Source organism: Fluviirhizobium alvei (genome assembly GCF_030551875.1).
Classification (GTDB): domain Bacteria; phylum Pseudomonadota; class Alphaproteobacteria; order Rhizobiales; family Rhizobiaceae; genus Rhizobium_E; species Rhizobium_E alvei.
Genome location: NZ_JAUOZU010000015.1, coordinates 57,453 through 158,667 on the forward strand (window position 1 = coordinate 57,453; position 101,215 = coordinate 158,667).

General features: G+C 59.2%; 85 protein-coding genes and 9 pseudogenes (1 of these 94 running past the window's edge). 62 read left to right on the plus strand and 32 right to left on the minus strand.

The genetic code is table 11. The features are described from left to right. Positions 1–121 carry the 5' end (the start) of a chromate resistance protein ChrB domain-containing protein gene (locus Q4481_RS19160; RefSeq protein WP_304378091.1) on the minus strand. 701 nt of this gene lie to the left of the window's left edge, so 121 of the gene's 822 nt are visible here — the first part of the coding sequence; the start codon lies at positions 119–121; the stop codon falls past the left edge of the window. Between the two features lie 177 nt (positions 122–298). Beyond that, positions 299–706 carry a hypothetical protein gene (locus Q4481_RS19165; RefSeq protein WP_304378009.1) on the minus strand — a complete coding sequence of 136 codons (408 nt, stop codon included), beginning with the start codon at positions 704–706 and terminating at the stop codon, positions 299–301. 61 nt (positions 707–767) lie between these two features. Here Q4481_RS19165 and Q4481_RS19170 point away from each other — a divergent pair, with 61 nt between their 5' ends. The 5 genes from Q4481_RS19170 (at position 768) to chrA (ending at position 6,589) form a co-directional block, all read left to right on the plus strand. Continuing rightward, positions 768–2,324 (plus strand): recombinase family protein, encoded by a 1,557-nt coding sequence (locus Q4481_RS19170; RefSeq protein ID WP_304378010.1) that lies wholly within the window; start codon positions 768–770, stop codon positions 2,322–2,324. After that, positions 2,321–3,208 (plus strand): plasmid partitioning protein RepB C-terminal domain-containing protein, encoded by an 888-nt coding sequence (locus Q4481_RS19175; protein WP_304378011.1) that lies wholly within the window; start codon positions 2,321–2,323, stop codon positions 3,206–3,208. The genes Q4481_RS19170 and Q4481_RS19175 overlap by 4 nt, the downstream gene beginning before the upstream one ends. Next, positions 3,205–4,107 carry a plasmid partitioning protein RepB C-terminal domain-containing protein gene (locus Q4481_RS19180; RefSeq protein WP_304378012.1) on the plus strand — a complete coding sequence of 301 codons (903 nt, stop codon included), beginning with the start codon at positions 3,205–3,207 and terminating at the stop codon, positions 4,105–4,107. Before Q4481_RS19175 ends, Q4481_RS19180 begins: the two co-directional genes overlap by 4 nt. 257 nt (positions 4,108–4,364) lie before the next feature. Continuing rightward, positions 4,365–5,183 (plus strand): chromate resistance protein ChrB domain-containing protein, encoded by an 819-nt coding sequence (locus Q4481_RS19185; RefSeq protein ID WP_052642660.1) that lies wholly within the window; start codon positions 4,365–4,367, stop codon positions 5,181–5,183. 2 nt (positions 5,184–5,185) lie between these two features. Continuing rightward, on the plus strand, positions 5,186–6,589 hold the full coding sequence (gene chrA / locus Q4481_RS19190; RefSeq protein ID WP_304378013.1) for a chromate efflux transporter: 1,404 nt from the start codon (positions 5,186–5,188) through the stop codon (positions 6,587–6,589). 15 nt (positions 6,590–6,604) lie between these two features. Here the strand turns inward: chrA and Q4481_RS19195 are convergent, their stop codons facing one another. From Q4481_RS19195 to Q4481_RS19225, 7 genes are all read right to left on the minus strand, one after another. After that, positions 6,605–8,749 (minus strand): xanthine dehydrogenase family protein molybdopterin-binding subunit, encoded by a 2,145-nt coding sequence (locus Q4481_RS19195; protein WP_304378014.1) that lies wholly within the window; start codon positions 8,747–8,749, stop codon positions 6,605–6,607. Further along, positions 8,749–9,216: a (2Fe-2S)-binding protein gene (locus tag Q4481_RS19200; protein ID WP_304378015.1), complete on the minus strand. Its 468-nt coding sequence runs from the start codon at positions 9,214–9,216 to the stop codon at positions 8,749–8,751. The genes Q4481_RS19195 and Q4481_RS19200 overlap by 1 nt, the downstream gene beginning before the upstream one ends. After that, positions 9,201–9,809 carry a class I SAM-dependent methyltransferase gene (locus tag Q4481_RS19205; RefSeq protein WP_304378016.1) on the minus strand — a complete coding sequence of 203 codons (609 nt, stop codon included), beginning with the start codon at positions 9,807–9,809 and terminating at the stop codon, positions 9,201–9,203. The genes Q4481_RS19200 and Q4481_RS19205 overlap by 16 nt, the downstream gene beginning before the upstream one ends. A 63-nt stretch (positions 9,810–9,872) precedes the next feature. Further along, positions 9,873–10,475 carry a Crp/Fnr family transcriptional regulator gene (locus Q4481_RS19210; RefSeq protein ID WP_052642654.1) on the minus strand — a complete coding sequence of 201 codons (603 nt, stop codon included), beginning with the start codon at positions 10,473–10,475 and terminating at the stop codon, positions 9,873–9,875. A gap of 63 nt (positions 10,476–10,538) precedes the next feature. Next, positions 10,539–11,210 (minus strand): transmembrane anchor protein, encoded by a 672-nt coding sequence (locus tag Q4481_RS19215; RefSeq protein WP_304378017.1) that lies wholly within the window; start codon positions 11,208–11,210, stop codon positions 10,539–10,541. 19 nt (positions 11,211–11,229) lie between these two features. Next, the gene (locus Q4481_RS19220) at positions 11,230–11,961 is read right to left on the minus strand and encodes a HupE/UreJ family protein (protein WP_304378018.1); all 732 of its coding nucleotides are present in this window, start codon (positions 11,959–11,961) and stop codon (positions 11,230–11,232) included. 48 nt (positions 11,962–12,009) lie between these two features. After that, a complete protein-coding gene (locus Q4481_RS19225) occupies positions 12,010–12,354 on the minus strand; it encodes a hypothetical protein (protein ID WP_304378019.1) in 345 nt (114 codons plus the stop codon). 120 nt (positions 12,355–12,474) lie between these two features. Between Q4481_RS19225 and Q4481_RS19230 the strand changes: the two genes are divergently transcribed. The 6 genes from Q4481_RS19230 (at position 12,475) to Q4481_RS19255 (ending at position 18,602) form a co-directional block, all read left to right on the plus strand. Beyond that, positions 12,475–12,750, plus strand: coding sequence for a metal-sensing transcriptional repressor (locus tag Q4481_RS19230; protein WP_304378020.1), 276 nt, complete (start codon positions 12,475–12,477; stop codon positions 12,748–12,750). Positions 12,751–12,760: 10 nt separating this feature from the next. Continuing rightward, positions 12,761–13,984 (plus strand): nickel/cobalt efflux transporter, encoded by a 1,224-nt coding sequence (locus Q4481_RS19235; RefSeq protein ID WP_304378021.1) that lies wholly within the window; start codon positions 12,761–12,763, stop codon positions 13,982–13,984. Further along, positions 13,981–14,421, plus strand: a complete 441-nt coding sequence (locus Q4481_RS19240) for a YqaA family protein (RefSeq protein WP_304378022.1) — start codon at positions 13,981–13,983, stop codon at positions 14,419–14,421. Before Q4481_RS19235 ends, Q4481_RS19240 begins: the two co-directional genes overlap by 4 nt. Position 14,422: 1 nt before the next feature. Beyond that, entirely contained in the window at positions 14,423–15,142 is a 720-nt protein-coding gene (locus Q4481_RS19245; RefSeq protein ID WP_304378023.1) for an urease accessory protein UreH domain-containing protein, read from the plus strand. 153 nt (positions 15,143–15,295) lie between these two features. After that, the gene (locus Q4481_RS19250) at positions 15,296–16,123 is read left to right on the plus strand and encodes a protein NO VEIN domain-containing protein (RefSeq protein ID WP_304378024.1); all 828 of its coding nucleotides are present in this window, start codon (positions 15,296–15,298) and stop codon (positions 16,121–16,123) included. A gap of 160 nt (positions 16,124–16,283) precedes the next feature. Beyond that, positions 16,284–18,602: a hypothetical protein gene (locus Q4481_RS19255; protein ID WP_304378025.1), complete on the plus strand. Its 2,319-nt coding sequence runs from the start codon at positions 16,284–16,286 to the stop codon at positions 18,600–18,602. Positions 18,603–18,613: 11 nt separating this feature from the next. Here Q4481_RS19255 and Q4481_RS19260 read toward each other — a convergent pair whose 3' ends face one another. The 4 genes from Q4481_RS19260 to Q4481_RS19275 form a co-directional block, all read right to left on the minus strand. Continuing rightward, the gene (locus tag Q4481_RS19260) at positions 18,614–19,873 is read right to left on the minus strand and encodes a type II toxin-antitoxin system HipA family toxin (RefSeq protein ID WP_304378026.1); all 1,260 of its coding nucleotides are present in this window, start codon (positions 19,871–19,873) and stop codon (positions 18,614–18,616) included. Then, on the minus strand, positions 19,870–20,097 hold the full coding sequence (locus tag Q4481_RS19265; protein WP_304378027.1) for a helix-turn-helix domain-containing protein: 228 nt from the start codon (positions 20,095–20,097) through the stop codon (positions 19,870–19,872). Before Q4481_RS19265 ends, Q4481_RS19260 begins: the two co-directional genes overlap by 4 nt. A 415-nt stretch (positions 20,098–20,512) precedes the next feature. After that, complete coding sequence (locus Q4481_RS19270) at positions 20,513–23,653, minus strand: DEAD/DEAH box helicase (RefSeq protein ID WP_304378028.1); 3,141 nt, start codon at positions 23,651–23,653, stop codon at positions 20,513–20,515. 53 nt (positions 23,654–23,706) lie between these two features. After that, positions 23,707–24,549 carry a hypothetical protein gene (locus Q4481_RS19275; protein WP_304378029.1) on the minus strand — a complete coding sequence of 281 codons (843 nt, stop codon included), beginning with the start codon at positions 24,547–24,549 and terminating at the stop codon, positions 23,707–23,709. A gap of 448 nt (positions 24,550–24,997) precedes the next feature. On the opposite strand from Q4481_RS19275, the gene Q4481_RS19280 reads away from it, so the two are divergent. The 4 genes from Q4481_RS19280 to Q4481_RS19295 are packed head-to-tail and all read left to right on the plus strand — an operon-like array spanning position 24,998 to position 30,418. After that, on the plus strand, positions 24,998–26,140 hold the full coding sequence (locus Q4481_RS19280; RefSeq protein WP_304378030.1) for a patatin-like phospholipase family protein: 1,143 nt from the start codon (positions 24,998–25,000) through the stop codon (positions 26,138–26,140). A 9-nt stretch (positions 26,141–26,149) separates the two neighbouring features. Then, positions 26,150–28,045, plus strand: coding sequence for a gluzincin family metallopeptidase (locus tag Q4481_RS19285; protein ID WP_304378031.1), 1,896 nt, complete (start codon positions 26,150–26,152; stop codon positions 28,043–28,045). Positions 28,046–28,057: 12 nt separating this feature from the next. Then, entirely contained in the window at positions 28,058–29,650 is a 1,593-nt protein-coding gene (locus Q4481_RS19290; RefSeq protein ID WP_304378032.1) for a ComEC/Rec2 family competence protein, read from the plus strand. Positions 29,651–29,680: 30 nt separating this feature from the next. Beyond that, on the plus strand, positions 29,681–30,418 hold the full coding sequence (locus Q4481_RS19295; RefSeq protein WP_304378033.1) for a DCL family protein: 738 nt from the start codon (positions 29,681–29,683) through the stop codon (positions 30,416–30,418). Between the two features lie 301 nt (positions 30,419–30,719). On the opposite strand, the gene Q4481_RS19300 is transcribed toward Q4481_RS19295, so the two are convergent. The 4 genes from Q4481_RS19300 to Q4481_RS19315 form a co-directional block, all read right to left on the minus strand. Continuing rightward, positions 30,720–36,998, minus strand: a complete 6,279-nt coding sequence (locus Q4481_RS19300) for an aldo-keto reductase family protein (protein WP_304378034.1) — start codon at positions 36,996–36,998, stop codon at positions 30,720–30,722. Between the two features lie 121 nt (positions 36,999–37,119). Further along, a complete protein-coding gene (locus tag Q4481_RS19305; RefSeq protein WP_304378035.1) occupies positions 37,120–38,529 on the minus strand; it encodes an argonaute/piwi family protein in 1,410 nt (469 codons plus the stop codon). Beyond that, positions 38,526–39,953: an SMEK domain-containing protein gene (locus Q4481_RS19310; RefSeq protein WP_304378036.1), complete on the minus strand. Its 1,428-nt coding sequence runs from the start codon at positions 39,951–39,953 to the stop codon at positions 38,526–38,528. Before Q4481_RS19310 ends, Q4481_RS19305 begins: the two co-directional genes overlap by 4 nt. Before the next feature lie 175 nt (positions 39,954–40,128). Beyond that, positions 40,129–41,268 carry an RHE_PE00001 family protein gene (locus Q4481_RS19315; RefSeq protein WP_304378092.1) on the minus strand — a complete coding sequence of 380 codons (1,140 nt, stop codon included), beginning with the start codon at positions 41,266–41,268 and terminating at the stop codon, positions 40,129–40,131. Between the two features lie 190 nt (positions 41,269–41,458). On the opposite strand from Q4481_RS19315, the gene Q4481_RS19320 reads away from it, so the two are divergent. The 6 genes and pseudogenes from Q4481_RS19320 to Q4481_RS19345 all read left to right on the plus strand — a co-directional run. Continuing rightward, positions 41,459–42,607: a site-specific integrase gene (locus Q4481_RS19320; RefSeq protein ID WP_304378037.1), complete on the plus strand. Its 1,149-nt coding sequence runs from the start codon at positions 41,459–41,461 to the stop codon at positions 42,605–42,607. Between the two features lie 197 nt (positions 42,608–42,804). Continuing rightward, on the plus strand, positions 42,805–44,010 hold the full coding sequence (locus tag Q4481_RS19325) for an AcrVA2 family anti-CRISPR protein (RefSeq protein WP_304378038.1): 1,206 nt from the start codon (positions 42,805–42,807) through the stop codon (positions 44,008–44,010). A 59-nt stretch (positions 44,011–44,069) separates the two neighbouring features. Beyond that, positions 44,070–44,715, plus strand: a pseudogene (locus Q4481_RS19330) (tyrosine-type recombinase/integrase); the annotation flags it as partial. A gap of 12 nt (positions 44,716–44,727) precedes the next feature. Next, positions 44,728–45,138, plus strand: coding sequence for a hypothetical protein (locus Q4481_RS19335; protein WP_304378039.1), 411 nt, complete (start codon positions 44,728–44,730; stop codon positions 45,136–45,138). A gap of 110 nt (positions 45,139–45,248) precedes the next feature. Next, positions 45,249–46,796, plus strand: a complete 1,548-nt coding sequence (locus Q4481_RS19340; RefSeq protein WP_304378040.1) for a Fic family protein — start codon at positions 45,249–45,251, stop codon at positions 46,794–46,796. 157 nt (positions 46,797–46,953) lie between these two features. Further along, positions 46,954–47,372: pseudogene (locus tag Q4481_RS19345) on the plus strand (recombinase family protein); the annotation flags it as partial. Between the two features lie 538 nt (positions 47,373–47,910). Here Q4481_RS19345 and repC read toward each other — a convergent pair. From repC to repA, 3 genes are all read right to left on the minus strand, one after another. Beyond that, a complete protein-coding gene (repC, locus tag Q4481_RS19350) occupies positions 47,911–49,125 on the minus strand; it encodes a plasmid replication protein RepC (RefSeq protein ID WP_304378041.1) in 1,215 nt (404 codons plus the stop codon). A gap of 155 nt (positions 49,126–49,280) precedes the next feature. Further along, positions 49,281–50,303, minus strand: coding sequence for a plasmid partitioning protein RepB (gene repB, locus Q4481_RS19355; RefSeq protein ID WP_304378043.1), 1,023 nt, complete (start codon positions 50,301–50,303; stop codon positions 49,281–49,283). Next, positions 50,300–51,514, minus strand: a complete 1,215-nt coding sequence (gene repA / locus Q4481_RS19360) for a plasmid partitioning protein RepA (protein ID WP_304378093.1) — start codon at positions 51,512–51,514, stop codon at positions 50,300–50,302. Before repA ends, repB begins: the two co-directional genes overlap by 4 nt. A gap of 373 nt (positions 51,515–51,887) precedes the next feature. Here repA and traI point away from each other — a divergent pair, with 373 nt between their 5' ends. The 12 genes from traI to trbI are packed head-to-tail and all read left to right on the plus strand — an operon-like array spanning position 51,888 to position 62,225. Next, on the plus strand, positions 51,888–52,523 hold the full coding sequence (traI, locus tag Q4481_RS19365; protein ID WP_304378044.1) for an acyl-homoserine-lactone synthase: 636 nt from the start codon (positions 51,888–51,890) through the stop codon (positions 52,521–52,523). After that, entirely contained in the window at positions 52,520–53,491 is a 972-nt protein-coding gene (trbB, locus tag Q4481_RS19370) for a P-type conjugative transfer ATPase TrbB (protein WP_304378045.1), read from the plus strand. Before traI ends, trbB begins: the two co-directional genes overlap by 4 nt. Beyond that, positions 53,481–53,882, plus strand: coding sequence for a conjugal transfer pilin TrbC (gene trbC, locus Q4481_RS19375; RefSeq protein WP_304378046.1), 402 nt, complete (start codon positions 53,481–53,483; stop codon positions 53,880–53,882). The genes trbB and trbC overlap by 11 nt, the downstream gene beginning before the upstream one ends. After that, the gene (locus tag Q4481_RS19380) at positions 53,875–54,174 is read left to right on the plus strand and encodes a conjugal transfer protein TrbD (protein WP_304378047.1); all 300 of its coding nucleotides are present in this window, start codon (positions 53,875–53,877) and stop codon (positions 54,172–54,174) included. The genes trbC and Q4481_RS19380 overlap by 8 nt, the downstream gene beginning before the upstream one ends. A gap of 9 nt (positions 54,175–54,183) precedes the next feature. Beyond that, on the plus strand, positions 54,184–56,652 hold the full coding sequence (locus Q4481_RS19385; protein ID WP_304378048.1) for a conjugal transfer protein TrbE: 2,469 nt from the start codon (positions 54,184–54,186) through the stop codon (positions 56,650–56,652). After that, entirely contained in the window at positions 56,624–57,433 is an 810-nt protein-coding gene (trbJ, locus tag Q4481_RS19390; RefSeq protein WP_304378049.1) for a P-type conjugative transfer protein TrbJ, read from the plus strand. Before Q4481_RS19385 ends, trbJ begins: the two co-directional genes overlap by 29 nt. Further along, positions 57,430–57,660, plus strand: a complete 231-nt coding sequence (trbK, locus tag Q4481_RS19395) for an entry exclusion protein TrbK (protein WP_304378050.1) — start codon at positions 57,430–57,432, stop codon at positions 57,658–57,660. The genes trbJ and trbK overlap by 4 nt, the downstream gene beginning before the upstream one ends. After that, positions 57,654–58,850, plus strand: coding sequence for a P-type conjugative transfer protein TrbL (trbL, locus tag Q4481_RS19400; protein WP_304378051.1), 1,197 nt, complete (start codon positions 57,654–57,656; stop codon positions 58,848–58,850). Before trbK ends, trbL begins: the two co-directional genes overlap by 7 nt. A gap of 17 nt (positions 58,851–58,867) precedes the next feature. Then, on the plus strand, positions 58,868–59,545 hold the full coding sequence (locus Q4481_RS19405; protein ID WP_304378052.1) for a conjugal transfer protein TrbF: 678 nt from the start codon (positions 58,868–58,870) through the stop codon (positions 59,543–59,545). Positions 59,546–59,562: 17 nt separating this feature from the next. Then, on the plus strand, positions 59,563–60,417 hold the full coding sequence (gene trbG, locus Q4481_RS19410; protein ID WP_304378053.1) for a P-type conjugative transfer protein TrbG: 855 nt from the start codon (positions 59,563–59,565) through the stop codon (positions 60,415–60,417). Then, the gene (trbH, locus tag Q4481_RS19415; protein ID WP_304378054.1) at positions 60,417–60,890 is read left to right on the plus strand and encodes a conjugal transfer protein TrbH; all 474 of its coding nucleotides are present in this window, start codon (positions 60,417–60,419) and stop codon (positions 60,888–60,890) included. The genes trbG and trbH overlap by 1 nt, the downstream gene beginning before the upstream one ends. Positions 60,891–60,902: 12 nt before the next feature. Beyond that, a complete protein-coding gene (gene trbI, locus Q4481_RS19420) occupies positions 60,903–62,225 on the plus strand; it encodes an IncP-type conjugal transfer protein TrbI (RefSeq protein WP_304378055.1) in 1,323 nt (440 codons plus the stop codon). 286 nt (positions 62,226–62,511) lie between these two features. Here trbI and Q4481_RS19425 read toward each other — a convergent pair whose 3' ends face one another. Next, positions 62,512–63,258, minus strand: coding sequence for an IS6 family transposase (locus tag Q4481_RS19425; protein ID WP_304378094.1), 747 nt, complete (start codon positions 63,256–63,258; stop codon positions 62,512–62,514). Positions 63,259–63,346: 88 nt separating this feature from the next. Between Q4481_RS19425 and Q4481_RS19430 the strand changes: the two are divergent. The 5 genes and pseudogenes from Q4481_RS19430 to tnpC all read left to right on the plus strand — a co-directional run bounded on the left by Q4481_RS19430 (position 63,347) and on the right by tnpC (position 67,311). After that, positions 63,347–64,376: pseudogene (locus tag Q4481_RS19430) on the plus strand (IS110 family RNA-guided transposase). Positions 64,377–64,737: 361 nt separating this feature from the next. Continuing rightward, positions 64,738–64,863 (plus strand): annotated as a pseudogene (locus Q4481_RS19435) (IS66 family transposase); the annotation flags it as partial. Between the two features lie 85 nt (positions 64,864–64,948). Beyond that, positions 64,949–65,338, plus strand: coding sequence for an IS66-like element accessory protein TnpA (gene tnpA, locus Q4481_RS19440; protein WP_304378056.1), 390 nt, complete (start codon positions 64,949–64,951; stop codon positions 65,336–65,338). After that, positions 65,335–65,685, plus strand: a complete 351-nt coding sequence (gene tnpB / locus Q4481_RS19445) for an IS66 family insertion sequence element accessory protein TnpB (RefSeq protein ID WP_304378057.1) — start codon at positions 65,335–65,337, stop codon at positions 65,683–65,685. Before tnpA ends, tnpB begins: the two co-directional genes overlap by 4 nt. Before the next feature lie 72 nt (positions 65,686–65,757). After that, positions 65,758–67,311, plus strand: a pseudogene (tnpC, locus tag Q4481_RS19450) (IS66 family transposase). Positions 67,312–67,392: 81 nt separating this feature from the next. Here the strand turns inward: tnpC and Q4481_RS19455 are convergent. Continuing rightward, positions 67,393–68,013 carry a TetR/AcrR family transcriptional regulator gene (locus Q4481_RS19455; RefSeq protein ID WP_304378058.1) on the minus strand — a complete coding sequence of 207 codons (621 nt, stop codon included), beginning with the start codon at positions 68,011–68,013 and terminating at the stop codon, positions 67,393–67,395. A gap of 77 nt (positions 68,014–68,090) precedes the next feature. Between Q4481_RS19455 and Q4481_RS19460 the strand changes: the two genes are divergently transcribed. The 3 genes and pseudogenes from Q4481_RS19460 to Q4481_RS19470 form a co-directional block, all read left to right on the plus strand. After that, positions 68,091–68,999, plus strand: a complete 909-nt coding sequence (locus tag Q4481_RS19460; protein WP_304378059.1) for an SDR family oxidoreductase — start codon at positions 68,091–68,093, stop codon at positions 68,997–68,999. Between the two features lie 131 nt (positions 69,000–69,130). Further along, positions 69,131–69,354, plus strand: a pseudogene (locus tag Q4481_RS19465) (transposase domain-containing protein); the annotation flags it as partial. A 54-nt stretch (positions 69,355–69,408) separates the two neighbouring features. Continuing rightward, positions 69,409–69,792, plus strand: a pseudogene (locus tag Q4481_RS19470) (acyl-CoA dehydrogenase family protein); the annotation flags it as partial. Here Q4481_RS19470 and Q4481_RS19475 read toward each other — a convergent pair. From Q4481_RS19475 to Q4481_RS19510, 8 genes are all read right to left on the minus strand, one after another. Further along, a complete protein-coding gene (locus tag Q4481_RS19475) occupies positions 69,695–70,597 on the minus strand; it encodes a LysR family transcriptional regulator (protein ID WP_304378060.1) in 903 nt (300 codons plus the stop codon). The pseudogene Q4481_RS19470 and the gene Q4481_RS19475 sit on opposite strands and share 98 nt — an antisense overlap. Before the next feature lie 59 nt (positions 70,598–70,656). Then, a complete protein-coding gene (locus tag Q4481_RS19480) occupies positions 70,657–71,427 on the minus strand; it encodes an SDR family NAD(P)-dependent oxidoreductase (protein ID WP_304378061.1) in 771 nt (256 codons plus the stop codon). A gap of 18 nt (positions 71,428–71,445) precedes the next feature. Further along, positions 71,446–72,252 (minus strand): ABC transporter permease, encoded by an 807-nt coding sequence (locus Q4481_RS19485; protein ID WP_304378062.1) that lies wholly within the window; start codon positions 72,250–72,252, stop codon positions 71,446–71,448. 9 nt (positions 72,253–72,261) lie between these two features. Next, positions 72,262–73,092 carry an ABC transporter ATP-binding protein gene (locus Q4481_RS19490; RefSeq protein ID WP_304378063.1) on the minus strand — a complete coding sequence of 277 codons (831 nt, stop codon included), beginning with the start codon at positions 73,090–73,092 and terminating at the stop codon, positions 72,262–72,264. Positions 73,093–73,097: 5 nt separating this feature from the next. Beyond that, complete coding sequence (locus tag Q4481_RS19495; protein WP_304378064.1) at positions 73,098–74,099, minus strand: ABC transporter substrate-binding protein; 1,002 nt, start codon at positions 74,097–74,099, stop codon at positions 73,098–73,100. Between the two features lie 89 nt (positions 74,100–74,188). Next, a complete protein-coding gene (locus Q4481_RS19500) occupies positions 74,189–75,208 on the minus strand; it encodes a dihydrodipicolinate synthase family protein (protein ID WP_304378065.1) in 1,020 nt (339 codons plus the stop codon). A gap of 13 nt (positions 75,209–75,221) precedes the next feature. Continuing rightward, positions 75,222–76,715, minus strand: a complete 1,494-nt coding sequence (locus tag Q4481_RS19505) for an NAD-dependent succinate-semialdehyde dehydrogenase (protein ID WP_304378066.1) — start codon at positions 76,713–76,715, stop codon at positions 75,222–75,224. Further along, positions 76,712–77,725 (minus strand): ornithine cyclodeaminase family protein, encoded by a 1,014-nt coding sequence (locus Q4481_RS19510; protein WP_304378067.1) that lies wholly within the window; start codon positions 77,723–77,725, stop codon positions 76,712–76,714. Before Q4481_RS19510 ends, Q4481_RS19505 begins: the two co-directional genes overlap by 4 nt. A 136-nt stretch (positions 77,726–77,861) precedes the next feature. Here Q4481_RS19510 and Q4481_RS19515 point away from each other — a divergent pair, with 136 nt between their 5' ends. From Q4481_RS19515 to Q4481_RS19525, 3 genes are all read left to right on the plus strand, one after another. Then, positions 77,862–78,521 (plus strand): FadR/GntR family transcriptional regulator, encoded by a 660-nt coding sequence (locus Q4481_RS19515; protein WP_304378068.1) that lies wholly within the window; start codon positions 77,862–77,864, stop codon positions 78,519–78,521. A gap of 353 nt (positions 78,522–78,874) precedes the next feature. Next, entirely contained in the window at positions 78,875–80,488 is a 1,614-nt protein-coding gene (locus Q4481_RS19520; protein ID WP_304378069.1) for an FAD-binding oxidoreductase, read from the plus strand. A 102-nt stretch (positions 80,489–80,590) separates the two neighbouring features. After that, positions 80,591–81,235: a TetR/AcrR family transcriptional regulator gene (locus Q4481_RS19525; RefSeq protein ID WP_304378070.1), complete on the plus strand. Its 645-nt coding sequence runs from the start codon at positions 80,591–80,593 to the stop codon at positions 81,233–81,235. Positions 81,236–81,353: 118 nt separating this feature from the next. On the opposite strand, the gene Q4481_RS19530 is transcribed toward Q4481_RS19525, so the two are convergent. Beyond that, a complete protein-coding gene (locus Q4481_RS19530; protein ID WP_304378071.1) occupies positions 81,354–82,319 on the minus strand; it encodes a LysR family transcriptional regulator in 966 nt (321 codons plus the stop codon). A 111-nt stretch (positions 82,320–82,430) separates the two neighbouring features. Between Q4481_RS19530 and Q4481_RS19535 the strand changes: the two genes are divergently transcribed. The 5 genes and pseudogenes from Q4481_RS19535 to Q4481_RS19555 all read left to right on the plus strand — a co-directional run. Beyond that, positions 82,431–83,486, plus strand: coding sequence for a hypothetical protein (locus Q4481_RS19535; RefSeq protein ID WP_304378072.1), 1,056 nt, complete (start codon positions 82,431–82,433; stop codon positions 83,484–83,486). Positions 83,487–83,608: 122 nt separating this feature from the next. After that, complete coding sequence (locus Q4481_RS19540) at positions 83,609–84,028, plus strand: hypothetical protein (RefSeq protein ID WP_304378073.1); 420 nt, start codon at positions 83,609–83,611, stop codon at positions 84,026–84,028. Position 84,029: 1 nt separating this feature from the next. Further along, entirely contained in the window at positions 84,030–85,673 is a 1,644-nt protein-coding gene (locus Q4481_RS19545) for an FAD-binding oxidoreductase (protein ID WP_304378074.1), read from the plus strand. Position 85,674: 1 nt separating this feature from the next. Continuing rightward, a complete protein-coding gene (locus Q4481_RS19550) occupies positions 85,675–86,025 on the plus strand; it encodes a c-type cytochrome (protein WP_304378075.1) in 351 nt (116 codons plus the stop codon). Between the two features lie 150 nt (positions 86,026–86,175). Continuing rightward, positions 86,176–86,364: pseudogene (locus Q4481_RS19555) on the plus strand (helix-turn-helix domain-containing protein); the annotation flags it as partial. 647 nt (positions 86,365–87,011) lie between these two features. Here Q4481_RS19555 and Q4481_RS19560 read toward each other — a convergent pair. Further along, complete coding sequence (locus Q4481_RS19560; protein ID WP_304378076.1) at positions 87,012–87,794, minus strand: IclR family transcriptional regulator; 783 nt, start codon at positions 87,792–87,794, stop codon at positions 87,012–87,014. 285 nt (positions 87,795–88,079) lie between these two features. Here Q4481_RS19560 and Q4481_RS19565 point away from each other — a divergent pair, with 285 nt between their 5' ends. The 13 genes and pseudogenes from Q4481_RS19565 to Q4481_RS19625 form a co-directional block, all read left to right on the plus strand. After that, complete coding sequence (locus Q4481_RS19565) at positions 88,080–88,817, plus strand: SDR family NAD(P)-dependent oxidoreductase (RefSeq protein WP_304378077.1); 738 nt, start codon at positions 88,080–88,082, stop codon at positions 88,815–88,817. Between the two features lie 325 nt (positions 88,818–89,142). Then, positions 89,143–90,888, plus strand: a complete 1,746-nt coding sequence (locus Q4481_RS19570) for a thiamine pyrophosphate-binding protein (RefSeq protein WP_304378078.1) — start codon at positions 89,143–89,145, stop codon at positions 90,886–90,888. Between the two features lie 33 nt (positions 90,889–90,921). Continuing rightward, positions 90,922–91,458, plus strand: a complete 537-nt coding sequence (locus Q4481_RS19575; RefSeq protein WP_304378079.1) for a VOC family protein — start codon at positions 90,922–90,924, stop codon at positions 91,456–91,458. 38 nt (positions 91,459–91,496) lie between these two features. Next, positions 91,497–92,741 (plus strand): branched-chain amino acid ABC transporter substrate-binding protein, encoded by a 1,245-nt coding sequence (locus Q4481_RS19580; RefSeq protein ID WP_304378080.1) that lies wholly within the window; start codon positions 91,497–91,499, stop codon positions 92,739–92,741. Positions 92,742–92,872: 131 nt separating this feature from the next. Next, positions 92,873–93,796 (plus strand): SMP-30/gluconolactonase/LRE family protein, encoded by a 924-nt coding sequence (locus Q4481_RS19585; protein WP_304378081.1) that lies wholly within the window; start codon positions 92,873–92,875, stop codon positions 93,794–93,796. Positions 93,797–93,835: 39 nt separating this feature from the next. Then, positions 93,836–94,777: a branched-chain amino acid ABC transporter permease gene (locus tag Q4481_RS19590; RefSeq protein ID WP_304378082.1), complete on the plus strand. Its 942-nt coding sequence runs from the start codon at positions 93,836–93,838 to the stop codon at positions 94,775–94,777. 25 nt (positions 94,778–94,802) lie between these two features. After that, positions 94,803–96,101 carry a branched-chain amino acid ABC transporter permease gene (locus Q4481_RS19595; RefSeq protein ID WP_304378083.1) on the plus strand — a complete coding sequence of 433 codons (1,299 nt, stop codon included), beginning with the start codon at positions 94,803–94,805 and terminating at the stop codon, positions 96,099–96,101. After that, positions 96,098–96,886 carry an ABC transporter ATP-binding protein gene (locus Q4481_RS19600; protein WP_304378084.1) on the plus strand — a complete coding sequence of 263 codons (789 nt, stop codon included), beginning with the start codon at positions 96,098–96,100 and terminating at the stop codon, positions 96,884–96,886. Before Q4481_RS19595 ends, Q4481_RS19600 begins: the two co-directional genes overlap by 4 nt. After that, positions 96,883–97,611 carry an ABC transporter ATP-binding protein gene (locus Q4481_RS19605; protein ID WP_304378085.1) on the plus strand — a complete coding sequence of 243 codons (729 nt, stop codon included), beginning with the start codon at positions 96,883–96,885 and terminating at the stop codon, positions 97,609–97,611. The genes Q4481_RS19600 and Q4481_RS19605 overlap by 4 nt, the downstream gene beginning before the upstream one ends. A gap of 18 nt (positions 97,612–97,629) precedes the next feature. Next, positions 97,630–98,409: a 3-ketoacyl-ACP reductase gene (locus Q4481_RS19610; RefSeq protein WP_304378086.1), complete on the plus strand. Its 780-nt coding sequence runs from the start codon at positions 97,630–97,632 to the stop codon at positions 98,407–98,409. Positions 98,410–98,661: 252 nt separating this feature from the next. Next, a complete protein-coding gene (locus tag Q4481_RS19615; RefSeq protein ID WP_304378087.1) occupies positions 98,662–99,504 on the plus strand; it encodes an alpha/beta fold hydrolase in 843 nt (280 codons plus the stop codon). A 38-nt stretch (positions 99,505–99,542) separates the two neighbouring features. Continuing rightward, positions 99,543–101,033, plus strand: coding sequence for a flavin-containing monooxygenase (locus tag Q4481_RS19620; protein ID WP_304378088.1), 1,491 nt, complete (start codon positions 99,543–99,545; stop codon positions 101,031–101,033). An 11-nt stretch (positions 101,034–101,044) separates the two neighbouring features. Continuing rightward, positions 101,045–101,215, plus strand: a pseudogene (locus tag Q4481_RS19625) (coniferyl-alcohol dehydrogenase); the annotation flags it as partial.

Here is a 101,215-nt window from a genome sequence, read left to right on the forward strand (position 1 = left end):
TCAGTCTCGGATCTGTATGGAAGTCTTCGTCGGTGCGCACGTCGATGAGCACCGGGGCACTAGGCGTGCCGATGAGGCGGTTCAATATATCGGGGGAAACTTCGAGAAATGACGGCTTGATGCGTCCTCCGTTAAACGGGTTGATGGACGCGATTCTCTAGCATGACGCCTCGTGGGGTTATCGCGACCCCCTGCGGCATCATTTACAGCAGATTTCTCGGCTGTCAAATCGCAAGCAGCGCCCAGCTATCCCACAATCATCCAGTTGAAGGATCCGAACCGTTGGCCCATTTGTGTGTCAGCCGATCGTAGGTTTGTCGTTGAGATGCTCGAGATCGCCCAACAGCAAAAGCATCTCGTTAAGTTTGGTTTTGACGTCTCCGAATTTCTTAACCTTCACAAGCTCACTGTGGCCGGCCAGCATAAGAAAAGTTTCGAGAACCATATCTGAATGCCGGCAAAGCAGGATTAGAAACTCGCCGCTGGGCCCGTTGATACCGTTGAACCAATTTTTGACCGCGCGCTCGTTTGCCAGGGTCAACCCCGCAATTGTTTTCACAGCGCTTCGGTCCTCGCCAAAGTCGCTTCGTAGCGCCGCCGCGATTGCAGAAGCAAAGGCAGCAGCGCCCAAACGCCCTTCGGACGACGGCGGAAATCCTCTTCCCCTTTTGGACTGAATATTTCGGTCCTTGTTCGTAGGCGACATTTCGTTTCCCCTCGAATTAATATCAGACCTCGGGAAATGCCTCAAAAAAGCTGCGATATAGATGACAGGAGCAGGCGATCAGGCACACAAGAATCAAAATGTGCGGGCGGCACAGTATGTCCGCATGTCAACCGATCATCAAAAGTATTCGACTGAAAACCAAGCCATCGAGATCGCCAAGTACGCGCGCGAAAACGGTTACGTCATTGTCAAAACATACATTGATTCTGGAAAAAGTGGACTCAAACTTGATGGCCGGGATGCCCTGCAAAGTTTGATCGAGGACGTCAGCAACGGCCAGACGGATTTTTCGGTCATACTTGTCTACGATGTCAGCCGTTGGGGCCGCTTTCAGAACGCCGACGAGTCGGCCTATTTGGAGTATCTGTGTACGCGAGCCGGCATTGCCGTCGAATACTGTGCTGAGCAATTCGTCAATGACAGCAGCCTGACGACAACAATCATCAAGAACATGAAGCGCGCGATGGCCGGCGAGTATAGCCGAGATCTGTCCCGTAAAGTTTTTGAAGGTCAACGCCATCTTGTGGAGCTTGGCTATCGCCAAGGTGGGGCGGCTGGCTTTGGATTGCGGCGGCAGCTTATCGACGAACGCGGTCAGCCGAAGACCCTGCTTACCCATGGCGAACGCAAGAGCATTCAAACCGACCGCGTCATTCTCGTGCCAGGTCCCGAAACGGAGGTGGCTGTGGTCGACAGAATCTATCGCTTGTTCGTGGAAAAAGGACAGAACGAACGCTCTATCGCCGAGATACTGAATTATGAAGGCGCACTGACCGATATGGGGAGACCATGGACCCGAGGAACGGTGCATCAGGTCCTAACGAACGAAAAATACGTCGGTAACAATGTCTTCAACCGAATCTCGTTCAAGCTGAAGATGCGTCGCGTCCGAAACCCACCTGACGCCATAATACGAGCAAGCGGTGTTTTCCAACCGATCGTCAGCGAGGATCTTTTCCAGAGAGCCGCGGTAATTATTGCCGAGCGGACGATACGCCTGCGAGACGAGGAAATGCTGGCACTATTGGCGCAATTGCTGCTCAGAAGCGGCAAGTTGAGTGCAATAATTATAGACGAGCAGGAGGGCATGCCCTCGAGTTCGATTTACGGTTCACGGTTTGGTGGCTTGCTGCGGGCCTATAAATTGGTCGGGTACACACCGAACCGGGACAACCGATATGTCGAGATCAACCGGATGCTCCGTGATCTCTTCCCCGAGGTGATATCCGGAATTATTGCATCCGTCGAACACGCCGGGGGTCGAATTGTTCGAGATGCGGCAACCGACCTTCTCACAATCAATGGCGAATTCACCGTGTCGGTGGTCGTATGCAGATGTATAGAGACACCGGCTGGAAGCTTGCGTTGGAAGATACGGCTGGACAATGGCCTCCACCCAGACCTCTCGATTGCTGTCAGGATGGCTCCCGGCAACGAGAAGATCCTCGATTACTATCTCCTCCCCAAGATCGATTTTACCTCTGCAAACCTCGCGGTGGCGGAGGATAATGCCATCGGCATTGATACCTATCGCTGTGCAGATCTTTCTCGATTCATTCGGCTTACAGAACGTGTACCCATTAGGAGGGCGGCATGACTGACGGATTACCCGAAATCAAATCCATCCCGATCGACGCAATCAATGTCCTCAATCCACGGGTTCGTAGTAAAAAGATTTTCAACGAGCTCGTAACCAGCATTGCCCATTTAGGACTGAAGAGGCCAATCACGGTCAGCGTACGGGATGACAATTCTGTATACGACCTGGTTTGTGGCCAAGGGAGACTGGAGGCTTTCGTTGCGCTGGGGCAAACACATATCCCCGCGATCCTCGTCCACGCCAGCGTTGAAGATTGCTTTGTCATGAGCCTGGTTGAAAACCTCGCCCGCCGTCAACATTCACCTTTGGAACTGGTTCGCGAGATCGCCGCATTGCGCGACAGGGGATACTCGCTCACCGAGATTTCGACGAAGACCGACTTTTCCGAGGAGTATGTCTATGCAGTCTGCTACCTGCTAGATCACGGCGAGGAGCGGCTCCTGACGGGTGTTGAGAAGGGGATTATTCCCGCAAGCATTGCAATGCAGATCTCGCGTGCGAAAGACGCCGAGGTGCAAAAAGCGCTGGCTGAAGCCTATGAGCAAAAGTCCATTCCTGGCAACCAAGTGCTTGCGATACGCAAGATCGTCGAGCAGCGCAATCTATCCGGAAAAACCGTGAGTGGCGCAGCCTACAAGGGTGACAGTCCACGAAAGCAGGTAACCGCCGCAGCGCTTGTTCGAGCCTACCAGAAAGAGACCGAACGCCAGAAGATGTTGATCAAGAAGGCGACACTTGCTCAGAGCCGTCTGCTGTTTCTGGTCAATGCCCTGCGCCGTCTTATAGATGATGAGCATTTTACGACGCTACTTCGCGCTGAAGCCATCAAGGACATGCCGAAACCTTTGGCTGAGCGGCTTGGCAGCGGGAGGCTACAATGAGCGGGCTGGTTCGCATCTCGTTCGAACAGACAATCGTCGAGTTACCCATGACCGCGATCCTGCCGCGAAAAATCATCACAGAGGCACAAAAGAAGACAGTGAAATACAAACGGATCGCCAGTTCGATCTCGGAGGTCGGAATTGTCGAACCCATCGTTGTTTCCAGATTGGAGGAGAATGGGCATACGTTCATGCTGCTGGATGGCCACGTCCGGTTTACAATCGCGCTTGACCGTGGCGCAGCCACCATACGCTGCCTGATCTCGAATGACGACGAGGGCTTCACATACAACAAGCGTGTGAACCGGCTGGCCACGGTCCAGGAACATTACATGCTTATAAAGGCGCTCAACAGCGGCGTCCCCGAAGAGAAGCTGGCAAAAACCTTCGACCTGGATATTTCGATGATCAAGCGCCGCCGGACCCTGCTCGACGGCATTTGCGCGGAGGTGATTGAACTTCTCAAGGACAAGTCGGTTAACCCGGTAACATTCGACGTGCTGAGAAAAATGAGGCCGATGCGACAGATCGAGTCCGCAGAACTGATGCTGACCGTGCACAATTGGACCTCCAGCTATGCCAAGGCGCTACTGGCAGCGACAAAACAGGAAGATCTTGCAAAACCGGATCGTCCGAAAAAGATCGGTGGCCTGACCAGAGAACAAATGGCACGTATGGAGCGCGAAATGGCGTCACTCCATCAGGACTTCAAGCAGATCGAGGAATCCTATGGCGATGATATTCTGCACTTGGTCGTGGCTTCGGGATACCTTAGTAAACTCGTCGGGAATGCGGAAATCGAACGATTTCTCACTCAGCGCTACCCGGAGTTTCTGGACGAGTTCCGCGCCATCATCGTCGCCTCATCCCTAGACCAGACTGGGTTGACATCCAACTGAATCAGCCTTCCGTTCAACGTCAACGCCGAGCATTTGCTCTTGAAGGGATCTGAACCTCTGACCCAGTCCCTCACCTCCGCGTTATCATTGTCAGCGGAGATAATGAGAAAGTCAGAATCTTGTCGAGACTATGCGGCAGTCACGAATTGACAGCCTCCAAAACTGCTGTAAATCAATCTCACATGGGGTCGCGATCACCCCACGAGGCGTCATGCTAGAGAATCGCGTCCATTGACCCGGCTAACGGAGGACGCGCGATGCCGTCGTTTCTTGAAATTTCACCCGAAAAGCTAAACCGCCTTATTGGTACACCGAGTGCTCCGGTGCTCATCGACGTGCGCACGCACGACGATTTCCAGGCCGATCCGAGGCTGATCCCCGGTTCGCGCCGCCATCCCTATGATGATGTCGCAGCCTGGGCGGGGCATGTGACCGGCGAAGCTGTCGTGACCATCTGCCAGAAGGGCAAGAAGCTCAGCCATGGCGTGGCCGCCTATCTGCGGACGGAAGGGATCAGTGCCGAAGTTCTGGAAGGCGGGTTTGAGGCGTGGCAAGCCGCGGGTCTTCCGCTGGTGCCGACCAGTCTCATTCCGGAGCGCGATGCTCAGGGGCGAACCGTCTGGGTGACGCGCGCGCGGCCGAAGATCGATCGTATCGCCTGCCCCTGGCTGATCCGGCGCTTCGTCGATCCGGACGCTCTCTTCCTGTTCGTTGCGGCAAGCGAAGTCGCCGCCGTCGCCGAACGTTTCGGTGCCACGCCCTTCGATATCGAGGATGTCCTCTGGAGCCACCGGGGCGAGCGTTGCACGTTCGATGTGATGGTCGAGGCGTTCGGACTTTCGACACCGCCGCTCCTGCGGCTTTCGACGATCGTGCGCGGCGCCGATACGGCCCGGCCGGATCTGGCGCCCGAGGTGGCCGGTTTGCTGGCGGCTTCTCTCGGACTGTCGCGCATGTTCAATGACGACCTCGAACAGCTTGAGGCTGGCATGACACTCTACGACGCATTCTATCGCTGGTGTCGCGATGCGACGGGGGAGGCGCATGACTGGCCTTCCGCGAGAAAGGGAGGCTGATCATGGCGGACACGATCGTTTCGGTGAAACCTTCGCGCGGGCCGACGGAGCACGGCGTCTCGTTCAGGGAGGCGTTCAAGGTCTGGCTGCGCGTCGCGGCGCTGAGCTTCGGCGGTCCGGCGGGCCAGATCGCGGTCATGCATCGGATCATCGTCGACGAGAAGAAGTGGGTCGGCGAAAGCCGGTTCCTGCACGCGCTGAACTACTGCATGCTGCTGCCCGGCCCCGAGGCCCAGCAGCTCGCTGTCTATCTCGGCTGGCTGATGCATCGCACCGCCGGCGGCCTCATGGCCGGCATCCTCTTCATCCTGCCCGGCTTCCTGTCGATCCTTGCGCTCAGCTATATCTACGTCCTCTACGGCGAGGTTTCCGTGGTCGCGGGGCTGTTCTTCGGATTGAAGGCCGCGGTGCTGGCAATCGTTCTGCAGGCTGTTTTCCGCATTGGCGGCAGGGCGTTGAAAAGCCCCGCGATGGTGCTGATCGCGGCGGCGGCCTTCATCGCGATCTTTGCTTTCCAGGTGCCCTTTCCCCTGATCATACTGGCGGCCGGGGCCATCGGCTTTGTCGGGACAAGAACCGGGCACGGATGGTTTGCAGTCTCCGGCGGACATAAGGCAGCGGCAGGCAAGATCCTGTCCGATGCGGATTCCGCGCTCGGCGAAGCCATGCCCGCGCATGCGAGGCCGAACCTCCAATGGTCGCTGCGTGTTTCCGTGGTCCTCTTGCTGCTGTGGCTCGCGCCCGTTGCAATTCTCTACGTCACGCTCGGCGCGGACAATGTCTTCACCCAGATCGGCGTCTTCTTCAGCAAGATGGCCGTGGTTACGTTCGGCGGCGCCTATGCGGTGCTGGCCTATGTCGCGCAGGAGGCGGTGCAGAACTATCAATGGCTGCGGCCCGGCGAGATGCTCGACGGGCTCGGCATGGCGGAAACGACCCCGGGACCGCTGATCATGGTGCTGCAGTTCGTCGGCTTCCTGGGCGCCTATCGCGACGCGGGCGGTCTCGGTCCCCTTCAGGCCGCAACGATCGGGGCCGTCCTTGCGACCTGGGTGACCTTCGTGCCGTGCTTCCTGTGGATCTTCCTCGGGGCGCCGTTCATCGAGCGGCTGCGCAGCAATGTGGCCATCTCCGGTGGCATGGCGGCGATCACGGCCGCCGTCGTCGGCGTGATCCTCAACCTTGCGATCTGGTTCGGCCTGCACGTCCTGTTTGCGGATGTGACCACTCTCCAGGCCGGGCCGCTCAAGATGGAAGTTCCCATGCTTTCGTCCGTCGACAGGGCCTCGCTCGTGCTGACGCTCCTGGCGGTCCTTGCAATCTTTCGCCTGAAAATGTCGGTGATGACGGTGCTCCTCGGCAGCGCGGTACTCGGCATGGCCTGGACCCTTGCCGGCATGCGGTGAGGGCGGGATTTATCCTCACGCGACGCTTACCGGAAGCCGCATCACGGTTTCACCGGTGATGGCCGCGACCGCGTTGGTGATGGCGGCCGTCGCGCAGACGATGGCCGTCTCGCCGGCGCCAGTCGGCGCGGCACTGCCCTCGACAAGCCGGATGTCGATGTCGGGCACATCGGACAGGACCGGAACGGCATAATCGAAGAAATTCTCGGGCGTGATTGCGCCGCCGTCGATGGCGAGCGCTTCCCTGAGGGCCATGCCGATGCCCCAGACGAGATTGCCCTCGATCTGTGCGCGAACCTGATCCGGATTGATCACCAGGCCGCAATCATGGGCGCACCACAGGCGCGCCACCTTGTATCCGCCGTCCGTGCGGATCACCCGCGCGATGGCTGCGGCATAGGACATGTCCTTGTAGATACCGCAGGCAAGGCCCATCCTCTCTTCGCCCGAGCCCGGACGATCGCTCCAGCCGGCCATGTCCGCGACCTCTTCCAGGACGGCCTTCAGTCGCTTGTGCTCCGGTGGCAGCGCCGCAAGCCGCATCGCCAGCGGGTCGAGCCCCTTGACCCGGGCGAGTGCATCAATGGCCGTCTCCATCGCCCAGTGGTTCGCGGCAGCCCCGAGGCCGCGCCATGGACCCGTCTTGACCGGGAGGCGCACATCCTCGAAGGCCACATGCGTCGCATCCGCGCGATAGGGCGGGATCGCACCCCGCCCGACGCCGGGATCGGGGACGAAGCTCGTGGCGAACTGCAGGCCCGGTCCCATGGCGGCGGAGGTGAAGATGACGTGACCGGAGCGGAACATGTGGTGCCAGCGCAAAATGCGCCCCGTCCCGTCGGCTGCCGCCCGGATACGGTGGCAGGACGGCGGTCGATGGAACCCCGCCTGGAACTCGTCGCGCCGTGACCATTGCACCTTCACCGGCCTGCCGCAGAGCCTGGCCAGCCTTGCCGCCTCCAGCTCGGCCGCAACAATGGTCCGTGCGCCAAAACCGCCACCGATCCGCATGGCATGCACCCGGACGGCTTCGCGGGAGAGGCCGAAGGCGGCGGCCAGCGTGTCGCGCACGAAAAAGGGATCCTGCGTTCCGGTCCAGATTTCCAGGCCGCCATCGACGAAACGGGCAATGGCCGTGCGGGGCTCGATCGAGGCATGTGCCGCGAGTGGCACGGACAGCGTGATATCGATGTCGAAGGGACCGCGCCCGGCCTCGCCCTCGTCGAGCATGACGTGCTCCATCTGTCCGGCGTCAGCCACGTCAAGCATAGTATCGACGTCGGCGGTCGCGTTCGGCGGACCGTTGTCCTCGTCGATTGACAGCAGGTCCAGCGCCTGCGCGAGCGCACCGCGACGGGTGGCCACGATGCCGACGAAATCGCCCTCGCGGTAGAGGCCGACATAGCCGGGCACGACGCTTGCAGCCGACGCATCGACGGAGCGGATCTGCCCGCCGATCGTGCGCGGACGGACGACCGCGCCGAACACCATGCCGTCGAGCCTGATATCGTCGGCATAGAGCGGCCGGTTGCCGGTGACGATCGCCTCGATGTCGTGCGTCGGAATGGGGCGGCCCACCGCGCTGTGACCATCCCGCCTTTCCATCAGCCTCGGCCGTGCTGTCCCGACATCCTCCGCCTTTACGAGCAGCGGCGGGCCGGACGCGAGCGCCTCGAACGTCAGAAGGCTGGCGATGCCGTCGCTGACGCCGTCCGCAACAATCTCGAGCGCCGAGACGGGCCGACCGAGCCGCTCGGCGGCCTTGCGCAGGATGGCGTCGCGAAGGGCAGCCGCCGCTTGCGCCACCAGCGGTCCGGTCTCGCGCATCGCATCGGAACCGACCGTCGAGCGGGCGACGGGAATGAGCGCCGTATCGGGCAGTTCCAGATCGATGTGATCGAGTTCGATGCCCAGTTCGCCGGCTGCGACCTGTCTCAGCCCGATGGATATGCCTTGCCCCATTTCCACGCGCGTCGACAGAAGCCTGAACCTGCCGCCCGGCCGCAAGCTGATCCAGGCGGCCGCGTCGGAGGGCGTCGATCTGTTGCGCGGCGGCAAGACGGGCATCAGCGCGAATGTCGCCCCGCCAGCAACGACCGTGATGCCCGCAGCACTCCAGCCGAGCGCCTTGAGAAAACGTCTCCGGGACAGGTCTGCCATCACCGTTCCTCCCGCATCATCGCCTGCGCCCGGATGATCGCCTTGTGTATCCGCGCCTGCGTTCCACAACGGCAGAGCACGCCATCCATGGCTTCGGCGATGTCGTCGGCACCGGCCTCGGGCCGTGCGGCAAGCAGCGCATAGGCGGTCATGATCTGCCCATTCTGGCAGTAGCCACATTGCGGCACGCTCTCGGCGATCCAGCTCTGCTGGAAGGGATGCAGTTTTGCCCCGGCGGACAGTCCCTCAAGGGTCAGGATGGCTTTGCCGTCGAGGGAACCGGCGGGGAGCAGGCAGGAGCGCTGCGCCTCGCCATCAATTACAACCGTGCAGGCACCGCAGGACCCGACGCCGCAGCCGAATTTCGGACCATTTAGCCCGAAATGGTCCCTGAGCACGAAGAGCAATGGCGCTTCTGCAAGATCGTCTGGAATGGTCTCCGCCTTGGTGTTCAGAAGGATGCGCATTGCGAGGCCTCCCGCTCGTGAAGCGATGACGTGCGTGCGATCCGGTAGACGCTTGCCGGCGGCAGGTTCAGGGGCACGAAGCGACGAAACCATGCGGCCAGGCCAAGCCGGAGCAGGACGGCTTCGGGTACAGGGCATCGCGGACCGTAGGTGAACTGGTAGAAGCACGCGTCGCCGACAAGGCGCTCGAATGCACCAGCGAGGATGCGTTCGACCTGAGCCGGCGGCATCGACAGAAGCGGCAGGCCGCTGACGGCCGCCGAAAAGCCGCGACATCCGGAGGGTAGTGTTGCCGCATCGCATTCGAGCACGGATGCGGCCGGAAAGCGTATCCGCAGCAATTCGGCGAATGCCGGTTCGCGTTCGACCAGCGTCAAGGCCGCTTCGGGAATGCCACGTCGCAGGAGCGCTTGCGTAAAGACCCCGGTACCCGGTCCGAGCTCCAGAACAGGGCCGGAGCGTGGCGAGATGTCGGCGGTGATCGCCTCGGCGAGCCGGCGGCTCGAAGGGGCAACCGCGGCCACCTGGAGGGGCCGGCTTATCCATGACCGGAGAAACAGTAGGTGATCGGGCGTGCGTCGCGACAGGTTCATGTTCGGCTCCATCATTGATGAAGCCGATATTGCGAAGACCGGTTCGGTCCGCATTAACCCGGGTTAAGTCTCGCGCACGCCGGCCCGGACACGGCGCGCGATACGGCTCAGGCCGACCGGCGTGATGCCGAGATAGGAAGCCAGATCCTTTTGCGGCACGCGGGCCGCCAGATGCGGCTCCTCGTCGAGCAGCAGCCTGTAGCGGGTTTCTGCGGACATCGTCAGGAACTGGCGCTCACGGCGTTCCTTGCGCTCGGCAAAGATCATCAGCGCATTGCGCACCATGCGCGACCAGGCCAGATCGCGATCCGCCAGTTGTTCGACGACCCGGAACGGCATCCTTTCCAGCACGCAGGCCTCGATCGCGCAGACGGAAAAACTCGCCTGGCCCGAGCGCAGCGCCGAGAGGCTCGCGAAAAACTGCCCTTCAGCGACCAGCGACTTTGTCCATTCGTCGCCATGCGCGTTGAGGTAGGTCAGCTTCAGCAGGCCCTGCCGCACCACATAGATGAAGGGGTGGGCTTCGTCCTGCGAAAACAGGGCCTCCCCGGCGTTGAGATGGCGCAGTTCGATGGCGTTCATCAGGAGGTCGCGCTCGGCAAGGATTTCTCCCGCGATGCTTTCGAACAGGCCGATGGCCCTGCAATCCTCAGGCCTGACGCGCACCTTGAAATCTCCTGTTTGGACGTAAGGAAGGGCCGGCGGAACAGCATCCGCCGGCCTCGATTGTTACATCATGCGCTTGATGTCGGAATAGGCGCCATCGGTCTTCAGCGTCACCGTGACCGGATCGCCGGTGCGATTGCGCCAGAACCAGCCATGGTTGCCGTCGAAGGCAGCTTCCAGAACGCCCGAGTCCTCGGCGACGCCGCGACCCTTTTCATAGGAGATGCTCTCGCCGCCGCCATCGCCATGGGTGTCGAAGTTCACCTTCGAGCCGTTGGCCGTCCAGGCATAGTTTGCCTTGGCCCCCTTGATCATGACGAGCTTGATCTCGGCGCCCTCGCCGGGCTGCAAGGTGATGGACATTTCGTCCTGCCGCATTGCCTCCTGGGCATGGGCGGACGAGACGCCGAACTCGCGGATGATGCGATCGAGAAGGCTCGATCCCTCGACAGGTGCCGTGCCCGTCGCGGATCCCGCCCCCTGATCCAGCGAAGCGGGCTGGTTCTGGTCGATCTGACGATCACGCTCGGCCTCATCCGAAAGCTGGGTCTTGATCTCGCCCATCTCGGTCAGCCCCAGCGCGGAGCCGAGACCGGTCGGATCCATGCCGTATTCGGACGGCATCACGACGGTGACGAGAAGCGCAGCAGCGGCGACGACGGAAATGACCGTCGATTTGACGAGTTGCGCCGAAGTCGGCAGGTCATCGGGATTGGGTGCTTGTGAGTTAAACATTTGAGTTGTCCTTGTTAGGTCAGGAGACGAAATAGCCGGTGAGCTGATAGCCGACGAGCAGCCAGCCCGCGGTCATCATCAGGACGTTGGCGGTGTAGGCATGGCGCAGAAAACCGGAGGTCTTGCGCCAATAACTCATGGCAATCAGGATGATGGCAAGCGCGATAAGCTGGCCGAGTTCGACGCCAACATTGAAGGCGAGAAGGTTGGGAACGAGCCCGTCTTCGGCAATGTCGTATTCCAGGATCTTGGTTGCGAGGCCGAGACCATGGAAAAAGCCGAAGATCAGCGTCGCCAGCCTGGTGTTCGGCTGGAAACCGAGCCAGCGCTGGAAGGCCCCGAGATTGTCGAGCGCCTTGTAGACGACCGAGAGCCCGATGATGGCATCGATCAGATAGGCGCTGACATTCCAGCCATAATAGACGCCGAGCAGCATCGTCGTCGAATGGCCGATGGCAAAGAGGCTGACATAGATGGCGATGTGCTTCAGCCTGTAGAGGAAGAAGATGACGCCGAACAGGAAGAGCACATGGTCGTAGCCGGTGACCATGTGTTTGGCGCCGAGATAGACGAACGGGATCAGGTGGATGCCCGTGATTTCCTGGATGTAGCCCTTGTCGCCTTCGGCGACGGCGTGGGCTGCTGCCGTACCCGCGAGAAGCAGAAGCGAGAGCGCGACAAGCGCCGCATATAGGAGCGTGTGCCGGACGGACTGGCCGTGCGACACACCTCCGCGGAGTGGTGTAGTCATGATTGTTTTCCGTAAACGAGGTGAACCGGCCGCGGGATGCGGCGTGGATCAGGCGCGGTTTACGGAGCGCGGGGGCCGGTCGATGCCGAAGGGAAGGCCCCCGTCGAGGTATCCATCGACGAGCGCATAGTCCGCCTCCAGGACGTTGCGCAGCATGTCACCCGCCACTGCGACGAGACCCGCCTTTTCGTGCGTGTGATCGGCGTGGTGGTGATCCGGCGCATCGGCGGCGTTAAGGGCGAACTCCAGATCGTCATCGTGCGAATGATCGCCGTGATCATGGGAATGGGCATCGTTTGCGACGACGACTGCCGGGGCGTGCTGGCTCAGCGAATGCGTTCCGGCCGGCATGGAAGCGAAGACGAGCATGGCAATGCCTGCCAGCACGGCCATTATCCTGGTCCCGAATCGTGGTCTCGTGTGAAGCCGCATGTTGCCCCTGATAAACGCAAACCCCGCCGGAGACAAGAATCCGCATTGAAATATCCTATCCAGGGGGATAGGTATTGGATCATGACAGAACATCGACACGAATCCCATCCCGACATCATCAAGCGGCTGAAACGCGCCGAAGGACACCTCAAGAGCGTGATCGCCATGATCGAGGCCGGCAGGCCATGCCTCGACATCGCCCAGCAGCTTCATGCGGTGGAGAAGGCGGTCGAGAATGCCAAGCGAACGCTGATCCAGGATCATCTCGACCATTGCCTCGACGAGACCGTCGGCGCGCTCGACCGCGAGCAGCGCAAGTCCATCGACGCGTTCAAGGCAATCACCAAATATCTGTAGGGAGGGCGACATGCCCGGCTTCGCCGAACTTCTCAGCCAGGGCTCCGCCCATGCCTGGCTCTTCATACCGAGTGCAATCCTCCTCGGCGCGCTGCACGGGCTGGAGCCCGGCCATTCCAAGACGATGATGGCGGCCTTCATCGTGGCAATCCGCGGCACGGTCACGCAGGCCGTGCTGCTCGGCATCGCGGCGACGATCTCGCATACGGCCGTCGTCTGGGGCATTGCCTTTGCCGGCCTCTATCTGTGGCGCGGCGTCGATGCCGAAACCGTCGAACCCTATTTCCAGCTCGCCTCGGCGGCGATCATCATCGCCATCGCGCTGTGGATGCTCTGGCGCACGTGGCTGGACCAGAAGATGGCAAAGGCCGCCGCCGGGCATTCGCATGACGGACATCACGGTTCGCACGATCATGGGGTTCACGGTCATCATCTCGCGCATGTTCATCACGGCCATGGTAAGGAGGTGCGCCGGATCGATACCGGACATGGCGTCGTCTCGCTGGAGATCTTCGAGGAGGGCGTGCCACCCGTCTTCCGCCTGCGCACCGAGCGGGGCCATGTCTGGCAACCCGCCGACGTGAAGATCACGACGGAACGGCCGGATGGATCCGTTCAGGTCTTCGCTTTCGCCGACCGGGGGGACTATCTGGAATCCCTGACCGAAATCCCGGAGCCGCACGCGTTCATGGCGCGCCTCAGCCTCGGGCATGGCAATCACAGCCACGACTACGACCTCTCCTTCGTGGAGGGCGACGGTCACGACCATATGCATGAGGAACTGCGTGGGCTGGACCTCGCGACCGATGGCTATCAGGATGCGCATGAACTGGCCCATGCCAACGATATCCGCCGCCGCTTCGCCGACCGGAAGGTGACGACCTGGCAGATCGTCCTCTTCGGCCTGACCGGCGGCCTGATCCCGTGCCCCGCCGCCATCACCGTCCTGCTGCTCTGCCTGCAGCTCAAGGAGTTAACACTGGGCTTCATCCTCGTGCTCTGCTTCTCGATCGGCCTTGCCATCACGCTGGTGACGGTCGGGGCGATCGCGGCACTCAGCGTCCGGCACGCGACGAAACGCTGGTCGTGGTTCAGCACGCTGGCACGCCGGGCGCCCTATGTCTCAAGCCTGCTGATCATCGCGGTCGGCCTCTATATCGGCATCCACGGCTGGCAGGGATTGGCCGCGCAGGCTGCTGGCGAGCCGCCTGCCGTCGAGAAGGTGGACGAGTGACGGCAGATCTTGCTGCTTATTTCGGCCTCTTCGGCGCGGCATTTCTGGCAGCCACCATCCTGCCCGCCCAATCGGAGGCCGTGCTTGCCATGATGATCCTTGCCGAGCGCTATCCGCTTGCCATCCTGATCGGGATCGCGAGCCTCGGCAATGTGCTCGGTTCCGTCGTCAACTGGGCATTCGGGCGCGGCATTGAGCACTATCGCGACCACCGCTGGTTTCCGGTCTCGCCGGAAAAGCTCGAAAGAGCCGAAGGCTTGTATCGGCGCTATGGAAAATGGTCGCTGCTGGCAAGCTGGGTGCCGGTCGTCGGCGACCCGCTCACCCTTGTCGCGGGCGTCTTGAGGGTACCGCTTCTGACCTTCATCGCACTCGTCACCATCGCCAAGGCCGGCCGCTATCTGGTGCTCGCCTGGCTGACGATCGAGGTCGCCTGACATGCTGGCCTGGATTCTCGAATTCCAGAAGGAGACCTATCTCACCTTCGGCGAGCATATTCGCACGTTGGCAGACGGAGGCGGCTCGGCGGCGCTTCTGGCCTTCCTGCCCATAGGACTGCTGCTGGGTGCCGTTCATGCCCTGATGCCCGGTCACAGCAAGCTGCTGCTTGCGACCTATGTCGCAAGTTCGTCGGGCGGGATGTGGAGCGCACTCCTGACCGCTTTCGTTCTGGCGGCGACACACATATCCATCTCGGTGCTGATCGTTCTCCTGTCGCTCCCGGTGATCGATTACATGTTCGGCGGCTCGGGACCGGGTTCCTCGCCGCTGCTCGAGCACGTAAGTCGCGGTGCCATCGGCCTGATCGGCCTCTGGATGATCTGGCGAGGTCTGAGCGCCGCCTCCCACGGCCACGCGCGCCGCAAAGGCGCGGTCTTCGGCTTCGTGGCAGGTCTCATTCCCTGTCCGCTCACCCTCTTCGTCATGACCTATGCGGCGGCCCGTGGCGTGACAGGCGCGGGACTGCTGTTCGCTGTCCTCATGCTGGCGGGCGTCGCGCTGACCCTGGGTACCGTTGCGCTCCTGGCGGTGTCCTTCAGAAAGGTCTTCGACCGGTTGTTCATCCGAAACAAAAGGCCGCTCGACAAGGTGTCGCGAGGACTGGAGATTACGGCCGGCCTCGGCATGGTCGCTGTCGCGGCAGCGACCATTTTTTGACCTCGTTTATTCAAGGTGTTGAGCGGAATCGAACCGTGGGCCGCTGTTATCGACCAAAGATCTCGTCCAAAATCCAACGCTTATGATGATTCCGCCCAAGAGTTTGACGGCGAGGGGCGTGACAACGTCTTCTGACCGAATTAGCTTGGCGCCATGGTTTCAGAGCACTGGTTAGATCAGGACAACGACGCGATTGTCGCCTTGTATTTTCAGATGCTGGGCGATGATCTTGCGGGCCGCGTCTACAACAAGGCAGCCCATAACCGCTCTCTTCAGCAAGCGCTCGGTCGATCGAAGGGCTCGATAGAATTCAAGAACTGCAATATCTCCGCTGCACTCATAGGCTTCGGTCTTTCTTACATCAGAGGATATCAACCTCGGTTCAATTTTCAGATGTCTCTGGCCGATGCGATTTCGCGATGGCTGGCCCGAAATCCAGCCTTTGACTCTGCTACTGTTCCATATCGCCCGCAGGCATTTACCGAACCGCCCGCCTTGTTTCTTGGCCTGCCGCCGACATTGCAGAACGCTCCTCCGCCTGCAGAGCTCTCGCAGATCCAAGCGATCGCTCGAAAATTCGACGTGGCAGGCCGAGATGCTCGGAACCGGGCACTCGGAAAAGCGGGCGAAGAGCGGGTGTTCCACCATGAGCGTGCCCAGCTCAAAGCTCACGGACGCGCAGACTTGGCCACGAAGGTTCGGTGGGTTTCGCAGGAGGATGGTGACGGCGCTGGCTATGACATCGAGAGTTTTGATCCAAATGGTTCGACGCGCCTCGTTGAGGTGAAGACGACCAACGGATGGGAACGCACGCCTTTCTACATATCGAGCAATGAGCTCGAGGTTGCCAACGCCAGGCGACATGAGTGGAGCCTTGTTCGGCTATTCGACTTTTCCCGTGACGTTCGAGCCTTTGAGCTGCGGCCGCCACTTGAGGCACATGTTTCGTTGTTTGCGACCCAGTACGAGGCCAGTTTTTAGCGGCACTCGCTTGGACGTCCGGACCAAGTGCATCAGCGCCTTTCGATGCGCCACCCCAGGTATGACACCCAATCACAGCGATTCAGGTTTCTTTTGCCCTATGGCCTTAGCAGGCCAGCCCCGGAATTTCCTCCGGTGAAGAGTGCGAACCAGGAATGCCATGAGAAACCAGTCTGCTTTATCCAGTCAATTTCAGCGAAAAATTTCAACCTTCTGCGATGTCCGCGTCGCGCCGCTCGTTTCACCGCGCGAGTTGAACAACATCCGACCCTACCTCCTCAGCCTGATCATTTACCGCAAGTATCCGCCAACGCGATCGGGCCGCACGGATTGGTTATCGATCCACGCAGCATGCGGCCTCGAAACCGCAATGAGCAGTGCCTTGAGAAAAACCCTTCAATCCGGGCTCGAGGCAATTGTCCGCTGGATCGACAAGGAGCAGGAGGGACCGAATGATGGGCGTTCAACCACCAAGGTCGCGAAGAGGGCAAGGCGTCCGAAGGACGAAGGGTCGACATCCAATGACACCGGTGGTCGTCCGAGAGGCAAGACAGGTGTTCCACCCAAGCCCATCGAGGAATTTCCGCAACCCTTGTTCGACGCGTCGGAAGATCCAGCCGACTTCGCATCGGCCCTCATGTACCATATGCGCAGGCATGGCGACTCCGATTGGCATCTCCATCGCGCTGTTGCAGACCGACACCCAGGCTTCGAACGCTCCACCTTGGTCAGTTGGAGAAAAGGAACAAAGTCACCTCGTACCGTCGATAGCCTGGAGGTCCTGTCATCATTCGAACGGCGGTATCGTCTCCGCTCCGGGTATTTCAAGGCGAAGCTGCCACATCAGTCTCGCTCAGCATCAGGGTTCGAACTTGCGAGCGAGGTCAGCGCTGCCGAACGACGACGCCTCGCCTGGCACCTTCCCGATGACTTCAACACCCTTCCCTTCGCCAAGCGCGAGGAAATCCTGGAATGGGTGCGCCGTGTCATCATTACTGGCTCTACCGACTATCGGCGTTTTCAGGCCACCGCATCCAAGCAGCGTTATGCGATCCGCTTCCCCGCGATTTCTTACGGCAGCACGCTGTCCCCTCGCTTCATTGATGGCGACGACGTCGTCGAGGCCGATCATACCTCGATCGAAGACCCAGATCTGCTCGCCGGCGTGATCGACGCACCGCCCCGGCTGTCGATGGAGATGGCGAACCTCGTGCATTTCAAGACCGCCACTCTGACGGCCGTCGGATTTCAGCGAAGTGGGGTCTGGGGCGAGGAGACGACGTCGCAGAAGATCGAGCATCTTGGGCTCATGTTCGGATCGCTGGCAGCATCGCCCAAAGGTGCTGTCAAAGGCTACGGCGTACCTTTGGCGCAGCTGACATTTGGTCTGCTGGTTTTTCCAGGTGTTTGGGATTGGTATCTGCAGTGGCGTGAGCGGCGCCGTGGGTTCTATACGAAATGGGAGGAGGACATGCTTCAGATCCTCCTGGGCATGGTTCGACCGGAAACCGGCTGGATGTGGCAGCATCGTCAGCTTGCCGTCAATTTGAAACCAATTCCCGGATTGGTCAGTACAGCCGAAATCCTCTCCGCCCAGAATGACTGGCATGCAGCGTGCGAAACCGCCTTCAAGCATGCAACGCAACGGCAGAAAGAAATCCAGCGCGTAGCTCGCGTCCATCGCGATCCCTTTGAGCCCATCATGTGCGTGCTCGAGGCCGAAAGCCCGCTAGGCGAATACAGAAAAATCACCGAAGAAATCGTCAAGCGCATACCCGATGAAAGCCGCTACCCGCGCGCCGCGGCCGAAGCCGTCAGGTCGTTCCTGCTTCTGAGGCTTGGCCTTCATCTCGGCCTGCGCCAGAAGAACCTGCGACAGCTAATGGTCTGCCCGCGTGGACAGTTTCCAACGTCCGAACGCCGGTTGGAGGACATGAAACGCGGCGAGCTTCGATGGAGCGATCGTGATCATGGCTGGGAGGTCTTGATCCCGGCAGTCGCATTCAAGAATGCGAACTCGTCATTCTTCGGCTCAAAGCCTTTCAGGCTCATCCTGCCCGATCTGCAGGATCTCTATTTCTACATCGATGCCTATGTCAGTCGGCATCGCCGTGTCCTGCTTGGCGGGTCCGAAGATCCCGGCACCCTGTTCATCAAGACCGTGAAGACAACCAGCAAGGATGCCGCCTACAATCAGACCACCTTCTATGAAGCCTGGAAACTGGCTATCCAGCGCTATGGCATCTTCAACCCCTACACCGGCCGCGGTGTGATCAAGGGCTTGTTGCCGCATGGACCGCATAATGTTCGAGACGTCCTTGCAACACATATCCTGAAGCAAACCGGGTCGTACGAACAGGCAAGCTATGCCATCCAGGACACACCAGACATGGTCGCCCAACACTATGGGCGGTTCCTGCCACAAGATAAGGCCGCATTGGCAGCAAAGATCCTGAACCGGGTGTGGGAGGCCGCGTAGACGCGGACGGCTCACTCTTTGTCGATAATCCTCAGCAAGTGCGCGGCCCGAGTGGCAATCACTCCGCGCACTGTCTCGAGGATCGGATGCTGGATGCCAGCGTTCGAAAGCTCGACCAGCAGTGCATCCGCTTCCTTTTCGATGTTGCCGGCCAGTGTGGCGATGTCGCTGATGAGGAGGCGTTGCGCTGCTTTGGTATCGGGAACGAGGGTCAGCCAGTGTTTCAGCTGGATCGTGTCGGCAACTGATCGACCGCCGATTTTCATGGCGAGCTTCTTCGCAAGTCTCGGATATGCGGCTGTGCAGACCACGTCATAGAGTGGGGCCAAGTCCGGCGTGTTGCCATGATAAAGAAGCGCATAGTTCTTCCCATGGGCATCGGCATTGCCAACAAGATAATGAAGAAGAAGCATCCTGATGAAGCGCAGGCGATCGGCCGCTGGCCTGCCGCATGCTCGGTTGATGAGATCGATGGAACGATCTGTGCCGGGGCCGCCCTCCTCCTCATATTTGAGTTCCGGCGGGATGCTCAAGGCCTGGCAGAAATCTTCCTGATGCAATCGATCGATGCGGCCGTCGCGTGTCCGGGCCCGGTCATAACGCTCGATGAGGAGGAATGCCGTCTCTCCGCTCCACTGCATTTCCACAGCGGGAACCGGCAGGTTCAGGCGCCCGGCAAGCCGCAGGCAGAAGAGCTCGTTCTCGACGGTTCCTTCCAACCCCGGGATCACTGGCTTGAGAATATGGGTTGTCGGCCGGCCGCCCTTCGCCAATCCGATGGCATCGCCTTGCACAATGACCGCAAGCTTGTCCTGAGCTCCGGCAAGGGACAGGCGAACGCCTTCCTCGCCGCCCAGAAGAGGGCGACCGCGCAACTTTCCGATCAGCTCAGCCAGTCTTGTACTGGTGAGCTCCTCAACCCCATCATCGTCATCGGCAGCGGGCGCTTCTCCGGAACGATAGAGAGACAGTGCGCCAGCGCACTCGCCTCCGATGACTTCGAGCAAACCGAAGGCATTTCCGGACGACAGTCCAAGCGCGCCCGCCAGCCGCTGCCTGGCGCCCTCGTCGGGAAGAAGACCGGAAAAGAATGGACGGACGACCTGATCGGAATACTGCTCCTCCCTCAACGGCATGGAGAAGGAGATGGCTCTGGCATCACCCGATTGGAGATAGTCGGTGTCGTAGGCGAAGGATAGCGTCCCATCGGTTTCCTGTCCGAGGATGCCGGTCTTCCTGTTCTTGAAGTAGACATCGAGATATCTGGTCACAGTCGGAGCTCGCGCCGGGTACTAACAGAGACGATGAGGCCAAGCGTCTGGGCGACTTGCAAGGCACGACCAAGCTGACAGCTCTCCTTGCCGGCCTCCAACTCACGCACAAATCGCACGCCGACGCCCGCAAGGCCTGCGAGTTGTTCCTGGGTCAGTTTCTGGGATTTTCGCTCGGTGCGAACGAGCGCACCAAAGGTTTTCGCATCTGCAATGGTGCTCATCATCATCCCTCTCGGGACGAAAATAGCATCTAAAAAGCGAACAATCAAGTAAACGTCCCGATCGGGACCAATTGTAGGTTTTTGGTTACGCAGGCTGACCTCCCATCCCGATCGGGACGAAGCCGGGCAATGAGGTATGTATCTTGAAGACCCGGCGACGCTCACGCTCTTGGGAGCGAAGAAGAAACTATTTCCGCGTCTTGTCGCAGACGGGCCGGCAGCCACCTTGAAGGGATACGAACCGACGACCCGGCCTTCTTTGTCGATGCGCTTAAACTACATACCATTGTTTTTACTAAAAAATTCATCTTCTGAATGAATCAAAAAAACCGGCAGCCATAACCGTCTTAGCAAGATGCAAAGGTGGGGACTGTCAATGACTGTCTCCACTGCGGCGCATACATCCTTTTCGCTCCTAGATGCCGCTGAGTTCTTTCCACACGAGCTGCATCGAGTTAACGCTCATAGGTCCACCCTTCGGAAGCGCCGCGCGCCAATCGTTTTCAGAAAAGTTGTTCATCCAGCTACGGACGTCTCTGAAGGTATTTGGTTGGCCTTTGCCTCTCGTACGCCAGATCTCGGCGGCGCCTTCAGCGACCAGCCTCGGAACGCCGGCCATTCTGAGCCAGACGCCCTCTGTGGAGGAGACGCCAAAGAAAACCATAGATGGGATATGCTGCGCGACTTCCGCCTCCTTCGAAACTTTTCCGGACAGGCAAAGGCCCTCAAGCGCTCCCAGTCCCCAGGAAGCGTTTCCGATCAGTGTGGAAAAGAGATAGGTGCTGAAGTCGGTGAGCTTCTGATCTGGCGTTCGTTGCGAGCCGTCGGAATTAGGCAGGGCGTACTTTTCGGCAAGCTCTCCAAGCGAAGCGCCTTGCACCCAGTCTCGGAGGATCGATGCGGCACGTTCGGCATCGAATGGCCCGCCGCCGACACCGTCGCCCAATCGCATTTCCGGCACTCCGGCAATGAGTTCGACGCGCTGACGAAGCGCAGAAATGTCATCGCCGAACAGTTTTGACGGCAACCAGTCTGCAGGATCCTGCAGCCCCCTATTCTCGCTTACCTTGGCGTTCAGATAGAAAACGCTTGGCGTAGCGAATCCGGTCGTGTCGGCAAGAGCTAGCAGTCCTTTCGCCTGCCCGGCTATCGATCGGACATATGAGCGGCAAAGTTTAATAAACTTGTCGAGATCCGATCGTTCAAGTGCGGCTTGATGATAGATGAGGCTGGAGCGCAGAAGATTTTCCATCTCGTCCGCCATGCCGACATTGTCGGATGTTCTGACCGCATGGGCCAGAAACTGCAGTAGGGCCGACAGTTCCGGATAGCTTCTGAGGACAGCGAGATTAAACTGCTCGCCGATTTCGTCCGCTGCGACGATTAGCGCGGCAAGCTGACTTGAAATTGCTGTCGCCTCGCCCTTCAAGAAATCGACATAGTCAGCCTTGCGCTTGGTGCTTTCGCTTGGGAAGGCGATGACACCAAGCGAATCCATCAGCGCCCGCCCTGCTCTCCCAGCGATGTTCCAGAAGTCCGAATAGGTAAGGGGCTTGTCACGCTTTTGCAGCGTTTCCATCACGACGGTGGAGATCGGGAAGTTCACGCCCTGGGCAAGCGTTGTCGTTCCGCAGACGATCGCAACATCGCCATTGGCAATCAAGCGCTCAACGAGCCAACGCGTCTCCTGCGACAACCCGGCATGATGATAGGCAACACCGGCGCGGATCGCCTTGCTGAGCGGCGTCGGCGCCCCGACCTCGGCTTCGGAAAACTCGCAGACCGCCTGCGCCAGCGGCGACAGTTTTTTCAGGGGCCCGAGCTCGTTAGCAAGCTCGGTCGCCCGTTTCATGGCGGTGCCTTTCCCGCGGCAGAGGATGAGAACGCCGCCACGCCCTCGCATCGCCCGTGCCGTCGCACGGCTGATCGAGGAAACTGACAGCTGCTCGGGGACTTCGGAACGGGGCGCGATCGAGATTTCGGTTCCGGCGCGGACATCGACATTGTCGCTTGCAGGCAAAGCTTCGAGCGCCAGCCTTCGTTTGCTCTGACGCCCGACAGCAGACACGGACCCGACGATTCGCCGGCTCGGGCGCCAGCTGACCTGGATCGGCGGCAGGGCGCGGTCTTCGCCGAGCCAGCTGACAATCTCGTGGCCATTCGGCAGGAACGGCGACAGAAGCAGAAAACGGGCATTTCTGCGTTCGCGTTTGATCGTGCCAAGTAGCAGTTCCAGTCGAGCACCGCGTGTGCCGTCCTGCAGATTGTGCGCTTCGTCGGCAACAATCAGATTGAGATTCTTGACGGATGGATGATCGACACGGATCAGGAGGTCGAGTTTTTCCGGCGTAGTCACGAGCACATCGATTCTGTCGCCCAGGAGCCTTGCCTCCGTCGGATCGAGTTCGAAAGCCGGCACCGCCATTTCGACGACGAAGTTCAGCTTGGCGAAATCCCGCCGCAGATCGAACGTGACCTGGTTCACTAGCGCGCGCGTCGGAACGATATAGGCGACCGTTGCGGTGTCGTTAAAGGCTTTCGCTTGTACAATAGCGAACTTGGCAAGTAACGTTTTTCCTGCGCTTGTCGGCATTTCGACAAGGATGGCGCGACGATAGGGATCGAGGAAGCTGTTTCGCAAGGCTTCCTGCTGGCTTGGCCACAGTTCGAGGACCGGTTTGCTGTTCGAGTGGTCGAGCAGAAGGCGGCCGAACTGCTGGACGCCGTCCGGAAGGCCCTCGATGTGGCTCCACAACGAATTGCGAATCAACTCGCGGCAGCCCGCCCAAAGAAGGTCGGCGAAATTGGTGTATTCCGGCGTGGCCGATAACTGAAAGGATTCCACCGCCTTTCGTCGACCGGTGTCGATGCGCAGGCCGGCCTGCGTCCCACCGTCGCCGCCGGTCTTCAGGTAATCGCCCGCCGTTGTGATCAGCTGGGCCAGATGGTAAAAGCCAACCAGGGTCAGCGCATTGCGCGTCTGAAGATCGTCTTCGGTCTGATCGAGAAACTGAGGTTCAAAACTTGCCTGTTCTCGACGAAGGGTTTCGATGAGGGTGAGACCCGTCTCCACATCCTCCCAGCCACCGGCTTTCCTAACGAGAAGTGTGAATGCCGTCGCGATATTTTGGGCGAGGCGCGCCAACCAGTTGTCGCTATTGCTGGGGACCAGACTGAACTGGGCCAGGTGGTGTCGGGTTTCCGCCGCCGCGTCGGCGAGAAGGCCGGAGGCAGCAACATGAAACGCCAGTTCCACCTCAAACGGAAGAACGGTGGCGGAACCGAACACGTCCGGTCGAGCCGCCGGTCTGACATCTGTCCGTCGCGCGTGATCGGCGATGGCCATCCAGCAAGAAAGCGCAGAGTAAAAGGACGGAACGTGGCTGCTTTCCCGATCGCGCTCGGAGCGGCCATGTCGATAATTTGTCAGTCCGTCACTTTCAAAGGCATAAGCAAGTCGTGGTGTACGCGTAATGTCGCTCGTGGCACGATCAGCAGCATGGACGAGATCGGCTGCAAGAACGCTCTCGCGGGCTTGCGCCACGCGTTCACGCACAGCCTCCTCCTGAAGGATTGATGAGAGAGAATTTTGCTGGCCGCTCTGTCCGATCATGGCGCGCCCACCTTGTTCTCCACCGCTTGAGCCCATGCTTTGAGGATGTCGTCGATCACTCCAGGCAGCTTCCAGACGAGGAAGCGAACGCGCGCCGGCTCGTAGTCAAGCGGGCTGGTGCGGAAGGAACCAAAGTCGGCATCCGTGTGGAGCGACTTTGGACGCATGAGAACGCAGCAACTCACGACTTCGACCTTATCCCAGAGTTCGTGCTCCAAGTACATAGCCGCCGCGATCAAATTATCCCGCTCGGCATCGCTCGCGGCTCGCCTGGCACAATCCATAAGCTTATCAATCGTCTCCCTCCGCTCCTTCATGTGGCCGAGGTGCTGGTTACGCATGCAATCGTCGGACTTGTCGACCACCTGGGGCGCCGAACCAGGCTTAATGCTCTCAGAAGAGAACTTAACTTCGGCAAGGACGATAACGTGCTTGTCGCCGACTTCGATGCCGATCGCATCGATGCCACGACCAGGTAGCTTCGTCAGTTCGCGGTCGCGCACAAGCTTATAAGCGATCTCAGTTCCGAATGTACGTTCAAGAAGCATGTACGCCGCAACCTCGCTGAGATCGCTGCGCATGACTGAAAAATTCTTCTTCTGATAGTCTTCCTTTGGCACAGTGGCCTGAGCTACGCGCGCCTTGATCGCCGCGCCGGTGAAACCGCCAAGGCCGGGAAACTCGAAAAGGTCGGGAAGAGGCGCGGCGAAACTTGTCCGCAAGCGCACATATTCGGCCGCTACCACATCGATCCAAGCCGAGAAATCTTCCGGTTCATATGAAGAATAATGATGCGGAGCGTCGAGCGTTTCGACGCGCTTTATGTTACCCCAAGGCATCCCCGGCCCACTTCAAGTTGTTGAATCCTTATGAGTGGGACTCGAACTAAAATCAAGGGGTGAGGGCTGCCCACTTGTCGCGGTCACCATTTCAGATACAAGTGAATCCTCTACGATGGCCACGCCTGTGTTGTGCTTTCGATCAGATGCAACGGGGCAGCCACCGAGGAAGCTCGACCGTCTCCAATGGTGCTGTCGGGCGGAGCACCCTGCCGGAGCAGCAACAGGCAGAAATGAACGTCCCCGACGAGCGGTATATGCGTTTCGTGTACGATGGCCGCCTTCCCAACCCGCTGCCAACGCCCGCACCGATTCCTAGCGCAAAGGACGGCAACCGGATCCTGCAACCGATGATACCCTGAATTTTATCCCAAGCGCTTGAGAACGTCCTTGCGTTGCAGCACCGAACTGGCGTTTTATTCGGTTTCACGGGTAGGGAGGGCGAGACGTGGGACACGAAGAGGAAACAACCGTCAGCGGCAAGAGTGGTATCGGATTATGCCTCTCAGGCGGTGGCTACCGGGCGATGGTCTTTCACCTGGGTGCGCTGCTGCGGTTGAACGAGGCGGGATTGCTCAAGCATTTGTCGCGCGTCTCCAGCGTTTCGGGTGGATCGATTACTGCGGCCTATCTCGGCCTTCGGTGGAAGGATCTCGACTTTGACCCCGGCGGGCGGGCCAACGCACTCGGTATCGTCATCGACAAGATCCGTGAAATGGCGTCAACGACAATCGACGCTGGAGCGATCCTCGGTGGCATCCTGCTGCCAGGCTCGATCAGCGACAGGGTCGCGGCGGCCTATGATCGGGTTCTTTTTCGAGGAGCAGGTCTCAATCAACTGCCTGACGACGATCATGGTCCGCGCTTCGTCATCAATGCAACAAATGTGCAGACTGGCGCGCTGTGGCGTTTCTCGCGTCCCTATATGGGCGACTATCGCGTCGGTCTCGTCGCCAACCCTGAGACGCCGCTTTCACTTGCCGTTGCCGCCTCGTCCGCCTTCCCGCCAGTTTTGTCCCCGCTAACGCTTGACATCGACGCGGAAGCTCAATGGAATAATGCCGGGGATCTTCCCGACACCGCCTTTCGAGGATCGGTGGTGCTGAGCGATGGGGGCGTCTACGACAATCTCGGCCTTGAGACCGTGATAAAGAGCTGCCGCACCGTGCTCGTCAGCGATGCCGGCCAGAAGATAAGTTCCGAGGTCGGTCCCCATCATGACTGGGCCCGCCATTCAATCAGGATCCTCGACATTGTTGACAACCAGGTTCGCAGCCTGCGGAAGCGCGCGCTGATCGACAGCTTTCAAGCCCGCACAATTCTTGGCTGCTATTGGGGCATTCGCTCCGACATCAAAGATTATGCCTTGGCAAGCGACCCGCTAGCCGCAGAGAGCCGAGACCCGTCCCATCTGGCGGCCATTCCGACGCGCCTGCAGGCGATGGCCAACGAGGAGCAGGAACGGCTGATCAATTGGGGATACGCGGTAACGGACGCGGCGCTTCGAAAGCACTTTGCCGTGGACTTCGAGGCGATCACGGGACGAAAGCTTGCCGAGCCTGCAGGCTTTCCCTACCCCGTCGGTTATTAGGAGACGAGCATGTCGATTAGGGCTGCATCGAGCGATGGCCTGGAGCCACCCTTCCGTAGGTTGCGGATCTACGCTTTCGATCCGGCGGCTTCGCTCGATATGCGCACTGCCGTCATCAACAGCGCAACCGTCACGCTGCCGTGGGAACAGTTAGAGCCGGGACCAATCGGCGAATATATTGAAGTGATTGATGTCGATCCGGCAAGTGGCGGCTTCTATTTGCCCGTCGATCTAAATGATCCGGCACTCCTCGTCCAAGATGGCTTTCCGCCCTCCGACGGCAATCCGAAATTCCACCAGCAGATGGTGTACGCCGTGGCGATGATGACCATTCGCAATTTTGAGCGGGCGCTCGGCCGGCGGGTGCTATGGGCGCAGCGCCCCTGGGATTGGAAAACGAGAGAAACGGTTGATCGCTATGTCGGGCGTTTGCGCATCTATCCGCATGCGTTGCGTGAGGCGAACGCTTATTACAGCCCGCAGAAGGTCGGGCTGCTCTTTGGCTACTTCCAGGCGTCACGCATCGACTTCGGTACTGCCTTGCCAGGCGGGACGATCTTTACCTGCCTGTCTCATGACATTGTCGCGCACGAGACGACGCATGCGATCCTTGACGGCATGCATCGCCGTTTCATCGAGGCGAGCAATCCCGACTTACTCGCCTTCCACGAAGCGTTCGCCGATATCGTGGCGCTCTTCCAGCATTTCACTATTGAGGAGGCCGTCTACCAGCAGATTAGCCAGTTGCGTGGCGATCTCTCCAGACGATCGCTGCTCAGTGGACTCGCCATCCAGTTCGGCAATGCTATTGGCCATTACGGCGCCCTGCGCGACGCGATCGATTCCATCGATCCCGCGACCGGTCTGCCAGATCCAGGCGCGCTTGATCGCGCCATTGAACCACATGAGCGCGGAGCGATTCTAGTTGCCGCCGTCTTCGATGCGTTCCTTTCCATCTACCGATCACGTGTCGAAGACCTATTGCGCATTAGCACTGGGGATGGGACGCGATTTCCGGACAGCGATCTTCACCCTGACTTAATCCGGCGACTGACCAAAGAGGCGACCAAGGCGGCGTCGCATGTCTTGCGCATGTGTATCCGCGCCGTCGACTATCTCCCGCCGGTTGACATCAATTTTGGTGACTATCTCAGGGCACTGATCACCGCCGACGCCGATCTCGTCAGCGATGACGCTCGCGGCTACCGGATCGCTGTCATCGAGGCCTTTCGCCGACGCGGCATCTTTCCCCGGGATTGCCGATCGCTGTCCGTCGATAGTCTCTTGTGGGAGCGACCGGACACGAGAATTGAGATCGACTGGCTGAAGGAGATCGATTTTCCATATATCACCGATCGTCGCGAGATCTACGAGACAGCCACTCGCCGCTGCGCCGACCTCTTCAACTGGCTATGGGACAATGCCAGGATCTCCCATGAAGCGATGCGATCGATGGGATTGTGGCTGCGGGAGGATGCTCCAAAAACAATCCGACGACGACAGAAGGACGGTGACCGCAGGCCACGCCGCCCGGCTGTCGAGGTTCATTCAGTGCGAGTGGCCAATCGCGTCGGCCCTGATGGAGACCAGGAACAACAGTTAATCATTGAGATCACACAAGAGAGACGGGGCTACAGGACGCCCGAGGCCCAGCAACAGGTGGAATCTCGCGGCAGGGTCGCCGGCCTAACCGCCGACTTCGTCTTCCGCGGTGGCGCCACGCTCATCGTCGATCTTCGCACACGCGAGGTTCGGTATTGCATTTCGAAGGATATTGCCAGCACAGAGCGCCTTGCAGCCCAGCGCGCGTTCCAGTTCGGTGCTGACAGTGAAGCGCTTGGGGCGACCTATTTCGGCGCCGCCAGTCGGGACGAACCCTTCGCCTTTGTGCATCGCATGCTGTGAGGAGACTGCGCCATGACGCCCAAGACAGACGACCAGGAAGACGCCGCAACCCCGGCTGAAGAAGGTTCAGATACCGACCCACCCGCCTTTATCAGCGTGAGGATGTACCGCGACATTCTTGGTGACTGCTTCCTGTTGCGCTTTCCGGATAAGGGTCGGACCGTGCATATGCTGATTGACTTCGGGATAATCCAGGGAATGCCCGATGCGAAAAGACGCGCGCAACGCATCATGGCGGATATCGCATCTCTTACAATGACGATCGACATTCTAGTAATTACGCACGAGCACGTTGATCACCTTTCAGGATTTTATCATGCCCGTGATCAGTTCCAGCCGATCGAGGTCAAGGAATTGTGGCTGGCCTGGACGGAGGATCCGCGAGACGACTACGCCAACCAACTCCGCCAGGCGCGCAAGACGGCTTTGGCGCTTCTGGAAAAAAGCTACAACGCTTTTGCCGCGCGTGGCTACGCCGAGACATCCGCCACGCCCGGCTCACAGCGATCGAGCCCGCTTGACGGTTTGCGCAACGTCATGTCCTTTGCCGGCATCGGGCCTAGCAGTCTTGGAGCTAGCAGCGAGGCAACCACCGGCGGCATCCTCAAAGCCTTGATAGCGAAGGCGGAAAAAGTGCGTTACCTCGAGCCTGGCGAGGACGTTTTTGCGCTTGCCGGACTTTCCTATGTTAGAACCTATGTCATGGGTCCGCCGCGCGACAAGACGCTGCTTCGGAAGAGCAATCCGAGCAAGGCCAATCCGGAAGTCTACGCGCTGAATGGTGCAGGCGGCGACGATTACCTTCTGGCCGCCGCGGTCGGTCTTGAGGAAGACGCAGTCCTGCTCGACGCCGACGCCCTTCAGAAGCTGAAGATGAGTCTGCCGTTCGGCTTCAAGAATCTCGTTGCGCTCGACAGCAAGTCCGCGACAATCGGCGCACAGCAGGATCCCGCAGCACAGACCGCATTTCTGGCACGCTATGGTCAGGCGCAGGAAGAGTGGCGACGTATCGACGTCGACTGGCTCTGGGCAGCTGAAACCATCGCCTTGAAACTCGACAGCGACACCAACAACACTAGCTTGGTACTGGCCTTCGAGATCGGCGAAGGCAAAGATAGCCGGGTCCTCTTGTTCCCAGGCGATGCGCAGGTCGGCAACTGGCTGTCGTGGAGTAACTATGTCTGGTCGAACGGCAAAGCGTCGGGCGATCAAGGTGCCGTTACATCCAAGGTTCTGCTGGAAAAGACGGTTCTCTATAAAGTGGGCCATCATGCGAGTCATAACGCGACCTTGCGCGATCAGGGGCTCGAGCTGATGACTCACAAGCAGCTGGCAGCAATGATCCCGGTTCACCAAAAGTTCGCCAACGAAAGCAAACATTGGAATATGCCATTTCCTTCGCTGCTACGGCGTCTTGAAGAAAAAACCCGTGGTCGGGTGATCCGTGCGGACCGCAGCAAAGCGGATATGAATCCTGTCGCCGATACGGTCGATGGCGCTCTCCGCGAGTGGGAAAACTTTCTGTCGGACCTTGATGAGATCAGTGACGCGGTTGGTGCGCTTGCGCTCGAATATCGGCTCGCCGTGCCGCGCAATGAAGTCTGACCCAGAGATTAGAGGATATAGGGTAAGCGCATGGCAAAGAAAAGCGTTACATTATCGAACGGTAGGGGCTGGCCGACGCAAACCGCGGCCAGGCAGCATTTCAAGGAGATGTTGGCGCGCTACGAAGACGATACGCCAATCACAGATGCCGGTGACCATGCCGACCTTTCTGCGCTGCTCGAACGCTACGATCTCCTGATCGCTGACGGTCCCTCGAAGATCGGTGCTGGCATTTCTAGATTCGAGAAGCGCAAATCCTTTGTTAAGGGCTTTCCGACACGCGGCTTCTGGGTTGTTCGCGTCGATGACAGCGATACGGATTTTTCCTACATCGATGCGATCACCGGTTCACCTCGACCACAGTCGCAGGAGTTTTACGACGCCTGCCATGGCGCGATCAGCGAGGATCTGCGACGCGCCAAGGAGCGGCAGTTTGAGCGATTTGCGGACGAAAACGGCTGCCTTCCCTGCGACGCGACCGGAGTGCTCGTCACCTTCACTAATGCCCGGCTCAGCCATGCCCATCCGGCTTTTGTGACGCTTGTCAGAACGTTCATGGAAATGCGTGGCTGGGGTGGCGCAGTGCCCGCTGGCACGTTGTCTCCTTCCGCCGACCGACAGATTTCGACAAGCTTTACGGATCCGAGTGACGCGGAGGCGTTCAAAGCGTTTCACCACGCAAGCGCGATCATGCGCATTGTCGCTGCCGGCCAAGGCGGGCTGGTTGCTGATCCCACAACGATCCGACGTCCGATTAGGCTGGCCTAAGGAGGCGACCTGCGGAAGCAGATGAACAAAACGGGGGAAGCCAGATGCATTCACTATCTCGGTGATTGCACAATTGGAAACGGCCGTGACTGCGGATGTCGAAGTAGTGTTGCAGGGCTGCAGTCGACCAGCCGCCGGCCGGGGAGGTTGCGACGCTTGCCGATCTGGTGTTGATCAGAACACCGATGATCGCGGCGAATTGGCTATCCATATTGGCGCCGCAACAGTCGCCGCAATATATGGCAGAACGTTGACTTAATCGGAGCCAGATGGAGGAAACAATTCACGGGCGGTCGGCACGTCAAGCCACGTTTTGTACGGTCGTTTCGGCTCGGCGCAGTTGGTTTATCAGAACCCATATGGGAAGTGCCCCAGCCGACGAGAGCTGTTTGGTAAAGACATCTAGAATATCGAGACAAGCCAATCTGCTTTCCGGCCATCCTTCAACAATAACAGTAATCCCGGCTGCAACCTCTTCTCCTAGCTCGTCAAAGGTTTTTGCATAGAGGGATGCAAAAACCCAAACAGCTTCCACGAGTGACGTAAATAACCTATCCTGCCGGGTATCCTCGACAGTGAGGGTTACCTTTCGTTGCGGAGCATTGAGGACCTTTCGGGCCTCGTGGGCTGCGATATTCAGATCATCGAGGAAGATCTTCTTGTCTTCCAGCCGTCCAGCCACATGTGCCCGAAAAATCATGCCGGAAATGACATACCGCCCATCAAGCTTCAGGAGCGAGATAAGGCCTTCGCGGGTCTGCAGCGACCGGATCGAAAGGAGCGTCTCGCGGGAAAGCTCGGCGGTCTCGCAGAACCAGAGGAGGTTCCAGACGCCCTCGCCCTCACCGTAGGTGGCAGACTGTATTTCCGGGATGAGCCGCGCTGCGATGAGTTCGGCCTCTCGCAGCTCAAACGGCGACGGCATCTCGACGACAGACAACATTTGCAGTTGATGACCAATATCGCGTGAGAGCCATGTGTCCGGCACGTCCTTGAAAGATCTGTCGGTTAGGAGCTCGGAGAGCGGGACATCGTGACGGCCCACACGGCCCGATACGATCGCTTTTAGTTTCGCAAGATTGGTGTCATCGCGGCCGATATCTGGTGTCGCGGCCCATGCGCGCCAGCTGGCGGCTGCTGCGAAATATTCACCCCGTAGATTAGACGGGCTTTGCATCCGCATTCCGGGCAGTTTCCCGTTTTCGAAAGACTCCTCCAGTCGGGACTTGAATTGCATGTCCAGGAGCTTGGTGGTTTCGGGGATGGCCACGTGTTGCTGCAGCATTACATCGAGAACGCTGTTGGCGTGGCACCACAAGAGAGCCGTCTGGTCCCAATTGAGGGAGCGCCAATCCGAAACCTGCGCAGCTGCCCGAAATGTGAGCTGTAAAACGCTGACAAAGAGCTCAGAGAACTCCTCGATATTTCTAATAACGTCTGACAGGACGAACCCGGAGAGCGCCAACCCGTTTTCACAAAGCGCCTTCCACAGCCCGACGATGGCGAGCGGCGTAGGACCGGTTCGGGCGAATACCTCCTGAAGGGACATTGTTTCCGCTTCGGCTGCAATCGCCCGGTTCACATCTTCAGGCAGTTCGACCGGAAGCGCCGAAATCCGTCGCAATGCCCGCAGCGCACCAACCTCCCGGCTAAGCGCCTTAAAGCTTTGAACTGCCAGGTCAGTCAGGCTGGCGAAGCCGCCATCGCTGTCGGCGATCCGCAAGAAACGCCGGAGAGCTGCGGGGTTCAAAGGAGCCAGTAATTCGTTCGGGCTTGCTGTCCCTGCTTGTATGTCCGCAGCGAGTTTATCCAGCCGCCAGACCACAGTGTTCTCCTGCCGGCGTCGCAGCTCTGCTCGTCGCTCGTCAAATGCTTCCAGCTCGGCAACCTCGCGGGCAGTCCTTTCGAGATCACTCCCCGTGCAGTCGAACCAGTCAGCGTGACGTTTTAATGCCTCGACCCGCTTTTCCTCGTCCTCCAGCAACAGAGCGAGCGTGTCATCAACGATGTTGGTCGTGGTTTTCCGGTCGGCAATCGTGACCCCGAAAACCCCACCGGCTTTTTCCGGGTCGAGAGGCGCAAACCTTGCCGGACGTCGAGTTTTGCGGAGCGGGGCGGTTGCCGTGCCCTGTTCATGGGCGAGCTTTACCGCCGCGAAAAAAGATTTGGCCGAGAATGACATATAGCCAATGGTGACGATTTCGGTTCGCCGTAGCGCCAATTTGTCACTGAGAAGCGCGTGCTCCTGCAGAAGGGTTTGGATCCGCTTCGGAAAGCAACCGACGTAGTCCCGGGCTAGGGCTACCCTGACCGCATAGTCGTCCTCGTCCGTTTCAAGATTAGGCCCGAACAGCAAGTTGATAAATTGCGCCACCAGATCGACGAGCACCTTGTCGAAGGCGGGACGCTGGGCCGCATAGTCGTCGAGTACGGTCTTAAATGCCCAGTCCAGATATTGTTTGCGCAACCGACCGATTGAGCGATAGGATCGGCCGGCGATAGAAAAGACGGCGGTTGCCAGACCGGCATATTGCAGATCGATAAAATGTTGGCGCGCAGCGGGCGCCCGATCCTCGATCGGAAGATAGTCGACCTGTTCCAGGCGCAAGTGCTGCCATGCCCAGGTACAGGCCGCAGCCTTCGATTTGAGAGAGACGTTCTTGCTCCAGATCGAGGCCACGACCTTTCCCGCTAACCGCATCAGCTTCGACAGAAAAAGTAGTTCCGACCCTGCGCCAACATTGCTCCCAAGGGGCACGTCCTTCAGATGGCGCCCATATTCGATCTGCCACGCGACCACTTCGCGCAACTCGCCAAGGCGCGGGGTCTCCACAATACCGGCTTTGCCGACCGGCGCGGACAGAAGGGAATCCACGAATTCGCCCGTCCTTGGAAGCAGAAAGCCATAGTGAGCTCTTTCCAAGCTCCGCATTAGCTCCTGTTCTCGCTTGCCGTCGATCCGGCCGCGCGCTCGCAACACAGCAATGATGTCGGTAACGTCCATCGCCGGGCTTGAGGCAAGCGCACCAAAGCGGGAAAGATATCTATCCTCGATCCACACGGCCGCGGCGTTCTCATTCTCGCAATAGTGCAGGATGCCGACGAGACTGCGCAGCAGAGGGCCGGACTTCGAGAGATCGCGATCCCCCTCCGCCCGCGGTAGGTGGGGTAGCAGGCTCCATTTCCCGACAGTCAAGCAATCGCTGACGTGCTCGCGCAGGCTGGTAAGTGCCTCGACCTGCCGCACCCCATCCTGGATTTCGGCGATGTCCTGCCGCATGCGGTTGGCGTCGCTTTCGGTGATGTGCAACGGCAGGAAAGTTTGAAGTGGCGTGAGCAAACCCGTGTCTGACAAATGAATGAAATCGCGGGCTGAAACCAACAATGCCTGCTCAGTCGGTGACGCTTTGCTGGCCTCCGTCTCGCTCAGGCCGAGCTTGGCCAATGCGGCTGCGCCGAGGTCACGATCGAGTCCTTTTTCGTAAAGCTCGTTCAGAAGTTCTGGCAGGGTTACGTCCGTGTCACTCGACTTGCGACCGGCTAAAACAAGGCGGGACATTGACCTTGCCTGAATGGCGTCCATTTTGGCAATTGCACCGTCGCGGACAAGATTTTCGACGTCAAGAGCCGCGTTTGAGACAGGTTTGAAATTCTGCGCCAGCGTCGTCTCCGTCGACCTCAGAACCTCCGGGACCTCGCGCGCGAGCATGATCCGGGCGCCAAGCTGATCGATCTCGTTCAGCAATCCAAGCTTGTTCGCAAGCAGAAGCGCAGACGCGTCGACGATCAGGCCACGGGCAGCGATGCCCGCGGCGAGAGCCTCGCCATTCTGGCGCGGTCGGATGTGTCCGCTGCGCAAAAGGAGCGGCGCATCGAATGGACCAGCTTTTCCTCCCCACACATCCCGATGGAAGGGCTTGTGAAAGTAACCCGCCCATTCGAGCGGCTTGCCGTCGAAGAGAAGATGAAGGGGGATCTCGAGATTGAGCCAGCTGGTTCGCAGTTTCTCAAAAACGCCCTCCTGCTTCTTCCGGTTGTCTTCAAGCCACGCCACCATTTCGTCGATCGTGTCGACCGTCCATCGTTTGGCCTGGTTCTGCGGAAGAGCCTGGACCTTCGGGAGCAAAGCGCGCTGTGCTTCGGCCAGGCCAAGTTCCGCCGCGAGCGCCAATGCCGGATTGATCAGCCGTTTCTCCAGTTTCGACCAGGGTACGGTCTTGAGTATCGAGCGCGCCAGCTCCGGATCCTCGTGGCGAAACTCGCCGGCGATGTGCAGGATGTTCTCGATACCAATTTCGCTCGGAATTGCTCTTCCCTTGATCTGACGAGCCGCGCCCGCCACGTCGCCAAGGCCAAGACGCAACCAGGCCGACCGGAACGCGATGCCTGATGCATCCCCCTCTTCCGACTGCAAGCTCTCGATGACCTTCAGAGCAAGATCGGGCCGTCCCATCAGTGATTTCGCGTCGGCCTCTAGCAATTTGAGCCTGCGGGGCAGCGAACTATTGGCAAATAGCTTGACGTTTTCTTCCAGCATCTGGATACAATCGCTCCAGTCACCGGCTTCACACGCCGCGATAGCCATCATTTCGATGGAACTCGCGGTCTTGAACGGGGCCAACAAAGAACGACGCGCGTTGGCCTCTTTCCACATCCGGCCCGCGAGCAAGGCTTCGAAGGCCGCCAGCAAACGATCGGGCTCCAAGTGACCGTCGTCGATGAATGACACAAGCTTCGTTGCGTCGCGCTTCTTGTAGACAGCCCTTAGGGCTGCCTGGAAACTTGAGTCGTCGCCAGACGCTCTGACCCCTTGCATTTCGCTGACCTGACTGATCCAGTGGTCGATCAATTCCAGATCTCCTGGCAAATCGAATGCGGGCCGCCATTTTTTCAAGAAGTTCAGCGCACGCGGACGATTTCCTGCGTGGAGCATCAGGTACGCGGAAACAACCACCTGGGAGGACGTTCCGCGACCAGCGGAAAGCTCATTCTTGTATATCTTTAAGAGCGGGTCGGGTTTGACCGGCAGGCCGAATTGCACGGCCCAGGCGATTGCACCCGGTTGGGGAACCGATCGCGACATAATGCGGGCGAAAGCATTCTCAGCGTCGACAGTCCGGCGACCGTGACACAGGAGCGCCGCGAGATTCCAGATTTCGAGTTCCTCGATCTGGCGCTCCACGTCGACGGCTTTGGTCAGACGACCGAACATCTGGGCGGCCTCTGCGAGAAGCTCGCGCGAAACATCGTCTTCTTTGACAAAGGCCGGCCCAACCGGATTGGGGTAAGAGCCACCTTGAAACCGAAGCTGTGGCGACAAGGCTGCATTGAAGCGGATGAGAGCGCCTGCCCATTGAACGGCATACCGCCTGGGGGCGGCAATCTCGGCCTTGCGGATGTAGGCGAGCGCTGCCTCGTCCTGCCGTTCAACACTGCTCGCATAGGCCAGAAGGCGATCGCGCTCCGACGGGTCAGCTTCCAGGCCCTCGCGGTGAAGAAGGAACTCCTTGGCTTCTTGGCTTTTACCCTCCTCGATCAGGACGCCGGCATAGATGCTGTTTTCTTCGGCTGTTCTCGGATCTTCAAGCAGCGCAAGGGCTCCCTCTGTGTCGCCTTCTGCGACCATGAGCAGTGCGGCGGCGCTTCGGTCGGGCGCGGGATGATAGAGAGCCGCCTCGGAGCGGAGGGCCTTGGCGCGGATGATATCTTGGTCTCGCAGCGCCAGTGCAGACGCCGAACGCAGAACCTTGGCCTTCGTCTCACCGCCAAGGCTGTCCCAGGTCACGAGATCCTCACGCACACGGGCAACCAGTGCCTCCAACGGTTTTGCCCTCCCCTCTGACAGGTTAGCGAGTGCTCCCTCCAACTGAAGCCCAATCTCCCGGCCATAACGCTCTTTGATCATTCCGACCGCATCGGCCAATTCGGCGCCTGCGTGGCGCGTCACCACATTAGCGATAGCGCGATCGTCCCGCGATGACAGGGTCGTTTCGGACTGGGTGCCAGGATCGCAGACGATCGGAACCCAGGCGGGATGCATGTAGTTTCCCACGACCCGGGGAAGCCCTCGCAGCTTGTTTGTAAGCTGCCTAAGACCCCAAGCTTCGTAAGCAATGCCCAAAGCCCCAAACCGGAGCTTTTCTTCGCGGATGGCGTCATTCAGGCCGTCATCATTGAACTCGACCGTCGCGGCGATGACGAAACGCTTAACGCCTCTGCCTTTCCAATGGCCCTCATAGGCATCGAGGAAGTCCGTCCCCCATTTCTTCAAAGTAGTTGGCGTTACCTTCTGGTAGCGTTTTGCGGAAATGACCAAGACGGGGACGTGCTCGATCGAGAAACCTTCAACATCGGCACCGAACTGCTCGACACCCCGTGACCGCTTCAGATCGGCCTGGACGACCTCTGGCTCCCGCTCCGCGATATCGATACAGATGAACTCAAAATTCTCGTCCAGCATCTCGTTGAGCGGCAGAAATCGGGCAGCGGCGTTCGGTGGCGGGACCTGCGCGAGGCCCACCGTGGCTGTACCCTTGATGTCTGGCTTTGACTTGGTTCTGGAACGACTGTTTTTACTCATGTCTCGATGTCGCCGCGAAGCAATGCGAGCACGCGAGGCTACCGGTGTGAGTTTCCGTTTGAAAGTAGATACGCGCGCAACTCACAACTTCCGGAACCAGTCTGATAACAGTATGTTGAGGTCACATATAGAAGCTGTAACTAACTTGCGGCTTTTCTCCGCTCCCAACGTATTTCATGATGTCCCCGATTTTTTTGGCGCACTCGAGCGTTATCGGCAATCGGCCATCCATCTGGGTGTTGTTCCAGTTCATTTTCGTCAGGCCGAGTATCTCTTCGCAAAGTGTCTCCAGCGATGAGTCCTGCTCGTACACAGTAACTCTAAGAGGACTTGGGACGTACATACCAGGATAGGTTTTATAAAAGTCGACCGTCCCGCGAGTGTAAAGAATGCCTTCTTCTTCTGACAGACTAAGGAGCGTGCCACGCTTCGGCGGGTAATCTTTGTCGCCAAACAATCTTATGTCCGTGTCGGTTATTGAAACAAAGTCTTTGCTCCCGATCCCCTTCTCGTCGAGCGCACGAAGGAACCCCTCTCTTTCGCTGTCTCGGAAATGGCTGGACTTGTGAACCACTATGCGGGCGGGCATATGCGCAAGCGCGCGATCGTACTCTTCCAGTGCGTCGGTCAGCAATCGGTACGCCTGCTCAGCATCGAGATAAGGGTGACGATTTTTCTTGTCGATCGAGACCGGTGTGCCCCGCAGGATGATGCCATGGCCAAATTCGTCGAATACCTGCGCGAGGCTGGAGGAAACAGTTTCGCCGTCCCGGCTTTTGTAGAAGCCGATGCCAATGTAGCAGGACCGCAGTTTGGCGGTGTCTTCGACCAGACGCCACGGGATGGTCCGGTTACCCTTGTAGTAAAGCGCCGTGCAAAAGTTCCAGGCTTTGGTGGCGGCATCCTGCTGGTCGCCTGTATGCTTGGTGATCACCATCGTCTTCTCGCGCACCAGCTGCAGCGGGGTGCCGAGGTGCATGCACTTTGCCTTCAAGATGCGCCTGAAATTATGCTCGAGTTCGCCGCCCTCCTCCTCGTCAGTGTCGTTCGCGGACGTAACCGAATCAAACATTTCGTTGGGCATCACACAGACAATGACGTCAACAGATCGGTTTTCTGCCAAAAAGCGGATCTGCTCGTAGTAGAGCTCGACGGCGCGTTCTACGCGTTCGGACCTGGAAGGTAGGCCCACCACCTTAGTGATCTCGGATTTCTTCAAGGTCCGGGTATATTGTGGCGAATTGATCAGACGTGTCAGAAAGCCATAGTCCTGATTGATGCCGCCGAACCCACGGAAGAGGTTCAGCAGATTCGATCCTTGCTTTCGCTCTATGCCATCACGACAGCGCTCCAACCACTCGTCCAACAAATCTACGCCCTCACCGCGACCGACCACGCCGATCCTAAGTTCAGTGCGACGTAGCTCATCCCGCTTATCGTAGACGCCCATGTGCTCGATGCCGGTCCGCGGGCAGACATGGGTGCCAGTGCCGAATTCTAGCAACGGCTCGTTGATGATAGTTAACTTCATGCAGTTGCTCCCTCCTCGACAATGACGGCTTCCTCCTGATCGTCCACTGGCTCGGTGTCTTCGCAATCACCGGCGCCAAATTCCAACAACGTCTCAAATCGCAATCCGCCCTCGTCCTCCACGGCGATGCTGGCGAGGAAGTATGCTACAAACCGCACTTGGTTCCTGACACTTGAGTTGTGCTCCAATCGTTTCTGCTGAGAGAGAAGGTCATCGTGCCAATTCGAACGCAGAAAGCCATCGTAGGAATAGTACCAACCTGGCACGATCTGCGCGTACCACTCGTCGTCAAGCGCCGTGAACGAGAGCGCGAACGACAAGTGCTTGTGATGAGCCACCTTAGACGGGTCTTTCTTCTGATACTTGAGTTCGTACACTCGACGTATCGCGGTCTTCTTACCGATCCACGTCTCCATGCGGCTGATCTGGCTTTCCTCGGTGGGAGAGAAATAGAAGAACCCATCCTTCGGGTGCATGCGGACGTGGCGTGCCTTGAGATGCTCCCTCGTCTCAGCCGCCAACATCTGCTTGAACACGTTCACATTATCCACTTCGTCAGAATCCGCGAGATCTGATGCATCCATGCGCTCGATCGTTCCCCTTTCCACAACGTTGACCAGACCGCTCTGCTCCATGTCATGGAATGCAAAAAGCCGATTGTCATGATAGGCCCACGCGTCGGTGTCGACGCCGTGGAGACGGAGCGCCATTCTAACCACCGACCTTCTGCCTTTGGCCTTGCCTTGATACGCCAGTTCCGTTTTGGCACGCTTGATCACGTCCTTGTCGTCAATGGCCACCTCGGCGACCCATACCGCAGGTGGCAATTTAATGCGCTGAAGATTGGACGTGATCGCGACGGGCGCGGCGATGCCATCGGTGCTGTAGCTTATGTAGGCATCGACCTCACCCAATACGTGCTTAAACTCAGTCAGAACCCTTTCCTGCGCGGCGAGTCTCAACCCCGCTACTTGTCCAAGCAGGTCCCGAAGATCAATGATGTGGCGCTTGCAATCGAATGAGAACTCTTCCGTCAGGAGAGAATTCACCGATATCTGGCTATAGGACGCCTGCTTCGGCGAGAGCATAAGAATGTATAGCTCGTCAAAGGAGTTGAAGTAGGATCGATCCATGAATTGCTTGATCGTAAACTTAACCTTGTCGAGGCTGGTGGTCGATGTGATCTGGAAAGCAACTCGATCATGGTCGTCACCGAGATCAATACCCGGGTAGTTCTTTTGCTTTCGATTGAGATTGATCAATCGAGGAAGGTTGTAGACTGACCTCAGGATCGGAATGAAGGCATCTTCAAGGGCCAAGTTGATATCCGTTCGGCCCTGGGCTGTAGCCAGTTCAACCTGAACGATGATGCGGCTGACTACGTCGCGCAACTCGTTCTCCACTTGTAGCTGCCTCATCCCCATCGATTCCTCCTAGAGACTGTAAGATCAGCATAGGAACGCATCATGAACATTTCAAGTGATTGAATTATCACCTGCTACCCAATGCGTTGCGGGTCGCTGGTGGCAGATCTACTCGCCTAGCGTGGTTCGTCATCATTGGACGTTAAGCCGATGGTCTAAAGGCTGTTAGCAATGTTCAGACAATGCCCCATGCCCGAAACCTCCCCCTCCCCGTCATCTCTCTGAGGCCTAGCTCCAAAACGATCCGCCGCGCCGCCTGCGGCGTGACCTCGAGCGTTTTTGCCACCATCCCGGCCGACACCAATGGCTTTGCCATCACCAGCTCGACCAGTTCCGGCAGTTTTGACGACGTCCGCCGTCCTTCCAGTTTTCGGTCCATCATCGTTTTCGCCAGCACCAACCGGTCATGCTCTTTCAGGCCGAGCTCGGCGGTCGCCAAAATTCCGTGGGCGATGGCGAGCAACCGGGTCTCCCGATCACGATGCCGGCGCCGATCGACGGGAATGGTTTTGAGGCCAAAATTGATCGCGGCGAGATGCGCGCCGGCGGTGATGCCAGCTTGGCGCAAAATTGATGCGGCCAACAGCCGGCCGAGCCAAGGCGCGTGCTGAAGGACGGAAAGCTCGTTCCAGGCATCGAGGGCGACGACCGCCTGCAGCGTCGCCGGCAGGTCTTCGGCCTGGCGCAGCACGCCGCGCCATTCGTCGAGCCGGGCATCCTCGTCCCAGTCGAGATCATAGACGAGAGCATCTCGTACGGAGCTATCAGCCCGGCCGGGCCGCTTTGCCTCTGCGATCGCAGCGTCGGATCGGGCGAGCAACGCATCGATAGCGGCATAGTCGAGCCCGGGGAGGTTCTCCGCGTCATCACCATTGTCCCCCTCCCCTTCCAGGTCGATGGAAACCACAGACCGAATGACGCCGGCCGGCTCAACCGCCTCAGCGCCAGTAGTCGAAATCTCGGATGTCCGCCGCAGCGCCCGGAGGCCGTTGGCGGATAGTGCCCAATCCGGTGATTGGCCGGCAATGCGCCGGCGGGTGCGCAGCACGTCGCGAGCAATCGTAAGTTCATGGGTCGGCGTGCGGGTGTCGCGAAAGGCGTCATGGAGGACGAGGTCTTCCAGGTGGACGAGTTCGCCGTCGATCCACAGCGAGGCGCAGGCATCGGCGAAATTTTGCCGCTCAAGGAAGCCGACGCCGACGGGCGAGCGAGCAATGCGCTCGTCGAGACGCGTCAACGCGATGCCGGCGTCGAAAGCCGGCCGCATCAAGGCTGTCATACTGATTTTCGCGAGATCATAAACCATTGAAAATATAGTAAATGATTTGCTGAAGGAAATCTATCTCGACGTTTGGGTTCGCCACTGGATAGATTGCACCAGCGCATCGCTGGCCATCGATAAGTAACCCTTATCGTATGTTATTGATTTCGGGTCGCAAATCAGAAAGAATTCGGTAAAATCCACGGTCGCTCGGCCGTCAAAACCCTCGATCCGGAGGCTTTCTATGGCCATGCCGTCCCCTTCAAAGACCGCCGTCGATCGCCGCGCCGACGAACTGGACACGATTGCCAGCGTGCTACCGATCGACCGACGCGACGAGCTTGCCGAACTGCTCACCGACCAGGACATCGAAACGCTGCGCCATCTGGTCAACGAGGGCATGGGCGCTAACACCCTGCGCGCCCTCACCTCCGATCTCGCCTATCTGCAGGCCTGGTCGCTCGCCGCAACCGGTGCCTCCCTCCCTTGGCCGGCGCCTGAAGCTCTGCTGCTGAAATTTGTCGCCCACCATTTGTGGCAGCCCGACCAGCGTGACATCGATCCTCATCATGGCATGCCAGCTGACGTCGAGCAGAGCCTGCGCGATCAGCGGTTCCTTCGATCCTCCGGCCCGCATGCACCCGACACGGTGCGCCGGCGGCTTGCCACCTGGTCGACGCTGACGAAGTGGCGCGGCCTGACCGGCGTCTTCTCATCCCCTTCGCTGAAATCCGCGATACGCCTCGCCGTTCGGGCGACGCCGCGACCACGGAAACGCAAGAGCGCGAAGGCCGTCACCGGCGACGTGCTGGCTAAGCTGCTGGCGACCTGCAGCACCGACAGCTTTCGTGACATCCGCGACCGGGCAATTCTAATGGTGGCTTTTGCCTCGGGCGGCCGTCGTCGCAGTGAGATTGCCGGTCTGCGCAGGGAGCAGCTCACCGTCGAGCCACCCATCACCGTCGAGGGTGCCCCTCCCCTCCCCTCTCTCGCTATCCATCTCGGTCGCACCAAGACGTCAGGTGCCGAAAGCGATGAGGTCGTTTATCTGACCGGCCGGCCGGTGGTGGCGCTTAATGCCTGGATGACGGCTGCTAGAGTTGAAAGCGGGAGTATTTTTCGGAAGATAGATCGCTGGGGCAATGTTTCGAAGCGAGCGCTGGAGCCGAGTGCGGTCAATGCGATCGTCAAGCAGCGGGCGGCGATGGCTGGGTTGGATCCGGGGGAATTTTCCGCCCATGGGCTGCGATCAGGATATCTGACGGAAGCAGCCAACCGGGGCGTTCCGCTGTCAGAGGCCATGGAGCAGTCGCGCCATCGTTCAGTGCAACAGGCGTCAAGCTATTACAACAGTGCAACACGTCGCAGTGGTAGAGCTGCTAGGTTGCTTTGATCGGGGAATCAGTGGTTGATGGCCATTTCAGCTAAGAGTCTGATATAACTGCATTATCAGTCATTATGTTCTTTATATAGAGAACGGTCCAAATCAGTACGCAAAGTGTCGAAGGTCGCGACAGATAGGCTTCTATCTCAGCTCTGGACTCGCCATGATCGATCACGAAAGACGCGCCGTTCTTGAGGGAAATCCACATGACTTTCGATGCCGACGATCTGCATCCAATGCGCTTCCTGCGCCAGTTCCCCGAGGCGCGGGAGATCGTCCGTCGTGAGGTTAATCATTGCCATAACGGGTTGTTGACCTCCGATGCCTTCCAACGTGTAGCCAACGCAGGCATGACTGCCTATAATCTGGCGTTGGACAAGCTCCCCTTCGAAAAACGGCCGATAACGACCGACGTGGCCGCCGGTACGATAAGCACCGTCGCTCATCTTGTTACTTTCGCGGCCGGCGGCCGTAACTCCTTCTGGTTGCCGGCAGAATTGGTCTCGCTTCTCCGGAGAACTGATCTCGGCGATATCCGGCTCTCGGACATGCACCTGCCCTTCCGGTGCTTTTATCTCGGCTTCGCCGGCGGGCTCGACGTCGGTCTTCCCGGCGAGCCGAACGTCATTGATGGCGCCTATGTCGAAAGTTTCGCGCGCGGCCCCGACAACGATACTGCGCCAAGCCTGTCCTTCTATATTACCAGCCGGCGGACGGACGGTCCGCATCGCGGTTCCGGCGCCTGGATCCTCGGCCACGAACCGCATTTCTTTGCGCCGCTGACACTCGCCTCACCGGACGACACCTTACAGAAGGCACTCGACCAAGCTATCGCCACGAACGATATTAGCCTTTGCCCGGACCTCGACGCCCTGGCAAGCCTTCGAGAAGGTGTAGAGGATGCCCGCAAGGACGGGCTTCCGGTCGGCAGCCCGACTTTTTCCGGCTACGAGCGCGCCGCGTTGTTCAACCAGGCTGCATATCCCACCGCCAGCGGGGTGCTAGCCTTGCTCTGTAACGCACTGTGCCTTCTGTCGAGTGAACCCGCGCTTGGCACGCCGGAATGGCCGAAACAAGCGCCCCCCTCGCTCATCGATTCAGTTGTCAACGCCAGCACACCTAAGCGTCGTCGAACCGCAGCCGGCCGTCTCGCGGAAGATGGCTATTTTTCCATTCGCCGGGTGGATTTTCACCTTGGCGCGGTCGAGCACCGGGCCGACGATGCAATGGGCCCCCATCTTCCCGGCCGCGAAGTGGCCGCGCATTGGCGCCGCGGCCATTGGCGACGGCAGGCGCACGGTGCGGGCCTCAGCGAGCGACGCCTGATCTGGATTCGCCCGGTGCTCGTGCGGCAGGACCGTGGCGAACCGGCTATCGGTCATCTCTATGCAGTGACGGAGCAGGGTAGATGAACAACGACGATGAGCACATCCAATCGGCCGTAGCGGTCTACCCCGTTCATGCGGCGTCCACCTCCCCTCCCCGACAGAAGGAAGCCATACTGCCGGAGATCTGATCGCCATGCTGGAAACGCTGGACCGCGGTTCGCTCAGGGGCCTACGTGACCGCGCCATGCTACTGCTGGGGTTCGCCGGCGACCTCAGGCGGTCGGAAATCGTCGGCTTGGATGTCGGGCGTGACCAGACGGAGGACGGTCGCGGCTGGATCGAAATCCTCGACAAAGAACTGCTGGTGACGCTGCGCGGCTAGACCGGCTGGCGCGAGGTGGAAATCGGCCTCGGCTTCTCGGAAGCCGCCTGCCCCGTCGCCGCCGTCTAGACCTGGATCAAGTTCGCGACGATCGCCAAGGCAAGATTGTCGGGCCTGAACGGCTCAACGACCAGGAAGTGGCTCGCCTTGTTAAGAAGACGGCGCTGGCCGCGGGCATACGGGGCGATCTTCCGGAGATCGAGCGGGGGCTGAAGTTTTCCGGTCACCCACTGCGCGCCGGCCTTGCCTCGTCGGCGGAGATCGATGAGCGCTATGTCCAGAAACAGCTCGGCCACGCCAGCGCCGAAATGGCCCGCCGTTATCAGCGCCGGCGTGACCGTTTCAGGGTGAATCTCACTAAAGCGGCCGGGCTCTATTTCACCCCTCCCCTGCCGGTGGTCCGCTGAAATCTTTGAACCGTGTCGGGAGCGCTGTGCGATGCTGGAACGATCGACTTTGTTGCCCGCCATATCCGCGACGATCTTCAATGTGCCACCGAGGGATTCGACATAGTCGCGAAACTTCGACAGTTTCATATCGGCGCGCTTCTTGAGCTTCGGGACGTTGGTCCGCTTGAAACTGGTCGCGGCGGACACGTCTACCTGCGTCGGTCCAGCGAATGCCAACAATTCCCGCAGCTTGTGCGCCGTGACAAGCTCTTCGGCACGCTTTGCAATGTCGCGCTGTTCGTCCCTAGGAAGCGTCTGGATAGTCTATCAAGATCATCCATATTTCTTCTCCAACTCACTCAAATGTTCGTCGTACTGTTTGTCCGCCAGATCGATCAGCCGTTAATTATAGAAGAGCTTCTGGCTCACACCGCTCCTTAGAACCGATATTCGTAAATAGAGCCTACCCGTTAGCGAAATTCATTGCTGATGATCGAATTTCGTGAGAATTTCGCTCCGAACCTAAATTTCAGAAGCGGATATCCGGATTCATGGAGCAGAGACAAAAAAAGCCATATTCAGGCGCGGTCAGCATTTTTCACGGCCGCTGGATGCCTGAAGCCGCCATCCCCGTCGGCTATGCGGCCTTAATCGATGCCTTTGAACTGCCCGTACCAGTGCCAATCAGCCTCTCAGCGATCGGTCCACGCCACAAGGTCTATAAGGCCGAGGGTTGGAACATTTATACTCCGCGCCATCAGCCGGACAATGACCTTGCCGGACACCTGACCTTCGCGCTGCGCTATGAAGGGCTGGATCTTGCCGCTCTGAAAGCCTTGTTTCGGGAAACAGGGCCTGAGCCGATCGCTGACATGGTGCGCGCGGCGCCTACTGGCGCCTATGCGCGACGGCTATGGTTTCTCTACGAATGGCTGCTCGATACACGGCTCGATCTGCCAGACGCGCCAAAGGGCACCTATGCCCTTGTCGTCGATCCCGAGCGGCAATTCGCGGTGAGTGGATCGAGTTCGACAAGACATCGGGTAAAGAACAATTTGCCCGGCACGCCGTCCTTCTGCCCGATGATCTTCCGCACGCCCGCACTCGAAGCTTTCGTTGCACGCGGGCTCGGCGACGAAGCGCGGCAATTGATCGCCGAAGTGCCAGCGGACCTGCTTGCACGCACCGCCGCATTCTTACTGCTCAAGGATTCGCGCTCAAGCTTCCAGATCGAAGGAGAAGATCCGCCGCAAGATCGCATCCAGCGCTGGGGCCAAGTGATCGGTGAAGCCGGCCGCCGGCCGATAGACCGCGCCGAACTGGAGCGGTTGCAGCGCATCGTCATCGGCGACGCGCGCTTCGTCCATCTCGGCCTGCGCGTCGAGGGTGGCTTCATCGGCGAGCACGATCGCCTGTCGGGCGCACCGATCCCCGATCACGTCAGCGCCCGACACGAAGATCTGCCCTCGCTGATCGACGGCCTGACCTCCTTCGACAGCGGTGCGGCACAGCACCTCGATCCTGTTCTCGCCGCCGCGGCTCTCGCCTTCGGCTTCGTCTACATTCACCCTTTCGAGGACGGAAACGGTCGACTGCACCGCTATTTGATCCATCATGTTCTCGCCGAGCGCGGGTTCAACCCTCCCGGTCTCGTCTTTCCTGTCTCATCCGTGATCATTGACCGCATCGATGCCTATCGCACCGTATTGGAAAGCTACTCACGCCGCCTTTTGCCGCGTGTTCATTGGCAATCAACGGATCGTGGCAATGTCGCGGTGCTGAATGACACCGCGGACTTCTACCGCTACTTCGACGCAACGCCGCACGCCGAATTCCTGTTCGAATGCGTCGCCCGAACGATCGATGTGGATCTCCCGGCCGAGACGGCATTCCTACGCATCTATGACGCGTTCAAGATCGAAGTGCAGCAGATGATCGATATGCCCGATCGCTTGCTGGACCTCTTGTTCCGCTTCCTGCGCCAGAACGAAGGGCGACTGTCAAAGCGGGCCCGTGACAAGGAGTTTTCGGCGCTCAACGACGCGGAGGCCGCTCGCATCGAGGCCATCTATGCTGATATTCAGCGAGCAACGAGGTGAACGCAGCGTCATTTATTGCGATCCACATCCTCGGGGCAGCACCCCCTAAAGCCATCAGGAGCTGATGTATCCGGCAACCCACGCTTTATCGATACATGGCCCGAACCTGCCGACCGTGTGGATATCTCGAGCAAATGATCCGCCGAGCAAGACAGGTATGAGGAAACCGAAGGGACGTCTGATTGGCTACGTTCGCGTATTCACCGACGAGCAGGCAACGGAAGCGCCAATAGATGGCGCTCCGCTTGGCCGACTGCGATGTCGTCGTCCAGGAACTCGGGTCCGGTGCCTCGCACGCCCGTCCCGCCCTCTCGAAGCTGCTTCGCGAGATCAACGCCGGCGACACGCTTGTCGCTGTGCGGCTCGACTGCCTCGCACACTCCGTCAGCCATCTCCTCGAAGTGGCCGAGGATCTGACTACGAGGAACGCGCATTATGGGTCCCTGCAAGTTCCACTCAACATGGCGACGTCGCAGGGAGTTCGGCACCGTGGCACAGCTCGAGCGCACTCCCATCTCCGAACGAACCGAAGCAGGCATTAAGGCCGCGAAAACGAGGGGCCGTCTGCCCAGTAACTCACAGAACCCGTAAAAACCTCATCGACCGTGCCCTACGATCGAGATTGATCTCCAGCGCCCTGGTAACAGCCGACTTTCTCCGGAATCAAGTCGCTTTCGCACTCAACCGGAACGAAAACTGTGACACTAAAAAAGCGAAAAGTGTATGCTTTTCAGCATTTTAGAACAGTGGTCAGCTGACCACAGAGTAGGCATCGATAACACGCAAAGCGGACTCCACCACTCGCCGACTGTCTCTCGAGAGCCGTCACCCGCCTACTTTCCGCAACGTCAAACCCAACAATTGCGTCGCTATACTTACCCTAACCTCGTCGCCCGTTCATATGGGACGGCTTGATACACCCAAATAAACCTCGGCCTAATGTCGCCTGCTGACCTAAGCTTCAGAACTTACGCATAGCCATAGAGCTTCCCGCCTAAATCTCTTTTCTTTCCGTGAGTTAGAACGGTGGTCAGCTGACCACAACAAAAACTCGCCTTCTGCCATCTATGCACTTATTCCAAAGATCGGACCCTGAGGGCCTGTACGCCAAATACTACCCAGCCTTCAAACTCCCCTGTCCGTTGGCCCTCAACAACGCCATTATCATCGGACCGAGCGAAAACTCGCCCCGTTCCGTGCGCTTTGTAAGATCACGCAGGTAGCCGCCGGCCGAATTGATGAAGTTAGCACGTTCCAGGATGCAAGCGACCGCCACAGCGGCATTTTCCGGCCCCATAACTTCGCAGGCCTCTTGATAGGCTGACGCGCTAACGCCCAGCGTGGATCGCACCACCACCGCGGCTGACATTAAATCGCGCCAACTTCCGACCGCCCCGCCCGGTCCATAGTCCGCTACCATCGGGCATGCCTTCAACACCATACCCAGCGGAAACGCCTTAACAGGCTCACGCCTCACTTGGCGCATTTCGCTCAGCTTCGCCCCCTGCTCTATTCGAGAGCCAGGTTCAAATTCGTATATGGATTCTGTCTTTGAATTCTGTAAGTGCTGCTCAATATGAGCGTCATTGCTGCTATGATTTTCTGAATTTATCTGTGTTTCCAGCCGGTTGACTATCTCCTCACGAAGCATTTCCATTTCTTCCAGGATCGTCGTCACGTCCGCGAGTTTAGGAACCCGCGGTATTCTGCCAACAAGCGTCACATAGATGTCCTCGACCGACTGCCAGTCGCCTTGCGCACCCTCTTCGATAGCTGTCGTAATCAGTTTCCTGATGTCCCGCCGGCAGATTGTCAGGTTTTCTTTGGCCTTCCGGAACGTCGCCCTGTTAGCCAACACTTGCTGCGCCAACAGCGCTAACTCTTCGGACCGTGCCAAAAGCGGCGACAGATCGAAACCGAATGCGCGTTCGATCTGACCGTCACTACCCTTCCGGGCGTAGCGCTTTCCATTGGCGCTATCCCTTCGGACAATTAGACCCGCTTCCACCAGGATGGCGATGTGTCTGCGTAAGGTCGCGCCCGCCATTGCATGCGCTCGAAGTGCAAGCTGGACATTCGACGGGAAGACAACCAGTTGAGAGTCGTGCCGCAACTCATTCTCAGGATAGAAACTCAAGAGCGCATCAAGAACCGCCAAGCTGTTGGACTGGATCCCGAGAAGTTCCATCGCCGCGGAAACATCCCTGAATACTTTCCACTTGTCCGCAGTTTTGCCTTGTTTGATATCGGCCAAGGCCACCTGACGCCGCACGAGCGCAAGGGTCATCGGCCGCCGCCCGAATGGCGTCGTCACACTTCCCGTCTGCATCGTCTTTCACCTTTCAGCAGGCAAAAGAAATCCGCTCACCAAAACGGCGCCAAAAACTCTTGACGAAGATTCGAGGAAATGCGATTCTGTTCGTGCTAAAGAGACAGAAGGGCTTCCACGACGGCAACGTTGAGGGGGCTCTTTTCTTTTGCGGGTTAGTCTCCTTGTTTACGTCTAAGCTCAGCGCGGTGCTCTTGGTAAAGCGCCGGTAGATGTTCGAGTACGAAGGCGGCAAAGTCCGGCGTGGCTTTCCTGTCGATTGTTATCTCCAGCTTGCTCTTGCTCTGCGTCACCTGCGCTAGTCTGTCGCCATCCGGGGTCGACATGACGTCCGGGAGCCCACGCGCGATCCGACGCGGTTTCAGGTGGTCAATCACCGCCTTGAATCGGTCGGCCGATGACAGCGTTTGCACCTCTGTTGAGCTTGCGAAATTGATCGCCTCCACCGGAGAAGCCGCCTTCTCAAGCAGCTCTGCCAATTGCTGCCAACTTGGGCGGCCGACTCCGGGTGCGGCGCCTATAGCATCAATCAACTCGGAGGGGAGGGCGTCAACAATCAAGAGCATCTTCGACAGATTGCTCTTGTCGATCGACATGGCGGCAATGACGATCTCTCGTGAAAACTGCTTGTTCAATCGATACGCGAACCTCGCCTTTTCGATGAAGGTGAGATCTTCGCGCTCGTTGTTTTCCTGACCCTGAGCTACGACGAGTTGCTCGTCCGTCAATTCACGCACGACTGCCTTTACAGGAAGGCCCAGGTCCGAGACCGCGCGAAGCCGGCGATGGCCAAAGGCAACCTGATACCGATCGGGCAGGTCGGGGTGCGGTCTCACGAGGATAGGAACCTGCTGCCCTTGCTCTCGGATCGAAGCAAGGAGGCCATCGATTTCACCCTGCATGCGATCCTGCACGAAGGAGGGCTCAATCGACGACGTTTCCAGTTCGACCACAGCTTGGCCTTCGGCAAGACGGCGCTCAATCTCCTCGGCACGACTTAGACGCTCGTTCTGCTCGCGCAGCGCGTTACCTATATTTGCCGTCAGCTTCGTTGCCGGATCGCGCTCTTTCCTTACTACGCCCAAAAGCGGCATGGAGCGGTTCTTTGCCGTCCGATTCTCTGCTGATGACGTGTCGGAAGCTTCCGTAGAGACTCCGAGGATGTGCTTTCGGCTCATGTCGGTCTACCCCATGCTTTCTTGATCAGGCCTTCGATCTCGTCGTTGACAGCATTCATGGCCTCCAAGGCGCGATCGTAAGTGGAGCGTGTGAACTGACTGCGTTCGACTTCATAAAGGGTCTGGTTTGTGAGGCCAGCGTCCGAAACCGCCGTGGTCTTCAGCATTGGAAAGTTGAGCACATTCTCCCCAAAAATCGATCGCAGGTATCCCACCATCTGATTTTGCGGACCATCACTCGGCTCGAAGCGGGTTATCAGATAGCGCATCCAATTGAATTTGAATTCGGCTCCGGCGCTTTCGATTTCACGCAGCAAATTTGATGTCATCGCCAGGAACTGGTTCATCGACATTACATCCAGCATCTGGGGATGTACCGTGATTAAAATAGACGTTGCAGCCGTCAGAGCTGAAAGCGTCAGGTAACCCAGTTGGGGCGGGCAATCGATCACAACAACATCATAGTTGTCGGCGATGTCCTCAATGACTTGGCTGATTCTACCGTAAAAAAGGGTGTCGCCTTCTTTCCGCTTCATCAGAGCGCGCGGCGTATCGTGCTCAAATTCCATCAATTCCAGGTTACCAGGAATCAAATGAAGATCCGGAATGTAAGTGCCGCGTACGATTTGCTCGATCGGTATCTGCTCCTCGTCGTATCGAATAGCACCATAAAGCGTCTCGTTCGCACCAACATCTGTTTCGGGTTGGCTGCCGAAGAGCGCGGAGAGGCTTGCTTGCGGATCGAGATCGATCGCGAGAATCCTGTATCCGCGCATTGCCAGATATTGCGCAAGATGCGCCGCGGTCGTGGTTTTGCCAGAACCGCCCTTGAAGTTCATTACGGAGATAACTTGCAATTGCTCGCCGTTCCGGCGATGCGGCAGATAGCGCCGGTTACCGCGGCCGACCTGATCCATGTGCTTGCGGATCGCATGGATATCTTCAATCGAAAACGCACGTCGCCCGCCGGGGCTCAGGCTTACGTTTAGCTCGGGCATTTCCGACGCAGTCTGACGGAGATAAGACTCGCCTACGCCTAATAGCTTGGATGCCTCTGACGGCGCGAATGACCGGATGCTTTTCTCGGAAGTTGGAGGGAAGACCTTCAGGTAATGCGCTTGGAGTTGCCCCGAGAGAGCATCCGCATGCCGCTCCAGCAGGGTCGTCAAGCCTTCGAGAACAGGAGGCAGTTTTTCGGCACGCTTCGCCATCCCAAAACCCATTTGTTGCCATTGGCGATTTTTTTCGCGAAACCAATAAAGTTCCGCCACTGGCAATAAGCGCCGATTCCGAGCGCTCAGCAAGAGCTTTTTGGTTAACGAGACGTTAACAGAACCGCTGGAAACTCCAATCAAATTTCGAAACCTCCAATAACGTCAAACCGTTAGAGTCGCCTCTGGCGCCATCGCATGGCACGCGAAATGCAGATCTGCACCTCTTATCAACATCCCAGAACCCGGTTCCCAACCGGCTTTTGAGACGTATAACGCCGATTCGGTAGAATCACCGGATGCAAATCTGCACATAGCCACAGGCAACACGAGATGATTTTCCTTCGCCTGACCAGTTCATGCGGAGATCACAATGCAGATTCTGAGCGTCTCGGCCGACCACTATGCAAGCAACCATAACTACCTGAACCAGATGCACCGTCTTCGGGCCGCCGTGTTTGGCGGTCGCCTGGAATGGGATGTCGCTATTACGGACCAGGGAGAGCGGGATCAGTATGATGATCTCTTACCGACCTACATCCTCGCGGTCTCAGCCGACCAGAAAGTCGTCGGCTGTGCGCGCCTGCTGCCTGCATCTGGCCCGACGATGCTGGAGCAGACATTCCCCCAACTGCTGGAGCGCGGTTCGCTTGGCGCCCATGCTGCGATGGTCGAGAGTTCACGTTTTTGCGTCGACACCTCGCTTCAAGCGGGGAGGGGAGGGTGCCTCCATCAGGTCACGCTCACCATGTTCGCCGGCATCATCGAATGGTCGATGGCGAACGGTTACAGTGAGATTGTTACCGCGACCGATCTTCGCTTTGAACGCATCCTGAAGCGTGCTGGCTGGCCAATGCACCGCCTCGGCGATCCGGTTGCGATCGGGAACACCATCGCCGTCGCGGGCAGCCTGCCGGCCGATCGAGCCAGCTTCGAACAGGTCTGCCCGCCCGCTAACCGCTCGGCACTCGAGCGTACTGGCTCCGGCCTCTTCAGGAGCGCCGCGTGACCCAACTCCGCTCCCATCCCCGTCTCGTGCGCAAGCTCCAGGACGCCCTCGGCGACCAACTTTGCGTCGCACTCGACGATGCAACGGTCGTCGAAATCATGCTCAATCCCGACGGCAGGCTGTTCATCGAACGGTTGGGGCACGGGGTCGCCCCGGCCGGCGCGATGAGTGCCACGACTGCCGAAGTCGTCATCGGCAGCGTCGCCCATGCGCTGCAGTCGGAAGCCGACGACGAACAACCGATTATTTCCGGCGAACTGCCGATCGGCGGACATCGGTTCGAGGGCTTGCTGCCACCGGTGGTATCGGCGCCGGCGTTCACGATCCGGCGCCGCGCGTCGCGGCTAATCCCGCTCGACGAATACGTCATGTCGAAAGTCATGACCGAAGCACAAGCCTCGGTGCTGCGCAGTGCGATCGCGTCGCGCCTGAACATCGTCATTTCAGGCGGTACCGGATCCGGCAAGACGACGCTTGCCAATGCCGTCATCGCCGAGATCGTCGCAACGGCGCCGGATGATCGCATGGTCATTCTGGAAGACACCGCCGAGATCCAGTGCGCGGCGGAAAATGCTGTATCCCTCCACACGACCGACACGGTCGATATGGCCCGGCTCCTGAAGAGCACGATGCGTCTCAGACCTGACCGCATCATCGTCGGCGAGGTCCGCGACGGCGCCGCACTCACTCTGCTCAAGGCATGGAACACCGGCCATCCCGGTGGCGTCACCACCATCCACTCCAATACGGCGATGTCTGCCTTACGCCGGCTGGAGCAACTGACCGCGGAAGCGAGCCAGCAGCCCATGCAGGAGGTGATCGGCGAAGCCGTCGATCTTGTCGTTTCCATTGAGCGCACTGGGAAAGGGAGGCGGGTCAGGGACGTGATCCATGTCGAGGGGTTCGGCAATGCCCGTTACCGGACCGAACATTACGCCCAGACCGATGAGTACAGCCATGTCGCATAAGATAAAAATCACGCTCGCCTGCCTAGGCCTCGCCGCCATCTCTCTTGGCCTGGCCGAACCGGCACTGGCGTCCTCGGGTGGAAGTCTGCCATGGGAATCGCCGCTGGAGCAGATCCAGGAGTCCATTACCGGCCCTGTCGCCGGCTTCATCGCGCTGGCGGCTGTGGCCATCGCTGGCGCCATGCTGATCTTCGGCGGCGAACTCAACGATTTTGCTCGAAGACTTTGCTACGTCGCTCTCGTCGGCGGTGTTCTGCTGGGTGCAACGCAGATCGTCGCCCTGTTCGGCGCGACAGGCGCCAGTATAGGCGAGATTGAAGCACAATCAACGCCTCGCACCACCGAGCCGACAGCAATGGATCGCCCGGAAGGGGAGGGGGCGCATGGCTGATGCCGGTTCGAACCTCTCCCGCTCGCGTGTGCATCGGGCCCTGTCGCGTCCGAACCTTCTAATGGGTGCCGACCGCGAACTCGTGCTGCTCACGGCGCTTGCCGCCGTCATCCTGATCTTCGTCGTGCTGACCTGGTATGCTGCGCTCTTCGGCATCGCGATCTGGATGATCGCCGTCGCGGCACTGCGGATGATGGCGAAAGCTGATCCTTTGATGCGCCGGGTCTATATCCGCCACATCTCCTACAAGACATTCTACCGCGCCACGTCCTCACCGTGGCGCAGGTTCTGAGGAATCGCGATGGTTGCCCTCAAGTCATTCCGTCATTCCGGTCCGTCCTTTGCCGATCTGGTGCCCTATGCCGGCCTGATCGACAACGGCGTGATCCTGCTCAAGGACGGCTCGCTGATGGCCGGCTGGTATTTTGCCGGACCCGACAGCGAGAGCTCGACTGACGCCGAGCGAAACGAAGTCTCGCGGCAGATCAACACGATCCTGTCTCGGCTGGGCTCCGGCTGGATGATCCAGGTGGAGGCCATCAGGATTCCTACCGGAGACTATCCGGCCGAGGACGATTGCCACTTCCCCGATCCGGTCACGCGGGCGATCGACGCCGAACGGCGCGCCCATTTCCAGAAGGAGAGGGGACATTTCGAGAGCCGGCACGCACTGATCCTGACCTGGCGTCCGCCTGAGCCGCGGCGCTCGGGGCTAACACGCTATATTTATTCCGATGCGACCAGCCGTTCCGCAACCTATGCCGATAGAGCGCTCGAAAGCTTCCTGACTACGATCCGCGAGGTCGAACAATATCTCGCCAATGTCGTTTCGATCCGGCGGATGATGACACGCGAGGCGCAGACAGGTGGCGGTTTCCGGGTCGCCCGATATGACGTGTTGTTCCAGTTTATCCGCTTCTGCATCACCGGCGAGAATAACCCGGTGCGCTTGCCCGAGATCCCCATGTATCTCGACTGGCTGGTAACGGCCGAATTGCAGCACGGCCTCACGCCTTTGGTCGAAAATCGCTTTCTGGGTGTCGTCGCGATCGACGGCTTACCAGCCGAGAGCTGGCCAGGAATCCTCAACAGCCTCGACTTGATGCCGCTTACATACCGCTGGTCGTCGCGCTTCGTCTTCCTCGATGCCGAGGAGGCGAGGGCGAAACTCGAACGCACCCGCAAGAAGTGGCAGCAGAAGGTGCGCCCATTCTTCGACCAATTGTTTCAGACACAGAGCCGTTCGGTCGATCAGGACGCCATGATGATGGTTGCCGAAACCGAGGATGCGATCGCCGAGGCGTCATCGCAACTTGTCGCCTATGGTTATTACACCCCGGTCATCGTCCTCTTCGACGAGGATCAGTCTCGCTGCCAAGAGAAGTGCGAGGCGGTCCGCCGGCTGATCCAGGCGGAAGGTTTTGGCGCACGGATCGAGACGCTGAATGCGACAGACGCCTTTCTCGGCAGCCTGCCGGGCGTTTCCTATGCCAATATTCGCGAACCGCTGATCAACACGCGCAATCTCGCCGATCTTATCCCGCTCAATTCGGTCTGGTCGGGAAATCCGGTCGCGCCTTGCCCATTCTATTCGCCCGGCTCACCGCCGCTGATGCAGGTTGCAAGCGGCTCGACGCCGTTCCGGCTGAACCTGCATGTCGACGATGTCGGCCATACGCTGATCTTCGGCCCGACCGGCTCGGGCAAATCGACCCTGTTGGCACTGATCGCCGCGCAGTTCAGGCGCTACGCAGACGCGCAGGTCTTCGCCTTCGACAAGGGCGGTTCGATGCTGCCACTGACGCTTGGCGTCGGCGGCGACCACTACCAGATCGGCGGCGATATTGGTCCTTCGGCAACGGGGGAGGCCATGGCGCTCGCCTTCTGCCCGCTCGCTGAACTTTCGACCGATGGTGACCGCGCATGGGCGGCGGAATGGATCGAGACGCTCGTGGCGCTGCAGGGTGTCACCATCACGCCCGACTATCGTAACGCCATCTCCCGGCAGATCGGGCTGATGGCGGAATCGCGTGGCCGCTCACTCTCAGACTTTGTATCCGGCGTTCAGATGCGCGAGATCAAGGACGCGCTACACCATTACACCGTCGACAGCCCGATGGGTCAGTTGCTTGATGCCGAGGAGGACGGTCTGGTACTGGGCGCCTTCCAATGCTTCGAGATCGAGGAACTGATGAACATGGGCGAGCGCAATCTCGTGCCTGTCCTCACCTACCTGTTCCGCCGCATCGAAAAGCGCCTGACCGGCGCACCCAGCCTGATCATCCTCGACGAGGCCTGGCTGATGCTCGGCCACCCCGTTTTCCGCGACAAGATCCGCGAATGGCTGAAGGTGTTGCGCAAGGCAAATTGCGCCGTGGTGCTTGCAACCCAGTCGATCTCGGATGCGGAACGCTCCGGCATCATTGATGTGTTGAAGGAATCCTGCCCGACAAAAATCTGCCTGCCCAACGGGGCCGCGCGGGAGCCTGGCACCCGCGAGTTCTATGAACGCATCGGCTTCAACGAGCGGCAGATCGAGATCGTCGCGACGGCACTCCCCAAGCGCGAATACTACGTCGTCTCGCCTGAGGGACGTCGACTGTTCGACATGGCGCTCGGGCCCGTCGCGCTCTCGTTCGTCGGCGCGTCCGGCAAAGAAGATCTGAAGCGCATCCGCGCCCTTCATCTCGAACATGGGGCCGCATGGCCTCTTCAATGGCTCCAGCAAAGGGGGATCGCCCATGACGAAACATTCTTCCCGGCCAAGTAAGGTGGCGTGCGCCACCGTCATCGCGGCCATTATGCTCTCCGCCACTTCACCGGTTACAGCTCAAGCCAGCGGAGTCACCGGGCAGGCGACCGAGTGGACGCAGCTCGCCAACAATGCCGAGCTCGTCTCGTTGGTCGGCAAATCGGCCGAACAGGTGAACAATCAGATCACCCAGATTTCTCAGCTTGCCGAGCAGATCCAGAACCAGCTCAACATCTACAACAATCTCCTGCAGAACACCGCTCAACTTCCCAACCACATCTGGGGCCAGGTCGAAAACGCCCTGAAGAACCTGCAAAACGTCGTGGCACAAGGACAGGGTGTCGCCTTCTCGATGGGCAATATCGATGACGTTCTCAAGCAGCGCTTCCAGAGTTTTGCCGAGATGAAGAGCAATTTGCCTGATGGAGCGAGCTTCTCCACGACCTATCAGAACTGGTCCGACACCAACCGCGACACGATCGCCGGCACGCTGAAGGCGGCCAATCTGACGGCCGATCAGTTCTCGAGCGAGGAAAGCACGATGTCGTCGCTGCGCTCGATGTCGGAGTCGTCAGACGGCCAGATGAAGGCGCTGCAGGTCGGACACCAGATCGCCGCCCAACAGGTTGCGCAGATGCAGAAGCTGCGCGGCCTCGTCTCCCAGCAGATGACCATGATGGGAACGTGGTATCAGTCCGAACAGGCACAGAAGGATCTGGCGCAGGCGAGACGCGAACAGTTTTTTAGCGCGACCGAGCGTGACATTCGCGGCGGCCAGACGATGGAGCCACGCTGGTGAGCCCGCGTCTGATTATCATTCTCGTCTTGGCGGGGATCGTCGCGTTCGGAGGCGGCATCGTCACCTGGATCGTGGAGCAGCCGCGTCCGGCGCCCGTGTCCGGATCGGGCGCGGCCTCTACGCAACCTGCCTCCGAAACCGAGCGCCGCAAGCATCGCGAACAGTTCTTCAGTGGCGACCCGGAGCGCGGCGTGCGTGGCGGGCAGGAGATGAAGCCGCGATGGTAATTGTCCATCCTTCCCGGAAGCTGGAGCTTGCGTTCATTTCGATCGGCCTCATCCTGTTGGTCGCGACACCGGCGCTTGCCCAACAGGGTTCGGTTTTGACGACGCTGGAAAACTCCGTCGTCACGGCCGCGAAAGGTTGGGAAACCACGGTGATGAACGCGGCGCGTTCGCTGTTCTGGATTCTTGCCGGCATTGAAGTCGGGATCGCCGCGGTGTGGCTGGCGATCAACGCCGCCTCGCTCGACAGCTGGTTTGCCGAGCTCGTGCGGCGGATCATGTTCATCGGCCTCTTCGCCTTCATCCTCGACCAAGGGCCGTCTTTCGCCAAGGCCGTGGTCGACAGCCTCTACCAGATCGGCGCCGGCGGCGGCTCGGCATCACCCGCAAACATTTTCGACGCGGGCATCCGGGTCGCGACCAAGATGTCCGAACAGGCGAAGTTCGGTTTATGGGAAGACAATGCGCTGGCGATCGCCGCCGTCTTCGCCATGGTCGTGGTCGTCGTCTGCTTCTCGTTGGTTGCGGCGATTTTCGTCGCTGTCATGGTCGAGATGTATGTCGGCCTGCTCGCCGGCATGATCATGCTCGGTCTCGGCGGCTCGTCCTTCACCAAGGATTTCGCGGTTAAATATCTGGTCTACGCCTTCTCCGTCGGCATGAAGCTGATGGCGCTGGTGATGATCGCCAAGATCGGCTCGGACATCCTGCTTGGGCTTGCCGAGGCGCCGACAGCGACCTCCGAGCAGTTCATCACCACACTTGCCATCGCCGGCATCTCGGTTGTGGTCTTCGTGATCGCCATGTATGTCCCGCCGATCCTGCAGGGTGTGGTCCAGGGCGCCTCGGTTGCCGGAGGTATGGAAGCGATCCGTCATGGCGGCCAGGCCGCGACATTCGCGGCCGGCGGCGCTTTCCTTGGCGCGAGTGCCGCAACGAAAGGGGCGCAGACGGCGAACTCAGCGAGGGCGGGGGGCTCTTCGATGGCCGGAGCGGCGCTTCGCGGCATGGCGTCCGGTATTGGAAGTGCTGGATGGGCTGCCGGATCGGCTGCCAAGGAGAAGGCGATCGCCTCTCCCGGCGCCTATGCCGGATCGCTGCTCGGCCTCGCCAACGCCAAGCTCGACCAGACGCGTCAGTCGGACCGGCCCACGCCGCCACCTCCACCCCCGCCCATCAACGAGAACAAATAGCTGGAGGTTGATCACCCATGGCCGGACGCAATCCGCCAAATAATCCCCATATTGCCAATCCCTATCTGACCGCGCGCAATGAATGGAACGAGCGTTATGGCTCCTATGTGAAGGCCGCCGCGGCCTGGCGCATCGTCGGCGTCACCGGCATGGTCATGGCGGTGATCGGCTTCGGCTATGCTCTCTACCAGAGCACTCAAGTGAAGCTCGTTCCCTATATCGTCGAGGTCGACAAGCTCGGCACGGCCTCCAATGCCGGCTTCCCGCAGCAGATCGAATATGCAGACCCGCGTGTGGTGCGCGCGACGCTCGGCAGCTTCGTCACGAATTTCCGGAGCGTGACGCCGGATGCGGTGGTGCAAAAGCAATATATCGACCGAACCTACGGCCTGCTCAGGACCTCGGATCCCGCGACCGAGAAGGTCAACGCCTGGTTCCGTTCCAGTTCGCCCTTCGAGAAGGCGAAAACCGCCACGGTTGCCGTCGAGGTCAACAACATCGTTGCTCTGTCGAACCAGTCCTATCAGGTCGACTGGACCGAGTTCGAGCGCGACCGCCGCGGCAAGGAAACGGCCACACGCCGCTTTCGCGGCATCGCCACCGTGACACTGACGCCGCCGCAGGACGAGGGCGTCATCCGCCTCAATCCCATCGGTCTCTATCTCCGCGACTTCGACTGGACAGCGCAGCTTTGAAAGGCATGGCCCCGAACATGAATATCCAACACAGACGATTTTCGGCCATGCTGATTGCCTGCGCAATCGCACCGACGGGGCTGGCGCTCTCCGCCCTTGCACCTCTCGACGTCTTTGCGGCCGACGGCGTGACCGCCAACGAGGCGAAGGGCATGGGGATTTCCACCCAGTGGCGGGGATCGCGAGGGTTGGTCACCAAGGGAGCGGACGGAAAGGTGATCTTCCTCTATGGCGAGGTTCAGCCCTCGGTCGTCTGCTCGCCACTTCAGGTTTGCGATATCGAACTTCAGGGCGGCGAGGTCGTTCGCGACGTGCTGGTCGGCGACACGGTGCGCTGGAAGGTGGAGCCGGCGACATCAGGGCCGGCCGGTGGCCAGGCGATCCATCTGATCGTCAAGCCGTCGGAGCCGGGCTTGGTAACCTCGATGGTGGTGACGACGTCGCGTCGGACCTATCATATCCAGCTCAAGTCGCATGCCACGCAATACATGGCCCGAGTCGGATTCGAGTATCCGGAGGACGTCTCGGCGACACTCGCCGACATCAATGCCCGTCTCGAGGCGAGCACCATCCCCGGCGCCGGCGTTCCAGCCGAGCAGTTGAACTTCTCCTATTCGGTCTCCGGTAGAGCCGGCTGGCGGCCGACACGGGTCTATTCGGACGGCCTGAAAACCTACATCCAGTTCCCACGCTCGATCTCCGGCCAGGATGCGCCAGTGCTGTTCGTCACCTCCGGCGGCCAGAACCGGATCGTCAACTATCGGATGAAGAACGACATGATGGTGGTCGACTATCACATCGATCGCGCGGTCCTCGTCTCGGGCGTCGGCTGGAAACAGGAAAAGGTGACGATCAGAAGGGGAGGGCGGTGATGCGAACCTTTCCGCACTATCTCCTCTTGCGCCCCATCCGCGCCCTTGCCACACCCTTCGCCCTGACCATCCTCCTTTCCGGATGCCAATCGATGGGGACTGATGGTCTCGTCGCCAGCAACGCGCCGCCGGAGATCTCCGGCCCGGCTGCAAGCGCCATTGCCGGCGATATGGTCAGCCGCCTTGCCGAGCAGATCGGACCCGGCAAGGCGACGGTTGCCCTCAAACCGGAAACCTCGCCCTTCGGGCAGGCGCTGGAGGCGGCGCTGAAAGGCTGGGGTTATGCCGTCGTCACCGATCAGAAGACGGACAGCGGTACGAAGGTCATCCCGCTCGCCTATGTGATCGTGCCATTCGACGGGCAAGTGCTGGCGCGTCTTTCGACCGATAGCGTCGAACTTGGCCGCGCCTACACAGTCACGGCAAACGGTGCAATGCCGGCGAGTGCACTTTCGCTGATGCGGCGCGGCTGAGGGGAGGCGACGATGGTGCAATCCTTGCAACTTGGTGGCGCTGCGAATGCCGAAGCGGAAGCCGGCATCAAGCGGATCAACCGCCTGCCGATTATCGTGGTGATCGTGCTGGTGATCGCCTTCCTTGGCGTCATTTTCTATGGGCTTGCCTCCCGCGGACTCTACTTCGGAAAGGACAGCGGTCCGGAAACGAGTTCGGGCAATCCGGCCTCGACCTTCGCCGACCAGATCAAGCGCGGCGTGACGGACGGCATCATCGGCGAGCCGCTGCAGCAGACGACGTTCCAGCCGACACCTGTCGAAACAAAGCAGGCCGAGGAGAAGGCGAACAATCCCTTCACGCCGCAGCCGGGACAACGCGAGGTGCAGCAGCGCGGGCAGGAGCTGGAAAGCGAAGCGGTCTGGCGTGCCCGTCTCGAGCGGGAACAGCGGGAGCAATATCTGCGTGAGCGGCATCGCCAGCGCATGGCCCGGCTGCAGGCGAATGACGCGGCCTATGACGCACCACTCGCCATCGACCGCAGCAAGCTGGAGGCGAGGGCAGACGAGACCACCTCGGCGGGAACGATGACGAACGCTGCGTCATCGACGACCACCGGCGCCAACTCTGATCTTTATGCCGCCGCGTTGCGGGCCGGGTTCGGGGGGCAGAATGTCGACCCGAACGGGCAGAGTTCCAAAGAGGACTTCTTCAACGCCGATCTCAAGGAGGTCGGCTACCTGCCGAACCGCGTCGTACCGCAGCAGTCACCCTTTGAACTGAAACGCGGTTCGGTCATCCCGGCGACGCTGATCACCGGCATCAATTCGGATCTGCCCGGCCGGATCGCCGCCCAGGTCAGCCAGAACGTCTATGACAGCACCACAGGACATCGCCTGCTGATCCCGCAAGGAGCGAAGCTGTTCGGCCGCTACGACAGCAAGGTGTCGTTCGGGCAGAGCCGCGTCCTCGTCGTCTGGACGGATATCATTTTCCCGAACGGCTCGACGCTGCAGATTGGCGGCATGGCGGGGACCGACGCGCAAGGCTATGGCGGTTTCCACGACAAGGTGAACAACCACTATTGGCGGACATTCGGCTCGGCGGCGCTGATCGCGCTGATTGGGACAGGGATCGACGCATCCTTGCCGGAGAGTTCGACGCTCGCCGCGCAGGAGACGGCATCCGATGCGGCAAGGCGGAATTTCGCGGAGAGCTTCGGCCGGGTCGCCGAGCAAACGATTAGCCGAAATCTCAATGTCCAGCCGACGCTGGAAATCCGGCCAGGGTACAAGTTCAACGTGCTTGTTGATCAGGACATCGTGTTTCCGAGTGTTTATCAAGACAAAACCTGACGCAAGTCGCGCTTTTCTCCCGCTCGACCGCGTGAGGCAGTTAGATCTGAACTGACCAAACACGTTTCGCCGCTCTCAAACACTAGCATTTGACTTCATTTCATCCAGCGCACATCTCCGCGCGGGTCGAAACATGGCCGCCCCACCTACACCGCGCCCACATGCCTAAAGCCGAGCCCGGCAACATCGAGCCTATCGACAAAAGTTTACCGCCTAGCTCAGTGCATGGCCGGGCCAGTCGCAAACATTTTCTGAGCGCGCGATTATCCCCTGAGCATCCTCGTTTTCATACTTTGTTAACCTTTCGCAGTCCGAAGAGGTGCGCAAGCAAATCGTTCTGGTCGTTTACAGTCCAACCGCCTGAAAAGCCAAAGCCTTTCCTCAACCACAGCATCGCCTCGAAACCCGCGATAGTTCGCCGCGCTGTGTTGAAGGATTGGAAACCACCGATCTTTGGCATGTTCTTCTTTACCCGGAAATGGTCACTTTCGATGCCTTGCTGGAGGTGCCTGGTGACATAGTGGACGGGGTCCGGATGGAGAAGCCCATCATCAACCGACGTTTTGATCGTTGACGGGAAGGTGTTGGCCCCGTCCGTCCCGATCCTGTTCGGCGACAACAAGGGTTCGTCTTTGAGCATCTTGCGGAAGAACCGTTTGGCGGCGTCGAGATCGCGCTTAGTGGTTAGCAGGAAATCCACCGGATTGCCGTGTTTATCGATGGCTCGGTACAGATAGCGCCATTTGCCGCGGATCTTGACGTATGTCTCGTCAATCCGGACTGAGCCGCAGTGGGGTCGCCGAAACTGCCGCAGCCGTTTATCGATCATCGGCGCATAAGCCAATACCCAGCGGTTGACGGTGCTATGATCGACCTCGAAGCCAAGTTCCCGGAACATTTCCTCGAGATCTCGGTAGCTGAGCGGATAGCGCAAATACCAAGCTACCGCCTGTACAATCAACCATGCCTCGAAATGCCTGCCTTTGAAATCATCCTTCGACTGGCGCTTTAGCTTCTCGGCAATCGAATTCAGATGGGGTGGTTGCCGCCCTCCCCAGACGGCATCGCAATGTGCCAGGATGTGGTGTTGAGGCCACTGAGCGGAAAGGACGGCAACGGTTATGAACGACACGATGATTGGCGTGGATTTAGCAAAGAATGTCTTTCAACTACACGGCGCGTCGATGACCGGGCAGCTTCGGTTCCGAAAGAAGCTGTCACGGCAGAATTTTTCCAAGTTCATGGCGGAACACCCGCCGGCGTTGGTGGTGATGGAAGCCTGTGGCAGCGCGCATTATTGGGCGTGTGAGATGGTTAGGCTGGACCATGAGGTGAAGCTGATCGCGGCGCAGTACGTGCGGCCGTTCGTAAAGCGGCAGAAGAACGATGCGACAGACGCGGAGGCGATCGTGATTGCAGCCCAGCGACCGAAGATGCGCTTCGTGGAGCCGAAATCTGCGGAGCAGCAGAGCCGGGCGATCCTGTTTCGGGCTCGAGAACGAGCTCGTCCATCAACGTACCGAATTGGTCAACGCGCTCAGAGCTTGCCTTTATGAATATGGCCATATTGTTCCGCAGGGTGTTCACCACTTCAAGCGTATTGAGGAGATTCTGGACGAGCCAAACAGTGACCTGCCAGAGTTGATGCGCGAGGAATGCCGCGATCTGCTGAAACAGATCGCCGAAAAGACAATGCGCATCACTCAGCGGACCGTAAAGATTAAGGCGTTGGCGGCTGAAGCTGACACGGCGCGGCGTTTGCAGACTATTCCCGGCGTTGGCCCCTTGACTGCCTTGGCCGTCGAAGCCTTTTCCCCGCCGATGGGGAACTTCCGGTGTGGTCGTGACTTTGCCGCATGGCTCGGCCTCGTGCCACGCCAGTTCTCGTCCGGCGGTAAACAGCGGCTCGGACGCATTTCCAAGACAGGGCAGTCCGATATCCGCAGACTGCTGATTATCGGGGCGATGTCACGCCTGAACTGGCTGGGCCGAAAATCCATCCCGGAAGGATCGTGGCTAGGGCGCATGCTCGCTCGAAAGCCGCGAATGCTGGTCGCGATTGCACTGGCCAACAAGATGGCGCGCACGATCTGGGCGCTGCTCACAAAACATGAGGATTATCGAGTTCCGGCGCAGGCGATAGCAACATGATCAAAATGCTGTAATCAGCCTGTTGCCGGAAAATGGGGTGGAAGAAGGCGACGACCCGAATGGGCGAAAAGATCTGGATCGGGAAAACCAGTAATGATTCGTGAGCAGTAGAGTTCGACATTCAGATTTGAACCCGACCCGCAGATCACCATACCGGCCAGCGGCTTCTGGAAATGCTGCGTTTACAGGCCTGACAGAAGACCGCACTCGATCACATACCCATCGGGCCAGAAACCTCTTGCATCACGGGCGGCAACCACAGAAGAATCATAGCTACGCTCCGCTACATTGGGAGCGGCAATTTCTCCGCTGGTGGTCAACAGGCCGTTAACCAAGAAAATTTGCGACAGGCCCCGGTAAAGTCTCTGGCAAATCCAAAACAGCCGAAGCGATCCGCTACGCACTAACCCGGCGCGAAGCTCTTGAACGCTTTCTCAACGACGACCGCATCGAGATCGATTCCAACATCGTCGAACAGGCGATCCGGCGTAACCGATGTTCTGCTCCCACATTGTCCGCTATCGCCTGATCTGTGATCCACTGTCCATGGATGAGCGACAAGGAGTTTCTCCATGGAGAGTACGTTGGAGGTTCTCACAACGCGACGGAGCGGACGTAAGGCGCATCGCCAATGGCCTGACGAGGTCAAGGCGCGGATCGTATCGGAGAGCCTACGTCCAGGCGTGACGGTGAACGAAGTGGCGGAACGCTACGGGATGAAGGCCAACCACCTGTCGTCCTGGCGAACACTGGCTCGGCAGGGCAAGCTGGTATTGCTAGAGCCGGAAGACGCGGTCGAGTTTGCGGCCATGGTCGTCGAGACCCCAGCGCCGGAACAGCCAGCGGTCGAGTCTGTCACGCGCGCCGAGATTGTCGTCGGTCCGGTTACGATCCGCCTGGAGGAAGGCGCGTCCGCATCCCGGATCGCTGCCATCGCCCGCGCCTTGGCGGCGGAGACATGATCTTTCCGTCGAACCGCGTCAGGATCATGGTGGCGACCAAACCCGTGGATTTTCGCAAGGGTCATGACGGATTAGCGGGGCTTGTGAAGAACGAGTTGCACAAGGACCCGTTCACCGGAACGGTCTTTGTATTCCGGTCACGCAAGGCTGACCGGTTGAAGCTGATCTACTGGGATGGCTCCGGGATCGTCATGGCCTACAAAAGGCTGGAGGAACAAAGCTTCATTTGGCCTGGTATCAAGGATGGCCTGATGACGCTCACCCACGCCCAGTTCGAAGCCTTGTTCGCTGGTCTCGATTGGCGGCGGGTTCATGCCGTCAAGACGAGAACGCCGGAGACCGTCTAGTCGCTGCGGCACGATGACTCAGCACGATAGATTCCGAAGGTAAAGCGGGCAGGGATTTGGTAACTTATGGTCATGCTTGATACCGCCGATCTTCCCGACGATGTTGCCGCCCTGAAGGCGATGCTGATCGCGGCGCAGGCACGCGAGGCGTGCAAAGACGCCGAGATTGCCCGCAAAGATGAGCGGATCGAACGGCTTGAGAGACTGGTCGCGGCCTTCAAGCAGGCAACCTTCGGGCGCAAGTCCGAGAAGACCGATCCCAACCAGTTCGATCTGGCACTGGAAGACCTGGAAACGGCCATGGCCGCCATCCATGCCGAGGATGAGGCGGACACTCCTGCCGGACAGAGGATTGCTAAGCCACGCGCGATCAATCGAGGCTCACTTCCAAAGCATCTTCCTCGTATCGAAGAGGTGATCGAGCCGGAAAGCTTGATCTGCGTCTGCGGCGCTTGCCTGCATTGTATTGGAGAGGATGTCTCCTAGCGGCTGGATGTCGTCCCGGCGCAGTTCCGGGTCATCGTCACGCGTCGGCCCAAATTTGCGTGCCGAGCCTGCACAGATGGCGTCGTTCAGGCTCCAGCTCCAGCGCGATTGATCCAAGCGGGGCTGCCGACGGAAGCGACCGTCGCCCATGTCTTGGTTTCCAAATACGGCGATCATCTTCCCCTATATCGGCAGGCGCAGATCATGAGCCGCCAAGGCATTGACCTCGACCGATCCACGCTGGCTGACTGGGTCGGTCGGGCAGCCTATGAACTGCGGCCCGTTTTCGATGCGCTGATTGCCGATCTGAAGCGCTCATCCAAGCTCTTCATGGACGAGACCCGTGCTCCGGTCCTCGATCCTGGCTCCCGCAAAACCAAGACCGGATACCTCTGGGCACTTGCGCGAGATGACCGCCCTTGGGGTGGCGGCGCTCCACCCGGCGTCGCCTTCACCTATGCACCCGGTCGCGGTGGCATACATGCAGAACGGATATTGCAGGGCTTCTCCGGCATCCTACAGGTCGATGGCTATGCCGGGTACAACAGGTTGATCGCGCCAGACCGCGTTGGCCCGGACATTCGGCTCGCCTATTGCTGGGCGCATGCCCGCCGCAAGCTGGTGGAGATCACTCGCAACGGAGCCGCGCCGATTGCCGAGGACGGCGTCAAAAGGATCGGCGAGCTGTATCGCATCGAAACCGAACTTCGGGGACTTGAACCTGAGGCTCGCCTTGTAGGTCGGCAGGAACGATCAGGACCACTCGTAGCCGACATGCAGGCGTGGCTCATTCATCACCGCGCCCGCGTCGCGACGAAGTCTCCGCTCGGCGAGGCTTTGACCTACATCGCCAAATACTGGGATGGCCTGAAGCTCTTCCTGACCGACGGCCGCATCGAGATCGACAACAATAGTGTCGAGCGGGCCATTCGGCCGATAGCCCTCAATCGCAAAAATGCATTATTTGCCGGACATGACGTTGGAGCCGAGAACTGGGCGACCATCGCCTCGCTCATCGAAACCTGTAAGCTCAATTCCGTCGATCCGCTCGCCTATCTAGGCAGCACACTCACTGCCGTCGTCAACGGGCACAAACAGAGCAGGGTGTGTGAGCTTATGCCATGGAATTATATCGGATGAACGAGCGACTGCATCTGCGGTTGACAACGAAACTGCGATCACGCCCGACGTCTAATACATGGACTTGTCCAATTACCTAGATCAGCCAACCTCCCCTAGACGGATTTGTTTATCTACGCTGCTAAAAATTTCCTCAAGTATTCCGACCAGGCGTCGGGAACCCTGCTCTTTATGGAAGATGTCTCCAGCAACTCGGAGGGCACCAACCGACACCATCGCAACGATCCGCAACACCGTCGAGCTGTCTGGCTCTGGCCACCGCTCTTTAAGCGCTTCGTAGATTTCGGCCTCCTGCTGCACGTAAAACGCCTGCTTACGTGCTTGCACGCTTGGGCTCGTCCGCATCAGTCGATCCAGCTCGATCATCTCGCTTGATGGGATTGTATTGCATACACTGAGAACCGCGTCCCTGGCTGCGATCATTGGGGTGGATTGGTCGGGAGCTTTTCTGACCGCATTTGTCAGCATCTCCCCCATCCCACTCAGCATGGATAGCAGAATCTCATCCTTGGATTTGAAGTAGTAAAAGAAGGTTCTGCGGGAAATTCCCGCAGCGGCAGCAATTTCATCGAGGGTCGTCTGATCGATGCCTTGCTTCAGGAAAAGGGCGATACCTCTTTCCGTGATCCGCTTTTTGGTCTCGCGCTTCTTCAGCTCCCGCAAGCCGCCACTGGCCCTATCCTCATGATCAAAATCGCTCAACGGAGTCCTCTTGTAAACTTACACTCAGTGCGATATTTATTTTACACCAAGTGCAAAAATTAGCAACGAGATGTAAGATGACCAAGTGGACCGCAGCCGACATCCCACACCTGCATGGACGAACCGCCGTAGTGACCGGAACCGGGGGATTAGGGTTGGAAACCGCGCTTGCGCTCGCCAGAGCAGGATGTGACGTGACCATAGCTGGCCGCAACCCAGAAAAAGGCGCTGAAACTGTCTCTCATATCGTACGCGCGGTTCCCGGTGCAACTGTTCAGTTTGGCAAACTTGATCTTGCCAATTTGTCCTCGGTTACCTCATTTGCACAGCACATGGAGAACGAGAAGCAGAGCCTGGACCTTCTGGTGAACAATGCTGGCGTCATGCTTACGCCTAAACGGCAGGTAACAAACGACGGCTTCGAACTGCAGTTGGGTACGAACTATCTCGGTCACTTCGCATTGACGGCTCGCCTTAAACCGCTTCTTTCAAAGGGCAATGCGCGCGTGGTTTCGCTCTCAAGCCTCGCTGCCAACGGTGGCCACATCGACTTTGATGACATCAATGCAGAGAAGAACTATCGGCCACTGGCGGGATACAGCCAGTCGAAGCTCGCATGCTTGATGTTTGCACTAGAACTCGACAGCCGCAGCCGCGCCGGTGGCTGGGGACACTCAGGCTTGGCTGCTCATCCTGGCGTCGCGCGGACTGATCTCGTGCACAACACGCTGGGTCGGCGCAGCTTGGAGGGCCTCGCCAGAACATTTTTGTGGTTCCTACTCCAGCCCGCGTCACAGGGTGCGCTCCCTTCACTGTATGCCGCGACGTCCGCTCACGCAGTTGGAGGTGGTTACTACGGCCCCGACAGGCTCCGTGAAACTCGTGGGCATCCACACCCCGCGCGTATTCCTGCACAAGCACTCGACCCCATCGCCAGGAATAAACTGTGGGAAATCTCCGAACACATGACGGGGATAGCGTTCTGAGAGACCGCTAATTCGGATACCGGTTCACGCCAATTCTGTCGTTGATGCGTTCCAGCCGCCAATGCCTTGGCAGGTCTTTTACAGAACGGCCCACCAAATACAGTCAATGTGGGGGGAAAACACCCCTTACGATCCGGCCGCAAACCATTACCAGAAAGAACAGTCTATTCGCCGGCAGCGAGGGCGGTGGACGAACCTGGGCTACTCTGTCCACGCTCCTGCAGACAGCCAAGATGAACAATGTCGATCCGCTCGATTGGCTCTCTCAGACCCTGACCCACATCGCTCAAGGCTGGCCCGCGTCCGAAATCGAAGCCTCATGCCGTGGAACTTCAAGACTGACGGCATCAGCTGATCGCTTCCGGAAGACGAGCGCGTCTCGACGCCCAAGGGCTTCGCCGACGCCTGCCGGGCCTTTGCCGACGCCGGCTGGAGTGGGCTTTCCGGCGATCCCATCTATGGCGGCCAGGGGTTGCCACGCGTCCTGCAGCTCCTGCTCGACGAGAAGGTCTCCTCGGCCAACCTCTCCTTCGGCCTGTTTCCGGGGCTGACGCGCGGCGCGACCCAGGCGATCGCCCACCACGCCAATGACGAGCTGAAGCAGACCCACCTGCCGAAGATGATCTCCGGCGAATGGATCGGCGCCATGGCGCTGACGGAAGCCTCCGTCGGCACCGATCTCGGCCTGCTCAATCTCACTGTAAGCCAGAAGCGACCAGTTTTCGGCGTATCCATTCGAGGCATGGATCACCCTCAGACCAACAACTCCATTGTACGCGCTCCTCAAGCTTAGAGATTGCGATTGGACAGGCTAAGATTCTCAACGACATCATCGAAACCATTGACGATGCTAGCCTGCGCGGCATCAGACCAATCCTATCCGTCTCGATCACATGCGACGGAATACTGAAAAAGCTGTGGGTTTTGAGCATCACCTTACGTGTCCTGCCATAACCATGAAAATGGATGTCGTCGAATGGGAGTCTATCCGCAGGAAAATTTGCGGCGACATGGAATGCGTTGAAAAACTCATCCTCCGTAATCTCATCACCATATCGTTGATTCCTACTCCAAACGACCACCACATAATCGTCGCTAAACAAGCGTTCAGAGGGGTGTTTATCTGATAGGTAAATTTCCGGCATTATCAGCAAGTCGACATCCCCGCGCGTCAAACGGGCGACCGGGTCTTCATCAGGTGGCTCGATGAACAGTTTCAGGCCGGGCGCCTCGTTGGAAAGGCGACTAATCAAAGATGAAAGATAAACGATTTCCACATAGTCGGATGCGACAATTCGTATCGTCCGTTTTTGAGTTTCCATATCGAAAACTGGGCGTCGAACCACTGTGGAGTCAATTTGGCGAAGCACGCTTTGCACCGCGTCTTCCAGCAGCCTCGCCCGTTCAGTGAGCACCATCTTCCGGCCAACTTGGATCAACAACTCATCACCAAAGTATTCCCGAAGTCTCGCGAGTGCACCGGACGCCGCAGATTGGCTGATGCGGAGCCTTTCGGCGGCACGAGTCACGTTGCGCTCCATCAGGAAGGCATCCAAGGCCACCAATAGATTGAGGTCCAAACGCCTGAATCGCACCATACCTCAGTCTCAATTTGAGTGCTTGCCCTTGAATTCCAACCACCTTTATTTGATAAAACCTACCAAGCAGTCGCGCCGCCATCGATGGAAATATCCGCAGCGGTTACATAGGTCGATTCATCGGAGCCGAGCCAGACGGCACACCAGGCGATATCCTCGGGCCGGCCGATCCGCTTTATCATCATCTTCTGCATGGCTTTTCCTTCGAACTCAGCATCCATCTGCATGTGGCGAGCGGTCTGCTCTGTGAGGATCAGTCCTGGAGCGATGGAGTTGGCGCGAATGCCATGCGGCGCACCTTCCATCGCCAGTTGCCGAGTCATGGCAAGGATACCGCCCTTGCCAGCGCAATGGGCAAGCGCGGGAGAACCGTCGAGAGCGACATGGGAATTAGCCGAAGCAAAATTAATGATAGATCCCTTGCCGCTGGCCTTGAGATACGGCCAGGCGGCACGCGTCACCAGGAAGACGATATCGAGTTCGCCGGCAAGCGTCTTTCTCCACTGGTCATAGGACATTTCGTCGATCCAAGCGAAAAGCGAAAACGCGGCCGCTGGTACGAGAATATCGATTCGGCCATGCGCGGTGCCGATCTCGGCGATCACATTTTCTGCAGCCTTCTCGTCGAGGAGATCCACGGTACGCGGAATGAAATTGATTCCGGCCTCGCTCTTCGTGGCCTCGAGGCCTGCCGCATTTCTGTCCAGCCCGTAGACGATCGCGCCCTGGGCGGCGAACATAGCCGCGCAACCCTTGCCGATTCCGGCACCTGCGCCAGTAATCACCGCAATCCTGCCTTCCAGCCGTTTCTGGCCTTTCGCATCCATCATAGAAGTCGTCCTTTCAGTTCAGCGCCGTCCATGCCGCCAGGAGATCAGCAGGCGCTCGATAAAATCCAATAGATAGGAAAAAGCGAGACCCAAGAGGGCAATTACCAGAAAGCCGACATACATCGTGTCGACCCAGAACACCGTCCAGGCCCACCATATCCTATAGCCGACGCCGGAATCGGCGGTCGAGAATTCTACCGCTACCAGCAATATCAGCGCGGTCCCCATGCAGATCCGCAGCCCCGTGAAGATGCCCGGAAGCGCACCGGGCAACGCCACGGTCAGGTAGGTCGTCAGGCGCGATGCCTTGAGATTCGTGGCCACGTCGAAATAGATTTTCGGAATGGCCGCGACCCCTGCATAGGTATTGAGCGTCATCAGGAAGAAGACATTGATGGCGATCACGACATGTTTCGAGGTTTCGCCAATCCCGAAGATCAGCAACAACAGCGGCAGCAGGGCAATCTTCGGAATCGGGAACAGCGCGGCGAACAGCGGATTGAGCGCGTCGTGGACGGGCCTCAGCAGTCCCATGGCGAGGCCGACCAGCACGCCCGGCACGGCGCCCATCATCAGGCCGATGCCGATGCGCTCGAGGCTAATGGCCAGATCGCCCCAGAATTGCGCAGTCTGCGCCTGGAGGACGGCCGTATAGAGGATCGTCGTCGGGGCAGGGAAAAAGGCGACGTTGATCAGCCCCGCCCGGGCGGCCGCTTCCCACAGGCCGAGCAACAGGATGGGAAAGACAATGCCGAGCGGCAATGAGCGGCCAAAGCCGCGGCTCATGCCTCTCTCGCTTCCAGTCATGGTTTCGATGACAGCCATCACAGCCTCCTATTGCGCCCGTCCCTGGATCCGCCGGTTTTCCTGTCGCCGCGCTTCCAGAACTTCATGCCCCAGAATGTCCCAAAGCTCGCTCGTATAGCGGGCGAAGGCCGGCATCCGGCGAATTTCCGAGGCATGGCGCGGCCTTGGCAGGTCGATCGACATGCTATGGATGATGCGCCCCGGCGCCGAACTCATCACTACCACGCGGTCGCCGAGCAGGACGGCCTCGTCCAGGCCGTGGGTAATGAAGATCACGGTCGAGCGGAACTCTTCCCACAGGCTGGCCAGTTCCTGCTGCATCAGAAGCTTGTTCTGCTCGTCGAGCGCGGCAAAGGGTTCGTCCATCAGCAGGATTTCGGGATTGGTGGCGAAGGCCCGGGCAATCGACAGCCGCTGCTTCATGCCGCCCGACAATTGATCGGGGCGAAATTTGCGAAACGAGCTCAGCCCGGTCTTTTCCAGAAAATAGTCGACGCGCTCCTGGCTCTCCGCCCCTTTCCAGGTGCGCGTTGCCTTCAAGCCATAGGCCGCGTTTTCTTCGACCGTCAGCCAGGGAAAGACCGATTCCTGCTGAAAGATCATTGCCGTCATCGGCCTGGCGACATTGTCGTGGCCGATGGCGATTGTGCCGACCGAGGGACGATCGAGGCCGGCAAACATTCTGAGCAGCGTCGATTTCCCGCAACCGCTCGGCCCGACCACGCAGAGAAATTCTCCCCGCCCGACCGACAGCTCCACGGGCCCGAGCGCCTTGAACCCTTTGTCGGGGTCGCCGAATACCCGGCTGACCCCGCTTACCACGATCTTGCCAGAAGACTGGCCTGTTGCCGCATCCAACACGCTCACTCCTGGCCCGCCCGCTTGAGCAAGTCGCTGTCCAGATGAGCATCCAGATCGGGATCGCCCTTAATCAATCCCTCGTCCTTCAAGACCTGCAACTGCCATTTCAGGCCATATTCTCCGTCGACATTGATTTCGGCCGAAGCCGATGCGGTGCCGAGAGCGATAAGTTCGTAGACTTCGGCGCTCCTAGCCGGAACGAATTCCTGGAAGATGGCGGCGATTTCCTTGCGACCATCGGGACTGGCCAAGGCCTGCCGCATCCAGCCATTGGTTTTCAGATAGGCCCGAACGAAGCGAACCGAAAGGTCCTGGCGCTGCCGCATCGAGTCGGACAAGGCGAGGAAGGCCTGGGAGGCATTCGGCAGGATTTCAGATGATCGAGCCAGGACCTTGACCTTGCCGGCCTCGACGAGTGCGGACAGGAACGGGTCGATGACGATGGCTCCGTCGAGGGCGCCATTGGAAAGCGCCGGCACGATGTCGGGCATCGGCATGCCGACGATCTTGACGTCCGAAGGCGAAAGGCCGATCTTCTTCAGATAGGCTTTGATCATGATATCAAGGATCTGGCCTGGCGCCGTTGTCGCCAGCGTCTTGCCCTTGAGATCTTCGGCCGGTTTCTGCGGATTTTTTATCAGATCCGAGCGCAGTACAATGGCCGTCGGGTCGCCGCCCGGCGCTTCCGGTTCGAGGGCAAGCGCTTCGGCGACAATGGTGATCTTGGCACCGCGCGCCAGGGCATTGAACAGTGCGGCGCCGGACGTAGTGAAGGCCGCATCCACCTGGTCGGTGGCCAAGGCCGGCGCGATCTCCGAGCCCGATTTGTAGAAAACCGGTTCAACCTCGATTCCCTGCTCTTCGAAGAAGCCCATCTTCATGCCGACGAAAATCTGCACGGGAACCCGAATGCTGCCGAAGCGGACCTTGTCGGCCGCATGGGCGAGCGAAGCAGGAGCGATCAGGACCGCCGCTGCAAGAACAGCCGAAATCAATGTCTTCATGCCATTTCCTCCCTGTGGCGCTTGCGCCGGATTATGATGTGGGATCGGCGGGCTTGATCACTCAGGCCCACCGCGGTTGCTGTTTCCCCTCACATCGGATGACGGCCGATGAAGAATTCGCGGAACGGCTCCATCGACGGATTGAGGCCGGCATCGATCAGCCCCTTGCGCAGTGTCAGCATCTGAGGATCGTGGATGCGCTGGGTAGGCATGCGCAGCGGCCCGCCATTGTAACCCTGCAGCCAGCCTTGAAATTTCCAGACATAGCGGTTGATGAAATGGCCGCCATGCATCTGCTGGGCGACAAGGCCCTTGGCCTTGCGCGCCGGGTGCATGCGCCAGTAGATTTCGGTCGCCTTGTCGAATTCGCCGTTGCGCAGCAGGTTGAAGACCTGGGGAATGAGCGGCCCCCAATATTCGTGGTCGCTGGTGGCCGAAAGCTGGATCGGCATGATCTGCGACAACGGGATCAGTTCACCCTCGATCGGCATGGAGATCACCACCTCCCGGCCAAACAGCCTGTCGCATTCGATGACGCTCTGGATCGACGGAAAGCCGCCTTCCGCCTTGATCGCTGCGAGATTGGGGCAATCGTCGATCAGCCGGCGGATCAGCGAGGCCGGAATGTCGGACGCGTGGATGCGGGGAGAGAAGCCCCACAGGAACATCGGGAAGATCATCACAGCCAGGTTGGTCGCATCGCAGACCGCCTTGGTATAATTGTAGATGTCATCCTCGCTTTCCGGGTAGAAGGCGGGCGGATAGGAAAGCAACACGAATTCGGCACCTGCCGCTTCGGCCTTTTGGATCGCCTCGATATTCTGTTCGAGTGTGTTCCAGCTGGCATGATGGGTGATGACCAGCCTGTGTGCCGCCTCGTCCTTCATCATCGCCAGGAAATCGATATATTCATCGAGGGTGATCGATACTTCGGAGACGCCGAGCGAGCCGATGAAACCATGTTCGATGGCCAGCCGTGTATCGTGGCGGATCGCCTTTTCATTGAGCCGTGTCAGATCGTTGGAAAAGGATGGAATGGTGCAATTGATCACCCCGACCAGCTTTTCGCGTGCCCAGTCCCGTGCTTCGTTTTTTTTGTACGAGGCCATGTTCGTCTCCCTGTCAGAGTGTTTCGCCCGCGCCATGCCAGGCGAGGTATTTCATTTCGAGAAATTCCTCGATGCCGTAGATCGAGCCTTCCCGGCCGATACCCGACTGCTTGATGCCGCCAAAGGGCGCGACTTCGTTCGAGATCAGGCCGGTATTGATGCCGATCATGCCGGCTTCGATGGCTGCGGCGACGCGCCAGATGCGCGCGGCATCGCGGGAAAACAGATAGGCAGCCAGCCCGAACTCGGTGTCGTTGGCCATGGCGACCGCCTCGGCCTCGCTGTCGAAGCGAATGACCGGCGCGACAGGTCCGAAAGTCTCCTCCCGCGTCACGCGCATTTCGGATGTGACACCCGACATCACGGTCGGCTCGAAGAACAGGCCTCCCCGCGCGTGGCGTCTGCCGCCGCTATGTAGGCTCGCGCCTTTGGCCAGGGCATCGGAAATGTGGTCTTCGACCTTCGCCAGGGCTGCTTCATCGATGAGCGGGCCCTGTTGGACGCCGTCCTCGAAACCGTCGCCGACCTTGAGCGCGCAAACACGCTGGGCGAGCTTTTCGACAAAGCGGTCATGGATGCCGGCCTGGACATAGGCGCGGTTCGCGCTGATACAGGCCTGCCCGGTGTTGCGATACTTTGTGGCCAGCATGCCGTCGACCGCCTGGTCGAGATCGGCATCGTCGAAGACGATCAGCGGTGCATTGCCGCCAAGCTCCATCGACGCTTTCTTGATCGTCGCAGCCGCCTGGGACAAAAGCAGGCTTCCGACCTCGGTCGAGCCGGTGAAGGTGATCTTGCGCACCAGCACATTGCCCGTCAATTCGGGCCCGATATCGCGGGACTTTCCCAGGACGACGTTGAACACGCCCTTGGGGATTCCGGCGCGCTCGGCCAGTTCGGCCAGAGCAAGCGCCGTCAACGGGGTTTGCTCGGCCGGCTTGACGACCATGGTACAGCCTGCGGCCAAAGCTGGAGCGGCCTTGCGAGTGATCATCGCCGCGGGGAAATTCCACGGGGTGATGGCGGCGCAGACGCCCACCGGTTCCTTCAGGACGACGATCCGCCCGCCTTTTTCCGGCGCCGCCATGATGTCACCCCGGATGCGCTTGGCCTCTTCGGCGAACCACTCGATAAACGAAGCCGCATAGGCAACTTCACCCTTGGCCTCCGCAAAGGGCTTGCCTTCCTCAAGCACGATCAGCCGGGCGAGATCCTCGGCATTTTCGGTGATCAGGTCGAACCATCGGCGCAGAAAAATAGAGCGGGTTTTCGCTGGCACCTGACGCCAGGCCCCATAGGCATCGTGTGCCGCCGCGATCGCCTGCGCGACTTCGCCACGGTCGAGTTTCGGCAGAACGGCCAGCCTGTCGCCGGTCGAAGGGTTGAACAATTCATAGGAGCCCGCCTTGCCCTGGCTGATCCAGGCGCCGTCGACATAGGCGGCGGATTTGAAGAGCGTGGGATCGGACAGGATGGAAGGCACGGGGTTGGCAACGGGTTGCGTCATTTCAGCACCGGATGGATGGTTTTCGAAAGGATGGTGCCGAGGCCGAGTTCTTGGGCCCGGCGATAGCACATGGCAGCCACCGCAAGATCCTGCAGCGCCGCGCCGACCGACTTGAACAGCACGATCTCGTCGGGCGACCGGCGGCCGGTGTGACGGCCCGCGATCAGGTCGCAAAGCGGAACAAGCTTGCTTTCGAACACCACGCCGGCATCCTTTGCCGCCCGCATGTCGCCCGTGTCATGAGCCACTTCCTCGACCATGTCTGCAACGATCAGTTCGGCCCGGGCAATGGTCTCGGGATCCACCTCGCGCTGCTCGGGCAAGGTCGAGCCGATCGAAGCCACGGTCATGCCGGGCGCCAGCCAGGCGCCGTCGAAGAGCGGTTCCTCCAGCCGCGAACGGGCCGCGCAGATCAGCACGTCCGGCCGGGACTCGACGACGTCTCGGGCGGTGGCGTCACCTGCGATATCGAGGCCGAGAGACGCGAGTTCCTGCTTGAATTTCGCCCGGCTGTCGGGGTTGGGACTAAAGACGCGGACTGAGGAAATATCGCGGACCGATGCAAAAGCCGCGAGATGGTTGCGGGCTTCAAAGCCGGTGCCGAGAATGCCGACCGAAACCCGACCCGGACGCGCCAGGGCGTCTAGTGCGAGCGCCGTGGTGGCGGCAGTGCGAAAACCCGTGATTGAATTGCCGTCGATCAGCGCCAGAAGCTCGACGCTCTCCTGATCGAAGAGGGGAATTAGGTAGCTGGCGCGACTGTTGCGAATATTGGCAGCGATCATTTTCGCGCCCATGACGCCCCCGCCAGGCGTGATCCCGGTCAGGGTGCGCAGCCAGAGCCCATTGCCGCGCGCCATCGAGCGCGGTGGAAACATGGCCTCCGTCTGATCAGCGGCATAAGCTGTTCTCAGTTCCAGGATGGCTTCCTTCCAGGAAAAGGCATGGGCAAGATCATCGGCGCCAAGAAATAGCGTGGGTTGGCTCAGGGAGGCCTGCATCGAACTCATTGTCGCTCCGCACAGAAATCAAGATAGAAGCGACTTATTAGACATATTAATGCGTGTCAATCATATTATTGATTTATGTTGATTTGCGGCCAGCGAGATTTTATGAAACATCCTAGGGCAGCCGAGGGAGACTTGTGTGGCAGAAGAAAACGATGAGCAGCGCCTGAGGGCCGTCATCGACACGGCGTTGCAGCGGGGCGAGCAGCAATTGCCGCCGGAGCCACGCCTGGCGGAACTGGTCGAGGTCTCGCGGGGACGGCTTCGCACGCTGCTTAAAAGGCTCGAGGACGAAGGGACCATCTGGCGGCATGTCGGCAAGGGCACCTTCATTGGCCCGCGGCAAATCGATCCATCGTCTCCGGAGTGGTTCGAAGGCATCAGCCTCGGCGATATCATGGATGCGCGGCGGCTCTTCGAGCCGCAGCTTGCCGCCCAGGCGGCGATTGCCGCACGACCTGCCGACATTGCCTCGCTCGAGCGATGCCTGGAAGAACTGGCGGAAGCACCCTCCTACATGCATTGGAAGCGGCTTGATGAGCGGCTTCATCGGCTGATTGCCGAAGCCACCCACAATAGCCTGCTGCTTCTGCTCTACGACACCCTGCGCAACCAAGGCCGTGCCGGTCTCGATCTGCGTCTCAATGCGGTTTTCGGCAGTGACAGCGCGCCACTCGAGACCGATAGACAGCATGCGGCCATCGTCGCGGCGATCAAGAACGGCGATCCCGACGGCGCTGAGCAGGAAATGCGCCAGCATCTCAACCATGTACGGGCACGATTGTTTGGCCTGCGCTAGAGGCTTCCTCGCCACCCGCGCCTGAGCCGCCGTGGCGCAGTCCTGCGTGCCAACGCTGCTAAAAACCCCCGGCTGACGCTGCCGACCTGGATCTGTCGCCAGGCAATGCCGATCCGGACGCCGATCGATCCTCAAACGAAGGGCCTTGCCGCATGTCGGCGGCGCTGACATCGTGGCGCACCCGCCACTCGGCTCCAGCTCGGACACAGCTCCCTCTCTTGGAATGGAATTGTCGCACCAACCGGCGCGCTCATAAAATGTAGTGACCACTACATTTTTCATTGCCAATAACTGTAGTGATCACTACAGTTCTCGCGTAACCGCATCTTTTATCGACCGGGAGGGCATTCGCGATGCAGGCGACCACACCATCGTTCATTCCAGCACGACAGGCAGAGGTGGAGACAGCAACTCTCACCCGCGCGCTTCTGGAAATCGCCGCCAAGATCGGGGCCGACAAAGTGATCATTGGCGACGGGGGAGAATATCGAGATCCTTACCAACCACAGGCATGGGATGCCTTTACGACCGCCGGCGTCGTTCAGCCCGACAGTGTCGAGCATGTTCAAACGATCGTGGATATTGCGGGCCGGTACGGGATTCCGGTCTGGGCCCAGGGGCAAGGCCGGAACAACGGCTATGGCGGGGCCGCGCCGCGCCTGTCGGGCGGGATAACGATCAATTTTCGCCGAATGAACCGTGTTTTGAAGATCGACAGGGAACTGGGCTATGCGCTCATCGAGCCCGGCGTCTCCTTTCAGGACATGTATGATGCCATCGAAGCAGCGGGCGCCGACCTCATGGTGTCGGTGCCGGATCTGGGCTGGGGAAGCCTCGGCGGCAATTCGCAGGACAATGGCTTGACCTATTTGCCTTATGGCAAGGATTTCCAGGCCATCTGCGGCCTGGAAGTGGTGACGGCAGATGGTCGCCTGCTGCGGACCGGCATGGGTGCGATGGACGGCAACGAAAGCTGGAACCTCTATAAGCGCAGTCTGGGTCCGACCATCGAGCCGCTGTTCATGCAGGGCAACTTTGGTGTCGTTACCAAGCTGGGCCTGTGGCTGATGCCGAAGCCAGAAGCAATTGCCCATGTCCATGTCGATGTCAGCCGCGACGAGGATCTGATTTCACTCGTCGATATCCTGCGCCGGTTGCGCCTGGACGGAACGATCGACGGTGTGCCTTGCATTCTCAACACCCTGCTGATCGCGTCCACCATCGCAAAGCGCGACCACTGGTATGCCGGCGACCCCTCGGTTCCGATACCGGACGAGGCGATCGATGCGATCGCCGAACGGATCGGTATCGGTCGCTGGCATCTTCGTTTCGCGCTTTACGGCGATCGCAACATAGTGGCTCTGCAACTCGACAAAGCGACAAAGGCCTTCAGCGCCATTCCGGGAAGCCGGATCCGGTCCTCGGTGACGGGGCCGCGCGAGTGGCCGAACCTGCCCGATCCTTCCGATCGCGTCTATTCAGGCGTCCCCAATTTGGACTGGAAAGATATGGGCGGCTGGTATGGCGGAGAGCGTGGCGGCCATATGAGCTTCGCCCCGGTGGCGCCGCTGACCGGAAAGACTGTCTATGAGCTTCAATGCTGGATGCGGCGGGAATTCGAAAACCATGGCATCGATCATACCGCCGATCTCATCGTCGTTAACGCCCGCTCGCTGGTCAGCGTCGCCGGAATACAGTTCGACATCGATGATGAGCAGGCGACGGCAACCGGCTATGCGGCCATGCAGGATCTCGTGAGGAAGGCAGGCCAGCGCTGCTACGGCGAATACAGGGCGCATTTGCAATTCATGGATCTCGCCCAGGATCAATACGGCTTTGGCGAACATGCCTATCGCCGTTTCGTCGAGCGGATCAAGGACGCCGTCGATCCCAAGGGAATCATCAATCCGGGGCGGCACGGAATCTGGCCGGCCCATCTCCGCACGGCAGACACTCGACAAGGCTGACGAAACACGGCAAAGCCCAATTGCAATGATGGACGATTTCCCGCATCCTCGAACCGGGATGCGACATCCCTCAACGCGTATGTTTTGCAATGTGCTGATTCCGTGAAAGACCTGCCTGCCGACTTCGAGATCCACCCTCCCCAGCAGGAGCGTACCCAGGCAAGCTGGGAGCGTATCCTGGAAGCGGGGCTCCGCCTTCTCGAAGAAGAAGGATATGACGGTTTCACAATCGCCGCTATCTGCGCGCGCGCCAATGTCAGCCCGACCGCCATTTACGCGCGCGTACGCACGAAAAAAGCTTTGTTTCTTGCGGTTTTCGAGCACGGCTTCGGCGCCGTCCGGCAGGAAACGGAGGCAACCCGGGCAAGGTTGAAAGGCAGCTCGCCCGATGCTGTCATTCGTGGCGCGGTGGCCGCCATCGCGCTGACAACATTTGCCCATCAACGCTTCCACCGTCCTGTCATACTTCGTGCGGAAATCGATGACGAAATCGCGCTTCGCACCCGTCAGGCACGGACGGAAACGGCGACCTGGTTTCGCGATATTGTCTTGCGTCACTCGGGCGCCCAGAAGCAGCCCAACCCGGAACGGATCGACCGCTGTTTCCGGGTGATTTTTGCGGCTCTCATGGCGCGCGTGGCAACGCCCAGTGCGCTGGATGTCGGCCTTGTATATAGCGACGAAAGCTTTATCGCCGATCTTCAGGATACGGCGGTGAATTGGCTTCTGCTTGCGCCGGCTTCCTGAACTTCACCTTTGAGTTCTTTTTTACCAGGGTGATGAGCGCCACATCACATTTGTTGCTGCGGCCATTGTCGTGCAAGCCACGGACCCTGTGACTGCAGAAAGTCGTCTTCCAAAATCGTCATGGCTTTTCATCCGAGCCGTTCCCAACTTTGAAGTTGGCCGCCGGATCATTGTTAAGAAAAATCTCTGCGACAATGCGTCTTAGCCAGATCTGGCCCGGATCCTTGTGCTGTCGCTCGGTCCAATACTGCTTGAGATGGATCGGTTCGATCGGGATAGGTGGCTTGAACACCTCGATCTCGAGAAACTCGGCGAAGCAGAACGCAAGCATTTTCGGCACGGTGGCGATCAGGTCGGAATCGCGGACAATGAACGGGATGCTGGCATAATTCTGCGAGCGGAAGGCGACCTTGCGGTCGATACCGGCGCTGTTGATCCTGTCCTCCATCCGCCGTTGGGCATGACCCTCGCCGATCAGTCCGACATGTTCGGCGCAACGGAATTCCTCCACCGAAAGTCCGTCCCGGATCAGCGGATGGCCCTTGCGCGCCAGACAGACGAAGGGATGGTCGGCGAGCGACTGACTATAGACAGAATGTGCGGTCAGCTCGGGAAAATAGCCGAGCGCCAGATCGACGTCGCCGAGCCGCATGGCATTCATCAGATCCTGAGGTTTCAGGCATTTGGCTTCCAACGTGATGCGCTGTGATTCCGCGCGAAATCGCCTAAGGATGCTCGGCACAAAAGTGATTTCCCCCAGATCGGTGGTGTTGATCACAAAGTGACGATCGCTGTCGCGCGGCGAAAAATCGCTCCGCGCCAGCACTTCCCTGGCGAGGATCGTCAGGATCCGCTCGACCGGCTCCACCAGTTCAAGTGCCCGGGAGGTGGGCTCGACGCCGCGGCCGGATCGAATGAAAAGCTCGTCACCGAGAATCCCCCGCAAACGGCGCAGGGACTGGCTGACGGTCGGCTGGTTGAGCCCGAGCGCCTCGGCTGCGCCGGTGACGCTACGCTCTTTCAGGATGGCCTGGAACAGCAGAAGCTGGTCCAGGGACAGGTTTTTCCCATCATCGATTTTCATGAAGCTTATTCCGATCCCCGAATAGTTCGCGCTCCGGCTGTTTGACAGAATGAAAATCGGTAGGGCGGCGAAGAGGAGTTAGCCGTCTCTACCCGACACGAGGAGGAGTTCATGCATACAGAAAGTGGCCTAGCTGTCCATGGGGAAATGGCACCGCCGAAGAAAGCGGACGCCCGTCGCGGCTATCGCTGGATCGCCCGAGAGATCGATAGCCTGGATCCCGAGACTGATTATGTCCGTATCTGGCAATTGACGTCCTGTTACCGGGTCGACGAAACCGCCTTCAATCTGCTCTACTGTCTTGGCCTGCCGCGGATCACCCAGAACCCGGCCGGCAGCGAGCTTCTCGCCTCGCGCACCCGCAAGGCCGTCGACCAGATGCACAAGCGCGCCTATGACACGCTGTCGAGCTTCTGGACCTGGTATGAAAAGGGTCCCGCCAGCGAAGAGACTCAGCGTTCGATCGAGCTGGTCAATCGGATCCATGCCGGCCTGGCCAAGAAATGGCCGGAGGCCTTTCCCGACGAAGACTATGTCTATACCGTCTGCATGCTTGCGACCTCCGCCCACCAGTTGCGCCAGAAGATCGGCGTGGCGGGCTTCAGCAATAAACAGAAGATCGCCGCGCATCATTTCTGGCGTGACATCCTGCGCATGATGCGCGGCATCAACGGCTATATCGATGTGTTTCCAGACGATTTCGCCGGCATGGAAAAACTGGTCGCCGAATTCGACGCCCGCGACTGGCCCCACAGCGAAGCCGGCTGCCAACTTGCCGAATATACGGTTCAGCAATTCTGCGAGGCCAATTTTCCGAGGCCGCTTCATGGCCTCGGCCGGCAGATGGTCCTTACGATGCAGGAGCCTTATATCCGCAAGCTCCGCGATATGGGCGAACCCAATCCGCTGGCAGCCTTCCTCGTCCGCAAGCTCATGCATTTCAAGATCTGGATGGCCGAACATGTTCTGCCGGATCCCAAACTTAGCGTGCCCGAGCGGGCGCGGCGGGCCGGCCGCACCGACAACCAGATGCAGATCCCCCCGATGATCGCGGTCAGCGAAGTGCCGTTTGCCCGCGATGGCCGGCTCGGTCCCGCGCCGCCCCGGCTTCGGCCGAAGGCACCGGGAAATGCCCTTTTCACTGATGCCGGTAATTGCTCGGCCTGACGCCGTGTCCCGCGGTGCCGGAGAGCCGCCAAAATTCTTGACCAAGGACAAGCGACAATGATTGATCTCACGCCACCGCCTGGCGCGGCCTCGGCCGGCCGGCCCGTTCGGGAGCGGTCCTCATGAAAAGACGAAACTTCCTTCTTTTGGCGGCGGCGGCCTCGCTCGGCGCAATCGCCGGGCCCCGTCTCGCACCGGCTTTCGCCGCCGGATCCGGCCTATTTCTTTACGACCGGCGCTTTTCCACCGGTCACACGGCTCTGCCCGGCGCCAGGATCGTAGCGACGGGCGCGGATGTTTCTCCTGTCTGGTTCACCGAGATCAGGCCCTATCTTATGGCCTCTTCCGCGCCGGTCACGGGTCTTACGCTCGGCGACACCCTTTTCTGCCTCTCGAGGCTTGCCGCCGACCTCAGCTGGCGAATCGCCGATTGCCACGTCGCTACCACCGGGACGAGGGTTCCCATAGATCACGTCACTGCTTCCGCACCCTATCGCTGGACCTTGGTCCCGCGCACCAGCCTGAACATGAAAGTAAGCTGACATGGCCATACTTCCGCCCGGCCTCACCGGCCAGCAATTCGAAGAGGCGCTCAAGCGCTTCCGCGCCATCGTCGGCGCTGATTGGGTCTTTACCTCTGAAGACGATCTTGCCACCTATCGCGATTCCTATTCGCCTTTCTGGGACGAGCCGGAAGAGCGGCTTGCCGCTGCCGCTGTCGCGCCGGACAGCACAGAACAGGTCCAGGCCCTGGTGCGTGTGGCCAATGATCTGAAAGTGCCGATCTATCCGATCTCAACCGGCAAGAATCTCGGTTATGGCGGCGCGGCACCCAATCTGTCGGGCAGCGTCATTGTTGATCTCAAGCGCATGAACCGGGTCATTGAGGTCGATTCCACCCGCTGTTTCGCGCTTGTCGAGCCGGGGGTTTCCTATTTCGACCTCTACAGTCACCTCAAGGACAAGGGGCTTGATCTCTGGATCGACTGTCCGGAACCGGGCTGGGGCAGCGTAATCGGCAATGCGCTGGATCGCGGGGTCGGCTACACGAGCCAGAATTACCGCGATCACTTCGGCGCCCATTGCGGAATGGAAGTCGTCCTCGCAAATGGCGAACTGATGCGGACGGGCATGGGCGCTCTGCCGGGCGCCGCTACATGGCAGGATTACAAATATGGGTTCGGCCCCTATGTCGATGGACTGTTCTCGCAGGGGAATTTCGGCATTGTGACCAAGATGGGCATCCATCTCATGCCGCGTCCGCAAGCCATGAGCGCCGGCGTCATTGAGGCGAAGAACTATGCCGATATCATTCCTCTTCTGGAGGTGCTGAACCGGCTCGAAATGTCGGGGCTTTGCGACGGCATGCCGCAGATCACCAGCCCGGTCACCGGCACTCTCGGCGCCAAGCCTGATCTGGAGATCACCCGGGTTCTCGGAATGCAGGGCGGACCGACGCCAGATGAACTCGCCCGTATCGCGGGGGACAGGCCGTTCTGGAACGTACGCGTCCTCTCCTATGGTCCGCCGGTAATCGCCAAAGCGAAATGGGAACATGCGAAAGAAGAATTCCGGAAGAAGCTGCCCGAATGCCGCTTCATTGAGGAAGTGACCTACGACATCCCGCTGACGCCCGAACAGGAAGAAGCACTCGAGCCCTATCGGCTCGATCTCGACCGCAAGGTCAATTTCGGCATTCCCAATCTCGGCATCTTTGCGATGGGCGCGCGCTCACCGGCCTTTCCTGCCCCGTCCGACGGCCATCTGTGGTTCTCGGCGGTGATCCCGCGTTCCGGCGAGGGCGTGATGAAGGCCCAGAACGTCTTCTGCAAGGCGATCGCCGAAATGGGCGTTTACGTTGGCTTCAATGCCCCGGTGCCGCTCGGCTATACGCCGCACACCTTCATCATGATCTTCCCGATCTTCATCTCCAAGACCAATGCGGAGATGAGCCGGAAAGGCCTGATGTTGCTCAAGCACCTTATCATGATAGCGGCCGAAAACGGCTGGGGCGAATATCGGGCGGCGCCGGCGCTGCAGGATTTCATCCTGGACCGCTACAGCTTCAACGATCATGCCTATCGGCGCTTCTGCGAGCAACTGAAAGATGCCGTCGATCCGAACGGCATTCTTGCCGCCGGCCGCTATGGCATCTGGCCGAAGCATATCCGCGACGAGAGGAAGTGACATGCGTATGACTCTTTTTCCCAGCCTTCTTCTTTCCATGCTCTCGGCTTCCGGCGCAGCACTAGCCGCCGATGCGCCAGCGGGCGTCAAGCGCGGCAAACAGGTCTTTGCCAAATGGTGCGCGCCCTGCCACGGTCCGGGCCGCCATACGCCGGGAACTATGGCGTTGCATTTCAAGTACAATGACGATCCGCCGCCGCTGCTCGAAATGCGTGGCGATCTCGATATCGACATGCTGGCCTATACGATCCGCAATGGAGCCTCGATCATGCCGTCTTTTCGCAAGACCGAGATCAGTGACGCCGACATAGAGGCGCTGGCCATGTATCTCAAAGCCAGCGCCAGGAAGTGAGACAGCTCTGCTATAAAAAATTTCGTTGATGTCCGAAAGAGCGCCAGGGCGTTTCGGCGAGACTACATGTGAGCTTTCATTAGGTTGTCCATTCAGAGCAGATCGAGGAGACTGGAGTTACCACACCTCAGTCATCCAGAATCGCTCCGAATGAACATCCATAAGAATGCCCGACTGACACCTTTGCGTCGAGGGGAAATGGCGCTTGCCATCATCGCAGGATTGCCCGTTGTCCGTGCCGCCAAGGTCTACGGCGTCTCGGACAAGATCGTGGCGCGTTGGGTCGAGCGCTTCAAAGCGGGTAGGCGCGAGGCCATGCTTGATCGCACGTCGCGACCGCTGTCTAGATCACATTTCATTTTTGTCGTGTGTGGGCTCCACTGGTGTCAATACTTTTCTTGATGCCTTGCGCTTGGGGGCGGCCTTCAAAGACGCGTGCGCAGCCATTCAAGCGAAGTGCATCAAATGACTAACGCCCATGTCGCTGAGCCCACGTAGTTCATGGTTAGGGCCTATAAATCGGTTGACTGTTCCATTGCTCCCCGTTCCCCAAAAGCGCGCCGACTTCCAAGGCGTTTATATGGAAATGGGCGTTGGTGCATAGATCACCTTTTAGAAGGTAATTGCCCTGGGAACGGCGCGAAGCAACAGGGCCCTGCCGATCAGGTTTCATTACTCATGGTCCGCTTTCGCGCTCGACAGGACAAAGGCTGTCAGTTCGGCGGGGACTGTCGCAAATCTCCGTGGTTGCCGAGTTGTTGACCATCGGCGAGGAAATTGCCGCTCCCGATGTAGCGGAATGTCGCCATGATTCTGAAAACGATTACCAAAAAATGCAGCTTCAATAGTAGGATGATTTCAAAGGGCGGTATTTAGAGACATGGCTCATTGTCGGGGATACAGCCGAGTTGCAACGTACGACAAGGTGAAGGTGCTTCACCGCGAGATCTCGTTTGTTGCTGAATCCGCGGCAAGCGCTTGATGCTTTACCGACTATGCAATTGATCGGAAATCGCTTCAGCCGTTTCAAGCAGCATCCGGCTGAGCGCATCAACGCGATCTTTTTCCAGTCGCGAGGAAATGGCAGAAATCGTTACCGCAAGATAGGGCTGGCCATAGGCATTGGGAACGGTCGCACAAATCCCGGCCACACCTTTGATCGTCACATCTTTCGCCCAGCCATAGCCTTGCGACCGGATGCGTTCGATCTCGTCGCGCAGGAATTCGGCATTGCCGGCACCAAACAGGTCGGGCGTTTTCTCCGCACGGCTGATGACGTCTTCGGCCTCGGCCGGCTCCATCGAGGCCAGAAATGCGTGCCCGGCATGGCTTCCGACGAGCGGCAATGTCTGTCCGGCATTGACGACATGGGTGCGGATCGGAAAGGCGCCTTCGCATCGAAGAAGATAGAAGGATTGATCGCCGCGCCGGATGGCAAGATAGACCGTGTCACCGCATCGGTTGGCGAGATCCTGCATGATTTGCCGGAACGGTTCGAGGTCGCCAAGCGGACTGGGTGCCGACAGGCCGATCTCATAGAGCGCTGTGCCGAGATGATAGCGTTTCGAGGACTTCTGCTGCACAAATCTCTCTGCAATCAGCGACTGCAGAATACGATGAACCGTCGGCCGGGAAAGACCCGTCGCATTGGTCAGGTCAAGCAGCCGTGTGCCGGAATGGCCTCTTTTGGCCACTTCCCGCAATATGCGGCAGGTCCTTTCGACGACCTGGCTCTTGGAACCGCCATCGTCCAGCATGTCGTCGCTCATCGAATCTCCCCCGCAATTTTCGAGCCCCTCACCTATAGCTCGCCACAAATGACTAGAAAAGACCGATATGCGGACTATTTTTTCGATGGCCCAGAATGATTTTGGTTCTTCGTCAAAAAAGTAAATATTCTATCTATCTGTTATTATTTTGTTATATCTGATTTTTCCGCCTTCTACATATCCTATTCCCCATTCCAAATATGGACTTTTTTTCGAGCATCCCCTAGCAATTCCGAAAGGTGAAGGCGATCAAACAGGGTCGCGGGCGTGTTTCGGGAGAGGGAAATGAACAGAATTGACATGGAAGGACGGGTGGCGGTCGTCACCGGAGGAGCGCGTGGTATCGGCCTGGCGATCGCGCGGCGGTTCGCGCAATCGGGCGCTCGCGTTGCAATCTGGGATTTGCGAAACGGTGAGGAGGCCGCGCGCGCAATCGAAGGCGCAATTGGCGTTGCTTGCGACGTCTCCTCTGAGGCCTCGGTGGCTGCGGCCATGCTTGAAACAGAAAAACAGCTTGGCAAGGTCGACATCCTGGTCACATCCGCCGGCATGACGGGCCTTACGCATCCCGTCGATCAGCATCCGGCACAGGCATGGAAACAAGTGGTCGATGTGCATCTGTTTGGCGCCTTCCTGTGTTGTCGGGCAGCGCTCCCCTCCATGTTGGAGCGCAATTATGGCCGGATCGTCACCGTCGCTTCGGTTGCCGGAAAAGAAGGGAACCCCAACGCATCGAGCTACTCCGCAGCAAAGGCGGGAATCATTGGCCTCACAAAATCGCTCGGCAAGGAACTGGCCGGCACCGGCGTCCGGGCGAACTGCATTGCGCCGGGACTGATCGATACGCCATTGATGGAGCAATTGCCGCCGGAACAGGTCGCCTTTTCGCTTTCGAAAATCCCGATGGGGCGATTTGGAACGGTGGAGGAGGTCGCGGCCATGGTGAGCTGGATGTGTTCCGAGGAATGTTCATTCACGACCGGAGCCGTTTTCGATATTTCCGGAGGTCGAGCGACCTATTGAAGTTCATATAATGGACATTAATTTCCAATGCATGCGGATTGTGAACGGAAAAAATAAAAAAACTTCACCAGACAAACTAATTTTCAATGCGTTGATGCAGATCAACTGCTTTGAAAATATTTTCATTTGAGTCCGATATGCGGACTAATGAAATTGACAGAACGTCACCCGTGATTATGTTCGGTCCCAGTTCTTGAGGGGGAATGTCGAAAGCATCCAGCCGACAAATGTGATGACGAGGCTTTCGGGCCTGTTGTCCGTGGCTGGAGGGCGCGACAATCCGAACAGAGGAGGCGTCGGTCGGGAGGCCGGCGTTGGGTGGAACGTGAATTCAGCAACGGCATTGCCGGCGGTCGAGCAAGTGCCTAGTGGCCAGGCTGTCGTCGATATTCTGGTGGCAGAAGGCGTCAAGGCGGTGTTCGGCATGCCGGGCGGCCACGTCCTCGGCATTTATGACGCACTCCATGGGTGCGCCGAAATCCGCAGCTATCTGGTTCGCCATGAACAGCAGGCCCCGGCTTTGGCGACGGGCTATTTCCAGCTGACGGGTGACCTCGCTGTCTGTCTCGTAACTGCCGGACCCGGCGCCACCAATCTCTTGACCAGCGTTGCAGAAGCCTATGTCGGTTCCATTCCGATGATCATTCTGGCCGGCAGGGGCGCAACCGCCACAGCCTTTCGTGGCGCCAGCCAGGAAGTCTCGACCGAAAAGATCTTTGCGCCGGTGACCAAATGGTCGGTCCGTGTCGATCGCGCCGAACTTTTGCCGGAGGTTCTCAGTCAGGCATTCCGGATTGCCCGCAGCGGCAAGCCGGGCCCGGTCTATATCGATATCCCGCGCGATCTCCTGACGGAAACGATTGCAGCGCCAAGGCCCAACCCGTCGCGTTCGGCGCGGCTGGCTGCCGATGAGCGGACGATCCGCGAGGCCGCGCGCCTTTTGGCCACAGCGCGCCATCCGCTTATGGTGGCAGGCGGTGGTGTCATTGCCTCGGGTGCCTGGGACGAATTGCGGACTCTCGCGGAATCTCTGGCGATCCCGGTCGTCACGAGCCTTTCCGGTCGCGGATCGATTGCCGATGATCATCCGCTGTCCGCCGGCGGGCTCGGCGCCCATCGCAACGGTCTTTCGAAGCGATTGCTGAAGCAGGCCGATGTCGTGATCGGTCTGGGCACCCGGTTCGAGGAAATGGAAAACAACTGGCGTCCCGGCTTCGTGCCGTCGCCCGAGGCGACCTATATCCAGGTCGATATCGATCCTGCGGAAATCTCCCGCAGCATTCCGGCCGGACTCGGTATCGTCGGTGATCTCAAAACGGTGCTCGGGCAGTTGAACCTTGCGTTGGCCGAAGAGGGGTTATCGGATCCGAACACGGATTTCCGCAACCATCCGCGAACGCGCGATTGCGCCGAGACGCTTGCTTCCATCCGCTCCGAACTCGAACAGAAGGGTAAGGTTGCCGGTGACTGCATCCACCCGGTGCAGGCCATTCGCGCGGTTGGCCGTCACCTGCCCAGGGATGCCTCGGTGGCGATCGATGTCGGTTGCTTGGCTCAGCATATGGCCGGCGCCTTTCCCGTCTTCGAGATTTTCGGGCCGCGACAGACAATCACGCCCTCGTCCTTTTACGGCATGGGCTTTGCCTCGATGGCTCTTCCGGCCGCCAGAATTGCCCGACCCGACCATCCGGCGATCGGGTTCGTAGGAGACGGATCGTTCCAGATGGTGATGCCGATCCTGGCGACCGCTGCGGAATACCGGCTCGGCGTGACATGGATCGTCCTGAACGACGCTGCTTTGGGTTCGATCCGCGATATCCAGGAGCATGCTTTCGGCAATCGCATTCTCGACACAGACTTCAAGCTGATGCCGGATCTGGCGGCACTTGCCCGCGCCTGTCATTGCCACGGCGAAACCGTTCGAAACCGAGCAGACCTAGATGATGCGATCGCACGTGCGCTTGCCGCCAATGAAAACGGCCAACCGGCCGTGATCGATATCCGTGTCGACCGCGAGCGACTGCAAAACACCTATGACCATTACCTCTTCTACGGCAGGTCCGAACCGTGAATGGCGCCGGAAGATGAAGCGCGGAGCAAGATTGTGACAAGACTGAACTATGGCCAGCCCTTGGATGGCATCACGCAGGTGGCGTTCACCGTTGCCGATATCGAGGCCGAAATCGACCGCTACAGCCGTGAGTTCGGCATTGCCCCCTGGTTTTTGCGCGGCCCCTTCACGCCGGAGAACGCGCTCTACCGGGGTCAGCCCACCCGCGTTTTGCTCAGCTTGGCGATGGCCTTTTCGGGCCATCTGATGATCGAACTTGTTCAGCAGCATAATGACGAGCCGTCTGTATATCGCGAAACGGTCGAAAGGACGGGCTACGGCTTTCACCATTTCGGGATCGCGACGGCAGATTTCGACACGAGGTCGGACGCTTACCGCAACAGCGGCTTCGAACCTGTCTTTACCGATCGGACGCCGGTCGGAACGCGGATCGCCTATTTTGACTGCAAGGGCACCATGCCCGGCATGATCGAACTCATCGAAATGAATTCCTCCCAGGAGCGCCGCTATTCGCGCATCTATGCCGAAGCGGCTGCCTGGGATGGAACCGACCCTATTCGCCGGATGTGATGCCGGACGATGGACACTAAACCAAGGAGGAGAACCTGATGTCCAGATTGAAGACGACCAGCCTTTTGACGAGCCTCGTTCTGTCGCTTGCCGCAAGCACTGCCTATGCTGCCGATACGTTCAAGTTCGCTGTCATCGATCCGCTGTCGGGCCCGGCCGCTGTCGTGACCGAGCGTATTCTCAATGTTCTCACCTATTCGGTCAAAGAGGTGAACGACAAGGGCGGGCTCAACGGCCAGCCGATCGAGGTTCTGACCTTCGACAACAAGATGTCGCCTCAGGAAACCGCCATCCAGGCCCAGAAGGCAATCGATCAGGGCGCCCGCATCCTGCAGACGAGCGTCTCCTCCGGCAACACATTTGCCTTGGTGGATTTCGTTGCCAAGTACAATCGCCGCAATCCGGACAACAAGGTCATCGTCTTCGACGGTGCCAGCCACGATCCGCTGACGACAGGCGAAAAGTGCAACTACTACAGCTTCTCCTGGGTTCTGAACGCCAACATGAAGACCAAGGGTCTCGGTGTCTTCCTCAAGAGCCAGTCTGATATCAAGAAAGTCTATCTGCTCAATGCCGAAGGCTCATCCGGCCAGACGACCCGCGCACGCGTGATGGACATGCTGAAAGAAATGCGTCCCGATATCGAGATCGTCGGTGATGAAACCCATCCGCTGCAGAAGGTCACGGATTTCGCACCCTATGTCGCCAAGATCCGCAGCTCAGGCGCCGATGTCGTGATCACGTCCGACTGGGGTGCCGATCTTGCGCTGGTCCTGAAGGCAGCCGGCGAAGCCAAGCTTGCGACCAAGTGGTTCACCTACTTCTCCACTGGCCCGGGTGCGCCGACATCCATCAAGCAGGCTGGTCTCGACAATCTTATCTATTCGGTCTTTGACGGCGATGCGGGAATCGACAATGCCGATCTCAAGGCGTTCGAAGAAAGCTTCCGCAAGGAAAAGGGCACCTCGGCGAGCCCGTTCCCCGGCGATACCTCGGCCGTGCGGGCTCTGAAGGCCGCGTCCGAAAAGGCAGGCTCAAATGATGTCGACGCACTGGTTGCCGCCCTCGAAGGCATCCAGATCAAGACCGTGTTCGGCGCCGATGCCACCGTCCGTCCGGACGACCACCAGATCATTACCCAGATGGCGATCTCGAGCTTCGGTCCGACCAAGGATGGCGGCCTTGACGAGGAAGGCACCAGTTGGGGCTGGCATACCCAGGCGATCATCCCGGCAACCGACATTACGCTTGAGCCCAAGGATTGCGAGATGAAGCGACCCTGAGGAGCCGGCACGTGGCGGTTTGACCGTCGCATCGTCCTATCCTCAAGACCTATGGAATGAGGTTGGACAATCGTTCAAGAATGGCGCGGGCCGATCGGGCCCGGCCAACAATTGCAAGGCGAGGAGAAAACATGGTCGAATATAATGTCATGGCCGAAGGGCTCGAATTCCCAGAAGGCCCGGTCGCGATGGAAGATGGCTCGGTCATCCTGGTCGAAATCAAGGCGCGCTGCATTACCCGCATCTTTCCGGATGGCCGCAAGGAGAAGGTCGTCCAGATGAGCGGCGCACCGAATGGCGCCGCCTTCGGTCCCGACGGAGCCCTTTACATCTGCAACAATGGTGACGGTTTCCTGTGGGGTGCTCCCGGCGGCATCACCCAGCCGGTTGGCGGCTCGCCGACCTATTCCGGCGGCCGTATCGAACGCGTTGATCTCGCAAGCGGCGAAGTTCGCGAACTCTATCGCGCTGTCGATGGCCATCCGTTGCTGATGCCGAATGATCTTGTCTTCGACCGTCAGGGTGGCTTCTATTTCACCGACCATGGCAGCCGGGAAGCCCGCAGCTTCAATTGCGGCGGCGTCTATTACGGCAAGATCGATGGCTCGATGGTCAAGGAAATCGCCTTCCCGATCACCACCGCCAATGGCGTCGGCCTGTCACCGGACGAAAGGACGCTCTATGTCGCCGAAACCGAGACCGGGCGGCTCTATTCGTATGAGATCACGGCGCCGGGCGAGATCGTAAAGCCCAACCCGGCTCGTCCCGGAGATCCCGTCCTGGCCCAGATCGAGGGCTTCAAACGCTACGATTCCCTCGCAGTCGAGGAAAACGGCAATATCTGCGTTGCGGGTCTCACACCGGGTTGCATCACGGTCATTTCGCCAGAGGGCAAGGAAGTCGAGTGCATTCCGATGCCGGATGAGTTTTCGACCAATATCTGCTTTGGCGGCGCCGACATGCGGACGGCCTATATCACCCTTTCCGGCAGCGGCCGCCTGATTTCCATGCGCTGGCCACGACCTGGCCTGCGGCTCAACTTTCAGCGGTTCTGAAACCGCCCCCCATCATATGCAAGACAGACTGGAACCGACATGGATGTGCTGATCTTCTCGCTGCTCAACGGCCTGCTTTACGGCATGCTGCTGTTCATTCTCGCCAGTGGCCTGACGCTGATCTTCTCCATGATGGGGGTGTTGAATTTCGCCCATGCGAGCTTCTTCATGCTCGGCGCCTATTTCGGCTTTGAAATCAGCCGTTGGACGGGCTTCTGGGTCGCCCTGATCGCCGCGCCGCTTCTTGTCGGCTGCGTCGGCGCCTTCGTCGAACGGTTCGGACTTCGGACTGTCCACAAATATGGCCATCTTGGCGAACTGCTTTTCACCTTTGGTCTCGCCTTCCTCATCGAAGAGGTCGTGCAGATGTTCTGGGGGCGCTCACCGCTCGATTTCCGGGTGCCGGAAGCGCTTGATTTCACTGCCTTCACCCTGTTCGGCGCCGGCTATCCAGCGTTCCGCATCTTCATGCTGGTCGTGTCCGTCGCCATCTTCGCGAGCCTGTTTCTGGTTCTGACCCGGACCCGCGTCGGGCTCATCGTGCAGGCCTCGCTCACCCATCCGGACATGGTGGCCATGCTGGGGCACAATGTGCCGCGCGTCTTCATGCTGGTCTTCGGTGCCGGCAGCGCTCTGGCAGGACTGGCGGGCGTCATCGCGGGGCCGGTGCTGATCACCCAGCCGTCGATGGCCGCAGCACTCGGACCCATCCTGTTTGTCATCATCGTGGTCGGCGGTCTCGGTTCGCTGACGGGCGCCTTCATTGCCTCGGTCCTGGTCGGCTGCATCCAGACCTTCGCCGTGTCGATCGATCTGTCGCTTGCCGATTTGTTCGGCCTGTTCGGCGCCGCTGAGGTGCCTGCGATACTCGGCGATCTCCGTGACGTGACCGTCGCCCAGATCGGTCCCATCATTCCCTACCTGCTTCTGGTCCTGGTGCTGATTTTCAGTCCGACCGGCCTGATCGGCAAGCGCAGCTGAACCGAAGCGAGAGAGGATCCAAGTCATGACCCCCATTGCAACCGCCGCACCGGCCACCGGCTGGCAAGCCAGAAACCACACAATCGCAATCACGGGCTGGATCGTGCTTGCGATCGTCCTGGTGGTGCTGCCGCTCGTCTTTCCCGGACGATCGGCCATCAGCACCTTCTCCTATCTCGGAATCATGGCGATCTTCGCCCTGTCTTATAATGTGCTGCTGGGTCAGGCTGGATTGCTGTCGCTCGGCCATGGCATGTTCTTCGGCTTCGGCGGTTTCATCACCGTCCTCGTCTTTCAGCTCTGCGAGGAAAGCGGCGTCAACTTTCCGTTGCCGCTTCTGCCCCTCTTCGGAGCGGTCGGCGCGAGCCTGTTCGGTATCCTGTTCGGCTGGATCGCGGCCGGGCGCGGCGGCATGACTTTCGCCATGATCACGCTCGGCCTTGGGGAACTGGTGCATGCCGCAAGCTTCATTCTTCCGAGCTTCTTCGGCGGTGAAGAGGGCAAGGGCATTGACCGGACGATGACAGGAAGCCTTTTCGGCTTCGATTTCGCGACCCAGATCGAGATCTATTATGTGATCGTCGGCTGGTTCTTTATCTCGGCAGTGCTGCTCTTTCTCGTCACGAAAACCCCCTTCGGCCTCCTCGCCAATGCGGTGCGCGAAAATGCGGAACGGGTCGAATTCGTGGGTTTCAAACCCTCGCGCATACGTTTCCTCTCCTTCGTCATCGCCGCCTTCTTCGGTGGTATTGCCGGAGGGCTGGCCGCGCTGAATTTCGAAGTGATGACGACATCCGATATCGGGGCGGCGCAATCGACGCTCGTTCTTCTCATGACCTATATCGGCGGCATCCAGAACTTCTTCGGGCCGGTGATCGGCGCCATCACGATCGGCATCATGAAGATCTGGCTCTCGGACATCACACCCGCCTGGCAGCTCTATTTCGGCATTCTCTTCATTTTCGTGGTGATGTTCGTGCCCGAGGGTCTGGTCGGCATTCTGACGGCAGCCCGCCGCTATTTTTCCAGCCCGATGCGGTTTGCACTGGCCCCGGCAACATTGCTTGTCGGCCTGACAGGCCTCGCCACCGCCATCGGACTGAGCCTCATGATCGAGCTTGGCTATCGCTCCGGCCTCGATGCTGCGAAGGGGCCGGTGCTCAGTTTTTTCGGCCTCGCCTTTGATGTCCAGTCCGCTCTCTCCTCGACGCTCGGCGCCACACTCCTGATCGGGGGCTTCCTCGCCACCCGACTTGCGCTTTCCCGTCTGGAAGATCGCCGGCACAACCTGACAACCCAACTGCAAACCGGAGGCGCGGCATGAGCCAGTCCAGTCCTGAAATCGCGTTGAGCCTCAAGGATGTCCGCAAACGCTTCGGCCCGGTCGAGATTATCCGCGGGGTCAATCTCGATATCCGCAAGGGAGAACGGCATGCACTGATCGGCCCGAATGGCGCCGGGAAATCCACCCTGTTTCATCTGATCAGCGGCAGACTGCAGGCCTCAAGCGGCACGATCAGCCTCAATGATCGACAGATACAGCAGATGCGGCCGGCAGACATCTGCCGCGCCGGCCTGTCACGCTCTTTCCAGATCACCAACGTGTTCAAGAAACTGACGGTGATCGAAAACCTGCGCAGCGCCGTTTTCTGGCGGCTCGGCTATAAATATTCGCTGTTCCGCATGGTCTCCGGCCTTTCGGATGTCGAGCAGCTTTGCGAGGAACTCCTCCACCAGATCGGCCTCGAACATCGCCGTGACAGCCAGGCGGATGTCCTCTCCTATGCCGAGCAGCGTGCGCTCGAACTCGGCCTCGCCATTGCCGGCGGCGCCGACGTGCTGCTGCTCGACGAGCCGATGGCCGGTATGAGCCATTCGGAAACGCACCATGCGCTTGAGCTCATCAAGCGGGTCTCGCAGGGCAAGACGCTCCTGATGGTCGAACATGACATGGGCGTGATCTTCGATCTCGCCGACCGTATTTCCGTGCTGGTCTATGGGCAGGTGATCGCCACCGGCACACCCGAGGAAATTCGCGCCAACGAGCGTGTCAAGGAAGCCTATCTCGGCACATCGATGGACGAACTCAAGAAGGAGGTCTCGGCATGACGGCCCTGTCGAAAGCGCCTTTGACGGAAGAACTCCTCGATATCCGAGGGCTCCATGCCTTCTATGGCAAGAGCCACATCCTGCATGGCGTCAATCTCACGGTCGGCAAAGGCGAGATCGTCAGCCTGCTCGGCCGCAACGGAGCGGGTCGTTCCACGACACTCAAGGCCATCATGGGCGATGTTGCAACGCGTGGCTCGGTGTTCTGGCGCGGCAAGGATATTGCCGGGCTCAAACCACACCAGATTGCCTATCACGGCATCGGCTATGTTCCGGAGAATCGCGACATCTTTGGTGCGCTCACGGTGCGGGAGAACCTTGTTCTCGGCCTCAAGCGCGGTGGCCCGGGCCGCTGGTCGATGGAGGATATCTTCGATCTCTTCCCGGTGCTTCGCGAAAGGGCCGATACACGCGCCGGCGTGCTTTCCGGCGGCGAGCAGCAGATGCTGACCATCTGCCGGACGCTCATTGGCGATCCCGATCTCATCATGATCGATGAACCGACCGAAGGGCTGGCTCCGCGGATGGTCGAAGCGGTCGGACGACTGCTGGCGCGCATTGCCGAGCGGGGAATTTCCATTCTGCTGGTGGAACAGAAGCTGGTGATCGCACTCGGGATCAGCCATCGGCTCTATGTCATGGGCCATGGCGAGATCGTCTTTGAAGGTACACCGGCCGACCTGATGGCCAATGATGGTATCCGCAGCGAGTGGCTGGAGGTTTGAATGTCGATGGAGATGCAAATGCGGAAGAGAACCAAGCCCGTCGCATTGGTCACGGGCGGACGGCAGGGGCTGGGGCGTGCAATTGCGATTGAAATGGCCGACAAGGGCTTCGATCTGGTGATCATGGATCTGGTTGCCGACGAACGCGCCGACGAAACGCTCGCGACCCTCGCAGCAAAGAGCGCCGCCGCGCGGTTCGTCACGGGAGATCTCGCCGATCTGTCGAGCCATTCGCAGATCATCGAGGAGGCCTGGAATGCATTCGGCGGCGTGGATTGTCTGGTCAACAATGCCGGTGTCGCCGCGCGACCTCTGACCGACATTCTCGATCTGTCGCCGGAAGCCTTCGACTTCAACCTCGGCATCAACCTGCGCGGCACCTTCTTTCTCACCCAGGCCATGTCGCGGAAGATGCTGGCGGAACCGGACACATCCTTCTATCGCTCCGTCATCTTCATCACCTCGATCGCCGCCGAACATGTCTCTATCGACCGGTCGCAATATTGCGTCTCGAAGGCCGGGCTGTCGATGACCGCCAAGCTCTACGCCGTCCGGCTTGCCGCGGCAGGGATCCATGTCCATGAGGTCCGGCCGGGTTTCATCAAGACGGATATGACAGCGTCCGCCAGCACCGCGAAAATCGATGCCTATATCGAATCCGGCGGTGTGCCGCTCAGGCGTTGGGGACGCCCCGAGGATGTCGGCGCGACAACGGCGACACTCGCCTCCGGAGCCATGCCCTATCTGAATGGGCAAGCGATCTATGTCGATGGCGCCTTTCATCTGCCCATAGCCTGATTTCGTTTGAGACCTGGATGCCTGGTTGCGCGGCGGCAGACGCCGCGCGATTTTGCATGTCCAGATGCCACGCAATATGTCCGTTAATTGGACTTTTAAAATACCAAAGAAAACAGTTGAAAGCGCCTAATTACTTGGGCTATTCGGAATTAAATGGATCTCTCGTTAAGTCAACGAATTATTAAGTCCAATATGTGAACTTTATGATCTCAGGATCTTGTGCGCAGGACTGGACCTGCAGGAGGAGGAAAAATGCTGCAATCCGCTGGAAGCTCAGAAGCCGTTCTGTCTGTCGATGGTGTCGAGGTCACCTATTTCTCTGCCGGGAAGGATCATCCGTCCCGGCCGGTGCTTGTCATGGTTCATGGCACCGGTGGCACGACAGACAGCCATTTCGGATATCTGTTGCCGCTTCTGGCGACGCGTCAGAAGGTCGTTTCGCTCAATCTTGCCGATCCGGGTGGACGCCTCGAACTGTCACAGCTCGTCCGCCAGGTCGAAGCCGTGATCCGCCATGTCGGTGGCGGCTCCAGGGTCGCACTGCTTGGCTACTCGCTTGGCGCTGTGGTTGCCGCAGCCACTGCTGCCGCGCATGCCGATCTCGTGGCATCGCTGGCGCTCGTCGCCGGCTGGATGAAGACGGACACCCATCAACGTCTTCGCAACCGGGTCTGGCGGACATTGCGCAACGAGGGGTCGACGGCGATTCGCGAATATATGACCTTCTGTGCCTTTTCGGCCCGCTTCATGGCCGAAAAGAGCCTCGACGATATGCTGGCAGCGGCCCAGATGCTGCAACTGACGGATTTCGTCGATCGCCAAATGGATCTCAACACCCGCATCGACCTGACGGCAGAGATTGCGTCCATCAAGGCGACAACGCTGGTGGTCGGCTGCACCTTCGACCAGATGGTGCCCAAGCACCATTCGAAGGCCCTGTTCGGCGCCATCGAGGATGCCCGCTATACGGAAATCGCGTCCGGCCATGCTGTCGTCTTCGAACGCGCAGCGGAGCTTTTCCATGTGGTGGACAGCTTTCTCCGCCAACCGTCACGCCATCCGGCTGGAAGCCTGCTTCCGGCACTGAAGCCATGATGACCGATCAGCATCGAACAGGACAAAGGGAGCAGGACATGACCAATATATCCAATCACAGCAAGATCATCATCGTCGGCGCGGGCTTTGCCGGTCTCGGCATGGGCATCCAGCTCGTGCGTCACGGCGAGCGTGATTTCGTCATTCTCGAAAGGGCCGCCGATGTCGGCGGAACCTGGCGCGACAATCACTATCCGGGCATCGCCTGCGACGTGCCTTCGCACCTCTATTCTTTCTCCTACCGGCTCAATCCGGAATGGTCGCGGGTCTTTTCTCCGGGTGGCGAGATCCAGCAATATCTGCGCGATTGCGCCCGCGAAGAGGGTCTTCTGCCGCATATCCGCTTTGGTGCCGATATGCAGTCGGCCCGTTGGGATGATGCCGCAAATCTCTGGATGGTCGAAACGCCGCTCGGCACCTTTACCGCCCAGTATCTGATCACCGGCACCGGCCATCTCGCCGATGGCCGTTTTCCCGATGTCGACGGACTTTCCGGGTTCACCGGCCAGGCCTTCCATTCTGCGGACTGGAACCACAACGTTTCGCTTGAAGGCAAGCGGATCGGCGTTGTCGGTTCCGGTGCCTCGGCAATCCAGATCGTGCCGGAAATGGCAAAAGTGGCTTCAGAGCTTGTGGTGTTCCAGCGAAGTGCAGCCTATGTCATCCCGCGCTTCGACCGGCATTATTCGGAAGCGGAGAAAGGCCTGTTCCGCCGCGATGCCGAAGCGATGGAGGCGCTCCGTTCGGAGGTCTTCTGGGGCGGCGAATATAATTATGCCCAGCGCCGCAATGTGCCGCGGTTCCTCAACGAGGCCAAGACCATGGCGCTCGATCATCTGGCAAAGCAGGTGCCGGACCCCGAGCTGCGGGCGAAACTGACTCCCGATTACGAAGTCGGCTGCAAGCGCCTGCTGATTTCGAACGAGTATTTCCCGAGTTTCCTCAAGCCGAATGTCACGCTCGAGACATCGGCGCTGGCCCGGGTCGAGGGATCCAAAGCCATCAGCGCCAAAGGCAATGGCTATGATCTCGATGTGCTCGTCTTTGCGACCGGGTTTGAGGCCGTGCGTCCGCCCTTCGCCAAGCGGGTTTTCGACAAGAACGGCGTCAGTCTCGACGCCCATTGGGATCTCGGCATGCAGGCCTACCGGTCGATTGCGGTCAACGGCTACCCCAATCTCTTCATCATCAATGGACCCAATACCGGCCTCGGCCACAACTCGATCGTCTACATCATCGAGGCGCAGGTCGATTATATTCTCGGCGCGCTCGGTTATGCGCAAGATCGCAAAATCAAGGTCATGGAAGCCGGCCGCGAGGCCGAAGACGCCTATATGGAGGACCTGCATAGCCGCAGCGAAGGCACGGTCTGGCTCGATGGTGGTTGCAAAAGCTGGTATGTGGACCCGCGCAGCGGTCGCCTGACCCTGATCTGGCCCGATTATGCCCATGCATTCCGCGACGAGAACGGCACTTTCGAGCCGGGCGGCTATCTCATGGATGGCATGCTTCAAGCGGCTGCAGACTGAGGAGATCGACCATGCTCTTTGGCAAAACCCTTGTTATCACGGGCGTTGCGTCCGGGATTGGCGCGCGGACGGCGGAGATGGCGCTCGGCATGGGTGCCGACGTGGTCGGGATCGATGTGCGCGCGCCGGCCAATCCGGGCCCGAATTTCCTGCAGGGTGACATCTCGTCACCTGCCGGAATT

What these genes read in the sequence shown, in the direction of transcription:
- Q4481_RS19165 (WP_304378009.1), bottom strand. Translation starts at nt 706, where the DNA reads ATGTCGCCTACGAACAAGGACCGAAATATTCAGTCCAAAAGGGGAAGA.
- Q4481_RS19170 (WP_304378010.1), top strand. Translation starts at nt 768, where the DNA reads ATGACAGGAGCAGGCGATCAGGCACACAAGAATCAAAATGTGCGGGCG.
- Q4481_RS19175 (WP_304378011.1), top strand. Translation starts at nt 2,321, where the DNA reads ATGACTGACGGATTACCCGAAATCAAATCCATCCCGATCGACGCAATC.
- Q4481_RS19180 (WP_304378012.1), top strand. Translation starts at nt 3,205, where the DNA reads ATGAGCGGGCTGGTTCGCATCTCGTTCGAACAGACAATCGTCGAGTTA.
- Q4481_RS19185 (WP_052642660.1), top strand. Translation starts at nt 4,365, where the DNA reads ATGCCGTCGTTTCTTGAAATTTCACCCGAAAAGCTAAACCGCCTTATT.
- chrA (WP_304378013.1), top strand. Translation starts at nt 5,186, where the DNA reads ATGGCGGACACGATCGTTTCGGTGAAACCTTCGCGCGGGCCGACGGAG.
- Q4481_RS19195 (WP_304378014.1), bottom strand. Translation starts at nt 8,749, where the DNA reads ATGGCAGACCTGTCCCGGAGACGTTTTCTCAAGGCGCTCGGCTGGAGT.
- Q4481_RS19200 (WP_304378015.1), bottom strand. Translation starts at nt 9,216, where the DNA reads ATGCGCATCCTTCTGAACACCAAGGCGGAGACCATTCCAGACGATCTT.
- Q4481_RS19205 (WP_304378016.1), bottom strand. Translation starts at nt 9,809, where the DNA reads ATGAACCTGTCGCGACGCACGCCCGATCACCTACTGTTTCTCCGGTCA.
- Q4481_RS19215 (WP_304378017.1), bottom strand. Translation starts at nt 11,210, where the DNA reads ATGTTTAACTCACAAGCACCCAATCCCGATGACCTGCCGACTTCGGCG.
- Q4481_RS19220 (WP_304378018.1), bottom strand. Translation starts at nt 11,961, where the DNA reads ATGACTACACCACTCCGCGGAGGTGTGTCGCACGGCCAGTCCGTCCGG.
- Q4481_RS19225 (WP_304378019.1), bottom strand. Translation starts at nt 12,354, where the DNA reads ATGGCCGTGCTGGCAGGCATTGCCATGCTCGTCTTCGCTTCCATGCCG.
- Q4481_RS19230 (WP_304378020.1), top strand. Translation starts at nt 12,475, where the DNA reads ATGACAGAACATCGACACGAATCCCATCCCGACATCATCAAGCGGCTG.
- Q4481_RS19235 (WP_304378021.1), top strand. Translation starts at nt 12,761, where the DNA reads ATGCCCGGCTTCGCCGAACTTCTCAGCCAGGGCTCCGCCCATGCCTGG.
- Q4481_RS19245 (WP_304378023.1), top strand. Translation starts at nt 14,423, where the DNA reads ATGCTGGCCTGGATTCTCGAATTCCAGAAGGAGACCTATCTCACCTTC.
- Q4481_RS19250 (WP_304378024.1), top strand. Translation starts at nt 15,296, where the DNA reads ATGGTTTCAGAGCACTGGTTAGATCAGGACAACGACGCGATTGTCGCC.
- Q4481_RS19255 (WP_304378025.1), top strand. Translation starts at nt 16,284, where the DNA reads ATGAGAAACCAGTCTGCTTTATCCAGTCAATTTCAGCGAAAAATTTCA.
- Q4481_RS19265 (WP_304378027.1), bottom strand. Translation starts at nt 20,097, where the DNA reads ATGAGCACCATTGCAGATGCGAAAACCTTTGGTGCGCTCGTTCGCACC.
- Q4481_RS19275 (WP_304378029.1), bottom strand. Translation starts at nt 24,549, where the DNA reads ATGCCTTGGGGTAACATAAAGCGCGTCGAAACGCTCGACGCTCCGCAT.
- Q4481_RS19285 (WP_304378031.1), top strand. Translation starts at nt 26,150, where the DNA reads ATGTCGATTAGGGCTGCATCGAGCGATGGCCTGGAGCCACCCTTCCGT.
- Q4481_RS19290 (WP_304378032.1), top strand. Translation starts at nt 28,058, where the DNA reads ATGACGCCCAAGACAGACGACCAGGAAGACGCCGCAACCCCGGCTGAA.
- Q4481_RS19295 (WP_304378033.1), top strand. Translation starts at nt 29,681, where the DNA reads ATGGCAAAGAAAAGCGTTACATTATCGAACGGTAGGGGCTGGCCGACG.
- Q4481_RS19300 (WP_304378034.1), bottom strand. Translation starts at nt 36,998, where the DNA reads ATGAGTAAAAACAGTCGTTCCAGAACCAAGTCAAAGCCAGACATCAAG.
- Q4481_RS19305 (WP_304378035.1), bottom strand. Translation starts at nt 38,529, where the DNA reads ATGAAGTTAACTATCATCAACGAGCCGTTGCTAGAATTCGGCACTGGC.
- Q4481_RS19310 (WP_304378036.1), bottom strand. Translation starts at nt 39,953, where the DNA reads ATGGGGATGAGGCAGCTACAAGTGGAGAACGAGTTGCGCGACGTAGTC.
- Q4481_RS19320 (WP_304378037.1), top strand. Translation starts at nt 41,459, where the DNA reads ATGGCCATGCCGTCCCCTTCAAAGACCGCCGTCGATCGCCGCGCCGAC.
- Q4481_RS19325 (WP_304378038.1), top strand. Translation starts at nt 42,805, where the DNA reads ATGACTTTCGATGCCGACGATCTGCATCCAATGCGCTTCCTGCGCCAG.
- Q4481_RS19340 (WP_304378040.1), top strand. Translation starts at nt 45,249, where the DNA reads ATGGAGCAGAGACAAAAAAAGCCATATTCAGGCGCGGTCAGCATTTTT.
- repC (WP_304378041.1), bottom strand. Translation starts at nt 49,125, where the DNA reads ATGCAGACGGGAAGTGTGACGACGCCATTCGGGCGGCGGCCGATGACC.
- repB (WP_304378043.1), bottom strand. Translation starts at nt 50,303, where the DNA reads ATGAGCCGAAAGCACATCCTCGGAGTCTCTACGGAAGCTTCCGACACG.
- repA (WP_304378093.1), bottom strand. Translation starts at nt 51,514, where the DNA reads ATGGCGAAGCGTGCCGAAAAACTGCCTCCTGTTCTCGAAGGCTTGACG.
- traI (WP_304378044.1), top strand. Translation starts at nt 51,888, where the DNA reads ATGCAGATTCTGAGCGTCTCGGCCGACCACTATGCAAGCAACCATAAC.
- trbC (WP_304378046.1), top strand. Translation starts at nt 53,481, where the DNA reads ATGTCGCATAAGATAAAAATCACGCTCGCCTGCCTAGGCCTCGCCGCC.
- Q4481_RS19380 (WP_304378047.1), top strand. Translation starts at nt 53,875, where the DNA reads ATGGCTGATGCCGGTTCGAACCTCTCCCGCTCGCGTGTGCATCGGGCC.
- Q4481_RS19385 (WP_304378048.1), top strand. Translation starts at nt 54,184, where the DNA reads ATGGTTGCCCTCAAGTCATTCCGTCATTCCGGTCCGTCCTTTGCCGAT.
- trbJ (WP_304378049.1), top strand. Translation starts at nt 56,624, where the DNA reads ATGACGAAACATTCTTCCCGGCCAAGTAAGGTGGCGTGCGCCACCGTC.
- trbL (WP_304378051.1), top strand. Translation starts at nt 57,654, where the DNA reads ATGGTAATTGTCCATCCTTCCCGGAAGCTGGAGCTTGCGTTCATTTCG.
- Q4481_RS19405 (WP_304378052.1), top strand. Translation starts at nt 58,868, where the DNA reads ATGGCCGGACGCAATCCGCCAAATAATCCCCATATTGCCAATCCCTAT.
- trbG (WP_304378053.1), top strand. Translation starts at nt 59,563, where the DNA reads ATGAATATCCAACACAGACGATTTTCGGCCATGCTGATTGCCTGCGCA.
- trbH (WP_304378054.1), top strand. Translation starts at nt 60,417, where the DNA reads ATGCGAACCTTTCCGCACTATCTCCTCTTGCGCCCCATCCGCGCCCTT.
- trbI (WP_304378055.1), top strand. Translation starts at nt 60,903, where the DNA reads ATGGTGCAATCCTTGCAACTTGGTGGCGCTGCGAATGCCGAAGCGGAA.
- tnpA (WP_304378056.1), top strand. Translation starts at nt 64,949, where the DNA reads ATGGAGAGTACGTTGGAGGTTCTCACAACGCGACGGAGCGGACGTAAG.
- tnpB (WP_304378057.1), top strand. Translation starts at nt 65,335, where the DNA reads ATGATCTTTCCGTCGAACCGCGTCAGGATCATGGTGGCGACCAAACCC.
- Q4481_RS19460 (WP_304378059.1), top strand. Translation starts at nt 68,091, where the DNA reads ATGACCAAGTGGACCGCAGCCGACATCCCACACCTGCATGGACGAACC.
- Q4481_RS19475 (WP_304378060.1), bottom strand. Translation starts at nt 70,597, where the DNA reads ATGGTGCGATTCAGGCGTTTGGACCTCAATCTATTGGTGGCCTTGGAT.
- Q4481_RS19480 (WP_304378061.1), bottom strand. Translation starts at nt 71,427, where the DNA reads ATGATGGATGCGAAAGGCCAGAAACGGCTGGAAGGCAGGATTGCGGTG.
- Q4481_RS19485 (WP_304378062.1), bottom strand. Translation starts at nt 72,252, where the DNA reads ATGGCTGTCATCGAAACCATGACTGGAAGCGAGAGAGGCATGAGCCGC.
- Q4481_RS19495 (WP_304378064.1), bottom strand. Translation starts at nt 74,099, where the DNA reads ATGAAGACATTGATTTCGGCTGTTCTTGCAGCGGCGGTCCTGATCGCT.
- Q4481_RS19500 (WP_304378065.1), bottom strand. Translation starts at nt 75,208, where the DNA reads ATGGCCTCGTACAAAAAAAACGAAGCACGGGACTGGGCACGCGAAAAG.
- Q4481_RS19505 (WP_304378066.1), bottom strand. Translation starts at nt 76,715, where the DNA reads ATGACGCAACCCGTTGCCAACCCCGTGCCTTCCATCCTGTCCGATCCC.
- Q4481_RS19510 (WP_304378067.1), bottom strand. Translation starts at nt 77,725, where the DNA reads ATGAGTTCGATGCAGGCCTCCCTGAGCCAACCCACGCTATTTCTTGGC.
- Q4481_RS19520 (WP_304378069.1), top strand. Translation starts at nt 78,875, where the DNA reads ATGCAGGCGACCACACCATCGTTCATTCCAGCACGACAGGCAGAGGTG.
- Q4481_RS19530 (WP_304378071.1), bottom strand. Translation starts at nt 82,319, where the DNA reads ATGAAAATCGATGATGGGAAAAACCTGTCCCTGGACCAGCTTCTGCTG.
- Q4481_RS19535 (WP_304378072.1), top strand. Translation starts at nt 82,431, where the DNA reads ATGCATACAGAAAGTGGCCTAGCTGTCCATGGGGAAATGGCACCGCCG.
- Q4481_RS19540 (WP_304378073.1), top strand. Translation starts at nt 83,609, where the DNA reads ATGAAAAGACGAAACTTCCTTCTTTTGGCGGCGGCGGCCTCGCTCGGC.
- Q4481_RS19545 (WP_304378074.1), top strand. Translation starts at nt 84,030, where the DNA reads ATGGCCATACTTCCGCCCGGCCTCACCGGCCAGCAATTCGAAGAGGCG.
- Q4481_RS19550 (WP_304378075.1), top strand. Translation starts at nt 85,675, where the DNA reads ATGCGTATGACTCTTTTTCCCAGCCTTCTTCTTTCCATGCTCTCGGCT.
- Q4481_RS19560 (WP_304378076.1), bottom strand. Translation starts at nt 87,794, where the DNA reads ATGAGCGACGACATGCTGGACGATGGCGGTTCCAAGAGCCAGGTCGTC.
- Q4481_RS19565 (WP_304378077.1), top strand. Translation starts at nt 88,080, where the DNA reads ATGAACAGAATTGACATGGAAGGACGGGTGGCGGTCGTCACCGGAGGA.
- Q4481_RS19580 (WP_304378080.1), top strand. Translation starts at nt 91,497, where the DNA reads ATGTCCAGATTGAAGACGACCAGCCTTTTGACGAGCCTCGTTCTGTCG.
- Q4481_RS19585 (WP_304378081.1), top strand. Translation starts at nt 92,873, where the DNA reads ATGGTCGAATATAATGTCATGGCCGAAGGGCTCGAATTCCCAGAAGGC.
- Q4481_RS19590 (WP_304378082.1), top strand. Translation starts at nt 93,836, where the DNA reads ATGGATGTGCTGATCTTCTCGCTGCTCAACGGCCTGCTTTACGGCATG.
- Q4481_RS19595 (WP_304378083.1), top strand. Translation starts at nt 94,803, where the DNA reads ATGACCCCCATTGCAACCGCCGCACCGGCCACCGGCTGGCAAGCCAGA.
- Q4481_RS19600 (WP_304378084.1), top strand. Translation starts at nt 96,098, where the DNA reads ATGAGCCAGTCCAGTCCTGAAATCGCGTTGAGCCTCAAGGATGTCCGC.
- Q4481_RS19605 (WP_304378085.1), top strand. Translation starts at nt 96,883, where the DNA reads ATGACGGCCCTGTCGAAAGCGCCTTTGACGGAAGAACTCCTCGATATC.
- Q4481_RS19610 (WP_304378086.1), top strand. Translation starts at nt 97,630, where the DNA reads ATGCGGAAGAGAACCAAGCCCGTCGCATTGGTCACGGGCGGACGGCAG.
- Q4481_RS19615 (WP_304378087.1), top strand. Translation starts at nt 98,662, where the DNA reads ATGCTGCAATCCGCTGGAAGCTCAGAAGCCGTTCTGTCTGTCGATGGT.
- Q4481_RS19620 (WP_304378088.1), top strand. Translation starts at nt 99,543, where the DNA reads ATGACCAATATATCCAATCACAGCAAGATCATCATCGTCGGCGCGGGC.